Origin of the sequence: Tessaracoccus aquimaris (genome assembly GCF_001997345.1) — a bacterium.
Taxonomy (GTDB): domain Bacteria; phylum Actinomycetota; class Actinomycetes; order Propionibacteriales; family Propionibacteriaceae; genus Arachnia; species Arachnia aquimaris.
In genome coordinates this window covers 57,672-171,192 of sequence record NZ_CP019606.1, presented here as the reverse complement: position 1 = coordinate 171,192, position 113,521 = coordinate 57,672, and the positions used below count along the sequence as shown (strand labels likewise).

Below are 113,521 nucleotides of genomic sequence, written 5' to 3'. Positions count from 1 at the left end.
GAGCCACCTCACCCAAACACCTCTACGACACCCTCATCAAGGTCTACCCCAACATCAAGATCGTCGTCTCCGGCCACACCGGCACCGCAGCCACCCGCACCGACACCGGCACCAACGGCAACAAGATCATCAGCCTCATGCAGACCTACCACAGCCGCACCACCAACCCCGTCAGACTCATCACCATCAACGTCGCAAACGGCACCCTCAAAAACTGGGTCTACGCCCCCAAAACCAACGAAACCCTCGCCCCCGAAACCACCACCACCGGCCTCAACTTCACCCGCTGACACCTGGGCCGGGTGCTGGCGCCCCTCCCGACGTCTCGTCAGTACCAGACGCCGCACACCTGGGCTCTGAACGAATGGATATCCTGGTCAGCGAGACGGACGTTTTCACGGTTGTCCGCGAGATCGGGGGATCCATGGCGACGGAGTTCCGGGTAGGGCAGTTGGTGGCGCTCCTACTTCGCTACTGGTGGATGCTCGCCCTGGGGATCGGGCTCGGCTTCGGCCTGGCGGCCATCGGGCTCCACTACGCGACCCCGACCTACACGGCAACGGCTACGCAACTCGTCAAGGGAATCCCAGGCAGGACGACCGGCGCCAACTACATCGCCGCCCAGTACGCCGTTGCCCGAGCCAGGTCCTATCCGGCGCTGATCTTCAGCACTCCGGTCCTCGAGGGCGTCCGGCACGACCTCGGTGCCGAGTTCACCGACACCCGACTGCGCGCCGACCTGAGTGCCAGCAACCCCACCGACACTCCCCTGATCAACATCACGGCCGTCGGTGCGACGCCGGAGCAGGCCAAGAAGTTGGCGGATGCGGCCGCCAAACACCTCGCGGCGTTCATCAGCAGCATCGAGACGATCGACGGAGCGTCGCCTGTCATCGTCTCGACGGCGGTGGACGCCGAGCTTCCGACCTCGCCCTCGGCGCCGAAGCCGACGCTCTACTACGGCATGGGCGCAGCGGTGGGGCTGGCCATCGGATTGCTCGGCGCGTTGGCCTGGAATGCGGTCGGATCGAGGGTCGCGGCACGACGCGCAGGCTCTCAGCCTTCTCAGGATTAGCCACGAAAAGAGCGTGACTTCACGCTTAAGCTGAATATTTCCTGAATTTGTTTCAGGTTCCTCTCATGTTTTATGGTATGCGCATCACTCACCAGCGGCCTCCGGAGAGCACCGGAGGCCAAGGCCACCGGGGGCGGCCATACCACAACAGGAGAGCATTACCGTGCGTACCTTCATGCGAGCCGCCCTCGGCGGCGTTTTAGCGATACCCATGCTGCTGACCATGGCACCGGCGGCCCATGCCGCCCCGGTCGACACCATGACCAAGCCCATCTACCAGGTGGCCAACCCGACGACCAATGCGAGCATCGTCACGCCGTGGAGCGATGAGGCGACGTCCGCCGCAAAGTACGGCTACTCGACCAAGCTCGGGACCCCGTTCAAGGCGTCCACCACCAAACAGACCGGCCTCACCGCGGTCCACCGCCTCTTCAAGGCCTCTACCGGCGACTTCCAGGAGACACTCGCGGGAAGCACGGCCTTCAGCACGGCCATCGCCAACGGCTACGCCGACCAGGGCGCCCGCTTCTACGCGCTTGCGGCGGCGCAGACCGGCACCCAGCCCGTCTACAGCTACACCAAGTCCGGCAAGCACCGCCTCGCGACGGCTGCCACCGCCGCCTCTCTGACCGGCTGGACCCGGGGGGCCATCGCCTTCCACGTCCCCTCCGCTGGCACCACGGTCCCTGTCCCGCCGGTGACGGTGCCGCCCGCAGGGGCAAGCGAGTCCTTCACCATCGCCGTGATCCCCGACACCCAACAAGAAACCTGGAGCGACACCGACACCCGCCTCGCCGACCGCTCCACCTGGCTCGTCAACAACGCCACCAAACTCAACCTCAAATACGTCACCCACATCGGCGACGTCGTCGACTGGGGCAACGCCGCCCCCGAGCAATACACCCGCGCCCAAAAAGGCCTCGCCCCCCTCAAAGGCAAAATCCCCTACTCCCTCACCATCGGCAACCACGACACCGCAGCCGTCTGCCAAGGCGGATCCGCCTGCCCCGGCGTCAACACCAACCTCGCCGTCCGCGACACCAAAGCCTTCAACACCGCCTTCCCCCTGAACACCTTCCCCACCATCAAGGGCGCCTACGAACCAGGCAAGGTCGACAACACCTACTCCACCTTCACCGCAGCCGGCCAAAAATGGATGGTCCTCAACCTCGAACTCTGGCCCCGCCAAGGCGCCATCGACTGGGCCAAAAAGATCGTCGCAGCCAACCCCGACCACAACATCATCATCTCCACCCACGCCTACCTCAACGGCGACGCCACCATCAGCACCAGCAACGGCGGCTACGGAGCCACCTCACCCAAACACCTCTACGACACCCTCATCAAGGTCTACCCCAACATCAAGATCGTCGTCTCCGGCCACACCGGCACCGCAGCCACCCGCACCGACACCGGCACCAACGGCAACAAGATCATCAGCCTCATGCAGACCTACCACAGCCGCACCACCAACCCCGTCAGACTCATCACCATCAACGTCGCAAACGGCACCCTCAAAAACTGGGTCTACGCCCCCAAAACCAACGAAACCCTCGCCCCCGAAACCACCACCACCGGCCTCAACTTCACCCGCTGACACCGCTTCACCCGCTGACACAGCCTCACCCGCTGACACAGCGCAGATGGTCGCGCCCGGCCGAACCGTGACGGGCGCGGCCACCCGAGCAGCGCCGGCTCCCCCCAACGGCGCCCATGACACCTCCACAGAAAGCCCTCAAGCAGTGCGTACCCTCCTGCGAGCCGGTCTCGGCCTCGCCCTTGCCCTCCCGTTGGCGTTGACCGCGGCCCCTGCGGCCCACGCCGACCCGGTCGACACCATGACCAAGCCCATCTACCAGGTGGCCAACCCCACCACCACCGTCAGCATCGTCACCCCATGGAGCGATGAGGCCACCTCGGCGACCAAGTACGGCTACACCACCAACCTCGGGACCCCATTCAAGGCCGCCACCACCAAACAGACCGGCCTGACGGCCGTCCACCGCCTCTTCAAGTCCTCCACCGGCGACTTCCAGGAGGCGCTCGCGGGCAGCACCGCCTACACCACGGCCATCACCAACGGCTACGCCGACCAGGGCGCCCGCTTCTACGCGCTTGCGGCGGCACAGACGGGCCGCACCCAGCCGGTCTACAGCTACACCAAGTCCGGCAAACACCGCCTCGCGACCGCGGCCACCGCCGGGTCGCTGACCGGATGGACCCGCGGAGCCATCGCCTTCCACGTCCCCTCGACCGGCAACACGGTCCCGACGCCGACTCCCACGCCGACCCCGACCCCGAAGCCGACGCCCACGCCCACCCCGACGCCGACCCCCAAGCCGACGCCGACCCCCACACCCACCCCAACGCCGACGCCGACTCCCGCGAAGGCCGGTTCGGTGCCGGTCGGCTCCGCCTCGTACACCGCGCCGTCCGGTGCGATCTACGTCTCACCCAGCGGCAACGACTCCGCCGCCGGCACCCTCGCGGCGCCCGTGAAGACCATCCAGCGCGGCGTCACGCTCGCGCCGAGCGGCGGCACCGTCGTGGTGCGCGCAGGCACCTACCGGGAGAGCGTCACCATCAGCAAGAAGGTGACGGTGCAGAACTATCCAAAGGAGAGCGTCTGGCTCGACGGTGCCTCACCAGTCACCGGCTGGGTCGCCGACGGCACCGCGTGGCGCAAGGACGGCTGGACGACGCGCTTCGACGCCTCCCCCACCTACACGCAGGGCGCCGCCGATCTGACCGACCCCGGGTGGCAGTTCATCAGCAAGTCCTACCCAATGGCGGCCCACCCCGACCAGGTCTTCGTCGCGGGCGTCCCGCTCCAGCAGGTCAACAGCCGTTCCCTGGTCAAGGCGGGCACCTTCTACCTCGACGAGGCCACCTCCAAGCTCTACATCGGCACCAACCCGTCGGGGCAGAGCGTCGAGGCCAGCACCATCGTCAAGGGCATGAGCATCCGCGGTGCCGACTCGGTGGTTCGAGGCATCGGCATCAAGCGCTTCGCCCCATCGGTGTTCCACATGGGCTCTGTCACCGTCGAGCAGCCTGGCGTCAGGCTCGAGAACGTCGTCGTGCAGGACGCGGCGACCACCGGCATCAGCGTGCTCCGTGAGAACGTCACCCTGAACCAGGTGAGCGTCACCGGCGCAGGCATGCTCGGGATCCACGGTCGCTTCGCCGACAACATCACGTTCTCCAAGGTCTCCGCCACGAAGAACAACGACGAGCGCTTCAACATCGCCCCGAACGCGGGCGGCGTGAAGCTCGGCCACACCCGCGGCGTCCGCGTCGCCGACTCAAGCTTCTCCGGCAACTACGCCTACGGGTTCTGGGAGGACCTCTCGGTCTACGACTCCGTGTTCCGTCAGTCGGAGTTCAACGACAACACCGCCACCGGACTCTTCCTCGAGATCTCGGCCAAGGCGATCGTCGGCGACAACACCTTCAAGGGGAACGCGCAGTACGGCCTGCAGGTCAACAACACCAGCGACGTGAAGATCTGGAACAACACTTTCTCCGGGAACTCCCGGCCGATCAACCTCGTGCAGGACACCCGTCGCAACACGAACAAGAACGATCAGGCCGTCGACCCCCGCCAGGCGTTCCCCGATCCGACGATGCCCTGGACGCTCGGCCCCGTCACGGTCCGCAACAACGTGATGGCCAACTCCAGCAGCGCGGCGAACTGCCTGCTCTGCGTCGAGGACTACTCGTTCACCAAGAGCGCGGAACAGATGAAGATCACCGCCAACTCGAACGTCTATCACCGCTCCTCGGCGTCGCAGCCCCAGTGGGTCGCGATCTGGTCGCGGGCGAACGTGAACGTCAACCCCTACGTGTTCTCGTCGTTGGCGGCGTTCCAGTCCACGACCGGGCAGGAGAAGAAGGGCAAGGAGTTCACTGGCGCCTCGGTCCTCGACTCGTCCCTGAACCTGGTGGCCAGCCTCAAGGCCGATCAGGCCAACATCGCCGAGGCGCTGCCCGCCGACGTGGCCTCGGCCATCGGTCGACCGGCTGGCTCCAAGACGCTCGGCCGTTGGTGACCGCCTGAGCGCCGTGCTCCACAGACCGCCAGGGACGCCACCAGGAACACCATGAACTGGACCGTCCCGTCGAACAGGCCGCTCTCGAGAAACCCTCCGACGGCGAGGTAGAGGGTGAGGCCTAACCACAGCGGTCCGAGGGAGCGCGGCGCGAACAGGGCCTTGATGAGCACCATCACGGTCAGCAGGGCGACGATCGCGACCCCGAGGTAGCCGCCCTGCACCAGTGCGGACACCCAGGAACTGTCAAGGATCTGGGTGTTCCACCACTGGCCAGGGACGCTGATCTCCTTCTGCGCCAACCCTTGCCCGAACCAGGTGCCCCAGCCGTCGCGTTGCAGGTTCGCGGCCGCCTCCCACGCGATCGACCGGTTGCTGAATCCGGACACCGACTGGGTGCCGCCGCGGGTGAACACCGAGTTCAGGATGTCGGTGCCGAGCGCCACGAGCGTGATCACCGGAATGCTCAGGGCGGCAAGCGTGAGGGTCCTGGTCCGCAGGGCCGTGCAGCGCAGCAGCATCGCGCCCACCGACCCGCCGAGCGCGGCAAGCGCGGTGCGTGACCCGGTCTGCAGGATGATCACGACGCAGGCCGCGGCGACGAAGAACTCCAACGCGCCCTCTCTGGCCGTGAATACCTTCGACATCACCCACATCACGATGATCGCCGCGATCAGGGCGAGCAGGTTCGGGTTGAGCATCGGGATCGCGCCCCCGAGACGGGCCGCGTCGTTGAGCACCATCCCTGTTCCCGCCCCCACGAACACCAGCACACCCAGGACGTGGACCAGCCTCCGCATCAGGTCGGCTGCGGGGATGACGGCGGCCATCAGGCACAGTGTCGCCCCGAGGATGGAGACGCGCACCGCGACCACGATGGCGGCGCTCGCCGTCTGGTTGGCGATCCCGCCGACCACGGTGACCCCCAGGTACAACCCGAGCATCAGCACGGGCACTGCGGGCACCGGCAGCAGCACCGGCGACCGTGAAACGGCCCACACCCCCAGCGCCAGGCCGATCAGGCTCAGCCCAGCCTTGGCGATGACGACGGGATCGGCACCGCCCTCGTAGAAGGTTCCGGTGCGCCACGGGATCGACGCGGCGATCAGGATGACCCAGGCCAGATAGGACACCAGTCGCACCTCGGCGTGGCTGAGGCCGCCGTCCTCTGCTCCGGCGGGCACCGGCAGGGTCTCCTCAGGGGCCGATGCCCGTCGCGCTGAGAGCAACGCGCCTGCGACGCCGACCATCAACCCGGCGAGCAGGCCGGTGGCCAGGTAGGCGCCACGCAGCGGAAGGGCGGGGCCCGCAGGCACCCGTGCAGGGACCACCACTGTCGTGTCGACGCTTGGGGACAGGGACTCCCCCGCCGAGTGCTCGACAACCGCCCGGGCGGCAGCGTTGGCCAGGTCGGTCGCCGCCTTTGGCCCCCCGGCCGCTCCCCTGATCCGGACGAGTTGGGTGTCGATCGGCACGGCGGCCGTCACCCTCCCGGCAAGCGACTCCGCCGTCTCGCCTCCGCCAACGAACTCCGAGGTGCTGGCGAGAACGTCGCGCCGTTCGACGAGCAGCGCGACGGTCTGCGCTTCGCGCGTCAGGTAGCGGGCGTTGTTGACCTCGGCGACACCGGGCTGCGGCCCGACCCAGCGCAGGGCGACGGTCGCGGTCGCGATGTAGGTGTTCGGCGTCACGAGGAGGATCGCGCCCGCCGCAAGGACCCCCAGCAGCGCAGCGCCCGCCAGCACGTACCAGCGCAGGCGAAGTGCCAGGAAGAGGTCCTGCAACGTCATCGAGCCCCCTTGCCGACGAGCGGAACCGCACCTGTCAGCGCGTGGCGCCCATCCTACGCCGGGCGGCTCGGGGCGCGGGCGGCGAACTGGGCCGACCACCTTCTGTGGCGGCCGGCCCGGTTCTGTGGGGGCTATGCGGGCGTCACCGACAACGCCCCGAACTGCGCCTTGATCGGCCCGTTCGTCGCGGACCCGGACAGGTAGCTGTAGATGCCGACGGAACCCGCCTGCTGCAGCCCCGCGCTCGAGTCGCTGAACGACAGCGTCCAAGCCGTCGGCTCGGCGGTGCCTGTGCGCCACACCTTCACCCGCAGCGTCGTCGCGTTGGCACCGACGGCCTGCAGCCTGATGTTGAGCGACTGGTTGGCCGCCAGCGCACCGCCCGGGATGGTCGCCGTGCCGAGGACGGTCTCCGCCCCGGCCACCTTCCGCCTCAGGTCGGCCGTCACGGCGGTGGCCGTCATGCGGATCGTCGTGCGGTAGTCGGACGTGCCGTTGGCACGCACGATGAACGACGCGTACGCGCCGCCTCCGGTGCCTGGCTTGTCGTAGCTCAGCGTCGCAGTGAGGTCGACGTCGCGCGCGGACACGCCGTTCAGGTAGGCAGACGGACCGCTGCCCGCCGCCATCGCGATGCTGGCCTTGCCGGGCGCGACGGCAAAGTTGGCCGCGGCCCCGCTACGGGTCCACGTCCCTCCGACGTCTGCGTTCCCCCACCCGTTGGCGACGGTGCGCTGGAACGCATCCGAGGCGATCACGGTGGGCGCCGCGACGACGATCGACTCCTTGGCCACGTCGGTGGCGCCCCTGTCATCGGTCACCGTCAGGGTGACCTCGAAGGTACCCGACGACGTGTACGTGTGGCTGGCCTGCGCCCCGCTACCGGTGGCCCCATCACCGAAGTCCCACGCGTAGGAGGCGATGGTGCCGTCCGGATCGTGGGAGGCGGCGGCGTCCACGCTCAGCGCGCGGTCGTTGAGCGTCGACGTGAACGCGGCGGTCGGCCCGACGTTGGCCGCCTGGACGGTCACGGACTGCGACTTCTGCCTGCTCACGCCCTTGTCGTCGGTGACGGTGAGGGCGACGGTGTAGGTGCCTGCCGCGGCGTAGGCGTGGGTCGCCGTCGCGCCGCTGCCTGTGGCTCCGTCGCCGAAGTCCCACGCGTAGGAGGCGATGCTGCCGTCGGGGTCGGAGGAGCCGCTCGCGTCGACGCTCACGCTCAGCAGGTTCTGCGTGAGCGTGAACGAGGGCACCGGCGGCTGGTTCGGCTGCGGCATGCCCGCCGTGTAGTGGGCCGCGACCCGCTGCTCGCTCAGGGCCGTGAGGTAGAACGCCACCTCGTCGATCTCGCCGTCGAACCAGGGATCGGAGCCCCAGGTGTTGTCGCCGCCGACGTGCAGGTATCCGGTGTACCCCTCGGCCGCCGTCGCGGGGTTCGTGCCCGCGAGTTGCCCGTCGAGGTAGAGACGCAGCCCGGCCGACGACTGGGTCGCCACGACGTGGTGCCACTGGCCGTCGTTGTAGGTGGCGTCGGTCGTGATGGTGTTCGTGGCGCCGGTGTAGGTGCCGAACACGACCTTGCCGTCGGGCTGCAGGTAGATGTGCCTGTCGTAGCAGTTGGACGGGCTCTGGTAACTGCAGCCGAAGCCCATCACCTTGCCGCCTGTCGTGGAGGTGGTCCTGAACCAGGCCTCGTTGCTGTAGACCTGAGGGTTCACGAAGGAGTCCGACGACGTCACGTACTTGCCGTCGCCGTCGAACAGGATGGCGGTGTTCGGGTTCTGGATCGCGCCCGGCCTGCCGAGCGTCGGGGCCCCGACGATCTCGCCGGTGCTGTGCCCGCCGCTCGCGTCGTTGGCGACGGTGCCGCTGCTCTCTCCCAGTCGCCAGTACAGCCTGGGCCCGTCGGCTATCACCGCCGCGCCGTAGGCGTCCGTCGGAAGCCCCGCCGCCGCCACCGTGACGTCGTGGGTGACGCTGCCAGTGGCCCCACGGTTGTCGGTGACGGTCAGCTTGACGCTGAACTTCCCGTCCGCGGTGAACACGTGGGTCGGGTTCTGCTCAGCGGAGGATTGGCCGTCGCCGAAGTCCCACGCGTAGGACGCGATGGTGCCGTCGGGGTCGGTTCCCGTGCCTGCGAAGGTGACGCGCCGCTCCTGGATGTTCGTCACGAACTCGGCGCTCGGCGCCTGGTTCACGACGCCTCCCGCGGCCGCGTAGTGGGCGGCCACCCGCGAGGCGGAGAGGGCTCCGCTGTAGACGGCGACCTCGTCGATCACGCCGTTGAAGTAGTCGCTGGACCCGCCCCACCGCGTGTCGCCGCCGACGCGCCAGTAGCCGTCGTATGGCTGGGACTCGGCCTGCTGGTTGGTGCCCTGCAGGTCGCCGTCGACATAGAGTCTCATGCCCGCGCCGGACTGGGTCGCGACCACGTGGTGCCAGCCGCCGTCGTTGAACGCGGTGGCTGTCTCGATGGTGTTCATCGTCCCGGTCCACACCCCGAAGACGAGGTGGCCGTTGTCGAGCATGTAGACGTGCCGGTCGTAGTTGGACGACTGGCCCTGCTGCGCGTTGCCGAACCCGATGATCTTGCCGCCGGAGGTCGTGGTCGTCTTGAACCACGCCTCGGTGGAGTACTGGGTCGGGTTGGAGAACTGCGCATTGGAGAACACGACATCGTCGGAGCCGTCGAACTGCGCCGCCTTCGTGCCGGTCAGCACGCCGGTGGCACCTTGGCTGACGCCGCTGCGGTAGGTGCCGGGGTTCAGCGACCTGCCCGAGTCGTTTGCGGTTGTCCCTGCGCTCTCCTCGAGGCGCCAGAACAGGTCGGGATCGTCGGCGTAGACCGCTGCACCGTAGGCGTCGGCCGGCGCGCTGGGGATCACGGCCGTTCGACCGCTTGCCGCGTACTGGGCGACGATGGTGTCCTGGGTCAGCGCGGTCGGGTAGACGGCGACCTCGTCGATGCCGCCTACATAGTTGTCCCTCGCCGGGCGCGAGGCCCAGCCGCCGAGCGTGTCGCCCTGCAGGCGCCAGTAGCCGAGGTAGGTCTCTCCCTGGGTGGTGTCGGTGCGCCTGCCGACGCGCACTCCGTCGACGTAGAGTTCCATGCCCTTCGGGCTCATGGTCGCGGTGATCATGTGCCACTGGTTGTCGTTGAAGGACGCGCCGCTTGCCACGGTCCGGTTGGATCCGTCGGTGGCGCGCACTCCGAACACGACGCGGCCGTCGCTTGTCAGGTAGACGTGCCTGTCATGGTGGCCGGAGTCGCCCTGCTGCAGGTCGCCGAACCCGACGATCCGGCCGCCCTGGGTGGTGTCGGTCCTGATCCAGGCCTGCACGGAGAACGTGTCGGGCGCGTACTGGGTGCCCTTCGCGTATGCGCGCCCCCAGGCCTCGGCGGGCTGCGCGGTGCCGAAACTCATGGCGGCGTCGCCCGCGATGGCGCCGGGCTGACCGGCCGTCACGTCGGTGTCCGCGACGGCGTCGTTGAACCCGGCGCGGTCTCGGATGGTCATCGGGGTGGCGGTTCTGGCGTCGTTGAGGGGCCAGTAGAGGCTCGCCCCGGCCGCGGCGACCGACTGTGCGTAGGCGTTCGGGGAGGCGGCGTTGGAGTGGGTGTAACTGATGGTCGCCGAGGAGACGGTGTTGCCTCCCGGGTCGGAGGCGGTCACGCGGTACTGGTACGTGCTGCCGGGCGTGAGGCCGGTGTCGACGTAGCCGAGCGCGGGGAGCGTCCACCAGTTGGAGGCGGCGTTCTGCGTGTTGACCAGGGTGCCGCCGCGGTACAGGCGGTACGTGAGGTTGAGGTCGTCGCGGTCGTAGCCTGCCTGCCAGGTGACGCGGGCGCTTCCTGTGCCGCGGGCGATGGCCTCGGGGCGGAACACGCCACCGTCGAACTGCGGGCCCTGGGTTCCGGGCGCCACGGGCCGCTTACCGAAGCGCACCAGGCCCTGCTGGGCCGTGCCGTTGACCCGCGGGAACTCGCCCGCGAAGACGAGGAAGTTGTCGTTGCCCGTCAGGCTCCAGCCTGCCTGGTACTGGCCGGTGTAGCTGCCCATGGCGAGCGTCGGCAGCCAGTTGACCATCGCGGGTCCCTGGGCCTGGCCGTGCCAGTTCGGGTAGCCGTGAACCTCGTTGAGGATCTCGTCCGTGACGGTGTCGCTCCATGCCTGCGCGTGCTGGAACCGCCAACTTGAGTACTGGGGATGCCCACCGCCCATGTTGCCGCAGTAGTGGGCGTGGGTCGCGACGTAGACGGTGCCCTGGAGTTGGACCGCGTCATAGGCGTCGCCGTGGCAGTCGGTGACCCATGCCACCTTGCCGGTCGACATCGGCACCTTGAAGGTCCCTTCGAGGTTGCCTCCGGGGCCGAAGTGCCACGTGGTGCCGTAGAGCTGGTCGCCCTGAGCCCGCAGGCTACCGACCGCGGCGTCGTCGCCGCCGTTGCGCACGATGGGTGCCCAACTGGGGTCGAGAGCGCCCGTGGTGGCGTTGATCTTGGCCAGGCCATAGGCGGGCTGGCTGTTGATCGTGGTGAACTGGCCCGCCGCGAAGACGTTGGCGCCGTCGGGGCTGACGGCGAGCGCCCACACGGCGCGCTCGGCGGTCGGGTTCCAGGGCAGCAGCGCCCCGTCGGAGGCCCGGAACGCCGCAAGGTTCGTGCGGCCGGTGTTGCCCGCGCCCGCGAACCCGCCTCCGACGAAGACGGTGTCGTTGGTCGCGGCGACGGCGCGCGCCCTCGAGTTCACGCCCACGGGGTTGAACGACGTGATGAGCTGGCCCGTGGCGGTGCTGTACGCGGCGACCCTGCGTCGCGCCTGCCCGTTGGCCGTGGTGAAGTCGCCGACGACGTAGACGCGCGTCTTGTCCGGGGATACCGCGACGTCGAGCACCTGGCCGTTGAGGTCGGGCGCGAAGCTCGTGTCGAGGTTGCCGGTGGTGACGTCGAAGGCGAGCAGGTTGTTGCGCACCGTCTCGTTGACGCCGAGCGAGGCGCCTGCGGGGCGGGCCCGGGTGAAGGAGCCACCCGAGTAGACCTTGCTGCCCGCCATGTCGGTCGACCAGACGACGCCGTTGATCTGCACCGTCGGGAGCGCGTCTGCGGTGACACTGGTCGCGGGTTGCGGCTGGATGGGCGCCGGAGCGGCGGTGGCGGGGGCGGTCGTGATGAGCCCGGTCCACAGCATTGTGAGGCCGGTGACGAGCGCAGTGGCCCGTCGGTGGGATGTTCGCATGGTGCTTTGGTCCTGTCCTCAGGCGTGTGTCAGCGAAAGGTTGTCGAACGAGAAGGTGATCGGAGCGTTGCTGCTCGATCCGGAGAGATAGCTGCCGAGCCCGATGCCCCGGCGCTCTGGAGCGCTGCGGTGGTGTCGGTGGCGGTGAGGTTCCAGGCGGTCGGTTCGGTGGTCGAGCGCCATACCTTGACGCGCAGCGTCGTGGTGCCGGTGCCGGTGACCTGGAGCCGCACCCTGAGCGTCTCACCCGCCGTATATGTGAAGCCCGGCATCACTTGGCTGGTGATGGCCGTCTCGGTGGTTCCCATGGTCCTGAGCAGGATGAGTTGCACGGCGCCGGTGTCCAGGACCCTGACCTTTGCGCTGTAGAAGCCCGCGCCCGCGACATTGCGGCCGATGGCATTGACATAGTTGCCGGACCCGGTGGCTCCCTTGTCCATGGCGACGTCGAAGCTGAGGTCGGTATCGTCGACGCTGACCGCGTCGAGCCGCGCCGTGACGCCGCTGCCGGGGTTGACGAGCGTCATCTTTCCCTTGCCGTCGGCAACGGAGAATCGGGCGGCGCCGTTGACGATCGTCCAGGCGCCTCCAGCGTCCGCGCTACCCCACGCGCCGCTCTGGCTGCGCTCGAACGCGTCCACGGCGACGGGGGCCGGTGTCACGGTGATGGTCAAGGCCTTGGTGACCTGACCCGTCGCCCCCTTGTTGTCGGTGACCGTCAGGCCCACCTGGTAGGTGCCTGCGTCCGGGTAGGTGTGCGTGGGGCTCGCGCCGGTGCCTGTTGACCCGTCACCGAAGTCCCATGCGTAGGACACGATGGTGCCGTCCGGGTCGCTCGAGGCGGAGGCGTCGAACGAGGCGAGGAGTTGGTCGCTCGTTGCCTGGAACGACGCCGTCGGGGCGGCGTTGGGCGCATCGACGGTGACGACGGTCTTGGTGAGGGTGTCGGTCGCGCCCTGGTCGTCGGTGACAGTCAGGCTGACGGTGAACGTGCCGGCCGCGCCGTAGTCGTGCGTGGCACCGCGTCCGGAACCGGTGGCACCGTCGCCGAATGCCCACGCGTAGTGGTCGATCTGGCCGTCGGAGTCAGTGGATGAGGCGGCGTCGAAGGCGACGCTGTGCTGGTTGACGGCGGCGTCGAAGCCCGCAACGGGAGCGACATTTGCCGCGACGGTGACAGGCACCGTCGAGGTGTTGCTGAGTCCCTGCGGGTCGGTGACGGTCAGGGACACCTGGTACGTGCCTGCGGCGGCGTAGGTGTGGGTGGCCGTCGCGCCGTTCGCGGTCGCGCCGTCGCCGAAGTTCCAGACGTAGCCCGCGAGCGGGCCGTCCGGGTCAGAGGAGCCGTTGCCGTCGACGGAGACGCCGAGGTACGACTTCGCGGTGGTGAACGAGGCGGTCGGCGCCCTGTTGGGAGCGGTGCCTCCGGCCGCCACGTAGTGGGCGCGCACCGCGTCGGCGCTCAGCGCGGACGGGTACACGGCGGCCTCCGCGAGTTGCCCCGCGAAGTAGTTGCTGGTCGCGCCGGACCACACCTTGTCGCCGCCGATCCTCCAGTAGCCGAGATAGGGTTCCGCGGCGGCGCTCGCGTTGCTGCCGACCTCCGTCCCGTCGACGTAGAGCCGCATCCCGGAGGAGCCCTGCGTGGCGACCACGTGGTGCCACTGGTTGTCGTTGTAGCTCTGCGCCGAGGTCAGGGTCTGTTCGACGCCGGCGTAGGTGCCGAACGCCAGCTTTCCGTTGTTCAGCATCCAGACATGTCGGTCGGTGGACGAACTGAGACCGCTTGTCGTGTTGCCGAAGCCGATCAGTTTGCCGCCGCGCGTGGTGGTGGTCTTGAACCAGATCTCGGCGGAGAACGGCCCAGGGCTTGCCCAGCCCTGCTGCCCCACGACGGTGGCGTTGCTGCCGTTGAAGGTCGCGGCGTAACTGCCAGCGACGGGGCCGCTCTGCCTGCGGACGACCGTGCCCGCCACCGTGCCGACGTTGCCCGAGCCGGACGAGTCAAGCACGCTGCCGGAGGACTCACCCAGGCGCCAGAACAGGTCGGGGGCGTCGCCGAGCACAGCGGTGGCATATCCGTCGGCCGGTCGGGTGCCCCAGGCACCGGTGCGGCCGCTCGCCGTGTACCGCGCCTGGATCTCGGCAAGGGTCAGAGCCTTCGGATAGACGGCGACCTCGTCGAGGGTGCCTGCCAGGCCCTTATCGCTCGGCTGGTTGGCGAAGCCCCTGGTGATGTCGGCGCCGAGCCGCCAGAAGCCGGTGAACCGAGGCGCCTGGACGCGCTGGTCGCGGGCCACCCGAATGCCGTCGATGAAGAGTTGCAGCCCGTCCGCGCCCGCAACGCCGACGACATGGTGCCATTTGCCGTCGCGGATCGCGCCACGCGACGTGACGGTGCGGCGCGCGGTATCGGTGACCGTGAAGTTCGCCCGCCCCGAGTTGTCCAGGTAGAGCACCGAGTCGGTTGTCGTGGAGTCACCCACCGGCTGGCTCCCCATGCCGATGATCCGGCCACCTCGACTGCTCGTGGTGTTGACCCACGCCTCGACCGTGACCGCCTGGCTGACCGAGTCCTGAGTGCTGGTGCGCACCTGCCCGGTAGCGGTCAGCCTGACCGATGTGTCGGACTCGGTGGTGACGGCGCCGGAGACGCCGAGCGTTGCTCCGGAGTAGGTGCCGTGGGCGTCGCCGACCGAGTCGATCAGCAGCGGCGCCCCGGTGCCCTCACCGAGCCTCCAGTGATGGCTCGCCCCGAGCGCCGCGACGCCCGCCGCGAAGGTGGAGGGCGTGGTGCCGGTGACGGTGACGTACCCCGACCAGGCGGACCACTGCGCGTTGCCGTCGGCGTCCCTTCCTCGGATCTGGTAGCGGACCTGCGTGCCGGGCGTCAGCCCGGCGTCGGTGAAGGTGAGGGTCGGCGTCTGCCAGAAGGTCGCGCCTTGCCGAACGATGGTCGCGACCCGGGTGGCGCTGGTGGTGCGGTAGACGTCGTAGGTGAGGTTGGCGTCGTCCCTGTCGTACATGGCGTTGAACACGACGCGCACCTTCCCGTCGCCGATGGGCATGGGTGTCGGGGTCGCGCTGCCCGCGATGACCGGCTTGGCGGTCGGCCCGACGCCGCGCTTCGGGAACCGGGTGAGGGCCTGCTGCGCCTGCCCGTTGACGCGCGGGAACTCGCCCGCGAGCACCAGGTAGTCGCCGTTTCCGCCGACCGTCCAGGCCGCCTGCCCGGCGGAGGTGTAGCTTCCGAAGGCCAGGGTCGGGAACCATTGCATGATGCCCGTGTAGGGAAGGCCGATGAAGTTCCAGCCGTAGGCGTCGGTGGTGCTGTAGGTGCCGATGGTCGTGCCGATCCGCTCCGCGCTGGCCGTCTGCCACCTGTTCCTCGGGTTGGTGTCGGGGTACGCGTCGACCTGGGAGCAGTCGTGCTCATGGCCGACGGTGTAGAGCACGCCGCCCATCGGGAACGTCTCATAGGTGTCGCCGAGGCAGTCGTTCATCGACTCGATGGCGCCGGTGGTGGGGTTCGCGGCGAAGGTCCCTTCGAACTCTGCTCCGGAGCCGAACGCGTAGCCGGACCCGAAGATCGACGTGCCGTCGGTGGAGAGGCCGTTGATCGCTCCGTTGGCGCCTGAGGCGCGCAGCCGCTGGTTCGCGGCCCACGGCAGCGTCGCCCCTGTGGTCGCGTCGAGCGAACCCATGCCGTAGGCGCTGACCCCGTTGAGCGTCGAGAACGAGCCGCCCGCGATCACGCGCGACTTGTCGGGGGCCGCGACCATCGTCCAGACGAAGCCACTGTCTCCCCCGTTGGGCGCCCAGGACAGCAGGCTGCCTGTGTCGGCTGCGTAGGCGGCGAACAGTTGCCGCGGCAGGCCGTTCGACGAGCGGAAGTTGCCGCCCGCGTACACCGTCTGGTCGATCGTGGCGAAGGCCCTGACCTGACCGTCCGTGCGGGCGTTGAACGATGTCAACGGCGCACCTGCCTGCGTGAGGTCGAACGCCGCGATGTGGCCTCTGGCCACGTTGTCGACCGTCGTGAAGTCGCCGCCGACGTAGAGCCTTGTGCCCTCCTGATTGGCCCTGATGATCAGGCCCTGACCGTTGAGCGCGTGGTTGAACGTGACGGGGTTCCCGGTGCGCACGTCGAAGGCGAAGATGTTCTTCGCGTCGATCGACAGTGGGCTGCCGAGCGCCTCGCCTGGAGGCCGCGCCTTCGAGAACTCGCCGGTCACGTACGCGGTGTTTCCGACCACGACGGTGCTCCACACCACGCCGTCCAACTGCCAGGTGGGCAGCGGCTCGGCGCTCACCGTCGGCGGATCGCCCGGAAGGGTCACGGCGGCGGCCGTCTGAGGGCTGTCGAGGGCGACGACGCCCGTGAGAGCCACCAACAGGGCGGCCAGGAAGCCGATCAGGTGTCGCCACGACGGCGAGAGGTTCTTACGCATGGCCGATCCTCAGTTCGGTCGCCCGCCTCGCGGGCGACTCCTTGGTCAACGGGGCGAGCACCGCAGCCCGCACCAGTACCCCACCGAGCACGAGGCCGGCGGCGAGTACGAAGGGCGCCCAGGCGGCGGGCAGGCCGGCCGCCAGGACGATCACGAACAGTGCCGCCGCGAAGCTGGCATCAACGACGCGGCACGCGAACACCCTGCGAGGGGCGCCCTTCACGGCCGCGAGGCTGGCGAAAGGTTGGAAGGAGGCCGAGGCGATCACGTAGGCGACCCAGCCCGCTACGGCGAGGCGCTCAACGGCGATGTCCCCGACGATCCGCCCGAGGGGACCCGTGAGGGCGAAGATGGCCGCGCCTGCGAGCAGGGCGGCCCCCATCATCAGCCCGGAGGCGCGCCATGCGCGGCGGCGCAGTTCGACTACGCCGATCGACTTGTCGCGCACGTAGGTCGACAGCAGGTACGACCCGAGGCCCTGGACGGTCAACAGGACGGGCGCCACCAGGATCCGGGCGCCCTCGACCAGGCCGAGCGCCACCCCGCCCGCGAACGCGGTGATCAGGACCCGCGAGGCCGTCATCATCAGTTGCGGCACGGCCACCTGAGCCCCACGCCACGACCCGAAGGCCCACACCGCACGCAGGTCGGCCCCCCGCACCGGCGCCAGCCACCGCTCCTCACGGGGCAGCAGCAGGACCGCGACGACGATGGCCGCCAGTTGCCCGAACAGCAGCGCGGCGAAGAACGCCTCGACGGTGACCGAGCCGAACATGGCCACAAGCGCCAGGCTGCCGAGCGCGCCCATGACGGCGACCGAGTCGACCACCACGAGCCGCCAGAACTGCATGACACCCATGAACACCCGGCGCAGCAGCTCCTCGAACTGGAAGGCAACCAACGCGCACGCGAACAGCACCGCCTGCAGCGGCGTGAGGAGCGTGACAGCCATCGCCACCCCGGTGACAACCGCAGAGACCGCCGCCACGATCAGGGCCCATCCGAGCAGCGCGCCGCGGATCCGTGGATTGTCGCGCTGCAGGATCACGAGCGAGTCGCCGATCATGCCGCTCGCCAGCGCGGTCGCCAGGATGATCACGCCGAGCGACAGGCTGATCAGGCCGAGGCCCGCGGCGCCGAGGGTCCAGGCCGCGATGATCTGCAGGCCGAAGTTCCCGACGGCCTGCCACACCTGCGCGACCGCCGCACCGACCGCCCGCGATCTCAGCAGGCCGCCGACTCCCATCGCCATCTCAGTTCAGCTCGCCGCTGAAGACTGCTGAGGTGTGCACGCTGTCGAAGTCGACGACGACGGTGACCTGGGAGCGCGACTCCTTCGGCACCGCGAACGCGTAGCGCGCCTTGGCAGTGGCCCCGGGCGCGACCGGTCCGGAGAAGTCGGAGACCTCAGCCTCCTCGACGTAGACCGGGGCGACCTGCTGGCCGTCCTTGTCGAGCACGGTGACGACGGTGGTGTCGAGGTTGATGGCCGTCTTGCCCAAGTTGTTGATCTCGAGCGAGAGGATCGCGTACTCCCGTCCGGGGAACCGTCCGGGCCCCTCTTTGGTCTCCTCGCCGAACTCGACGTCGGTGATCCGCAGGGTGACGCCGTCGGAGTACTCGACCTTCGCCTTCGTGTCGGCCGGTTCGGCCGTGGTGGTCGGCTTCGGGGCGCCCTCGGAGCGCAGCACCTTCGGCAGCGGGGTGGGGTCGACGGTCACGGGCGACGGCTTCGCGGTCGGCGTGCCGGTGGCCGACGGGGCGGGCGCCGGCTCGGATGCCGAGGCCGCGGGTGAGGCGCTTGCGCCCGGGTCGGTGCTGACGGGCTGTGGAGGCGCGGAGACCGTTGGCTTCGGGGTGGGCGCCGAGGGGCTCGGCCCCTGGCCGGCCGCGGCACTGCAGCCGCTCAGCGCCAGCACGGCGATGAGAGCCGCGACGTAGCGATGCCTGATACCCATGTGCATTCTCCCCCCGAAGAATCACGAGTGGTCGCGAAGTCGCCACCGGCCCCCTACCGATGTCGCGGCAATCGCCACGACCCGGCTCAGTTCTCTCTCGTGGCCGGAGCATAACTCTCCAGGTCGATCCGTGTCACGCGTTTTCTTCTGGACGGTCCCGGCGACGCGCCGAGTTCGCGTCTCCGTGGCCCCGGCGGGCGAATACTGGCTACAGTTTCGGGGAACGACTGGAGGGGCGCCAGGATGTCGGAGCGAGCCAACACCACCTTCTCGGAGGACTTCGCGCGGCTGCGCACCGCGCAGAAGAGCAACAAGGGAGCCCCGATCTACTCGGTGCTGATCAACCGCCCCCTGGGAAGGGTGTTCGCAGCCGCGGCGCACCAGATCGGCCTGACACCCAACCAGGTGACCATGGTCAGCGCGGCGTTCACACTGACGGGGATCGCGCTCATCGCACTGCTTCCGCCCGGCCCGCTCACCGCGCTCGTCGTCACCGTTGCCCTGGTGCTCGGCTATGCCCTCGACGCCGCGGACGGCCAGTTGGCGCGGCTGCGCGGCGGTGGCAGCCTGACCGGTGAATGGCTGGACCACGTCATCGACTCGTTCAAGATCGCGACGCTTCACCTGGCCGTGCTGATCTCCATGTACCGGTTCACTGACCTCGAGCCGGTCTGGTACCTGGTGCCGCTGCTGTTCTCGGCCGTCTACGTGGTGCACTTCTTCGGCTTCCTGCTGACCGAACTCCTGACCCGGGTCGCGGGGCTGCGGCTTGGCAGGCCGCAGGGCCGAGCCGCCTCCGGGTCGACGCTCTCTGCACTGCTCAAACTGCCCACCGACTACGGGATCCTCGCCCTGTCGTTCCTGCTGCTCGCGTGGCCGCAGATCTTCGCCTGGGTGTACCTGTTCCTGGCCGTCGCCAACGCCGGCTACACGATGCTCGTGCTGCCGGTATGGCTGCGGCGCCTGAAGGCGCTCGACTCGGAACTTGCGGGCTGACTCAGGCCCCGTCCAACCCGACCGCGGCCACCAGGTCGCGCCCGTACCGCGCCCGGGAGAACAGCCGCGCCACCCGCGATGCATCGACGGCGGCCATCGGCGCGTAGTCCTCCCAGCCGTCGAGGACGCGTTCGACCCCGTCCGCGACCGCTCCGGCGTCTCCTGGTGGCACGACGACACGGCTGGTGACCGACTCCGTGGCCTCCATCAGCCCGGGAATCTTGCTGACGATCAGTGGCCTCGCCCCCAGCGCCGCCTCGACGGCCGTGTTGCCGAACGACTCGTCGAGCACCGAAGGGACCACCACCAGGTCGGCGCGCTCCAGGAAGCCCCAGATGTCGGCCTGGAAGCCGTGGAAGCTGACCCGCTCCGAGAGGCCGGAGTCCCTCACCTGATCCCGCAGGGACGACTCGTAGCCCTCGTTGCCCGGGAACACCGAGCCCACCAGATCGACCGACACCTCCCGCCCCCGCTCACGCAGGATGCGGGCGGCCTCCAGCACGACGTGCGGGCCCTTCCTGTGCGAAAGGCGCCCCACGAAGAGCACCCGCGGCACCGGAGGTGCCGGTCCGCTCCTCGCCCTCGCCTCGACGGAGGGCCCGACGACGGCGTTGCGCACGATCGTTGCCCGCCGTGCGACCGCTGGCGACGCGGCGCGCAGCACCTCGAGGGTGACGGCGGAGTTGGCGATGACGGAGGTGCAGGCGAGCAACGGCAGGTAGAGCGCCGCCTGCAGCACCCTGGACGTCATGGCCTCCGCCTCGTGGACGTGGCACACCACCCGGCACCCTGCGAGCCGTCCGACCGCGAACCACAGCGGCGCGGTGACGGTGTTGACCACGATCACCTCCGGTGAGTAGCGGCGCACGAGGCGCCACATCGGGCCCCAACTCGTCACCGTCTGCCTCGCCAGCGTCAGCAGCCCGCGCGGCGACAGCAGACCCCTCCGGACGACGGGGACCGGCAGTTCGATCACCGTCGCGCCCGCGTCGGTCAACTGGGCGATCAGGGGGCCAGGGCGGGTCACCGTCACCACGACCCTGAACCCGGCGTCGACAAACGCCCGCGCGCTCTCGAGCGCCATCCGGTCCGATCCGTACAGGTCGGCGCCCGGGTTGGCGATCAGCACCGTCGCGCTCATCGCTCCCAGTACCGGTCCACGAGTTCCCGGGTGTTGCGGATGTTGGCGCGCGACGAGGCACCGAAGACGATGGCCTCGATGTTCGGCTGCTCGCACACCCACGCGATGGCCTCCTCCGCGGGGATCGCCCCCGACGCGTAGACGGACATGGCGACCGCACGGAAGTCGTGGCTCTCCAGCGCCTCCCGGTAGGCGTCCATGCCTCCAGACATCCGGAACCCGAGCTTGTTGATGTTCGAGCAGATCAGCGGGTTGGCGATGCCGCGCCTGGCGAGCACGCCCGCCAGCTTCGGAAGGTTCATCGTGATGAAGCCCGGCTCCGCGTCGTACCTGCTCCGGACGTGGTCGGCGAAGATCGTGAACGCCTCGTCGAACCCCAACCCGAGGAGGAGGTCCGTGACGACATTCTGCAGCCAGATCACGGGGGTCGGGAGGCCCTCGAACATGCGCATCTCGGTGTCGATGAGCAGCGTGACGATGCCCTGGATGTCCTTCCCCACGAACGACGAGGTGCCCCTCATCGCGGCATCGAGCAGCCCAGAGGCGGGCAGGAAGCGCTGAAGGGCGCCGAGCATCCCGTCGGTGGTGACGGCGTTGGCGTACTTGTGCGCATACGGCATGCCGGGGAAGAACGTGAAGTCTGGGTACTCGTCGCGGTGGTCGAGGAAGTAGGTGGCGACCTCACCGATGCGGTCGTGCGTGGTGCACATGAAGGTCTTCACGCCCTCGTCGTAGGCGTCGCGCAGCACGTCGATGACGGCGTCGGTGTTCTGGAACCGCATCTGTTGTTGTCGGGCCTTCTCCTCAGACATGTGGTTCACGCCGAAGAACTGGTTGTCCCCGAAGAGCAGCCGATCCATCACTTCACCTCCTGGCCACGCAGCGCCCGCGCCGCGGCGCGCACGCGCACGCTGAGCGGGCGCTTGCGTGGCCGCACCGCCTGCCGCGCCCCGGCGAGGTCGACGCCCGCCCCACGACGCGAGTCCTCGATCATCGACTCGATGAGCTTGTCGGTCTGGACGGCCGACTCGAACGTGTTGAGCCCGTCGTGTTCACCCGCCCTGACCCGCTCGACGAAGTGCACGAGCTGCGCCGTGTACTCCTCGCCGCGCAGGTAGAACTCGACCGGCTCCGTCAGTTCCGTGGTGTAGCGCACGTTCCAGCCGTTCTGGTAGCCGACGGGGGCCTCCGCGTCCTCCCGAAGGTAGACCTGGACCTCCTGCCGGTCGACGAAGATGCGCCCGCGTCTGCCCCACAGCGTGATCCTGGTCGTCATCTTCCGGACGGACTCGTCGGACCAGTTCACGGAGACGGACACCGTGCGGCCCCCGGGGAAGTACAGCGTCGAGCTGACCTCGTCGTCGATCTCCGCGGAGAAGATCCTGTTCAGGACGGTGCCGCCGACGCCCTCCGGCTGCCCGAAGTACCAGTTGATCAGGTTCAGCGGGTGAGCCGCATAGTCGTAGAGGCAACCGCCGCCCTCGGAACTCTTGCTCCGCCAGGTGCCGCCCTGCGGCCGCAGCACGACGGGGCCGTATGCCTCGGCGAGGCCGTGGGTGACCTCGCCGATCGCGTCCTCGTCGAGCAGGCGCTTGACCTCCGCGAACGCCCCGACGAACCGGTTGTGGTAGCCCACCTGGGTGACCAGTCCGCGGGAGCGCGCAAGGTCGACCAGTTCGTCGCCCTCGGCGCCGCTCAGGGTGAATGGCTTCTCGCAGAAGACCGAGACGCCCGCCTCCAGCAACTGGCGCACCATCGGGTAGTGCATCCTCGACGGCGTCGCGACGATCGCGGCGTCCGGGCGCTCCCGCTCCAGCATCCTCTCGATCGAGGGGTAGCCCTCGAGCCCCGTGTACTTCTTCAGGACGCCGAGCATGAAGCCCGCAGCGTCGACGACTCCTACCACCTCGACGCCGGGCAGCGCCCGCACCATCGACAGATGGGAGATCCCCATCTTCCCCAGACCGATCACGGCCACCTTCACCATGTGTGCCCCCTCAGGCAGATGCTCATCGACTCAGCGGTCGAAACTTCTCCAGCAGTTCGCGGTACTGCTCCCCCACCTGCTGCCAGGTCAGCCCGGACCGGTACCTGACGCGCGCCGCCGCGCTCATCGCGGCCAGGCCGCTGGGCGACCCGAGGGCCTCGTCGAGCCTCTCCGCGACCTCATCCGCGGTGGAGAAGTACGCCTGCGCGGGCCCGGCCGTCCACCGGTTGTACGCGTTGTCGTGCGCGAGCACCGGGTTGCCTGCCCCGAGCGCCTCCACCAGCGAGGGGTTGGTCCCGCCGACGGTGTGGCCGTGCAGGTACATCGCGCTGTGGAAGCGCAGTGGCTGCACCACATCAGGGTCGAAGATGCCACCCAGGAAGACGACCTCGTCCGAGGCTGCCTCCACCACCGCACGGTGGTACTCGTCCTCGTCGGGCCGGTAATCGCCCAGCAGCGCCAACTTGACGTGCCGCGGCCGTCGGGAGAAGCCCTCCACCAGTTCGAGGATCGAGTTCTCCGGGATGGGCCGGCAGATCAGCGTCAGGTAGCGGCCAGGTTCGAGGCCGAGCGCCCGCACGGGGGCCTCGTCCGCCTCGAGCACCTCGTCCGCTCCGTAGGCGATCATGGTGATCTTGCGCCTCGGGGCCCTGGTCCAGAGGTACTTCTCGATCTCCGGATGGTCCGCGATCAGATGGTTGCCGAACAGCGCGGCGAAGCGCTCGTTGACGTACAGGATCGCCTGGCGCGTGAACCCCCACCGCGACCTTGACCACTCGATGCCGTCCATGTTGATGACCATCGGAACCCGCCGCACCCGTTGCCAGAGGTTGAAGATGCCGGTGTTGTACCCGAAGACGAGGTTCACGTCGCGGTGCCTGCCCGCGTGCCTGACCGACAGCAGGTCGAACATCGATGTGCCGCGCCAGCCAGGCAGGGCGACCGGAATGTTGACCCGCTCGATCCCGCGCCATTCGTCGTAGCCGATGGGCCCCTTCCCCTGGACCTGGCAGTAGACGATCACGCGCCAGCCGTTGTCGCGCAGGTGCAGCCCGACCTTCTCCGCCGCCGTCTCGAAGCCGCCGTAGTTCGCGGGCACTCCGTGCGTTCCGAGGATCCTGACGGTCGGCCTTGAGTCAACCGCCCCGTCACGGGACCGCGCTGCCACATCGTGTTCGGTTGTCATTCACGCTCCTCAGCGACCGGCGAGGATCTGACGCAGCGTCGTCGACGACGTGTGTTGGGTGTACGGGAAGTAGCGCACGGCCGCGCCGACGCTTGCCATCTCCTGTTCGAGCCGGTTGCCCTTGGCGGTGCCCATCCAGTCGTCGCCCTTGAACAGGACGTCGAAGCGCACCCTGTCCCACACGTCCAATTTGCTCGTCGAGAAGTCGACGACGACTGCGTCGACGATCCCCACCGCCGCGACGACCTGGACCCGTTCCTCGAGCGTGACCATCGGCATCTGGCCCTTCGCCCCGAAGAGTTCCTCATCGGTCACGACCCCGACCACGAGTTGGTCGCACATCTGGCGCGCTCTGCGCAGGATGTTCAGGTGTCCGATGTGGAAGCGGTCCCAGGCGCCGGGCACGTAGCCGAGGACGCCGCCAGAGGCTGTCGGAACGGTCCTGATCCAGTCGTCGATCGGCACCGCGTGCGGCGTCAGGAGCCGGTCGACCGGCGCCCGCCCCACGCCGACATCGGCCCGTGCGAACACGACGTCCCGCGGGCCGTGCCGCAGCACATCGCCCGGATCGAACAACGCCGCGTCGGAGACCTCGCGCAGCGACCCGATGATCTCGAGCCGTTCGCGCTCTGGCACCACGGGGTCGCGACCGGAGAAGGCCCTCACGGCCTCATCGGTCAGTACCCGGGCTTCGAGGCGGTCCGACTCCGCGGCGGCCTGGCGCACGACATCTACGTCGCCGCCGTTGACCAGGTCGAAAGTGGACAGCAAAAAGGCAGTACCCATGTGCACGATCCCCCTAAAGTGCAACGAGTTACCAGATCCCTGGGGATCTATCTCGACACTGTCGCACACGGATCCCCGAATGCCTAGCGGTTTGAGAAGTTTCTCGCCGTGAGGTGCACGTGACACGGACGCCCGGATGCAGAAAAGCGGCGGCCCGGACCAGTTGGTCCGGGCCGCCGCCGTCGCTCTCAAGATCAGCCCTTGACGCCGCCTGCCGTCAGGCCGGAGACGATGTACTTCTGCAGGTACATGAACAGCAGGATGATCGGGATGGCCGCGATCACCGCACCAGCCGCGAACAGCGCCCACGGGGCGTTGCGCTCGTCGGAGCCCCACACGTACAGGCCGACCGCGAGGGTGTAGTTCTCGGGGCGGGCCAGGACGAGCTTGGCGAGGATGAACTCGCCGTAGGAGCCGACGAAGCTGAGCAGGCCGACGACCGCGAGGATCGGCGTGACCAGCCTCATGATGATGCCCCAGAAGATCTGGGAGTGCGTCGCGCCGTCGATGCGGGCCGCCTCGTCGATCTCGATGGGGATCGTGTTAAAGAAGCCGTACATCAGGAACGTGTTGGCGCCGAGCGCACCGCCGAGGTAGACGCTGATCAGCGTCAGGTTCGACCCGATCCCCAGGAAGGGGAAGATCTTGCCGAGCGTCAGAACCAGCAGGAAGATCGCGACGAAGGCGAGCATCTGCGGGAACATCTGGATGATCAGCAGCGCCGTCAGGCCGCCGCGGCGGCCCTTGAAGCGGAACCTGCTGAACGCGTATGCGGCAGCGGCGCCCATCACCACGGTGCCGACGGCGGTGACCGAGCTGACGATGAAGGAGTTGAGCATCCACTTGGGGAAGTCGCTCGCCATCAGGTCGGCGTAGTGCTTGCCCGTGAACGCGCTGAACAGCCTCACGGAGCCGGTCAGGGTGCCGTTCGGGTTGAGCGAGGCCGACAGCACGTAGAGCAGCGGGAAGATGCAGTAGATGATCATCAGGACGGCGAAGACGTGCTTCCAGCCGACCTGTGCCCACCAGCGTCCGCCCCTGAGCCGGACGTCGTTGTCGCCATTTGCGAGCCTCTTCATGGCCATCACATGATCTCCTCGAGCTTGCGGGTCTGGCGGAAGCCGAGCCACGAGATGAAGCCGACCACCACGAAGATCGTGATCGACATGGCGCTGGCGAGGCCGTACTGCTTGTTGCCACCCTCGAAGGCGATGGCGTAGACCATCGAGATCAGGATGTCGGTCTCACCGATCGGGGCCGGAGCCCCCGGGTAGTTCGGCCCGCCGCCGGTGAGCATGTAGATCAGCGAGAAGTTGTTGAAGTTGAACGCGAAGCTGGAGATCAGCAGCGGCGCGACCGAGACAAGCAGCAGCGGCAGGTTGATGGAGAAGAACCGCCGCAGGGGTCCTGCTCCGTCCACCACGGCCGCCTCCTGCAACTCGCCAGGGATGGACTGCAGCGCACCGGTGGTGACGAGGAACATGTACGGGAAGCCGAGCCACAGGTTCACCCGAGGATCGCCAGCTTCGCGAGATTCCCGTCGCCGAGCCAGTCGATGCCCGCGCCTCCGAGCAGTACCTGGTTCATGAAGCCGAAGTCCTTGTTCAGCAGGCCGCGCCAGACGAGCGCCGCGAGGAACGCGGGGAATGCGTAGGGAAGGATGAACATGGCGCGGTAGAACGTGCGGCCCTTGACCCGCTTGTCGTTGAACACGACCGCCAGGATCAGGCCAAGCGCGAACGTGGTCAGCACCGAGAGGATCGCGAACGCGAACGTCCACACGAGCGACTTCAGGAACGGCCCGCTGAGCCGCGAGTCGGTGAACATCTGCTTGAAGTTGTCGAACCCGACCACAACGCGCCAACCGGGGGTCAGCGTCGAGCCGTCGTCCGCGACGAACTCGCCGCGGCTTGCGTCGGCGTGGAAGACCTTGCCGTCCTGGTTGGTGAACGTGTCGGCCGCCGCGTCGTAGGTCAGCAGCGACTTCGCGACGTAGGCGAAGGTCGCGTTGTCGGTGCGAAGCCATCCGTCGTTGGGGTCGTCGGTCACCGAGACGCGCAGGCCGAGGACGTCGTCCTGACGTTGCTGGATCTCGCCGAGGTTCAGCACCTTCGCGCCGGGCACCTCTGTGATCTTGTCACCGGCCACCGTGGCGTCGCCGACCGACTGCAGCGGCTGGGTGGCGCTGCCGACCTTCGCCTCGCCGTCCTGGACGATGCCGAACTCGATCTCGCCGTCACGGTCGAGCACCGTCACCGGGAAGGTGTCGGTGCCCTCGACGCGCCGGTCGGCGGTCTTCATGATCTGCGTGATCGCAGGGCCCTTGGCGTCGTTGTGCCCGTCGCCGTAGTTGGTGAACGCCACGTAGGCGGTGTTGACCATCACGTAGACCTGGAACACGATCAGGAAGATCAGCCCGGGGACGAGGTACTTCGCCGGGACCGCGCGCTTCGTGAAATAGACGAAGTCGACGACGATCAGGGTGATGGCAAGAAAGGCGAGGACTCCCCATTCCTGTTGGCCGTAGGCGGCCATGATCCCGTAGAGCCCGAGGGCGTTGACGAGCATCATCAGGACGAGCTTCACGTAGAAGCCTGGGCGCGAGATGTCGCGCGCGTGGGAGAGCCTCGGCGACTGCTTGGTCGGAGTGCTACTCACAAGTCATTCCTTCGCTTCGTTGCGATGACTGGGGGCCGGTGCCAGACGGCCACCGACCCCCAGTATTGAGCATTAACTAGGACTTTGTCAGAACTTGGCCTGGATGTTCTTGACCATCTCTGCCCAAGCGGTGGCCGGATCGGCCTTGCCGGAGATGATGCTCACCTGAGCGCCACCCCAGAACGTCCACACGGCACCCATCTCGGGAAGCGCGGGCATCGGCTGCCCGTCCTTGCCAGCCTCGGCGAAGCCCTTGAGGATCGGGTCGTCGACCTTGGCGGCGGACTCGGTCAGCGCGGGCTCGCGGCCACCCAGCTCGTAGAGGGCATCCTGCGCCTCGGGCGTGGTCATGTACTCGATGAACTGGTTCGCGACGAGTGCGTTCTTCGACTGCGAGGACAGGTAGACGCCCTGGACGCCGAGGAACGGGGCGGCGGGCTGGCCACCGGCCGAAGGAACGGCGAGGACCGACACGTCGATGCCTGCATCCTGGAACGGCTTGACGTTCCAGGGGCCGGTGATCATGTAGGGCGTCTTCTGGTCGAGGAAGGCCTGCTTTGCCTGGTCGGCGCCGATGGAGGCCGAGACGACCTTCTCGTCGGCGAGCTTCTTCAGGTACTCGGCGAACTTGGTGCCCTCGGGGCCGCCCATGCCGAGCTCAGCGGTGTAGGCGCCGGAGGCGTCGGTCTTGAAGACCGGGGCGCCGAAGGAGGACTGCACCGGGTACAGGTGGTAGGCGTCGCCGTCGGGACCCTGCTGGATGACGATCGGGAAGTCGGCGCCGGAGACGGCCTTGCCCTGGGCGATCAGCTCGTCGAAGGTGGCCGGGGTGTCCTTGACCATGCCGTTGTTGCGCACGAGAGCGATGTTCTCGATGGCGTAGGGAACGCCGTAGAGCTGGCCGTCGTAGGTGAAGCCCTTGATGGCGAGCTCGTTGAAGCCGCTCGCCTTGTCGCCGAGCTCGACGGGCGAGATGACGCCGTTGGCCTGCAGGTCGCCGACCCAGTCGTGCGCGCCGACGATCAGGTCGGGGCCCTCACCGGTCGGGGCCTGAGCGATGAAGTCGGTCTTGATGTCCTGCGAGGGCTTCTGGACGACGTCCAGGGTCACGCCGGTGGCCTTGCTGAACGAGTCACCAAGCGTCTTGAAGGCGTCGATGCGGGTCTCGTCGACCCAGATCGTCAGGCTGCCCGAGCCGGCGGGCGCCGAGGCCTCAGGGCTGGCTGCCGGGCTGGCCGGGGTGGCACCGCCGGTCGTGGCCGGGGAGCCGGTGTTCGAGGGGGTGCCACCGCCACAGGCGGCCAGCGACAGGGTAAGCCCGGCCGCTGCGACGGCGATAAGGCTCTTGCGCATGTGCTTCTCCTTGTTCGTCCCGGGCCGCTTCAGTGCCACCCGTGTGGACTCATCGTAACGAATTTTGCAAAGGCTGCAAGCCGATTGCATAACGAATCGGTAACGGATTCGCGAGGCACTATGGCTCCTACAAGCAGCGCAGGACGGGTCCAGGCGCGGTCAAACCTCGAACACGGGAAGTCACCTGCAAGTTTCACCGAGAGTCCTGCAAGGCTATTGCAAGCTGTGTACAGTTCTGCAAACATGGCATCAGCCACACGGCTGCACAGGCTCGATGGAGAGGAGAGGCCGTGAACCCGACCCCCCTCGTGACGCATGTCACCGTCTGCCACCATGACATTTGCCACCCGCGCACGCCTCGTCCCCCCGAGAGGAGCAGCCGTGATCCCAGCCCGCCTCAAACTGGCCGACATCGCAGAGTTGGCCGGCGTCTCGACGGCGACCGTTTCGCGCGTCTTCAACGACAAACCGGGGGTCGCAGACACGACCCGCGCCAGCGTGATGGCCGCGATGGAGAGCCTGGGGCACTCCGTCGACGGGTCCCACGAGCACGAGTCACGGATCGCCGTGATGGTGCCCGAGCTTGGCAACCCGACCTTCGCGGCGTTCGCCAACGAACTCGCGCTGCAACTCGCCGCCGCAGGCCAGCACATGTTCCTGTGCTCGTCCGGCCCCGGAGGGATGACCGAGGAGCAGTACCTCGACACCCTGCTGGGCATCGAGGTCGCGGGGCTGATCTCCGTGTCCGGCAGCCTCGCCGACTCGCTCGCCACCCCGGACCAGTACCAGCGGTTGATCGCCGCCGGGGTGCCAGCCGTCTTCATCAACGCGCACGACCCGCGGGTCGCAGGCGCCTTCTTCTCCTGCTCAGACGCCGAGTCGATCGCCTCCTCCGTTGCGCACCTACGCTCGCTCGGGCACACCCGGATCGGGCTGTCCGTCGGCCAGCAGCGCTACCAGCCGACGCAGCGCAAGATCCGCGCCTTCGCCGCGCAGGGCCTCCCACGCGAGAGCGTCGTGTCGACGATCTTCAGCGTCGAGGGCGGCCAGGCGGCGGCGAGCAGGCTGCTCGACACCGGGCACACCGCCATCGTGTGCGGCTCCGACATGATGGCCCTCGGCGCCATCCGCGAGGCCCGCACGCGCGGGCTCGAGGTGCCGCGCGACCTCTCGGTCGTCGGGTACGACGACTCGTCCCTGATGGCCTTCACCGACCCGGCGCTGACCACGGTCCGCCAACCCGTCTCCGCGATGTGCAAGGCCGCCGTCGATGCTCTGCTGGCTAGCATCGGAGGTCAGCACATCGACTCGACCGAGATGCTCTTCCACCCCGACCTCATCATCCGCCAATCGACAGGACCAGTGACATGACCGCTGAGTGGTGGCGCGACGCCGTCATTTACCAGATCTACCCCCGCTCCTTCGCCGACTCCAACGGCGACGGCTACGGCGACCTGCCCGGCGCCATCGAGAAGCTCCCCTATCTGAGCGAACTCGGTGTCGACGCGATCTGGCTTTCCCCGATCTACACCTCACCGATGGCCGACGCAGGCTACGACGTGGCGGACTACGAGAACGTCGACGCCATGTTCGGCAACATCGCCGACGCTGACGCCCTGATCACGGCCGCCCACGGCCTCGGGATCAAGGTGATCCTCGACCTGGTCCCCAACCACACCTCAGACGAGCACCGCTGGTTCCAGGCGGCCATCGCGGCGGAGCCCGGCTCCCCCGAGCGCGACTACTACCTGTTCCGCGACGGCCTCGGCGAGGACGGCAGCCTCCGCCCCAACAACTGGACCTCCGTGTTCGGAGGGAAGGGCTGGACCCGGCTGACGCGTCCGGACGGCACCCCCGAGCAGTGGTACCTCCACCTCTTCGACGTGAAGCAGCCCGACCTCGACTGGTCGAGCGAGAAGGTTCGCGAGGGCTTCGACGACATCCTTCGCTTCTGGCTGGACAAGGGCGTCGACGGGTTCCGCATCGACGTGGCCCACTCCCTCGTCAAGGCCGACGGCCTGCCCGACTGGGACCACGAGGCGGCGCTGCTGAGCGGCGAGACCGGCCCCATGTGGGACCAGGACGGCGTGCACGACGTGTACCGCCGCTGGCGCAGGATCCTGGACGGCTACGAGGGCGACCGCTCGCTGGTCGCCGAGGCTTGGGTCGCCGACCCGACGCGGCTGGCCAACTATCTGCGCCCTGACGAGATGCACACGGCATTCAACTTCGAGTTCCTCGACTCCCGCTGGAACGCGAAGGCCTACCGCGACGTCATCACCAAGACGATGGCAGCAGACCGCGCCGTCGGCGCCCCGACGACCTGGGTGCTCAGCAACCACGACGTCGTGCGCCACGTGAGCCGCTTCGGCCTGCAGGACCCCGGCGCCTCGCACGAGGGCCTCGGCCAGCGCGACGAGCAGCCAGACAACGAGATCGGCACCCGCCGCGCCCGCGCCGCGACGCTGATGATGCTGGCGCTGCCCGGCTCCGCATACCTGTACCAGGGCGAGGAACTCGGACTGCCTGAGCACACCACGCTGGACGACTCGCTGCGCCAGGACCCGACGTGGTTCCGCTCCGAGTTCACCCGCGTCGGTCGCGACGGCTGCCGCATCCCGATGCCGTGGAACGCCGACGCCCCAGGCCTCGGCTTCTCGCCCAACGGCGAGACCTGGCTGCCCCAACCCGAGTCGTACCGCGACCTGGCGGCCGACCAGCAGATGGCGACCCCCGGCTCGACCTGGCGGCTCTACCACGATGCTCTCGCGATGCGGAAGGACCTCGGCCTCGGTCGCGGCACCCTCGAGTGGGTCGAGGGCCCCGACGCGTTGGTGGCGTTCGACAACGGGGACGTACGGGTGATGACCAACGTCCTCGGCGAGCCGATCGCCCTGCCCGAGGGCTACCGGGTGATCGCCTCGAGCGTCGATCTGGACGGCGACGTGCTGCCCACCGACACCACCGTGTGGCTGACCCCGGTTCGCTGACGCTGAGGTGAAGCGCCTTGTGCCCTGCGGCTATGCTGAATGCGAGCCGCAGGGCAACGCCGCCCGCGAGAAGTCGAGGAGTCCCGAACATGCCGAGCAAGACCGTCGTGGTGGGGTCGACCGTCGGGCTGCACGCCCGTCCAGCAGCCCTGATCGCCGCCGCGGCCGGTGAGTTCGATGACGACATCTTCCTCTCGGTCGACGGCGACGGCGTCGATGCCGCGTCCTCGCTGTTGATCATGACGCTCGGCGCCGAACTGGGCGCGATCGTCACCGTCGAGTCGGACAACGGGGAGGCCGTCGAGGCCATCGCCTCGATGATCGAGCAGAACCTGGACGGCTGATCCTCAGCTGTTCGCCAGCAGGTCCTCCACCCCGGCCAGCGAGAGTCGGGCGATCTGCCCCCACCGCTGCCTGACCGCCGGCGTGTTCACCGTCGCCAAGGTGTCGCAGTACATGTGGTAGCAGCGGTCCGCAGCCTCCCCCTCGATGCTCCCGAAGCGCCGCGCCTGGTCGGCCGTGATCTCCTGCACCGAGCCTGTGTGCACCCCCACCACATCGACGCCGCCGACGATCCGGATCGGCTCGGAGTCGGTCATCCCGACCAGTTCGATCAACTCGTAGGCAATGCCGAGCCGCTTCCCTGCCTCCTCGAAGCTGTTGAGTGCCGCGCCGTTGCCGAACAGGCCGAGCACACCGTTAGGCGAGGCGACCATGTCGAAGTTCACGTAACTGGAGATCCTGCTCCACTGTTCCGGGGTCCTGCTGTCGGCGAAGGAGATCGAGCCGAGCGCGCCTGGCTCCTCCGCGTCCCAGATCGCGACCTGCAGGCCCTCGGCCTTCCCGTTAGCGGCGAGCCGCTCCGCAAGTGCGAGCACGGTGGCGACCCCCGAGCCGTTGTCATTGGCGCCCGGGCTGATCGCGTCCAGATGTGCCCCCATCATCACGACCCCCGCGTCGCCGGTCCCTGGCCAGGTGGCGAACAGGTTGACGCCCTCGTCGACCTCGTACCTGACGCGGGCCCCCATCCTCACCTGCTTCGCCTCCCCTCGCATCGCCTTGACCCGTGCGGCCTGTTCGGCGTCGAGGGACAGCATCAGGAAGTCGGCCCGGGTTGCCCTCAGCCACTGCGGGGCCTGACCCTCAGGTTCCGCGACGATCACGCCCGCGACGCCGGCCTTCGTCATGGCGGCAACCTTCTGCTCCAGCGGGCAGCCGCCGTCCTCGAGGAACACCACGGACGACGCGAGGGCGTCGAAGTCTCCTGGCGAGCAGCCCTGCGGCGTAGCGGGGAAGCCGAGGGGCGCGGTGATCGGCTCCGCCTGCGAGGCGCTCCCACCGAGCGGGGTTCCCGAAAGGTCGAGGTCGCCGATCTCCAGAACGAGGTCGGAGGCGCCCACTGCCTCGTTGGAGAGGAAGGTCTCGCGTGTTGTCTCGAAGCCCGCCTGCCGCAGCGTCAGGTCCACGTAGTCGAGGGCAGGTGGGTAGCCGTCGCCGCCGGTGGTGCGGGTGCCGTGCCGCTCGGCGATGGCGCTCAGGTTCGTCAGGTGGTCGAACGCGCGCGCCGAGTCGTCGGCGGTGGTGAGCGGTCCGGGGGTAACTGGCGGCGGGGCGCTGGGGCTGGCGGTCTCTGGGGCCACGGTCGCGGTGGGGACGGCGGCGCTGACGGGTGCGCTCGGGAGGCTCCACCCGGTGCTGGCGGTCGGTTGCTCCTCGGGCGCGGCGGTGCAACCGGTGATGGCCAGGCAGGCCAGCGCTAGTGCTGGGAGTCGACGCATCCCACCAGTCTGGGCCAAGGGTCGTCCACCAGGCGCCGCTCGGCGGCGGGGCCGGAACGCGGATCCTGCCCGAACGGCCAGCCTCAGATGTCGCCGAGCAGTTCTCTCATGCCGTCCAGGCCCGCGGCGGCGATGTCGCCGAGGCGCTCGCGGACCTGGGGCGTTGAGACCTCGTCGAGGGTGTCGCAGGCGAGGTGATAGCACCGGTCGCGTGGGGCGTCGGCGGTGCCCCGAAACGCTGCGCCTCGTCGCCGCTGAGCGGCTCGCCAGCGCCGGTGTAGAAGCCGGCGACCCCGATGTCGAGGCTCTCGAACCAGGCGTGATCGGAGGCACCGGTGATGCTCAGCACCTGGTAGCCGACGTCGTGGCGTTCGAGTTCAGCGGAGAAGGCCTCGAACGGGGCCCCAGCGCCGTACAGGCCGATCAGGCCGTTGGTGGAGGCGACCATGTCGAGGTTGACGTAGCCCGCGATCCTGCCGACCTCCTCCTGGCTGAGCGACTTCACGTAGGCGCCCGAGCCGACAAGGCCGAGTTCCTCCGCTCCCCAGAACGCGACGCGAAGGCCGTCGGCCCGGCCCTCCGCGGCGAGGCGCTCGGCGAGCGTCAACGCGAGCGACACCCCGGAGGCGTTGTCGTTGATGCCGGGGCCGGCGGGCACCGAGTCGAGGTGTGCCCCCAGGACCAGTACGTCACCGTCGCCGGTTCCTGGCCAGTCGGCGATCAGGTTGGTGACCTGGATGGTCTCGCGGCTCTCCTCGACCGTGACCTGCACCACGATCCCACCTTCGGAGGCGGCCGCCGCCAGGGCCGCGCCCGCCGCGTCGGAGATCCCGACGCTCGGGATGAGGTCGTCGCGGTCGGCGAGTTCGCCGCGCAGGTCTCCCTGTCCGGGAGCGTTGTAGACGATCAGGGCGAGTGCGCCCGCCTCGTGTGCGAGGGCCGACTTCTCGGTGAACGGGCACCTGCCTCGCTGCACGAGCACGACGGCTCCCTTGGCCGCGGCGTAGTCGTCGAGGGTGCAGCCGAGCGGGTCCGTGGTGAGCGCTACGGGGGCGGTCGCCTCGCCCCCCGGCGTGCGGGTCATCGGTTCGACCGTGCCGAGGTCGACCTGGGTGCCCTGGACCACCCGCACCGCCGCGGTGCTGTTCTCCTCGACCACTGCCTCGCTGGTGTGTCTGCTGGTGGTGAACCCCGCCCTGGCGAGGCTCTGCTCCGCGTAGTCAAGCGACGCGTCGTAGCCGGAGGTGTCGTGCGCGCGGGTGCCTGCATTACCGTCGGCGATCCGCTGGAAGGCCTCAAGGTGCGCGAACACCCTGTCGGTGAGCTGTTCGCCCGTCCACGGCCCCTCCGACGGCCCCTGGGACGCCGGGGCCGGGCTCACCGGTTCGCTTGGCTGCGGCGCCTCGGAGGTGCAGGCGAACAGCGCGGCGGCGGCGAGCGCGGCGGGGAGAAGTCGTCTCATCCGCTCAGGCCCGATCCCCCCGGTCCGCCTCATCCAATGCCGCCTCGAGCGAGGCGATCGCCTCGGGCGTCATGGCGGGCAGCGGTCCCGTGTCGAACAGGCCGCCCGACAGCGCCGCCGGGTCGAGCATCTCGTCGAGCTCATCGGGCGCCATCAGGTCCTCGTCGAGCACGAGCTCGCGGATCGACTCTCCGTCGTGGAGCGCCCGCTTCGCGAGGCGGGCCGCCGCGGCGTACCCGATCCGCGGGGTCAGCGCCGTGACGACCCCTACGGAGGCGTCGACGTTCGCGCGCAGCCTTTCCTCGTTGGCCGTGATCCCGTCGATGCAGTTGATCCGCAGCGTGCGCACCGCCCGCCGCAGCCAGGTGGCGTTCTGCAGCAGCACGTGCGCCATCACCGGCTCGAACGCGTTGAGCTGGAGCTGGCCCGCCTCGGAGGCCATCGAGACGGTGACGTCGGCGCCCGCGATGATGAAGGCGACCTGGTTGACGGCCTCGGGGATGACGGGGTTGACCTTGCCGGGCATGATCGAGGAGCCGGCCTGCTTTGCCGGCAGGTTGATCTCGTCCAGCCCGACCTGCGGGCCGGAGCTGAGCAGCCTGAGATCGTTGGCGATCTTCGACAGCCGCATCGCGGAGCGCTTCAGCACCGAGGACAACGACAGGAACACGCCGGTGTCGCTAGTGGCCTCGATCAGGTCCTTGGCGTTGGCGAGCTGCTCCAGGCCGGTGATCTCGCGCAGGTGCCGCAGCACCGCAGGCGCGTAGTCGGGCGGAGCAGTGATGCCGGTGCCGATCGCGGTCGCACCCAGGTTCAGCGTCCAGAGCAGTTGGCGGACGTCCTCGAGCCGGTCGAGGTCTTCGCCGATGGTGGTGGAGAAGCCCCAGAACTCCTGGCCGAGGGTCATGGGCACGGCGTCCTGCAACTGGGTGCGGCCCACCTTGAGCACCTCGCGGAACTCGCGGCCCTTCGCGGCGAAGGAGTTGCGCAGCAGCCGCAACTCGACGATGAGCCGGGTCATCGAGTAGACGAGGCTCAGCTTGACGGCGCTCGGGTAGGTGTCGTTCGTCGACTGCGACCGGTTCACGTGGTCGTTGGGCGAGAGGTACTGGTAGTCGCCGAAGGGTCGGCCCGCGAGCTCCAGGCCGCGGTTCGCGATCACCTCGTTGACGTTCATGTTGGTGGAGGTCCCCGCGCCGCCCTGGATGACGCCCACCACGAACTGGTCGCGCAACCTGCCGTCGATGATGTCCTGCGCCGCGCGGTCGATCAGGTCGGCCCGCTCCGCGTCGAGGACGCCGATCTCGCTGTTGGCGCGCGCGGCCGCCTGCTTGACCTGCGCGTAGGCGACCAGCAGGTCGGGGTACACGTTGATCTTTCGCCTGCTGATCCGGAAGTTCTCGATGGCCCTCGCCGTGTTGATGCCCCAGTACACGTCGTCGGGGATTTCGAGCTCTCCGAGGGAATCCCTCTCGATTCGCACCATGGGTGCCACCGTACCGATTGGGGGTCGCCGCGCAGGCCTACCCGGGCACCGGCGGCGGCTCTGATAGGTGTAGAGCATGGAGATCGAACTGCTCGCCTGGGTGATGGTGCGCGACGGCGACGGCCGGGTACTGCTGGGGCGCCGCGCCGGCACCGCCCTGGCGGACGGGCTCTGGAACCTGCCCGGCGGACACGTCGAGCCACGCGAGTCGGTCGCGCAGGCGGGCGCGCGAGAGGCCGCAGAGGAGGTTGGCGTGCAGATCGCACCCGAGGACCTGACGGTGCACGGCGTGCAGCGCTGGAGCGTCGCCGGGGCGTCCGGGTTCAACATCCTGCTTGTCGCAGACCGCTGGGCGGGCGACCCGACGCCACTGGAGGGCACCTCCGAGGTGGGCTGGTTCGCCCCGGACGCGCCGCCCGTCGACATCCTGCCTTGGCTTCCCGCGGTGCTGGCCCGGCCTTCGTCGGGGTCGCTCTGGTGGGACGAGGTGCCCGGCTGAGCACCGACGCATCAGCGGAGGGTCGCGGCGGCCTCCAGCGCCATCCATGCCTGCAACTGCGTGGAGAGTTCCACGACGTCGGTGTGGACCGGCGGCTTCAGCGAGGTGTCCTGCGGGAACACCGTCACCACCCGGCCGCGGAACCCGCGATGCTCCCGGCCCCGCCACAGGTTCTCCGCGGTCGCCGCCACCAGATCCCCGGCCAGCGCGCGGGTGCCATCCGGCAGTCGGCTGTCGTTGGCGGCGAGCGCAAGGTAGCGGGTCAGGATGCCAGTGAACAGGCCGCCGTCGCCGGACTGGTGCGTGATCAGCACCCGGCTGGCCGGCCTCACCAGGTGCTCGCCCACCGCCGCGATGTGTCTGGCCGCGGCGGCAAGGTTGGCGTCGTCACCCAGTTCGAGCATGGTGCCGAGCGCCGGGCCCTGGTTGTAGGTGAACACCCACCTGGTCACCTCGGGGACCCCGTTGCTGAGCCGAATGCCGTCTCGGAACAGGCCCGACTCGTCGGCGAGTACCAGGCGCAGCCAGCGCAACAGGTCGGCCGCCTGACGCCGCTGCCCCGCGCGCGCCAGGAAGAGCGAGATCGGCCCGGTGGCCGCCGTCGCCTTGTACTCGCGGTCGGTGCGCCAGAACGATCCACCGCCGAAGTCGGGGGTGAGCGCCGACTCGAGCCGCTTCCGGAGCCGGACCCGGCGCGAGCCTGCGCGCTGCGCCGCGAGCGAGAGCCAGGCCATGTCGTCGAAGTAGTGGTTGCGGTATCTGAACCCGTTGCGCACCCAGATGCCGGTCAACTGGCGGTTGATCAGGCCCTGGTCGACCAGTCGCGAGCCACGCAGCCGCGCGTCGACGAGGCAGTCGAGCAGGTGGGCCTGCCACCAGTAGTCCCAGCGCCGCAGCGGCGCCTTGGGGCGTTGCACCGCACCGAGCCGCAGGTAGGGCACGCTCATGGGGCGCTGGAGGAAGGCCTCCAGGACGCTGCGTGCCGCCTCGTCCGCGCGGGCCTGACTCACCGGGCCAGGTTCTGCAGCAGCAACGCCTCCGCGAGGGTCGCCTTGTGCAGGTCGGCGAGGTCGAGGGACTCGTCGATGCCGTGCATCCGGGAGGTCGGGTCGACGACCGCGGTCAGCAGGAAGACGGCGTCGGGGTTGAGTTCCGCGAACTCGGCCACGATCGGGATGGAGCCGCCGGTGCCGATCTGGACCGCGTCCACCCCGAACGCCTCCTTGAACGACGACAACGCCGCCTGTGCCTTGTCGCTGCTGAGGTCGATGGTGGTACCGGAGCCGCCCTGGCCGGGCTCGACCGTCACCTTCGCCCCCCAGGGGGCGTTGTTCACCAGGTGATCGCGCAACGCCGCGGTGGCCCGCTTGGCGTCGTCCCCGGGGGCGATCCGCACGCTGACCTTTGCCCTTGCGCTCGGGATCAGCGTGTTGGAGGCGTCCTTGACCGGCGTGGCGTCGATGGCGAGCACCGAGGCGGAGGGCTTGGTCCACATCCGCGCCGACGCCATGCCGTCGCCGATCCATTCGACGCCGTCCAGGATGCCGGTCTCCTGACGGAGCCGATCCTCGTCGTACTCGACCTCCGGGTCCGGAGCGGTCAGCAGGCCCTCGATCGCCACGTTGCCGCGCTCGTCGTGCAGGGTCGCCAGCAGCCGACACAGGCTGGTCAACGCGTCGGGGACCACACCGCCGAACTGGCCGGAGTGGAGGCCCGTCTCGAGCGTTGAGACCGTCACGACCGCGTCGACCACGCCGCGGAGAGTCGACGTGAGGGCTGGCTCGCCGACCTTCCAGTTGACGGCGTCCGCGATGACGAAGACGTCGGCCTTCAGCTCGTCGCCGAAGCGCTCGAGCAGCGCCGGGATGGTGGGTGAGCCGATCTCCTCCTCACCCTCGATGAAGATCTTGACGCCGACGGGCGGCGCTCCGAGGAACGAGCGCAGCACCCCGAGGTGCACCGCGATGCCGCCCTTGTCGTCGGCCGAGCCGCGGGCGTAGAGGCGGCCCTCGCGCTCATCCGGCGAGAAGGCAGGCGAGGTCCACTGCTCGACGTCGCCGGTGGGCTGCACGTCGTAGTGCGCGTACAGCAGGACGGTCGGCTGCCCCTCTGGCGCGGGGTAGTGACCGAGCACGGCGGGCTTGCCTCCCGCGACCTCGAGGAACCGAACGTCTGGGCAGCCGGCCCCGCGGAGCAGTTCGGCGACCATGTCCGCGGCGGCGAGGACATCGTCGTCATGCTCCGGCTGGGACGAGATCGACGGGATGGTGATGAGGCGCTTCAGGTCACTCAGGACGGAGGGCATCGCATGGTTGACGGCATCGGTGAGGCTCATGAAGCCAGCCTACCGACAGCCATGCGCCCCCGTTTCAGTACGCCCCTCGAGAGCTGAGCACCGCGCTCGCCGTCCTCGCGATGATGACGATGTCCTGCAGCATCGACCAGTTGTCGACGTAGTAGACGTCGAGGCGCACCGTCTCATCCCATGGCAGGTCGGAGCGGCCGGACACCTGCCACAAGCCGGTGAGGCCTGGCCTCACGTCAAGCCGTCGGACGGTGTCGCGGTCGTACAGCGCCACCTCCCGGGGCAGCGCGGGGCGCGGCCCGACCAGGCTCATGTCGCCGCGCAGCACGTTGAGGAACTGCGGCAGTTCGTCCACCGAGAAGCGGCGGATGAACGCCCCGACCTTCGTGATGCGGGGATCCTTGGCCATCTTGAACAGCACCCCTGCTCCCTCGTTGGCCGACTCGAGCGCCGCCTTCCTCGCCTCGGCGTCGGTGACCATCGACCGCATCTTGAAGCACTCGAACTCCTGGCCCATCCGGCCGACCCGGGTCTGCCGGAAGAACACCGGCCCCCCGTCCTCAAGCTTGATGGCAAGCGCCGCGGCCGCGACGATCGGGGCAGAGGCCAACAGCAGCAGTGACGAGCCGACGATGTCGAAGGCCCGCTTCCCCCACCGGGACGCCTCGAGGGCATGTGGCCGCTCCACGTGCACCAGCGGCAGCCCGCCGACCGGTCGGGTCGCCAACCTGCCTGCCGAGATGTCGGTCACCGCGGGCACCACGATCATCTCCGTGGAGAGCTTCTCCATCTCCCACGCCACGCGCTTGAACTGCTGACCGTCCTGAAAGGAACCCTCTGCGAAGATCACCGCCCTCAGCGGGAGGCGCCGCACCAGTTCCGTCACGTCCTCGACCTGGCCGAGGACGGGAAGCCCGCCCGGCGTCTCCGGGATATCGCTCGTGGTGAGCGCCCCCACGATGTCGTAGCCGAGCCACTTCTCCCTGCGCAGCACCCTCGAGATCGAGTCGATGTGGCTCGGGGTCCCCACCACGACGACGGGCGAGTTGAGCACGCCGCGGACGCGGAGCCTGTTGAACAGCCTTCGCCTGCCGTGGCGCAGCAGGAGCAGGAGCGAGGCCCCGCCGAGGAAGGTGAGCACGAAGAAGGCGCGCGACAGGTCCTGGTTGAACAGGTAGCACCCGATGCCGATGCAGCCCGCCAGCGTCAGCGACGCGGTGGCGACGCGCTGGTACTCCTCCATGCCGGAGCGCAGGTGATGCAGCGAGTACGCGCCGAAGGCCACCAGCACCAGCAGCCAAGCCAAGGGCAGGAAGGCAAACAGCCACCATGGCAGTTCGCCTCGCTGGCCCCATCCGAAGCGCAGTGTGAACGCGACGGTCGCGACGGAGACGATGACGATCCCGTCCGCGATGGCGAGCAGGGCATGCTGCCGCCGTTGATTTCCCTGCACGAATCTTGCTAGGGAGTCACCCAGCCGCGTCTGTGCGACGGGAAACTCCAATTCCGCTGCGACCATGGCAACGTCCCCCTAGAGCGCACAACGACAGCCCCCCAGCTGTCGCGTGAACCGCTCGAAGGCGCAATTCTCACACTTTGAGAGGTCTCAAGCAAGGGGTTTGCTCCACGGCTTCTGGCCAGACCATTTCTTCCCGCTCAGCTGAGCGCAAACAGCGTTGTCTCGGCTGTGACCAGCGGCGATATTCGCCGGCGCCGACACGCCGGAAGGGTCGACCCGTGGGGTGGGAACCACCGCCGAGGGCGCCAACTGCAAGTGCTGACGGGTCCGCGAAGCCGCGCCAGTGGCGGCGCCGTCGGCGCGGATGGCATGGTGGTGGGATGCGACAGATCTACGTGGAGTCCGGGGTCAGGATGGCGGCGTCGGATGGGGCAGCCGTCTGGTGTTTCGACCTCGACCTCTGGGGTGTCTGCGTCCAGGCCCGCACCGCGGACGACGCGGTGGCCGCCTGGGAGTCGACCCACGGTGCGGCCAAGGTCGTCGAGACGATCGTCGGGGATGAGGGGGCCTTCGATCGCGATCGTCGGCCTGCCTCGGCCACCGAGGCCGCCGCCACGGCGGCGATCCTCGCCCGGCAGCGCCTCCGTGCACTTCGGATCCTCGGGTCGCTGCCGACGGAGGTGCTGGAGCGCGACGATCCGCGCCGGGAACTGCCCGACTGGGCCCGGTGGCGCACCATTTCCCAGACGCTGTGGCACATCACCGATGCTGAGTCGCGCTACTACCTGCCGGCCCTCGGCCTGCCCGGCCGCGAGAGGCAGGCGACGCTCGCAGCCGAGTTGGAGGCGTCGCTGGCTCACGTGCTGCTGGCACTCGCACGCCTCGACCCGCGGGCGCACCGCGAGTCCGGGGGCGAGGTATGGACCGCAACCAAGGTGCTGCGCCGCCTCGCCTGGCATGAGCGGGGCGAGCTCGACGCGATCGACGATCTGCTCCGAGGGTGGGGGCTGGCTGTTCCCGGCGAGGGCTGACGCGGCCGCGACTGCGCGCGGAGCGGACGATCCTCGCGTGTGTCACGCTTGGGCATGGATGAACCGTTGTCAACCACCAGATGGCCTGCCTCGCGCATCGTCGGCGTGGTGCTCGCCGTGGTCGTCGGGGTGCCGTTCCTGTGGGTGCTCGTCAGCGTCTTCGTGAGTCGGCTCCACTTCGGTCCCGACCCGCACGGCTATGTGCTGATCTTCGGGACCTTCGCCTGCCTGATCTTCGGCCTGCTGACCGCGATCGCGCTGCCATGGGCGTTCCCACTGTCGGCCCGGCCGCGCGCCTTCGTGTGGTCGTTCGTCGGCTACGCGGTCATCGCGGCTGCACTGATCGTGATGCTCGTGACCGCCTGACCCCCAGGGCCCTCGGAAGCCTCGACCACCGCTCCTATCTTCGGATAAGCAGAAGTTGTATTCTGTCTATGTGAAGATCCGTCCGCCGTTGCTCGCGCCGCTGCTGCGCTCCGACCTGCAGGGCGAGTTGCTGGCGGAACTCTTTCTGCATCCAGGGCAGGAGTCCACGCTCACCGACCTGGCGACCCGGCTCGGCGCCGGGCTGACCACCGTGCACACCGAGGTGGGGCGGCTCTCCGAGGCCGGCCTGCTGCGCGAGCGGCGGATCGGCAGGGCCCGCCTCGTCGCCGCGGATCCAGAGCATCCGCTTGCTCCCGCCCTGACGGAACTGCTCACGCTCAGCTACGGCCCGACCGCGGTGCTGCCGGGGCTGCTGCGCGGGACCAAGGGTCTCGATGAGGCGTTCGTCTACGGGTCCTGGGCCGCGCGCAGGCTCGGGGAGCCGGGGCCATTCCCCGAGGACGTGGACGTGCTGCTGATCGGCGCCGTGTCCAGGCGCACCGCGGCGAGGCTCCAGGCGGAGGCGACCGCCGCGCTGCGGCGCGACGTGAACCTCACGGTCCTCTCCCCATCCGAGTGGGTCGAGCCGACGCAGGGCTTCACCCGCACCGTCAAGAAGTCTCCCCTCGTGGCGCTCGCGGTCCCGTAGTCTCGGGCCATGGCGGTACGAGACGACCTGGCCGACCTCATCAAGGAACGCCGCATCGAGACGGTGGCGGCCGATCCGGCGCAGGCCCAGGTGCTGCGCGACCAGGCGCGGGCACACCTGGCCAGTTCCCGGATGATCGGCCACACGGATGTGGCCGGGGCGTTCTCGCTCGCCTACGACGCGATCCGCAAGCAGTTGACGGCGTTGCTGCTGGAGCACGGCCTCCGCGCCAAGAGCGCCGGGTCGCACGCCGCGACGGCGCAGGCCGCCCAGAAACTCCTGAAGGGCTTCGACCCGGCGGGCTTCGAGTGGCTGCGACTGGTGCGCAACGCGACCGAGTACGGCTCCGAGAAGCGACCCGGCGCGACCATGGAGGACGTGGAGGCCGCCTGGGAGTTCGCGGCGGAACTCGACGACCTCCTCGCGGCCTGAGCCGACCGTCAGTGCTGGGTCAGCGACACATCGTGAGGGGCACCGGGTCGGGCCGCGCAGCGGTGCTGCCGAGCGCGATGGTGCGACCGTCGCTCTTCAGCAGCGACTCCATGATCTCCAGCACGTGCAGCCCGACCTCGCCCGAGACGCGCGGGGCGCTGGGCCGGTTCTCGGCCCAGTCGAACAGGCCGATGCCGCGCCCCGCCTCGACGTAGCCCGCCGACGGGGGGATCGCCGCGAAGCCGTCACCGCCGAGCGGCGCCAGCCGGACCTCACCGTCGAACTGGTTGGGATCGGGCACCGCGAGGCTGCCCGCGGTGCCGTGGACCTCCAGGTGCGACGAGGCGGTGGCGACGGCGTCGAAGCTCATCACCAGTGTCGCGACGGCGCCCGAGGCGTGGCTCAGCACGCCGGTGACGTGCGTGTCGACCTCGACGGGGAACGACTCCCCGGCCCGCGGGCCGGACGCGACGGTGCGCGCCGCGCGGCTACGGGACCCGACGCCGACGACCGAGACGACGGGGCCGAGCAGGTGCACCAGGGCCGTGACGTAGTAGGGGCCCATGTCCATCAGCGGGCCGCCTCCGGGCAGGTAGTAGAAGTCCGGGTTCGGGTGCCAGGCCTCATGGCCGGGCGTGACCATGGTGGCGGTCGCCGCGACCGGCTCACCGATGAGGCCGTCGTCGACGGCCCTCCTGGCGGTCTGGATGCCGACGCCGAGCACCGTGTCCGGCGCGCAGAGCACGTCGACGCCGCGCGCCTCGGCGGCACGCATCACCTCGGCCGCCTCCGCCATGGTCGCGGCGAGGGGCTTCTCGCCGTAGACGGGCTTGCCCGCCGCGATGGCTGCCAGCGCGACCCGGGCGTGCGCGGCGGGGGTGGTCAGGTTCAGCACGACGTCGACGTCGTCGGCGCTCAGCAGGTCCTCGAGCGTCACCGCCCTGGCCGCCTCCCCCTGCGTCCGGCTCAGGTCGGCCGCGACGTCGGCGGCCCGCTCGGCGTCGAGGTCCGCGACCGCGGCGACCGTCACGTCGGGCAGCGCGGCGAACGTGTCGAGGTACTGGCCGAGGATGTTGCCGAGGCCGACGATGCCGACCCTCAGCGGCTCGCCCACGCGATGCCCCTCTCGATGATCTGGCGCACGTTCGGGTCCTCGACGTCCTCGAGGCGGTGCCCTGGCGTTGCGACGACGATCCGCCCCTTGCCCCACGACCTGGTCCACACCGCGGGGCAGGTCACCGGCCTGCTCCACGGGTCGCCCGGGCGGGCGGCAAGCGTCGTGGTGGCGAGCACGTCGTTGAGGTCGTCGCTGAGGACCCAGTACTGCTCGGTCTCGAGGTCGAAGTCGTCGAGGCCTGCCGTGATCGGGTGCTCGCGGCCCAGGTCGGTGAGTTCGATGGTGTGGCGGATGAAGTTGTCGGTCTCGTCCCCCACCCGGTGCTCCTCCGGCTTGCCTGGGTGCGCGGCGAAGAGGCCGCCGATGAGTTGGTTGTAGTCGGCCGAGTTGCGGAACGAGTCGGCGATTCCGCCGTGCCAGCCGACCAGGCCGGTGCCGCGCTCCACTGCGGCCCGCAGCGCCGCGACCTCAGCGTCGGCGATCGTGGACATGGTGACGCACTGCACGATGAGGTCGACAGAGTCCAGGTCGCCGAGGTACGCCTCGGTGGACGACTCGACGTTCACGTCGAAGCCGGACGCCTCGAGGTAGGTCAGGATGGAATCGGTGGTCCGGACGGGGTCGTGCCCCTCCCAGCCGCCGCGGACGATGAGACACCTTCGACTCGACATGACAGCCATCCTAGTTGCGCTGGTTGAGCCATGAAGGACGCGTCAGCGGACTTCATCGGTCGAAACCACCCGCGCCCGACAGGGGGCCCCAGACACAGCACCGGACGCCAGGGGTTTCGACACAGCAGCGGGCGACTCCGTCGCCGGGGCTGGCTCAACCAGCAGGTCCCAGCACCGGACGCCAAGGGTTTCGACCGATGAGGCGCCGCTCCGCGCCGCCTCATGGCTCAACCAGCGCTGCTCAGCCTGCGTTCAGGGCCGAGGGGATCGGCGCGAGCCACACGTCCCTCGTCTCATCCAGCGACAGCGAGATCAGGCCGACGAACTCCAGTTCCGACTCGCCCGTCACCTCGCCGATCCGCTGCGCAGGGACGCCGCGCTCGGCGCAGAGCGCCTCGAACTCCGCGACAGACGAGCCGGGCAGCGACACGACGGCGCGCGCCGCAGACTCGGAGAACAGAGCGACGGTCGGCTCACCCTCCAGCGTGACCGCGAAGCCGACCCCGTTGCGGAAGGCCGACTCGGCAAGCGTCGCCGCGACGCCGCCCTCGCTGACGTCGTGGGCGGAGGTGAGCAGGCCGCGCTTTGCGCACTCCCCCATCACCGAGGCGAGCGCCTTCTCCGCGGCCAGGTCGACCTTCGGGGGCACGCCGCCAAGATGTCCGGGCGCAGTGACGGCCTCCCAGATGGACCCCGACAGTTCCTCGCGGGTCTCGCCGAGCAGGTAGATCGCGTCGCCCGGGTGCTGGAAGCCGCTGCGGATCCGGGTGGCGACGTCGTCGATCACGCCAAGCACGCCGATGGTGGGCGTCGGCAGGATCGGCGTGGACGCCGTCTGGTTGTACAGGCTGACGTTGCCGCCCGTGACGGGGACGCCGAGTTCGCGGCAGCCGTCGACCAGGCCGATCACGGCCTCGGAGAACTGCCACATCACCTCGGGGTCCTCGGGGGAACCGAAGTTGAGGCAGTCGGTGATGGCGACGGGCTCCGCGCCGGTCACGGCGACGTTGCGGTATGCCTCGGCCAGCGACAACTGCGCCCCGAGGTACGGGTTCAGGTAGGAGAATCGAGAGTTGGCGTCAAGCGAAAGGGCGATGCCGAGCCCGGTCTCCTCGTCGATGCGCAGCATCCCGGAGTTCTCGGGTTGCGCGAGCACGGAGTTGCCCCGCACATAGCGGTCGTACTGCTGCGTGACCCACGTCTTGTCCGCGACGTTGGGATGCGCGAGCACGCCGAGCACCGCGGCACGGACCCCTCTGCGGAGTTGTCGCGGGGCAGCGCCTCCGCGGGGTCGGCGTTGACGGCGTCCAGCCACTCGGGGCGGTGGTACGGGCGCTCGTAGACGGGGCCCTCGTGCGCGACCGTCCTGGGGTCGACGTCGACGATGGTCTCGCCGTGCCACTGGATGATCAGCCGGTCGCCCTCGATGACCTCGCCGACGACCGTTGCGAGCACGTCCCACTTGGCGCAGATCTCCATGAAGCGCTCGACATTGGCGGGCTCGACGACCGCCATCATGCGCTCCTGAGACTCGCTCATCAGGATCTCCTCCGGCGCGAGATTCGGGTCGCGCAGCGGGACGAGGTCGAGGTCGACGAACATGCCGCCGTCGCCGGCCGACGCAAGCTCGGAGGTGGCGCACGAGATGCCGGCGGCGCCGAAGTCCTGGATGCCGTTGACGATGCCCGCCTGGAACAGCTCAAGCGTGCACTCGATCAGAAGCTTCTCCATGAACGGGTCGCCGACCTGCACGCTCGGCCGCTTCGCGGGGCCGGTCTCGTCGAAGGTCTCGGACGCGAGGATCGACGCGCCGCCGATGCCGTCGCCGCCGGTCGCGGCGCCGAACAGGATCACCTGGTTGCCGACGCCGGTGGCGTGGGCGAGGTGCAGGTCCTCGTGGCGCAGCACGCCGACGCACAGCGCGTTGACCAGCGGGTTACCGAGGTAGGAGGGGTCGAACTGGACCTCGCCGCCGATGTTGGGCAGCCCGAGGCAGTTGCCGTAGCCGCCGACGCCCGCGACGACGCCAGGCAACACCCGCAGCGTGTCGGGCTCGTCGAGCGGGCCGAAGCGCAGCGAGTCCATCACGCCGATCGGGCGGGCGCCCATCGCGAGGATGTCGCGGACGATGCCGCCGACGCCGGTCGCAGCGCCCTGGTAAGGCTCGACATAGGAGGGGTGGTTGTGCGACTCCGCCTTGAACGTGACGGCGTAGCCCTGGCCGATGTCGACGACGCCCGCGTTCTCGCCGATGCCAGCAAGCAGCGGCCCGCGGGGCGTCTCCTGGGACAGCGCGCCGAACTTCTTCAGGTGCACCTTGGAGGACTTGTAGGAGCAGTGCTCCGACCACATCACGGAGTACATGGCCAGCTCGGCCGAGGTGGGGCGGCGGCCGAGGATCTCGCGGATCCGGGTGTACTCGTCGTCCTTGACGCCGAGCGCCGCGTAGGGCTGCTCGAGCTCAGGGGTCTGGATCGCGTGCTCAACGGTGTCTGCCACGGGCCCAATCTATCGGGTTCGGCGCGAGGAGGGCTCATCCGATCATCGGCCCCGTCCCACCCGCCGCGGGGGATGCCCTACGGTGATGGCCATGCGCACCCGCTCTGACATCACCTGCTGGCTCACCGACATGGACGGGGTGCTCGTCCACGACTCGCGCGCGCTGCCTGGGGCGCCCGAACTGATCGAGCAGTGGCGCCGCAACGACACGCCGTTCCTGGTGCTGACCAACAACTCCAGTTACACGCCTCGCGACCTGTCGGCGCGACTGCGCGACGCGGGCCTCGACGTGCCTGAGGATCGGATCTGGACCTCCGCGATGGCGACGGCGCAGTTCCTGGCCGAGCAGAAGCCGGGCGGCTCCTGCTACGTGGTCGGCGAGGCCGGCCTGATCACCGCCCTGCACGAGAAGGGGATGATCATGACCGATCGGCACCCCGACTTCGTGGTCGTCGGTGAGACCCGCACCTACTCCTTCGAGTCCATCACCACCGTCATCCGGTTGATCGACGCAGGCTCGCGCTTCATCGTCACCAACCCCGACGCGACCGGCCCGGCGCTCGACGGCATCGTGCCTGCCACCGGTGCGATCGCGGCGCTGATCACCAAGGCGACCGGCAAGGAGCCGTACGTGGTCGGCAAACCGAACCCGATGATGTTCCGCTCCGCGCTCAACAAGATCAAGGCGCACTCCGAGACCACCGGCATGATCGGTGACCGGATGGACACCGACATCGTCGCGGGCATCGAGGCGGGCCTGCACACCGTGCTTGTGCTGACCGGCATCTCGACGCCCGCCGTCGTCGAGCAGTTCCCGTTCCGCCCGAACGAGACCCTCGACGGCGTCTTCGAACTGCTGCAGAGCCAGTGAACCGGCGTCCGACTAGCATCGACGCATGACAACCTGGGACGCATTCCTCAGCAGCGACTCCTTCCCCGTCGCCCCCGAGACCCAACCCGCCGAGACCCACGCGTGGGACCGTGGCGGCGTGGACGGGGCCGGGACCTTCACGGCTCTGCTTGCCTCCGCGCAGGTCCAGCCCTTCACCTCCGACGGCATCGACTACGAACTCATCACCTGGGGTGACGGCGAGACGGGGTGGGTCGTCACGCCGCCCAGCGGCGCCGTGGACGAGTCGGCCTCCCCCACGCAGCGGCAGGTCGCCCGCCTGTTCGGGGGCATCGTCGCCGCCTACGGAACCGACGACGAGTGGTGGGAGAACCAGCGCTGGGTGCTCGACGCCGACGCCCGCGGCGCGGACTTCGGGGAATCGGTGAGCGCCTACGCGTGGGCATGGGAGGACGAGGATCTCGAGATCCCGTTCGACCCCGCCGACTACGCACCCGTCGCGCTCGAGGCCAACGGCAACCTGCTCGTGACGCACCGCCGCGACGACACCCTGCTCGCCTTCCTGCCGGATCACGCCAGGGACGACGTCACGGTCCTCGACGGCTGCCCGGAGTACTCCGTCTACACCGTCGACGACGCCCCGACGCTGCCTGCTTGGCTGGACGCGCAGGCCGAACTGTTCGCGCGGGGCTGAGCCCTCAGTCGCCGAGGTTCGGCAGCCCTGGGCGCGGCTTGGCCGCCTTGCGGGCGTCCGCGGCGACCTCGGCCTCGTAGGCCCCCTCGATCACGAGCCTGCGCAGCGTGCGTGGGGCCGTCGGGTTCGCCGCGAGCCAGTCCGCGGCGTCCACGTGGCCACGGTCCGGGAACCCTGCCCGCACCAGGCGCATCGCGATCTCGATGGGGTGCTCCTGCCACACGGGAAGCAGCATCTCGAAGTACGGCCCGACGAACGGCGCGCGCAGCCTGCCCTGGCCCAGCGCGTTGTACCCCGCCATCAGCGCGTCGACCTGCTCGTTGGTCTCTCCGCCCACGACGTGTGCCCGTCGCCACGCCTCGGCCTTGACGAGCGGGTCGGGCTGCGACGCCCAGCAGCGCAGCCGTGACACCCGTCCCGCGGCGGTGTCGTCGGTGGCGAGCACCGCGTCCAGTTCGGCGTCCGTGACGGAGCCCTGCGTCGCGAGGGACTCCCACGCCAGCCACGTGAGGTCGACCGATGCCTCGAGGCCGGGCACGGCGCCGTCGGCGAGCAGCCAACGGACATCCTCGGGCGCCAGGGACGCGGCCCGCAGGTAGGCCTTCGCCCACAGCAGTTGCTCCGCCGAGCCGGGCTCGGCCCCCAGCAGCGCCGCGCGGGCCCCGTCACGCCAGAATGCGGCGAGGGGGTGGCGTCCGGCTCGGCCGCGTAGCAGGACACGGCCGTCATGGACCACCCGAGCACGGCGGTCAGGAGCCCGCTCTGCTTCTCACGGGCGGCGAGCACCGCGGCGACGAACTGGCGGGCGGTGATGGCGCCCGCCCGCAACTCGGTCCAGAGGGCCGTCCAGGCGACGGCGCGCGCAAGCGGTTCGAGGTCGCCGATGTGACCGAGCAGCACCTCGCGGCCGCGTTCGTCGAGCGCGACCGCCGCGAAGGTGTGGTCCTGGTCGTTGACGAGCACCAGGTCTGGCGCGAGGTCTCCCCGGGCGAAGTCGACGCGGGTCGCGTCGTCGTGCAGCGTGACCGCCTGCCGCTCGGCGAGTTCGAGCCTGCCGTCGCGCAGTTCGTAGAGGCCGACGGTGGTGGCGTGCGGGCGGCGGGCCGAGTCCGGGCCGATCCGCTCGATGGTGAGGCCCGCGACGCGACCCTCGTCGTCAAGGACGGTGACGGGGCGGAGCGTGTCGTGGCCCGCGCTCTCCAGCCACGCCGCGATCCAGCCACTGAGGTCGGCGTCGGTCTCGGCGTCGAGGGCCGCGACGAAGTCCTGCAGCGTGGCAGCGGAGAAGGCGTGCTCCGCGAAGTAGCGGCGGGCGCCCGCGAGGAACGCGTCGAGGCCGACGTAGTGGACCAGTTGGGTCAGGGCCGCGGAGCCCTTCGAGTAGGTGATCCGGTCGAAGTTCGTCTTGGCGGCCTCCAGGTCGTCGATCCGGGCGACGATCGGGTGCGTGGTCGGCATCGAGTCGGCCTGGTAGGCGCCGACCTTGCGGCCGGTGGCAAAGTTGACCCAGCCGTCGGCGAACCCGTTGGCCTCGACGGAGACGTGGCTGCCCATGAACTCGGCGAAGGACTCCTTCAGCCACAGGTCCCCCCACCAGCGGCAGGTGACGAGGTCGCCGAACCACATGTGGCTCATCTCATGCACCAGGGTGTTGGCGCGGGCCTGCAGTTGATAGGGCGTGGCAGGCGAGCGGAACAGGTAGGCCTCGGTGAAGGTGACAAGTCCCGGGTTCTCCATCGCTCCGAGGTTGTATTCGGGGACGAAGATCTGGTCGTACTTGGCGCCCCACGGGTACGGGCCGAAGTTCTCGGTGAACCAGGTGAGCGCCTCGCGGGTCAGGCGGAACAGTTCCTCGGCGTCGAGGTAGCGGGCGAGGCTCTCGCGGCAGAGCAGGCCGAGTTCCATGCCCTCCCACCGGTCGGTGACGCGGTGGTACGGCCCAGCACAGAGGCACGTGATGTAGGTGGAGAGCACCTCGGTCGGCTCGAACTGGACCCGGACGACGCCGTCGGCGACGACCTCCCGGGACGCCTTCGGCTGGTTCGATCCGAACCACCAGCCGTCGGGGCCGGTCAACGAGAAGGTGAACGGGGCTCGCAGGTCGGGCTGCTCGAAGTTGGGGAAGACGCGCCGCGCGTCGGCGGGCTCGTACTGGGTGTACAGGTACGTCTGCCCGTCTGCCGGGTCGACGAAGCGGTGCAGGCCCTCGCCGGTGCGCGAATACAGCGCCGTCGCCTCGACGCGGACTGTGCAGCGCGCCTCGGGGAGCCCCGTCAACCGGATCCGGGCGCCGTCGTAGTCGACCTCGCGGGCCTCGCCGTCGACGGTGACAGCCGTGACGGCCGCACCGATGAAGTCGAGCCAGGTGTCGCCGGTTGCGGTCAGCTCGATGGTCGTCGCGACCGGATAGCCGGGCACCTCCGGGGAGACGGCGTCGCGCACGTCGACGTCGACGCGGTACGAGTGGAGGGTGACCGCCCCTGCGCGGTCGGCGGTCTCGAACTGGGTGAGGTTGGCTGACATGTTGACCATCCAACCACCCCCGAGGTGTGGTGCCGAACCCGGCGTCGGCGCCTCAGACGCGCGAGGACAGGAACTGCAGGACCGACTGGAAGAACCTCAGCCCGTCAACGGTCGGGGAGGTCAACTCCTCGACGTTGTGCTCCGGGTGCGGCATCAGGCCGACGACGTTGCCGCGCTCGTTGGTGATGCCCGCGATGTCGTTGGCGGAGCCGTTGGGGTTGTCGAGGTAGCGGAACACGATCTGGTCGTTGTCCTCGAGGCGCTTCAGCGTCTCGGGTGAGGCCTGGTAGTTGCCCTCACCGTTCTTCAGCGTGATGGTGATCTCGTCGCCCTTCTCGAAGGCGCACGTCCAGATGGTGTCGACGGTCTCGACCCGGAGTCGCTCGTCGCGGCAGACGAACTGCTGCCCGGCGTTGCGGATCATGGCGCCCTCGAGCAGGTGAGCCTCGCACAGCACCTGGAAGCCGTTGCAGATGCCGAGCACGGGCATGCCCTTGTTCGCCGCGTCGATGACGGTCGACATCACGGGGCTGAAGCGGGCGATGGCTCCGCAGCGCAGGTAGTCGCCGTAGGAGAAGCCGCCGGGCAGGATGATCGCGTCGACGCCGTCGACCGAGTCGGAGCCGTGCCACAGCGGCACGGGCTCGGCGCCCGCGATCCGCACGGCGCGCAGCGCGTCCTGGTCGTCGAGCGACCCTGGGAACGTGACGACGCCGATGCGCGGCATCAGTTCGTCACCACGTCGTAGGACTCGATCACCGTGTTGGCGAACAGGGTCTCGGCGGCCCGCTCGATCTGGGCGAGCACCTCGGGCGTGACGTCGCCGTCGACCTCGACCTCGAAGCGCTTGCCCTGACGCACGGAGAGGCCCTGGAAACCGAGCCGCTGAAGGGCCCCGGTGACGGCCTTTCCCTGCGGATCGAGGATCTCGGGCTTTGGCATGACGTTGACAACGACGCGTGGCATGGCCTCACTCTATCGGCGCCGCCCCGGATGGCACTCTCCGCGGCGGGGGCGGACAGGATCGACCGGTGGTCCGCGGGCTCGGCGCGCCTCACGGTCGGCCTCTCGGGGCCCGGCAACCGCGCGGTAGCCTCGGCCCATGCCGTCCATGCGATCCGAGGTTCCGCCGTTCGAGGTGATGACGGTGCTGGACAGGGTCGCCCGGCTGCGCGCGTCGGGTCGCGACGTGATCTCGCTGTGCGCGGGCGAACCGGCGGGCGGCGCTCCCTCCGACGTCAACCGTGCGGCCGCGGAACTGCATGCGGCCGGGACGCCGTTCGGCTACACACCGGCCCTTGGCATCGCGCCGCTGCGCGAGGCCCTGGCCGGCCACTACCGGCGCTGGTACGGCCTCGACGTCGACCCCCGCCGGTTCGCCATCACGACCGGCTCATCGGGGGGCTTCCTGCTGGCCTTCCTCGCCGCGTTCGACCACGGCGACGCCGTGGCGCTCGCACGGCCCGGGTACCCGGCCTACCGCAACATCCTCTCCTCGCTCGGCTGCCGGGTCGTCGACCTCGACTGCGGACCCGAGGTGCGGTTCCAGCCGACGGTCGAACAGGTGGCCGCCGAACACGCCCGCTCCCCGCTCCGCGGCCTGATCCTCGCCTCCCCGGCCAACCCGACCGGCACCATGGTGACGCGCGACGAGTTGGCCGCACTCACCGCCTGGTGCGCGGAGCACGACGTGCTGCTGGTCAGCGACGAGATCTACCACGGCGTGACCTATGCCGGTTCCCGTGGCGTCTCGGCGCTCGAGTTCGGCGACGGCGCGCTGGTGGTGTCGTCGTTCAGCAAGTACTGGGGCATGACGGGCTGGCGGCTGGGATGGCTGGTGCTGCCGCCCGGCCTGGTCGAGGCCGTCGACGCACTGGCGGGCAACCTGGCGCTCTGCCCGCCCGCGCCCGCCCAGCACGCCGCGCTCGAGGCGTTCACGCAGGCGAGTTACGCCGAGTGCGACGCGGCGCTGGAGGGCTTCGCCGAGGCCCGCAGGCTGCTGCTCGGAGCGCACGACAGGCTGGGCTGGGGCGTCGCGGCGCCCGCGGACGGCGCCTTCTACTACTACGCGGATCTGGGCCCACAACTCGACAGGTACGCCGACTCGAGCGCGTACGCGGCGGCGCTGCTCGATGCCACGGGCGTCGCGCTCACGCCCGGCACCGACTTTGACGCGGCCAACGGCCATCGGACGGTGCGGATCAGCTTCGCCGCGGGTCCCGGGGCCATCGCGGAGGCCATCGAGCGGATCCTCGACTTCCAGGGCTGAGCGCCCCGGGCCTCACAGCAGCAGCGTCAGCGCGAGGGTCGCCAAGGCGAGCGCCAGCATGCCGAGACAGTTGACGAAGAAGACGCGGCCGTAGAACCGGGCCCGGACGTGCGCGATCACGGCGGCGACGAAGTAGGCGACGACGCCCACGTTCGCGGCCACTCCGATCCCGGGCAGCCAGAAGCCGGCGACCAGACCGGCGACCGCGAGAAGTTTCACGTAGATCAGCAGCCACCACCAGTCGCGCGGAAAGCGGACCCCGTCGAGGCAGTCGCGGATGAATCCGGGCGGCCGCAGCGACATCGCGGCGTCTGCGAGCACCACGCAGGCGAGCAGCGCGGTGGGCCACAGGGGAACCGAACTCAGGTCCATGTGACCTCCTGACAAGCGATGGCGGTGACACCACTGTGCCAAAGACCTCGTCAGAGGTCCAGAGGTCACGAAGCGCGGCTCAGCGCGAGACGCTCGGATCCCCCTCGATCCAGAACCGCAGCGGAAAGTCGGTCGCCTTTCCGAGCCCGATGCGGGGGCCGGAGGCGATCGTCGGCTCAGGGCCGGGACGCGGCGTCAAGGTGATCCCCGTGCTGCCGTCAAGAGGTGCCCCGACGTCGGCGAGCGTGATGCCGAGCGCGACGGTCAGCCGGGCGGGCCCCGCGGCCAGGTCGTTGTCGGAGCGGGTGCGCCCCTTTGCCGAGCGCCTGGCGCGCGCCGCCTCGAGGCCCTCGACGATCTCTCCCGCACGGATCAGCACCCCGGTGGGGGTGCCGTCGACGGCGACGACCACGTTGAAGCAGGTGTGCAGCCCCATGTGGCGGTAGACGTAGGCGTGCAGCGGCGGGCCGAACATCGCCGCGTTGCGGGCGGAAGGCCCGCGGTAGGCGTGTGAGCCCGGGTCGAACCCGCCGCCGTAGGCCTCGACCTCCATGATCCGGGCCGTGACGCGGCCGTCGTCGCGTTCGACGCTCAGATGGGCGCCGAGCAGCCCTCGGGCGCGCGCCGCGACCTTGTCCAGCAGCCGGCGCGCCTCCCCCGGCAGGTCGCCGTAGGCGATGTCGGAGGGGACGAGGCTCATGCGCCGGGCACGTCCAGCAGTGTGACCAGGTCGGCGTTCAGCGGCGAGGTTGGTAGCGGGTCCCCGTCGACGTGCGTGATGCGGGCGAGGATGCGTCCGCTGGAGAGCAGCCATGCGCCTCGGCAGCGGGCGAAGTCGTCGGCGTGCAGCGGCGCGAACCGCATGGTGAGGCCCGCCGACTCTGCGGCGGTGGCCAGGTCGTCGATGGTGATGGAGCGAAGGATGCCGTCCAGCGGAGGGGTGACGAGTTCGCCGTCGAGGTCGAGCACCACCGAGGAGGTGGGGCCCTCGAGCAGCGCCCGCTCTGGGGTGGTGAACACGACGTCGTCGGCCCCGTTGGCGACCGCGTAGCGTTTGGCGGCCATGTTGATCCCGTAGGACAGCGACTTGGCTCCTGGCAGCAGCCACGGCAGGTCGGCGATCTGGGTGCCGTCGAAGCCGCGGTCGAGCAGCAGCACCCGCACCCCCTCAGTGCGCTGCCTGCGCGAGGCGGCGTCGAGTGGGGCGGCCATCACCCACCCGTTGGGCTCCTCGATGCCCTCGGCCCCCGGGTGTGGATCATCCGCAGCACCGCCTCGGGCGAGGCGGCCCAATCCCAGGCCGCGAGGACGGCGTCGACGGCGCGGCCGAAGCCTGCCCGGTCGGGGGCGGGTAGGTGGAGAAGCCCTGCCGAGACGCCCAGGCGGTCAAGGTGCGCCTCCAGGTCGCGCGCCTCGCCGTCGACCGCCAGCAGGGCGTCGAAGACACCGTCACCGCGGACGACGCCCTGGTCGTCCGCCCTGACGATGGGCTGAGCCGGGTCAATGAGGGTTCCGTCGAGCAGCGCGACCATCGTGATTGCCATGGCCCGACTCTAGGCCAGCGGTGAAGGAAGAGGGTGCGCGGGGCGCGGAACGGTGACGGTACTGACCAGGCCGCACCGTAGTCTTGTGGCGCACGAGGAGGGCATATGAGCAATCAGAGTTGGAACGGCGGCCAGGGTGGATACCCGCAGGGCGGTCAAGGCGGTCAGGGAGGCTACGGCCAGGGCGGCGGATACCCGCAGGGCGGCCAAGGCGGCCAGGGCGGCTACGGCCAAGGCGGCGGATACCCCCAGGGCGGCCAAGGCGCCCAGGGCGGCTACGGCCAAGGCGGCCAGGGCGGTTACCCGCAGAGCGGTCAGGGCGGCTACGGACAGGGCGGCCAGGGCGGCTACCAGCAGGGCGGCTATCCCCAGGGTGGCCAGGGCTACCAGGGCTCTCAGCAGTCCTACGACCAAACGCAGGCCTTCACGCAGGGCGGCGGAGGCCCTCAGGGCGGCGGCGGTGGCGGCTCCAAGCTGCCGCTGATCATCGGTGGCGCGATCCTGCTGATCGGCATCATCGGCGTTGTCATCTTCTTCCTCACCAGGGGCGACGGCGGGGCGGCCGAGCCCAAGCCGACCTCGACACAGGCGCAGCCCAAGCCGACTGACAAGCCCTCGCCCAAGCCGACGGAGCCGGAGCCTCAGCCCAGCGAGCCCGCGCCGCAGCCCAGCGAGCCAGCGCCCCAGCCGAGCGAGCCGGCCCCCCAGCCGAGCGAGCCGGGAACCGATCCAGGTGAAATGCCCGAGATCTCCCTCGACGACATCCCGGCCGACGTCAACGGGTGGAAGGCCAGCACCATCGCCGACGTCTTCGTCGTCTACGAGAAGCAGGGCACCCCGGGGCAGATGACCGTGATGGCCTTTGGTGACGACCTGGACGTCGAAACGTGGTCGCTGGGCCTCGCCGACAAGGTGAAGTCCAGCGGCGATCGCGTCGCGTGTGGCACCAGTACCGACATGGCGACCTGCTTCGTCTCGACGAAGGAGTTCGGCGTCGTCATGATCGGCGGAAGCGACAGCGCCATCAAGATCCCCGATGTCGCGGCGGTCGCCGACGCCATCGCGGCCAAGAACGCCTGAGCCAGTCCACGGCAGCGGCCCCGGTCTCCCCTCGGAGGCCGGGGCCGCTAGCCTTGTGAGACCCCCGTCGCACCGCAGCGACACCGTCACGCAAGGAGACGCCATGGCCAAGGTGCTGCTGGCAGGAGAGTCCTGGATCAGTGCCGTCGTCGACCACAAGGGTTACGACGCCTTCCCGCACACACAGGTGCACATCGGGTGCGCCCGACTGCTCGAGGCGCTGGCAGCGGAGGGCCACGAGGTGACGCACCTGCGCTCGCACGATGTGGCGGCCGACTTCCCGCTGACGCTGGAGGAGCTCGGAGCCTACGACGTCGTCATCCTCTCCGACATCGGCGCCAACAGCCTGCTTCTTCCCCCGCAGGTCTTCGAGGAGGGCCTGCGGGCCCCCAACCGGCTGAAACTGCTGCGCGAGTGGGTCGACGGCGGCGGCGGTCTCATGATGGCGGGCGGCTACCTGAGCTTCCAGGGCTTCCAGGCGAAGGCCAACTACCACGACACCGCCGTCGAGGAGGTGCTGCCGGTGACGATCCTCCCCTACGACGACCGCGTCGAGACGCCTGAGGGCGTGGAGGGTGTCGTGACCGACGCCGACCACCCGATCACCGCCGGCCTGGACGCCACCTGGCCCGCGATCCTCGGCTACCAGAAGCTCACCCCCCGCGACGACGCGCGGGTGCTCGCCGAGGTGGAGGGCAGGCCGCTGCTTGCCGTGCGCGAGTACGGCAAGGGCCGCACGCTCGCCTACGCCTCCGACATCTCCCCGCACTGGGCACCCGAAGAGTTCATGGCGTGGCCCGGCTACGCCCACCTCTTCGGACGCTCGGTCGACTGGCTCGCCGGCGCCTGAGACGACGCGCAAAGGGGCGGGTGGCGATTGCCACCCGCCCCTCGTCGTGCGTGGATCAGAACGCGAGCCGCGTCGGCTCGGGTCCCATCTCGACGGTGCCCGGCTCGACGACCTCGAACCCGTTGGCCTTGTAGGCCTCGTAGTCGAAGTTCTCGGTCTCGTCGAAGCCGAGCTTGTGGTAGTCGTAGAACCCGTCCCAGTCCTCGTAGCCGTCCCCCAGGTTCGACTGCAGGAACGCGTCGGCCATGGCCTGCCCCAGTCGGGGTGCGATCCAGAAGCCGCCCATGGCGAGCACGTTGCAACCGTTGGCGGCCGCGGCCCGCTTGGCCGCCTTGACGCTCTCCGCGACGGCGGCGTGCACATGGGGCACCTTGCTGGCGGCGACGTGGATGCCCATGCCGGTGCCGCAGAACGCGAGCGCCTTCTCGAACTCGCCCTCCGCGATCTTCGAGCCGATCAGGAACCCGACCCGGTGGTACATCGGGGTGGTGTCGGGATCGGGCGTCAGGTCGGTGACCTCCCAGCCGTTGTCGACCAGGTGCCGCTTGACGTACTCCTTCAGCGGGAAGCCGGCGAAGTCGGCTCCGACGACGACCTGCTTGTCCTTGGTGGTCTTCATTGCAATCAGTCCTTCTTCGTGAGCTTTCTCAGTGTCGCTGTGATGTTCGGGATGCTGATGGCCAGCAGCAGCGTCGCGCCCCAGATCAGCGGCAGGTAGAAGTTGCTGACCTGCGGGAACATGTTCAGCCCGGACTGCAGGATCTGCAGCACCGTGATCGCCAACACGACGCCGATCAGCTTGCCGCTGCCGCCGAGCGGGCTGACGCCGCCGAGCACGACGATCAGCACCGTCAGCAGTGTGTAGGTGCTGCCGTAGTCGGCCTTCGCGGAGTTGTAGTTGGCCATCATCACGAGGCCCGCGACGCCCGCGCACATGCCGGAGAGGGCGTAGGTGCGGATCAGCAGGCTGCCGGAGTTCAGCCCACTGAACTTGGCGGCGGTGGCGTTCGAGCCGAGCATGTAGAGCTTCGCCCCGAAGGACGTCCTGCTGAGGATGACGCCGATGATGACGGCGACGATCACGAAGATGATCAACTGCATGGGGATCTTCATCACCTTGCCGCCGAGCGTCTCGGAGAAGATCATCGGCAGGCCGCTGAGCGGCTTGCCCGCCGTCATCACGATGGCGATGCCCGTGAAGAGTTCGAGGGTGCCGAGCGTGACGAGGATCGCAGGGATCTTCACCTTCGCAACGAGGAAGCCGTTGAACGCTCCCGCGAGGGTGCCGAGCCCGATCGAGATCAGGATGCCGACGACCATCGCGGTCGCCTGCTGGCCGGGGGTCGCGCCCGCCGGGGCCATCGAGAGCATCACGGTCGCCGAGGCGATCGCCGTCATGTTCGCGATGCCGACGGAGGACAGGTCGATGCCGCCGGTGATCATGGTGAGCATCACGCCGAGCGCCATCAGGCCGAACTCGGGGAACGCGACGCCCATCGCCTGCCAGGTGGAGACGCGGACGAAGGCGCCGCCGCGGGTGATCATGAAGAACAGCAGCAGGGCCGCGAGGATCACGACGAGCCGGATGATCTGCGGGTCGAGGTCCTTGAGGAAGCCGAACCGGTTCTTGGTGGTGGTTGGAGTGCTGGTGGAGGTTGTCATGGCTTTCCTTTCACTCCGCCACCAGGCGCTGGCGTCGGCGCCTGCGGGTGATCTGGACCGCGGAAATGCCGGTGCCCACGATGATCAGGATGCCGAGCGCGGCACGCTGCCAGAAGGTGGGGATACCGAGCAGGATCATGGAGTTCTGCACGATCACGATGAGCAGGGTGCCGAGCATCACGCCCGTCAGCGACCCGGTGCCACCGGTGATCGCCGCGCCGCCGAGCACGACCGCGGCGATGACGAGCATCTCGCTGCCGAGCAGGTTGGTCGGGTGCATCTGCCCCATCGAGGTGGTGCGCACGAAGCCACCGATAGCGGCGATCACGCCGACCAGCACGTACAGCCAGAACTTGATCCGGCGGACCTTGAAGCCCGCGCGGACCGCGGAACTCTCGTCGCCGCCGAGGGCGAAGATGCCGCGTCCGAACATCGTGTACCTCATGACGAGGAACGCGATCGCGACGACCGCGACGAGCAGCAGGAACGACACCGGCATCGCGGAGGTGAGGCCCGACTTCGGGTTGGTCGCCGTGAACAGCGACGCCCTGCCGAACGCCTCCATCGACGGGGGCAGTTGCGAGATCTGCACCGAAGACAGCGCGCCCTGCATGATGCCGGAGAACACGTTGGCGGTGCCGAGCGTGATGATCAGCGTCGGGATCGCGATCCGGGACGTGAACAGGCCGTTGAAGGCGCCGAGCACCGCCCCCAGCACCACGATCAGCAGGAACGGCACGATCCAGGGGCCCTGGAAGTCCGAGTCGACGAGCACCCTGGTCACCGCGTACACCGCGAGCGACGCGAGGGCCGGGAACGAGACGTCGATGCCGCCGGAGACGATCACCAGGTAGGCGCCGACGCCGAACAGGCCTGGCACCACCATGGCGTTTGCCAGGTCGACGAGGTTGTTGGGGGTGAAGAACTGCCCGCTGCGGATCTGGATGATGACGCAGATCACGACGATCACCAGGAACAGGTAGAACTCGTTGGAGCGCACCATCTTGTTGATCAAGGTCATCTCAGGCCACCTCCCCCGAGATCGAACCGCCGGTGATCATCGCCGACATCTCCTGTTCGGTGACGGAGGCCGGATCGACCTCTTCTGTGATGCGGCCTTCCTTCAGGAGCAGGACGCGGTTGGAGACCTGCAGCAGTTCGGGGATGTCGTCGGTGATGACGATGATGCCCATGCCCTGGTCTGCCAGGTCGCGCAGGATGAGGTGGATGTCGCGCTTCGAGCCGATGTCGACGCCGACCGTCGGGCCGTTGAGGATCAGCACGTCTGGCTCCGTGGCGAGCCACTTGCCGAGCACGACGCGCTGCTGGTTGCCTCCGGAGAGCGTGTTGACGGCGTTCGCGGGCCGCTTGGTGGCGATCTTCATCTCCTGCACCCAGCGCTTGACGGCCTCCGCGCGCAACTTCCTGTCGAGGAAGCCGAGCTTGCTGAGGTCGTCGAGTTCGGAGATCACGATGTTGTCTGCGATCGAGCGCTCCAGCATCAGGCCCTCGGTGAGCCGGTCCTCCGGCACGTAGGCGATCTTGTTGGCGATGGCGTCGCGGATGCGCTTGAGTCGCACCGGCCTGCCGCCGACCTTGATCTCGCCCTCGTCCGCGGTGAAGACCCCGAACAGCGAGAGCGCCAGTTCGGTGCGACCCGAGCCGAGCAGGCCCGTGATGCCCAGCACCTCGCCGCGGTGCAGCGTGAAGCTGACGTCCTCGAAGGCCTCGCTCAGCCCCAGCCCGGACACCTCGAGGATCGGCTCGCCCGGCTCGCCCGTGGGCGCGCTTGAGCTGTCGTCGTAGTCGCGTCCGGTCATGTACTCGGCGAACTTCTTGTGGTTCAGCTCCTCTGGCATCGTCGTGATGACGACCTTGCCGTTGCGGATGATGGTGAACCGCTCGCTGATCTCGAAGACCTCTTCGAGCTTGTGGCTGACGAACAGGATCGCGATGCCGCGCGACTGCAGGTCGGCCACCACCTTGAACAGTGCCTCAACCTCGCGGTGCGTCAGGGCCGTGGTCGGCTCGTCCATGATCAGGAGCTTCGGCTCGGTGATCAGCGCGCGCGAGATGGCGACGAGTTGCTTGTCCGCGACGGAGAGGTCGCCGACGCGGGCATCCAGGTCGACCTTGAAGTTGACCTTCTTGACCGCCTCCTCGGCGATCGTGCGCATCCGCTTCCAGTTGACCAGCTTGCGGCCGTTGGAGACCTCGCCCGTCAGTGCCAGGTTCTCGGCGACGGTCAGGTTGGGGAACACGGAGAAGTCCTGGTAGATCACCTGGACCCCGTTGTTGATTGCCTCGATCGGAGTCAGCTTGGCGTAGTGGGTGCCGTCCATGACGATCTCACCGCCGGCATCCGGTTCGTAGACGCCCGAGATGACCTTGATCATCGTGGACTTCCCCGAACCGTTCTCCCCCGCCAGGCAGTGCACCTCGCCGGGGTAGATGTCGAAGTCGATGTTGTCGAGGGCCTTCACACCCGAGAACGTCTTGCTGACCCCACGAAGCGACAGAAATGGTTCAGTCATGGGGATTCCTCACACACGTGGGTTGGCGCCGCGGGGCCGCCTCCGTGTGGGAGGCGGCCCCGGGCGCTGGACATCAGAAGCCGAACTCGTCGACGTTGTCCTTGGTGATGACGATCCAGCCAGCGCCTTCCATCACCTTGTCGCTACCCTCAGCGAAGTTGACCTCTTCGTAGCCCTTCACGCCGAGATCGACCGGAGCCTTGATCTCTTCGCCCTTGAGGACCTTGACGGCGAGCGCGGCCATCGCGTAGCCGGCGTCGGCCGGATCCCACAGCGTGAGGGCGTGCACGAGGCCCTTCTCCAGGATGGCCTTGTTGGCCTCGGGCATGCCGGTGCCTGCCGTGAAGAACTTGCCCTGCAGGCCGAGTTCCTCGATCGCGCGGGCGACGCCGGGGGCGTCGAACGACGACGTGCCCATGATGCCCTTGAGGTCGGGGTACTTCTTCATGAGCTCCTTGGCCTTCTGGTAGGCCACCTCGCCGTCGTCCTGCGACTCGACGCGGGGCTCGGCCTCGAGCAGCACCATCTTGGGGAACTTCTCCTTGGCGTACGCGACGCCGCCGTCTGCCCACTCGTTGTGGGAGGCGTTGGTGACGTGGCCCACCATCGTGGTGTAGGTGCCCTCTTCGCCCATGGCCTCTGCCAGGTTCTGCATGATGAAGCCACCGTAGGCCGCGTTGTTGAAGGCCTCGATGTCGTACTTGGTGTTCTGCTGGGTCGCGCTCTCGTGCGTGATGACGGTGATGCCCGCGTCCATGGCCTCCTTGAGGACCGGCTCGAGCGCGCCCGGGTCGACGGGGACGACGCACAGGGCGTCGACCTTCTGGGCGATGAGGTCGCGGATGACCTGGGCCTGCTGCGTCGCGTCGGTGGTGGCCGGGCCCTTCTGGTAGACGTTCAGGCCGGTGTCGGCGGCGTACTTCTTGACGCCGACCTCCATGCGCACGAACCACGGGTTGGTCGAGTCCTTCGGCACGACGGCGATGTTGTACTTCTTGTCGCCACCGCCTCCGCCTGCACCGCTGCTGGTGCCCGCCGACGGGCCCGCGGTGTCATCGACACAGGCGCTGAGGCCGACGGCGGCGGCAATGGCGATGCCGTTGATCTTGATGAATAGACGCCGCTCCATTGTGGTAGTCCTTTCGAGACCTCTTGGGTGTGTAACCGGGCACCTTCGCTCCGATTAAAGCGCTTCAATTTTGCTAGGCGAGACACTACTCTGTTTCTCTGACAGAACAAACCCGCCCGGGTTCAATCGATACCGATCCGTGATATTCACCTCGACGAGGAGGCACGCGCATGGCACCACAGAAATGGCAAGGGCCTCAGCAGCGGGTCCGAATGACGGACGTCGCCGCGGCCGCAGGGGTGTCTCTCGGCACCGTCTCGAACTCGCTGAACCATCCCGAGCACGTCACCGCCGAGACTCGCGACCGGGTGCTGGACGCCATCGCGACGCTCGGCTTCGTGCCCAACCAGCAGGCGCGGGTGCTCACGGGGGCGCCGAGCAGCACCATTGGCCTCGTCATCGTGGACCTGCCGAGCCCCTTCTTCATGGAACTGGCGCACGCCGTCGAGCAGGCGGCCTCGGACGCGGGCCACGTCGTGATCCTGACCACCTCGGAGAACGAGCGCTCCCGCGAGAGCCAGCGACTCCAACTGCTCGCCGCGCAGCGCGTGGTCGGGGCGCTCGTCACCCCATCGGGCGGCGGCAGGCCCGACAGCGAGGCCGACGCGGGCGTGCCGCTTGTCCTGATCGACTACGAGAGCCCCGAGCATCCGTGTTCGGTCGTCGTCGACCACGTCGAGGGCGGGCGGCAGGCGGCGCGGCACCTGATCGGCCTTGGGCACCGGCGGCTCTGCTTCATCGGGGCCTTCCCGACCTGCGCCAGTTCGAGCAGCGCGTCCTCGGCATGAAGCAGGCGCTCGCGGAGGCGGGCCTCGACCCCGAGTCGCTGCTCGAGGTCGCCTCAGAGGGCATCGGCGTCGAGAGCGGCGAGCGGTCCGCGAGCCTGCTGCTCGACCGAGGCGACCTGCCGACCGGAATCTGCTGCGGCAACGACATGCTGGCCTTCGGGCTGTACCGACGCTTCGCGCGGGCAGGGGTGCACGTGCCGGGCGACGTCGCCCTGGTCGGCTACGACGACATCGACTTCGCCGCGAACTGGATCGTGCCGCTCACCTCGGTGCGGCAGCCGACCAGGGAGATGGGGCGGATGGCGGCCGATCTGCTGTTCGAGCACGCCGCAGGCGGCCCGGAGCACCGGCACCGCCGGGTGGTGCTGAAGCCGGAGTTGGTGGTGCGCCGCTCCAGCGGCGCCCTGGAGTAACGCCCCGGACTAGAGCGCGAAGTCTGCTCCGGTCAGTCGGCGGAAGGCCTCGAGGTAGCGTTCGCGCGTCGCGCCGACGACCTCGTCGGGCAGCGCGGGGGGTGGGGTGTCGGAGGACCTGTCCCAGCCCGAGTCGTTGGCGAGCCAGTCCCGCACGTACTGCTTGTCGAAGCTCGGCAGCGACTCGCCGGGACGCCAGGCGGCGGCGTCCCAGAACCGGGAGGAGTCGGGGGTGAGGACCTCGTCGCCCAGCACGAGGGTGCCGTCGTCGCGGTGGCCGAACTCGAACTTCGTGTCGGCCAGGATGATGCCGCGCGCCGCGGCGATCCGCTCGGCGTCGGCGTAGAGGCGCAGCGTCACGTCGCGCAGTTGGGTCGCCAGTTCGGTGCCGTGCAGGCGCTCGATCGTGGCGAAGTCGACGTTCTCGTCGTGCTCCCCCATCGGCGCCTTGATCGCCGGGGTGAAGATCGGCTCGGGCAGCTTGTCGCCGTCGCGCAGCCCCTCGGGAAGCGGCACGCCGCAGACGGTGCCGCTGGCTTGGTACTCGACCCAGCCGGACCCGGTGAGATAGCCGCGGGCGACGCACTCGACGTCGACCATGTCGAGCGACTCGACGATGGTCGCCCGGCCTGCGACGGCGTCTGGCACCTGGGTCGAGACAACATGGTTGGGCACGTCCAGTTGGTCGAACCACCAGAGCGAGAGTTGGGTGAGGATGGCGCCCTTGTCGGGAATGCTGGTCGCCAGGACGTGGTCGAAGGCCGAGATGTTGTCGGTGGCGACCATCAGGATCGCCGGCTCGCCGTCGGAGGTCACGTCGTAGAGTTCGCGCACCTTCCCTGCGTGTCGAAGCGGGAGGTTGAGGGCATCTCCGAACTGGCTCACGGCGTCATCCTAGTGCTCGGGCGCCCCGGTCGGACCGGGCCGATCCACGGGCGGTCGACGCTCAGAGGGCGCGGGCGATCACCAGATCGGCGAGCGTCGCGGTCCGGGCGAGCGCACCAGGCACCATGTCCACCCCGAGCAGCGCGCACCGCTCGACCATCCGGTCACGCAGGATCCCCTCCGCGACCATGAAACTCACGGCGACCACTCGCTCGGCGTCCAGGCGCAGCAGGGCGACCACGTCCTCGATCTCGGCTCCCCCGTCCAGCGCGGCGACGGCCCAGTGCCCCCACCCGCGCCGCGGAGAGCGCTCGATCGTCTCACCGATACTCGCAACGGCGGCCGTGTCCGACGAGCCTGCCGCGAAGACGGCGACGGCGGTTCCTGGGTCGGGGGTGACGCCAGCGGCGGCGAGCAGTTCCTCGCACGCGTCGAGGAGTCGGTCGTCGGGCCCCAATGGTGGCGCGAGGCGCACGTCGGCGCCGCGGGCTCTGAGCCTGCCGACCGCCGCCGGGATGTCGACCCGGGCGTGGAAGGCGGGCGTGAGCAGCAGCGGAACGGCGACGGCAGGTCGCTCGAGTTCGGCAGCCAACTCGTCGGGGCTCGGCGCGTGGTGGTCCAGGTAGCAGGCCCCCACGGCCCGCCCTGCCCGCGCCCTGTCGCGAACGGCGTCGGCGAGCCGCTCGACGTCAGCCGCGTGACGCGGATCGGGCGAGCCGTGAGCGATGAGAACGATGTCCGGCATACCCCCACCCTAGAGTCTGAGAGTTTCCTGAGAAAATGCATAAGGAAAAATGGACACCTGGGTCCGACCCGCGTCAGACCCCGGTGTGACCGCCGCCGAACCCTGAGAGGTCACCGCGCGGCCCGGAACCGGGCGGTCGGGAGCCCGCCCGCCGCGAGCAGGTCGGCGATGGCGTCGCGCACCCGCACGGCACGCCGGGGATCGCCCCCCGCCGTGACGGCGACCTCGATCCCCTCGGCGGCCCCTTCACCGCGGGCGATGGTCGGGGTCCAGGCGGCCGAGCGCGCGTGGTCGGCCGCGTTGACGCACCAGATGCCTGCCGCCGCCGCGTCCCAGGCCACCTGCGCGTCGACCCCCTTGACCCCCGTCGCGGTGTGCACGAGCAGCGCCCCCTCGAGGTCGCCCGGCAGGTAGCCGCGCGGCTCCCAGGAGACGGAGTCCTGGCCGACCAGGGCCGAAAGCTTGTCCGTCACGCTCGGGGCGACCACGTGCACGACGGCGCCCGCCTCCAGCAGTCCGCCGACCCGCCTGGTCGCGACGCGCCCACCGCCGACGACGACCACGCGTCGCCCGGTCAGGTCGAGGAAGAGCGGGTACATCAGATCGAGGCCCCGGCGTAGCGTTCCGGTGCGTCGGCCATGCCTGCGGCGAGCGTTGCCCCGTCCGCCTCGTCGATCAGCAGGAAGGCGCCCGTGCGGCGCAGTTCGTGGTAGTCGTCGATGGGCAGATCGTCGGCAAGCCGGATGCGCACCCGTCCGATGTCGTTGAGGTCCAACTGGCTGGTGGCGCGGCTGTACTCGACGGTCTCGATGTCGAGTTGGTCGAGGATCTCCTCCACGAGGGCACGGACGGTGCGGGTGCCCGCCCGGAGCAGCACGCGGTCGCGCGGGCGGATGGGTCGCTCCGACACCACGCACACCATGCCGCTGACGCTGCGGGTGACGTGGCCCGGCCGCTCGGTCGAGGCGATCAGGTCGCCCCGCGACACGTCGATGTCGTCGGCCAGGCGCAGCGTCACCGACTGGGGCGAGAAGGCGTTCTCCAGCGTCGTGACCGTGCCGTCGGCCTGGCCGAGGTCGATGCCGACGACGGTGGTCGTGCGACCTGAGGGCAGCACCGTCACCTCGTCGCCGACCGAGACGGTGCCTGCCGCGAGCCTGCCCGCGTAGCCGCGGTAGTCGCGGTGCGGGTCGGACTGGGGCCGGAGCACTACCTGGACGGGGAACCGGAGCGGCTGGGTCGCCGGGTCGGTGCCGACGGGGACGCTCTCCAGGTGCTCGAGCAGCGTCGGGCCGTCGTACCAGGCGGTGTTGGCGGAGCGGTCCACCACGTTGTCGCCGAGCAGCGCCGACAGCGGGACGGCGACGACCTCGTCGATGTCGAAGCGGGCCGCCACCGCGCGCACCTCGGCGACGATGGCGTCGTATCGCCCGCGGTCCCAGCCGACCAGGTCCATCTTGTTGACGGCGACCGCGACGTGCCGCACGCCGAGCAGGCCCGTGACGGCCAGATGGCGCCTTGTCTGCTCGACCACGCCGTGCCGGGCGTCGACGAGGATCAGCGCGAGTTCGGCGGTGGAGGCGCCCGTGACCATGTTGCGGGTGTACTGCACGTGGCCGGGGGTGTCGGCGAGCACGTAGGAGCGGTTCGCGGTGGAGAAGTACCGGTAGGCGACGTCGATCGTGATGCCCTGCTCGCGCTCGGCACGTAGGCCGTCGGTGAGCAGCGCGAGGTCGGGCGCCGCCTGGCCGCGGGCCTCGGAGACGCGGGCGACGGCGTCGAGTTGGTCGGCGAGCACGGACTTCGTGTCGTAGAGCAGCCTGCCGACCAGGGTGGACTTGCCGTCGTCGACGGAGCCGGCGGTGGCCAGCCGGAGGAGGTCGTGGGTCATCAGAAGTATCCCTGCTTCTTGCGGTCTTCCATGGCGGCCTCGGAGAGGCGGTCGTCGGCGCGCGTCGCGCCGCGTTCGGTGATCCGGGAGGCGGCGACCTCGAGGATCACTCCCCCGACGTCGGCGGCCTCGGACTCGACGGCCCCGGTGCACGACATGTCGCCGACGGTGCGGTAGCGCACCACCCGCGCCTCGACGGGCTCGCTGTCCCTGGGGCCTCCCCAGTCGCCCGCGGTGAGCCACATGCCGTCGCGCTGGAAGACGTCGCGCTCGTGGGCGTAGTAGAGGCTGGGCAGCGCGATCCGTTCGCGTTCGATGTAGCGCCACACGTCCAGTTCGGTCCAGTTGGACAGCGGGAAGACGCGCACGTGCTCGCCTGGCGAGTGGCGGCCGTTGTACAGGTCCCACAGTTCGGGGCGCTGCCTGCGCGGGTCCCACGCCCCGAAGGCGTCGCGCAGCGAGAAGACCCTTTCCTTGGCGCGCGCCTTCTCCTCGTCGCGGCGTCCGCCACCGAAGACCGCGTCGAAGCGGCCCTGTTCGATCGCGTCGAGCAGTGGGACGGTCTGGAGTGGGTTGCGGGTGCCGTCGGGCCGCTCCCTCAGCCTGCCGTCGTCGATGTAGTCCTGCACCTTCGCGACGTGCAGTCGCGCGCCGATCCGGCCGACGGTCTCGTCGCGGTAGTCGAGGACCTCTGGGAAGTTGTGTCCGGTGTCGACGTGCAGCAGCGCGAACGGCAGCGGCGCGGGCGCAAACGCCTTCAGCGCGAGATGCAGCATCACGACGGAGTCCTTGCCTCCGCTGAACAGGATCACGGGGCGCTCGAACTCGCCAGCGACCTCGCGGAAGATGTGGACGGCCTCCGACTCGAGGTGGTCGAGATGGTTGAGGAAGTGCTGGTTCATGTGTGGAGTCCGCATTCGGTCTTGGAGGTTCCGGCCCAGCGGCCGGCTCGTGGGTCTTCGCCTGCTGCGACCGCCCTTGTGCACGGCGCGCAGCCGATCGACGGGTAGCCGCGCTCGCGCAACGGGTTGAGGAAGACGTCCTCCTCGAAGGCGAAGCGGTCGACGTCGTCGTCGCTCCAGGCGGCGATCGGGTTGACCTTGACCATCCCCCTCCGCTCGTCCCAGCCGACCAGGTCGATGTCGGTACGCGTGGGGGCGTCGACTCGGCGCATGCCGGTGATCCAGGCGCTGCGTCCCGCGATCGCCCGGTTGAGGGGTTCGACCTTTCGGATGGCGCAGCAGCCGTCCGGGTCGCGCTCGTAGAGCCGCTCGCCGTGTGCGCTGGCCTGCTCCTCGACGGTCAGCAGCGGCAGCACGGTGCGCAGCCGCACCCGGCCCGCGTAGTGGTCGCGGGTCCGCAGCGTCTCGTCGAAGTGGAAGCCGGTGTCGAGGAAGAACACGTCGATCTCGGGGCGGACTGGGCCGTCAACTCGACGAGCACCTCGTCGCCCATCGAGGAGGCGAGCGTGACGTCGTCGCCGAAGGTGTCGTGCGCCCACCGCAGCACCTCGCGGCTAAGTTCGACCCGTCCGAGATGTCCCTGGTAGCGCTCCTCGGCCTCCAGCGCGGCAAAACGGCTGGCCGCGGCGGCCGCGACCTCGGGTCCGCTCACAGCGCCGCCTCCTCGCGGATGCGGCCGGGGATCGACGAATCCTCGACGCGGTGCTGCGTGACGGAGAACACCCGGGCGCATGCGATGCAGTGCCAGGCCCCGCGCGGCTCCTCTACGGGGCGCAGGTCCTCCTCGGCGCAGAACGGGCAGTGGTAGATCACGGCGCTCATCGCAGGTCCTCCTCGTCGGCGCGGTGGGCCCAGTGCGCGAATGATTCGCCTTCCCCGCGCTGCGCCAGGAAGGTCGTGGCGAGCCGCTGGATGTAGTCGGGCAGGTCGTCGGCCGCCACCTTGAGCGCGCGGGTCTTTCGCGCCACCTGGGCCGAGGCGCCCAGTTCGCCGCCCAGGTGCACCTGGAACACCTCGGTGAGGTTCCCGTCGGCGTCGGAGGTCACCATGCCCTTCAGCCCGACGTCGGCGACCTGGGTGCGGGCACAGGCGTTGGGGCAGCCATTGACGTGAATGGTGAACGGCACGTCGAAGTCGGGCAGCCGCGCCTCCAACTCCTCGACGATGGTGCGGGCCCGCGCCTTGGTCTCGACGAGCGCCAGCTTGCAGAACTCGATGCCGGTGCACGCCATCACGCCGCGACGGAACTCGCTCGGCTCGGCGGGCAGGTCGAGGGCGTCGAGGTCGCGTACGAGGCCCTCGATGGCGGCGTCGGGGACGTCGAGGATCAGCAACTTCTGGTGCGGCGTGAGCCGGACCCGCCCGGAGGCGTGCCGCGCGGCGACGTCGGCGATCTCGGTGAGGCGGGTGCCGGAGACGCGGCCTGCGACGGGGGCGACGCCGACCCAGTAGAGGCCGTCGTTCTGCGGGTGCACGCCGACGTGGTCGCGGCGCAGCCGGTTCGCCTCAGGCGCGGGGCCGTCGATCAACGGGCGGCGCAGGTACTCGGTCTCGAGCACCTCGCGGAACTTCTCCGGGCCCCAGTCGGCCATCAGGAACTTCAGCCGGGCGCGGTTCCGCAGCCTGCGGTAGCCGTAGTCGCGGAAGATCGACACGACGCCGCGCCACACCTCCGGCACCTCCGCGAGCGGCACCCAGGCGCCGAGCCGCTTGGCGAACATGGGGTTGGTGGAGAGCCCTCCCGCAACCCAGAGGTCGAAGCCGGGGCCGTGCTCGGGATGCTCGACGCCGACGAAGGACACGTCGTTGATCTCGTGCGCGATGTCGAGGTTGGGGCTGCCGGAGATCGCCGTCTTGAACTTGCGGGGCAGGTTCGAGAACTCGGGGTTGCCGATGTACTTCTCGAGGATCTCACGGACCGCAGGGGTGCCGTCGACGACCTCGTTTGCGGCGATCCCGGCGACGGGCGAGCCGAGGATCACGCGCGGCACGTCACCGCAGGCCTCCGCCGTTGTGAGGCCGACGTCCTCGAGGCGGCGCCAGATCTCTGGCACGTCCTCGACGCGGATCCAGTGCAGTTGGATGTTCTGCCGGTCGGTGATGTCTGCCGTGTCGCGGCCGAACTCCGTGGAGATGGTCGCGATCACGCGCAACTGCTCGTTGCTGAGCGCCCCTCCGTCGGAGCGGACCCGCATCATGAAGAACTCGTCGTCGAGTTCCTCTGCTGCGAGCGTTGCGGTCTTGCCCCCGTCGATGCCTGGTCGTCGCTGCGTGTAGAGGCCCCACCAGCGCATCCGGCCGCGGAGGTCCTCGCCGGGGATCGAGGCGAAGCCCTCCTTGGAGTACACCTCTTCGATCCTGGCGCGGACGTTGAGCCCGTCGTCGTCCTGCTTGAACGCCTCGTTCGCGTTGAGCGGCGTCGTGTCGCCCTCGGCCCAGGCTCCGGTTGCCTGGTTGCGCGTGGGACGCGCGGTCGCTTGTGACATGACGATCCTTCGTCTCGGTTATCTGCGACCAACCCGTCATTTTCTGGTGACATTCCCGCGAATCGCCCGTGATCGCCGTGAGCGAAGTAGTACGTCGTTCAACCACCGTGCGCTGTGGCGGGTCTCACGTTGAGCAGGAGGTCAGGCCTGCTCGCCGTCGACGGTGCTGACGGCGGTCGCACTGGCCGAGGCGCGGACGTCGATGCTCCGCACCCCGATGAGCCCGAGGAAGAGCGTGTCGTAGGAGCCCTCGACGGTGACCGTTGCCGTCAGGCCATCGAGGGCGACGGTGGCGGGCAGGCCTGCGGCTGCGGCGAAGTCGCGCCCCGCCCGTGCCGCCGCCGCACGGTCGAGGCGCGGCCCGTCGTCGGTCAGGACCACCGCGTGGGTCGCGGCCCGGGCGGCCTGGGCGGCGATCTCACGCGCCTCCTGCTCGGCGGCCGCATGGCCGGAGAAGTCGACGCCGAGGCCCACCGCGATCACGAAGGCGGGCATGGCGACCGCCGTCCAGACCGACAGGCTGAGGCCTCGCTGGTTACATTTGTCGCGCGGCTCGGCAGCGCCCAGGCGACCGGGGCCGGGGCGATCACGCCCGACTCGCCACACGCCCACCATCGCAGCCCCCTCCCATCTCCGTAGAGGGCCATTCAACCAAGCAACGCCGGCCTGGATAGCGAACCTGCCGAATCTGTTGACAACACTGCGAGGTGGACATTTGGCAACCGATCCGCAATCGACGCGAAGTGAAAACACCCGCAGCGGGGGTACGAAATTGAAGGGCTTCAATGCGTCGCAACAAGGCCTGACGACCGATCCTCACCCCTCCGGGCGGCCCGCAACGTTCTGACAACAATCCGTTAAGGCACCGCCCAGTTGCCAATGTGCACTGTTAGTGTGCCGACATGTCAGCCCCAGCCGCAGAGCGGCCACTCGTCGAGGTCCGAGGTGTCAACAAGTACTTCGGCGTCCACCACGTTCTGAAGGACATCGACCTCGATGTCCAGCGTGGCGAGGTCGTGATCGTGATCGGCCCCTCCGGCTCGGGTAAGTCGACGCTCTGCCGCTCGATCAACCGGCTCGAGACCATCGATTCGGGCGACATCTACATCGACGGCAACCTCCTCCCCGAGGAGGGTAAGGCGCTCGCACACCTGCGCAGCGAGGTCGGCATGGTGTTCCAGTCGTTCAACCTCTTCGCACACAAGACCGTCCTGGAGAACGTCACCCTCGCCCCCATCAAGGTGCACAAGACGTCCAAGGCCGACGCGAAGAAGCGGGCCATGGAACTGCTCACCCGCGTCGGGGTCGCCGACCATGCAAACAAGTTGCCCGCCCAACTCTCGGGCGGCCAGCAGCAGCGCGTCGCGATCGCACGGTCGTTGGCGATGGATCCGAAGGTGATCCTCCTGGACGAGCCCACCTCGGCGCTCGATCCGGAGATGATCAACGAGGTGCTCGACGTCATGATCGAGCTCGCCCGCAGCGGCATGACGATGCTCGTCGTCACGCACGAGATGGGCTTCGCCAAGAAGGCGGCCGACCGGGTCGTGTTCATGTCCGACGGCGCCATCGTGGAAGAGGCGCCGCCAGAGGAGTTCTTCTCCCACCCCAAGTCCGACCGAGCCAAGGACTTCCTGTCCAAGATCCTCGACTAACTCACGAGAAAACGGAGTCAGCCATGAAACTCACCAAGATCGCAGCCGGGGCGGCAGCCCTGCTGATGGCGGCAGCCATGACGGCCTGCGGAGGCGACGCGACGCCAGGGGGCACCGACACCCCGGTAGCCACCGACGCCAAGTTCGCCGCCGGAAGCACGATGGAAAAGCTGAACAAGGCGCAGAAGATCACCATCGGCACCAAGTTCGACCAGCCGCTGTTCGGCCTGATGGGCCCCGACAACAAGCCGGTCGGCTTCGACGTCGAGATCGGCACGTTGGTCGCCGCCAAGCTCGGCATCCCCGCAGACAAGATCGAATGGGTCGAGACGGTCTCCCAGAACCGCGAACCCTTCATCCAGAACGGCCAGGTCGACATCGTGGTGGCCACCTACACCATCAACGACAAGCGCAAGGAAGTCATCGACTTCGCAGGCCCGTACTACGTCGCTGGCCAGTCCTTCCTCGTCGCGAAGGGCAACCCGGCAGGCATCAAGGACGTGGAGAGCCTGGGCGACAACACGATCTGCACCGTGACCGGCTCGACCTCCGAGAAGAACATCAAGGAGCACACCGACAAGGTCATCACCGTCGACAAGTACTCCGACTGCCTCGAGCCGATCCGCACCGGCCAGGCGCAGGCGCTGACCACCGACAACGTCATCCTGGCGGGCCTCGTCGACCAGAACGGCGACGAGTTCGAGGTCCTCGACTACACCTTCACCGAGGAGCCCTACGGCATCGGCCTGAAGAAGGGCGACGACGACTTCCGGACGTTCATCAACGACACCCTCGAGGAGTCCGAGAAGGACGGCGCCTGGAAGAAGGCCTGGGAGGACACCGCAGGAAAGGTGCTGCCGACGCCGGAGCCCCCGGCCGTCGATCGCTACTGATCCTCACCACCCGCACACACCACACCTGACTCTCTGAGAAGGAGGCGCCGATGGAGGCCGTCCTGAGCAACCTGGACCAGTACTGGCTCGGGTTCAAGGTCACCCTCGAACTGCTCGTAGTGGGCGGCATCGGCGCCCTCCTTCTCGGGATCGTCATCGCGCTGCTTCGGATCTCCCCGATCGCGAGCCTCCGCGCCGTCGCGACGGGCTACACCGAACTGCTGCGCAACACGCCACTGACCCTGGTGTTCTTCTTCATGCTGATCGTGCTTCCTTCGCTCGACATCAAGTTCCCCAACCCGAAGATCGGCGCGTTCATCGCCCTGGCGTTGTACACCTCAGCGTTCGTGGCGGAGGCGATCCGCTCGGGCATCAACGGCGTCCCCGTCGGGCAGGCCGAGGCCGCGCGGTCGGTCGGCCTCACCTTCGGTCAGACGGTGCGGCTGATCATCATGCCGCAGGCCATCCGGATGGTCATCCCGCCGCTGATCAACGTGTTCATCGCGTTGACGAAGAACACCTCCGTCGCGGCCGGCTTCACCATCGTCGAGCTCGTGGCCATCTCCAAGTCGCTCGCCAACGCCAACGGCAACGCCGTCGTGCCGATCCTGCTCGGGATCGCCGTGTGCTACCTCATCATCACGATCCCGCTCGGCCAGCTCGCCGGGTGGATGGAGCGGAAGGCGATGGTGCAGCGATGAGTACCTCGAACGTCCTCTACGACGCGCCAGGCCCCAAGGCTCGCCGCCTGTCGCTCGTCAGTTCCGTGCTGCTCGCCGTGCTACTGATCGGCGGCTTCGCCTGGTTCATGTGGCGCCTCGGCCAGCCACGCACGACCGTCAACGGCACCGTCCTGAGCGGGCTGTGGGACCCTGCCCGCTGGGACATCTTCGGCGAGTCCGTCGTGTGGCGCACCCTGCTCGTCGACGGCATGGTGATGGGGACGCTGCGGGCCGCAGGCCTCGCCGCCATCCTCGCGCTGATCCTCGGCGTGGTGCTGTGCTTCGCACGGACGGCGTCGTCGCGCTGGGTCCGCGTCCCCACCAAGATCATCCTCGAGTTCTTCCGCGGCCTGCCCGTGCTGCTGATGATGCTGTTCATCATGCTCGCGCTGAAGACCAACGGCTACTGGGCCGCCGTCGGAGCTTTGACCATCTACAACGGCGCGATCATCGGCGAGGCGCTGCGCGCCGGCCTGGCCGCGCTGCCGAAGGGTCAGCGCGAGGCGGGTCTCTCGCTGGGGCTCACCGGCACGGCCACCCGACTGCTGATCGAGTTCCCGCAGGCGTTCCGCCAGATGCTTCCGATCATCGTCGCGCAACTGGTCGTGCTCCTGAAGGACACCTCGCTCGCCTACGTGGTCGCCTACCCGGAGATCCTGCGCAAGGCCGACCAGTTGAAGCAGTTCTACGGCAACCGCTACGCGTTCTCGCTGTTCGTGGTGGTGCTCGTCGCCTACCTGATCGTCAACTTCGCCCTGTCGGCGCTGGCGCGCTGGCTGGCCAGGCGCACCGGCCCGAAGGCCGAGGCGGCCCTGATGACGCAGAACACCAAGACGATGGGGCGCGCCGAAGCCTGACCCGCTCGTTGCCGCGCGGTCGGCTAGGCCGAGGGCCCTACACGTTTGCAGGCAGCGCGGAGACGATGGCCTGGGCCGTCGCCTTCGCGTCGCCGAAGCACATCACCGAGTTCTCGTTGAAGAACAGCGGGTTCTGCACGCCCGCGTAGCCGGCGCTCATCGAGCGCTTGAAGACCACGACGGTGCCCGCCTCCCAGACGCGAAGCACCGGCATCCCGGAGATCGGCGAGCCCGGCTCCATGGCGGCGGGGTTGACGGTGTCGTTGGCGCCGATCACGAGGACGACGTCGGTGTCCTTGAGGTCGTCGTTGATCTCGTCCATCTCGAAGACGATGTCGTATGGCACCTTCGCCTCGGCGAGCAGCACGTTCATGTGGCCCGGCAGGCGACCCGCGACCGGGTGGATGCCGAAGCCGACCTTCTTGCCCTGGGCCCGAAGTCGCGCCGTCAGTTCGGCAACCGCGTACTGTGCCTGCGCGACCGCCATGCCGTAGCCGGGCACGATCATCACGGAGTCGGCCTGGTCGAGCAGCGTCGCGACCTCCGCGGGCAGCGCCTCCCGGTGCTCGCCGTAGTCCTTGTCGACGGCGGACGACGAGTCGTCGCCGAAGCCGCCGAGGATCACGGAGATGAAGGAGCGGTTCATGGCCTTGCACATGATGAAGCTGAGGATCGCGCCGGACGCGCCGACCAGCGCACCGGTGATGATCAGGATCGACATGTCGAGCATGAAGCCGCTCGCGGCGGCCGCCCAGCCCGAGTACGAGTTGAGCATCGACACCACGACGGGCATGTCGGCGCCGCCGATCGCGGCCACCAGGTGCGCGCCGAGCAGCAGCGACAAGACGGCGGCGATGATCAGCGGGATGATCGAGCCGGTCGCCAGGTACCACCAGCCGAGCAGCCCGATCGCGACGACGGTGGCCAGGTTCAGCCAGTGCCTGCCGGGCAGGGTCAGCGGCTTGGACTTGATCCTGCCGTTGAGCTTGCCCCACGCGACGAGCGAACCGGTGAACGTGACGGCGCCGATGAACACCCGAGGAACACCTCGATGGAGTGCAGCGCGTCGGCGTGGCCCTGGGACTCGAGGTGCACGTTGAAGCCGACCAGCACCGCAGCGGCGCCCACGAAGCTGTGCAGCAGCGCGACGAGTTCCGGCATGCCGGTCATCTGGACCTTCTTAGCGCGCCAGAGTCCGATCGCGCCGCCGATGGCAAGCGCGGCGTAAAGCATGATGGCCGCGTCGACCTGCAGGTTGTGGTTGGCGTAGTCGCGGTAGGCGATCGCGAAGTTCGTGGCGACCACGGCGAAGACCATGCCCATGATCCCGTAGACGTTGCCCTTGCGCGCCGTCTCGTGCTTCGACAGGCCTGCGAGCGCCAGGATGAACATCAGGCCCGCGGCGATGTAGGTCGCGTTGATGAAGTTGGTCAGCATGATTCTCAGCCCTTCCGGAACATGCCGAGCATGCGCTGGGTGACGGCGAAGCCGCCGAACACGTTGATCGAGGCGAGCAGCACGGCGACCGCCGCGATGATCTTGACGACATAGGAGTCGCTCGCGAGTTGCGTCATGGCGCCGACGATGATGATGCCGGAGATGGCGTTGGTGACGCTCATCAGCGGGGTGTGCAGCGCGTGCGTGACGTTCCAGACGACGTAGTAGCCGACGACGCAGGCTAGGGCGAAGATGCCGAACAGTGCGACGAACGAGGCGGGCGCGACGGTCAGCGTCGCGATCAGCGCGATGGACCCGAGCCCGACCGCGACGACCTGATGCCACCACGGCCGCTCCTTCGGCGGCGGCGGGGGCTCGATCGGCGCGACCTCCTTCGCCGCAGGGGCGGGCGCTGCCGACACCTCGATGGGCGGCGGCGGGAAGGTGATCTCGCCGTCGCGGACGGTGGTCATGGTGCGCACGACCTCGTCGTCGAAGTCGACGACCAGTCGGCCGTCCTTCTCGGGCGTCATCAGCGTGAGCGCGTTGACGAGGTTGGTGCCGTAAAGCTGGGACGACTGTCCGGGCAGCCGGGACGCGAGGTCGGTCCAGCCGATGATCGTGACGCCGCCCTCGGTGGTGTAGCTCTCACCCGGGCGGGTCAGCTCGCAGTTGCCGCCGCCGAGCGCCGCGAGGTCGACGATCACGGAGCCGGGCTTCATGGTCGCGACCATCTCGGCGGTGAGCAGCCTCGGCGAGGGGCGGCCGGGGATGGCGGCCGTTGTGACGATGATGTCGACGTCCTTGGCCTGCTCCGCGTAGAGCCGTGCAGCCTGCTCGGCGTAGTCGGCGCCGACCTCCTTGGCGTAGCCGTCGGAGCTGACGCCCTGGCCCGCGGTGTCGACGTGTAGGAACGTCGCGCCCATCGACTCGACCTGCTCTGCGGTCTCCGGGCGGACGTCGGTCGCCCGGACGATCGCGCCGAGCGAGTTGGCGGCGCCGATCGCGGCGAGGCCCGCGACACCCGTCCCGGCGACGAGCACCTTGGCGGGCGGGACCTTGCCTGCGGCGGTGACCTGGCCGGTGAAGAAGCGTCCGAACGCGTGGGCAGCCTCGACCACGGCGCGGTAGCCGGAGATGTTGGCCATCGAGCTGAGCGCGTCGAGCGCCTGGGCGCGGCTGGTGCGCGGCACCATGTCCATGCTCATGGCGGTGACGCCCTGGCGGGCAAGCTTCTCGGTGAGCTCCGCGTCCTGGCGGGGTGCGAGGAAGGTGATCAGCACCGTGCCGTGCTTGAGGGCGGCGATCTGGTCGTCGGTTGGCGGGTTGACGCCGAGCACGATGTCGCTGTGCCACGCGTCGTTCACGTCGCCGACGACGGCGCCGGCGGAGGCGTAGGCGTCGTCAGGGAAGGCCGCCCGCTCCCCCGCTCCGGTCTGGACGGCGACGTCATAGCCGAGCTTGATCAGTTGTGAGACGGTGGTCGGCGTCGCCGCTACCCGGTTCTCGCCCGGGACCACTTCGAGGGGGATGCCGATACGCATGCACGCGACCATATCGGCTGGAGACTTTCCCGGCCCGGCGGGGTCGGATTAGCCCGATCCACTCGGCCTTTCCCCCTTGCCTTGAGCATGTTTGGTTGCTCGTTCGGAATTTGAACGTTCAACAGTGGCCAAATCGGCAACGAGTTACCGAACATGCTCACGCGCCGGACCTTCACCACACCGGCAGCGCGGCTCATCGCGCTCGGAGCACCTCGGCGCGGACCGCGTCGAGGACGGTGGCCATCCGTGCGATCTCGGGTTCCGGTATGCCTGAGGCCTCCGCCACCTCGCGCCAGTCGGCAGTGGCGTCGGCCACCTCGGCCACCACCGTGAGGGACCCGCGGGCGGTCAGCCTGCAGGCACCGCCAAGCTTCCCCAACGCCTCGGCGATGCCGATGTGCGTGGAGCGGCCCGCAATCGACGTGTGTCGCGGCCGGCCGAACTCAGGCTCGGGATTGACGTCGAACATGGGCGCCAGTTCCCAACGTTCCCGGCGACGGAGCAACCCCATGTTGCGGAGGTGGTCGTCGGTGTTGTTCATCAGGACGCCGAACACCACCCGCCTGAACACCTCGGCCAGATCCGCGTCGGTGTAGCGCCGCAGCATGGCCACCACATCGAGATAGTCGGGCGGCCGCCGCCCGTCGTCGGGGTTGTCCAGAAGCGTGCTGAAGCTCATGTATGGGACCCGGGTGGCACCCGCCCTGTCGAAGCGGTCGAGGACCACCACACCGCGCCCGCCGACCTGGACGAGCCTGCTGACTGGACGCTCGATCCCTGCTCTCCCAGCAAGATCAAGCGTCACCTGTTCCCAGGCAGGCACGTTCCAACGGTCTGCAGGCATCGGGAACTTGGCGATCTTCAGGTCTCCGCCGTCGATCACGGATGCCTTGGGTCGCGCCCCTCCGAGAGCGGACGTACCGGTCTCGAGCAACCTCGCGAACGGCGCAAACGAGTCGACGTCGTCAGCCGCCCGGTCGGCCGCGTCCAGCAGCACGTCAAGCGTCAACTCGCTCGGCACCGGCGTATCGCTGAGCACCTCTCCGGTAACCGGGTCGGTCAGCCGGAGGGCGCCCTGACGCGCGAAATCGCTGACGTTTCTGAGGTAGTCGACCTCCCCCAGTCGCGCCAACGGGTCAACGGAGCGCGCCTGCCGAAGGAGCAGGTGCCTTCCCCATCTGTCGGGGCCAGCGTCCTGCAGGAACAGGGGCACACCTGCGAAGGTGAAGTCTCCGGACCCCGCGATCGGCAGCATCGGGGCGAGATCGAAACCGTGGCCCTCGTAGAGGAAGGACGGATCGTAGGTGAAGTAGACAGGTGAGGACTCCGTGTCGCCCGCCGCGGTAAGGCTTCCGACGGGCACCTCGGCATTGATGCCCATCCGGACGTCGAGGTGGCGGATCATCTGCGCACCCGCTGCACCCGCGTGCGATCGGCCAACTCGCGGCCGAACCTCGTGCTCATGGGATCAAGCGCCTCGAGCACGTCATCGTCAACCCGCAGTACCGCCAGAACGCGCATCAGGGCACCGATGCCGACGCCCTCGTCGCCGCGTTCCAGACGCGTCACGACGGGGCGCGAGATCCCCGCCCGTCGGGCCAGTTCCTCCTGGGTGAGCTTGTGCAACTTGCGCCAGGCCGCGACGCTCTCCCCGACGCGCGAGAGCGCCCGCTCGGCCATCGGGTCGGCCACTGCATATCGGTCCATGCACCGATGTTACCAGCAACTCTACGTACGATTAACCCTGATAAACGTACGTATCCATACGTTTAGCCATCCAGTCGAGCGGCCCGCGATCCGGGGTCAGAGCACCGCGCCCGGGGTGTAGGCGGCGGCGTCAGGGTCGGAGGAGACGATCCCGGCGACGCGCTCCGCGACCCGGGCGACCTGTGCCTGGGCCGTGCCAGCCAACTCGAGCGGGGACACGATCAGCGCGTCGAGGTCCTCGCGCGTCAGGCCGAGGCGCTCGTCGGCGGCGAGCCGGTCGAGCAGGTCGTTGCTGCGGGCTCCCTTGCGCAGGTCGAGCGCGACCGCGACCGCGTGCTCCTTGATCGCCTCGTGCGCCACCTCGCGACCCACGCCCTTGCGGACGGCGGCCATCAGCACCTTGGTGGTGGTCAGGAACGGCAGGTAGCGCTGCAGTTCGGCCTCGATCACCGCCGGGAACGCGCCGAAGTCGGCGAGCACCGTCAGGAAGGTCTCGAAGAGGCCGTCGAGCGCGAAGAACGAGTCGGGAAGCGCGACGCGGCGCACCACGGAACACGACACGTCGCCCTCGTTCCACTGGTCGCCCGCCAGTTCGCCGACCATCGACACGTAGCCACGGACGATCACTGCCAGCCCGTTGACGCGCTCGCAGGAGCGGGTGTTCATCTTGTGGGGCATCGCGGACGAGCCGACCTGCCCCTCCTTGAATCCCTCCGTGACCAGTTCGAGGCCGGCCATCAGGCGGACGGTGGTGGCGACATTGGACGGCGCCGCCGCGACCTGGGCGAGCGCGGTCACCGCGTCGTAGTCGAGCGAGCGCGGGTAGACCTGGCCCGTCGAGGTGAAGACCTGCGCGAAGCCGAGTTCGTCGGCGATCCGGCGCTCCAGTTCGGCGAGCTTCTCCGCGTCGCCGCCGAGCAGGTCGAGCATGTCCTGCGCGGTGCCGACCGGGCCCTTGATGCCGCGGGCGGGGTACCTGCCGATCAGGTCATCGAGGCGCTCCAGCGAGACGATCAACTCGTCTGCCGCGGTGGCGAACCGCTTCCCGAGCGTGGTGAGTTGCGCCGCGACGTTGTGCGAGCGGCCCGTCAGCGGCTGGTCGGCGTACTGGGCGGCGAGGCGCGCCAACTGGGCGAGGGCGGCGACGACGCGGCGGCGGATCAGGCGCAGCGACTCGAGCACCTGCAACTGCTCGATGTTCTCGGTGAGGTCGCGCGAGGTCATCCCCTTGTGGATGTGCTCGAAGCCGGCGAGGTCGTTGAACTCCTCGATCCTGGCCTTCACGTCGTGGCGGGTGATCCGCTCGCGGGCGTTGATGGAGTCCAGGTCGACCCGGTCGATCACGGCCTCGTAGGCGGCGATCACCTCGTCGGCATCTGCGCCTCCGAAGTCGACGCCGAGGTCGCGCTGGGCGCGCAGCACGGCGAGCCACAGCCTCCGTTCGGAGACGATCTTGGCCTCGGGGCCCAGATGTCGCGCATGGCGGTGGAGGCGTAGCGGTTGGCCAGGACATTGGGGACGCTCATGGGGCGCAGTCTAGTGGCGCCGCGGTGACCCGCCCGACGTCATCCGGCCCCGGTCAGCGACTCGTAGACCCCGAGCAGCCCGCTCAGGTGCGTGCGCTGCGCGGCCCCGTCGGCACCGTCGGCCATCGCCTCGCTCATCGCGGTGACGCGGGCCGGGTCGTCGGCGAGCCGCGCCAGGGTCGCCGCCAGGGAGGCGGCCGACGGTTCGCGCGTCACCTCGACGCCGCCCGCGGGGATGAACTCGGCAAGGTCGGGGTCAGAGATCACCACGGGCAGCGCGCTCGCGATGGCCTCCAGGATGACCATGGGCTGGTTGTCGAAGTCGTAGGACGTGGAGACGAACACGTCGTGCTCGAGCGCCGCGCGGAGCACGGCCTCCCGCGGGACGGCGCCGTGCAGGCGGACGCGGCCCTCCAGCCCGAGCCTGCGCACGAGTCGCCCGGTCGCGGCGAGCGCGAGGCCCTCTCCGTACATGTCGGCGGTGACGGAGTCGGGAAGCGCCGCCATGGCCTCGACGAACACCTCGGGCCGCTTCTCGGGCGAGACCCTGCCGCACCACATCACGCGCAGCCCGCCGTCGGGGCGCCGCGCCCGTGCGCCCGTGACCTGCGCGAGCACCGAGCCCTCCAGCCCGTTCGACAGCACCGTCATGGGCGTGACGACGCCCTGCCCCGCCAACTTTCCCGCGAAGTGCTCGGAGGGGACGATGACGTGGTCGGCGAAGTTGGCCTGGTTGACCATCAGCCGCCACATCCGTCGAGCCAGTCGGGTCGACGTGTAGCGCTGCCCGCCCGAGATCGGCGCCACGTGCGGGATCCGGCGGCGGTGCAGCCAGGCGAGCGGGATGCTGGAGATGGAAGGCAGCGGGAGCACCTTCGCCGTGTACACGTCGACGCGGCCGTGCATCGTCTGCACGGTGGGGATGCCAAGGTCCCGCGCCACCCTCAGCCCGGCGATCGCCCCGATCAGTTCGCTGTGCACATGGACCACGTCCGCGCCCGACAGCGCGCCGCGCAGCACGTCCGCCGTCCGACCGTAGGGCCAGGTGAAGGGGTAGCCGTCTGGCGCGAAGAGGGCCGACGCTGGCAGCGCGACCACCGTGTCATCGGCCGACGGTGCCACCAATGGGCACGCGACGATGACCTCGTGGCCAGCGTCCTCGAGGGCCTCCTTGTGGGCCTTGACGAGGGTCTGAACCCCGCCGAGCGTCGGCAGGTAGTAGTCGGTGACCATCGCGATTCGCACGGGTTGAGTGTAGTAGTGGCCTACCAGGTTTATGCTGTCGGGCGTGTCTCACGTCCTAGTCACCGGCGCTTCCGGGTTCCTGGGCGGCCGCGTGGTCGCCGAGTTGCTCGCGGGCGGCCACGACGTGCTGGCGAGCGGCCGCGACAAGGCCAAACTCGAACCGCTCGGCACAGCGACGCTCCCGGCCGCGCTGTCCGACCTTCCAGCCGCCGCGCCAGAGGGGCTCGACGCGATCGTGCACTGCGCGGCCCTCTCGTCGCCGTGGGGACGCTGGGCCGACTTCCGCGAGGCCAACGTGGACGGCACCGCCGCGGTCATCGAGGCGGCGCGCCGGCGCGGCATCCGACGGATCGTCAACGTCTCATCGCCCAGCGTGTACGCCGCGTTCGGCGACCGGCTCGGCATCACCGAGGACGAGGTCGACGTCACCAACCGGCTCAACCACTACATCGCGTCGAAGATCCGGGCAGAGGCGCTGCTGACCGCGGCGCTTGAGCGAGACGACATCGCGGAGTTGATCACACTGCGGCCCCGCGGCCTGATCGGCGCGGGCGACCCGAGCCTCGCCCCGAGGCTGCTGAAGGTGCACCGCCGCGTCGGGATTCCCCTGTTCCGGGGCGGCCGCAACCTCGTCGACCTGACCGCCGTCGAGAACGTCGCCACGGCGCTGAGGCTCGCCGTCGAGCATCCGGACGCGCACGGGCAGGCCTACAACATCACCAACGACGACCCCCGCCCGTTCAAGGACCTGCTCGACCGCCTACTGGGGCTCCTCGGCGAGACGCCGCGCTACCGCCGCGCGTCGATCCGAGCCTTGTACCCGCTCGCCGGTGCCCTCGAGGGCGTCTGCTCGGTGCTGCCAGGGCACCCCGAGCCGCCCGTGACGCGCTACACGCTCACCACGATCGCGTTCTCACAGACGCTCGACATCGCCCGGGCGCGCGCCGACCTCGGCTACCGTCCGCTCGTTTCCCTCGACGACGCGCTGGCGGCGTTCGCAGCGACCCAGCGGAGGGCCTGACGTTGAGTTCCCCACGCCGAGCCGCCGGGACGCTGGACTACTTCGCGTGCGGGAGCACCAGCCACGACCTGGCGCTACTGTTCCGCGGAGCCCTCGCCGAGACCCGCACCTTCCCTGCGGGGGCCTTCCTGTACCAATCCCCCTCGGGCGCCGTCGTGCTGTTCGACACCGGCTACGCCCCCGACACCGCCGCCGCAGGGCTCCCTGGACGGCTCTACAGCAGGCTGCTGCCTCCAACGGTGGGTCCGGGCGACACGATCGACGCGCGCCTGCGCGCCGCGGGCCTCTCCCCCGACGACGTCACGCACGTCGTCCTGTCGCACGCCCACCCCGACCACATCGGCGGCGTCCGTCACTTCCCAGCGGCCACGTTCGTGATGTCGGCAGGGATCGCCGAGACCCTCGCGTCGCCGCGCCTGAAGGAGGGCGTCCTGAGGGCGCTGCTGCCCGACTGGTTCGCCTCCGCCAAGCGCACCGTGCTGACCGCGGCAGACCTCTCCCCGACGACGGTTCGGGGCCTCGACCTGTCGGCGCACGACCTGCTCGGCGACGGAACCTACCTGCTCACCCCGCTGCCGGGCCACGCCCGCGGGCATCTTGGCGCCGTCGTCGAGGAGCGGGTGCTGCTCGCAGGGGACGCCGCGTGGGGCTCCGACCTGATCGAGCGCACCGCGTCTCTTCGCCCCCTGCCCGGCTTCATCCAGCACGACCGGCGGGCCTACCAGGCGACAGCGCTCGGGCTGCGCGAGGCCGAGGCGGCCGGGCTGCGGATCTGCCTCAGCCACGACCGCTACGACGGGGCGCGGCTCCTGCCATGAGCGCCGACACACTCCGGATCGCCGCCTGGTACGCCCGCACCAGGCTGCTCCGCTTCCGCGACCGGGCGGCGCTGGAGCGGTACCAGCGCCGACGCGTCGCGAAACACCTTCGCTTCCTTGCCCGTCGATCGCCCTGGTACGCGCGGCTGCTGCCCCGGCCGTTCGCTGAACTGCCGCTGATGGACAAGCGCACCATGATGGCCGACTTCGACGACCTCGTGACGGTCGACGTCGACCGCGATGAGGCGCTGGCGCTCGCCATCGAGGCCGAACGGACCCGCCGTTTCGACGCCACCCTCGGCGGCTGCTCGATCGGGCTGTCGTCGGGCACCAGCGGGCACCGCGGCATGTTCCTCACCAGCGCGACGGAGCGCGCCCAATGGGCTGGCACCATGCTCGCCAAGACCCTCCCCCACCTCCGGGGGCAACGGATCGCGCTGTTCCTGCGGGCGGGAGGCGACCTGTACGACACCGTCGGCTCGCGCGCCGTCCGGTTCGAGTACTTCGACACCTTCGAGCCGGTCGAGCAGCACCTCGCGAGACTGGAAGGGCTGTCGCCGACGGTGCTTGTCGGCCCGCCGTCGGTGCTGCGCGGCATCGCCGACGAGGTCTCGGCAGGCAGGCTGAGGATCGCCCCCGAGAAGGTGTACTCGGTCGCCGAGGTGCTCACCCCGCTCGACGAGGCGCGGCTCCGGGAGGGCCTCGGCGTCGGGGTGATCCACCAGATCTACCAGTGCACAGAGGGGTTCCTCGGCTGCACCTGCGAGCACGGCACGCTGCACCTCAACGAGGACGTCGTGCTCGTCGAGCGCGAGCACCTCGACGAGCGCAGGTTCGTGCCGATCGTGACCGACTTCATGCGCCGCACGCAGCCGATCGTGCGCTACCGGATGGGCGACGTCCTCTTGCTGCGCGACGACCCGTGCCCATGCGGGAGCGTGTTCACGGCGCTGGAGCGGATCGAGGGCCGCGAGGACGACGTCCTCCATCTCGCCTCAGGTGAGGGTGGGGTCGTGTCCGTCTATCCGGACCTGGTCGCCCGGGCGGTGGTCTATGCCGACGGCGTCGAGGAGTACCGGGTCGTCCAGGCTTCGCCGCGCCTGCTGCGCATTCACCTTGAGCCACTTTCGCCGCATGTCGTCGAGTCTGTGACCACGGAACTGGCGGCACTGCTGGAGGCTCAGGGCGCGGAAGGCGTCACGTTCGACTTCCAGCCCTATCTGCACGACCCGACGCGCAAACTGCGCCGGGTGGAGAGGCTTTGATATGACCGCTGTCCGCGGACTCCAGATCGACGGCTACGGCGTCGTCCTGCCAAGCCGGAGGGTCACCTTCGGATCGGTGACCAGATACCGCGCCGACGCCCCGTCGCAGCACCTGGGAATGCTCGTTGAGGCGGCGGGCAAGGCCCTCTCTGCCGCGGGCGTCGGTCCCGACGACATCGACTGCGTGCTCGGCGCGACAGCAAGCGACGTGCAGCCGATCCCCTGCACCGCGGCGCTCGTGCAGGAGCAGGTCGCCCCCGACGCGCGGTGCGCGGCGCTCGACGTCAACTCCACCTGCACGAGTTTCATCACCGCCCTCGACGTCGCGTCGAGGTACCTGCGCGACGGCGACTACCGACGGATCCTGATCGTCTCCGGCGACGTCGGCGCCCAGTTCCTCAACCCGGAGCAGAAGGAGAGCTACGAACTGTTCTCCGACGCAGCGGTCGCCGTGGTGGTCTCGACGCCCTCAGAGCCGGGCGTGGGCGTGGTCGCCTCTCTGCAGCAGACCTGGCCTCGGCACGCACACGAGACCGAACTGCGCGGCGGCGGAAGCCGCTACCCGGCGCGCGACTACACGCCTGAGACCGACCACGACCACCGCTTCGACATGAACGGCCGCGCGGTGCTGCTGTCGGCGTCACGGGTGCTGCCCGCGTTCTTCGACCGCTTCTTCGAGCGGGCTGAGGTCTCGATCGACGAGATCGACTACGTGATCCCGCACCAGGCGAGCCGGGCGCTGCCGCTGATCATGCGCAGGATCGGCATCCCAGAGGGCAGGTACGCCAACTACGTCGAGGACTTCGGCAACATGGTCTCCGCCTCGGTGCCCTTCGCGCTTGCCAGGTCGTTGGATGAGGGCCGGATCGGCCCAGGCTCGCGGGTGCTGCTGTGCGGGACCGCCGCAGGCCTGACGGCCAACGCGCTGCTGCTGCAGTTGTAGGGCTCAGTTGACGTCGAACTGGCCGACGGCGGCCGCCACCACCAGCAGACCCTGCGCATCGTCGATGCCGCTGCCACGGAAGGCCTCGAGGGCGTCGGCGTCGCGCCAGATCTCGCACACGTTGACGCGGTCGACGTCGATGGGATCGGGCGAGACGCTGTAGTCCAGGCAGCCGGGGGCCGTTCGCGCCGTCCCGATCGCGTCGAGAGACCGTTCGAGGAAGTCCTCCCTGCTGCCGGTCGCGATCTTCAGGTGTCCTGCCACGATGATCATCGGGCCACAGTATCGGCGGGCGGGTCGATGCCGGTCGGGGCAGACGATGGGCGCGGGTTTCCTCGTAGGGTGCAAGAGGTTTCGACCGATGAAGCGACGCGGGGTCAGTCCCTGCACCGGGTGCGAGGGGTTTCGACCGATGAAGCGACGCTGCGGGCCGCTTCATGGCTCAACCAACGGGCTTCATGGCTCAACCAGCGCCGTTCTCGATCGCCTCAGACCAGGCGCGGAGGAGCGCCGCCAGGTGGACGCGCTCCGAGGCTCGGAGCGGGGCAAGGAGCGCTCGCTCGTTCGCGAGGTGCGCCTCGACCGCCCGATCGATCAGGTCCCTGCCCTCCGCTGTCAACCGAACGACGCGCCCGCGGCGGTCATGCGCGGCCCTCTCGCGCTCCACATACCCCGCGGCCGCGAGCCTGTCGACGCGCTTGGTGATCGCCCCGCTGGTGACCATCGTCCACGCCGCCAACTCGTTGGGCGACAACTCGAACGGCTGCCCGGCGCGCCGCAGGGTCGCGAGCACATCGAACTCGCCCTCGTTGAGCCCGAACTCCGCCTGCACCACCGCGATGCGCTCCCGGAGGTGATCGCCGATGCGGTGTAGGCGGCCGACGATCGCGATCGGCTCGGTGTCGAGGTCGGGTCGTTCCTGGGCCCACTGTTCGCGGATCTGAGAGACATGATCGGTCACCATTTCAGTATATCTTCCTCGGAAACTATAATGCTTTCCATGGAAAGTAAATTGCGTTGGATGCTGATCGCGGCGATCCCTCCGGTGCTGTGGGGAAGCACCTACTTCGTGAACTCCCACTTCATGCCCGCAGACTCTCCGCTCTGGGGGGCTGCACTGCGGGCCGCCCCTGCAGGGCTGCTGCTGCTCCTCTTCGTTCGACGGTTGCCCTCGGGGTCGTGGTGGTGGCGCTCAGCCCTGCTCGGACTTCTCAACATCGGCGGGTTCTTCCTGCTGATCTTCCTGGCCGCCCAACTGCTCCCCAGCGCCGTCGCGTCGTCGGTGATGGCCCTGGCGCCGATCGCGCTGACCCTCAGCGCCTGGGGGCTGCTCGGGCAGCGGCCGACCGCCGTGCTGCTCGCAGGGGCCGCGCTGGGCGCGCTCGGAGTCCCGCTCCTTGTCGGTGTGGGGTCGGGCAACTTTCAGCCGTGGGGCCTCGCGGCCTCTCTCGGCGCGATGGCCATGAACAGCGTCGGCTCGATCCTTGCCAGGCGCTGGCAGGGCGACATCCCCATCCTGCACACCACCTGCTGGCAGTTGCTGTGGGGCGGAGGGGCGCTGGTCGTGGCGGCACTGCTCCTCGAGGGCACTCCCCCGCACCTTGGCCTGCCCCAGATCGGCGCCGTTGCGTACCTGTCGATCCTCGCGACCGCGGTGGCCTACCTGTGCTGGTTCGGGGCCCTCGCACACCTGGACGCGGGGGTGGTTGGCGTCGTGGGACTGCTCAACCCGGTTGCTGGCGTGACCGTCGGACTGCTGGTCGGGCATGAGCACCTCGGCGCGACCCAGTGGCTCGGGCTGGCGATCGTGCTCGGCTCCATGGTGGCCGTGCAGGCGCATGCGGCGCGCCGCCGTCCCGCAAACACGCACCCGGCCCCGGCACCATTGGCCCCGCGCCACACCGGTCGCGGGTGAGCGGGTCGCGCACGTCCCGGACCCGCACCCCGGCTCAACTCCGGGGAGGTCCAGATGGCCCCGGCGGCGGCTGGCGCCCTGGCTGGGCGGGGCCGCCGGGTCGCGGTTGACCGCCAGGAGGCGCCGGGTTCGGCCGCGGCGGTGGTCCGCCCGACCCAGGGGATGCGAACTGCGGCCCTGGAGGCGGTTGCCCCTGCCCGCCCGGGTTCCCGGGCGGTCGAACCGCTGGGCCCTGCGTCGGGGGTCCACCCTGCGTCGGCCCCCGGAAGGGCGGCGACTGCTGGGCCGGGCCCGCGAAGGGTGGCCGACTCGCGTTCGCGGACCCCGACCACGGGTCCGCGGAGAGCAACCGATCGGCCGACGGCGGTGCCTGCGCGGCCGAGGGCCTGGAGCGGCGGCGACGCCAGATCAGCACCCCCGCGACCGCGCCGAGCAGCAACACTGCTGCCCCCACGACGATGGCAATGCCGACCCCGGCGGCGCCGCGCTGCTTGTCCTGGTAGGCCGAAAGGCTGCGGCGGGCCTGGTCGAGGTCGCCCGACTCGAACGCCGAGCGCGAGCGGTCGAGCGCCTGGTTCGCCCCGAGCACCGCCCGGCCGATCCCGACGAAGGGGCCGTCGCCGCGCTGCGCCGAGCGGATGGCACCCGTCAGGTCGAACAGGACGTCCTTGGCCTCGCCGAGCGTCTTCACCGCCGCGTCCGGGTTCGCACCATCCGCGCCGTCATAGGCCGCGCGCACGCTCGCGGGCACCTTCAGCCCGACCTTCTCAGCGCTCGACTGAAGGCCTCCGGCGGACTCGGGCAGGTCGCCGAGGCCCGCCAAGGACTTCTCGGCCTCGGCGAACTCCCAGCCCGCCATCTGCGCCCGTAGCGCCTTGGGCGGCAGCCAGGCGCCGTCCTTCTCGTCGATACCGACGTACGCCGCCCGCGCCGCTGCCCTCGGCTCGAGCGCCTTGGCCTGTTCCGCGTCGAAGACCGACTGCGCCACGTACGCGTCGGCGGCCTTGGCGTTGCCTCCCCGGACCTCCACGAGGTCGAGGAAGCGCCGTTGGTCGGTGATCGCGACGCCGTCCGCCGCGCCTGGCTCCTCGTAGGCGGACTCCCCGCGGACGGCCCCGCTCAGCACGCGTGCCACCGCCTCGTCGTCCAACCCGTCGAGGAGCAGCCTCATGGTGCCGTGCGACGTCGGGTACGCGTAGTCCTCCTCGGGCGTCGGGTCCGCACGTGGGGTCCACTGCCACTGCCCGAGCGGCAGCGAGCCCTTCCCGGACCCCGGCTTCGGGGTCACCAGCGTGGCCCCCACCCCGTCGCTCGCACGGTACGCGACGAACGCGGCGATCCCCTCGTGCAGCCACCGCTCCTTGAGCCTGTCCTCGCCGAGCCAGGCGCTGGTGGCCTGGCGCAGCACGTCGTGGGGGCTCTCCTTCTCGGTGACTCCCGCCGTGCGCTTGTCGAGGAGTGTGGTGTACCCACCGAACGTGTAGACCGACAGGTCCTCGAACAGCGTGACCTCGGCGCCCTCCCACTCGACCCCCATGAGCTTCTCCAGCCTCGGCAGCCCCTCGGTGAGCGCCCGCTCGGTGCTGTCGAGCCACTCGCCGTCCCCCGGCAGGGCCTCCAGCGCGATCGTCGCCTTCCCGACCTTCACGGTTCGGCCGTCGTTGACGGAGGGGTCGCGCAGCACCAGGTACGCCCAGTAGTTCGCCACCGGGGAGTTCTTCGAGGTCCACACGGTCGTGTCCCCGTCGGGCACCCCGGTGTAGCCGGGGTCGTCGGTGATCAGTTGCATCGAGGTCGGGGCGACGACCTCGGCTGTCGTCTTCCCGGGGTCGCCCTCGATCCAGAGCCCGATCCCGGCGTAGCCCCTTCCAATCCTCGTGTAGTCCTTCGCCCGGAAGGGTGCGCCGGGCACGGTATAGGTCAGCACGATCGTGCCCGTCTCGCCGTACTTCAGTTCGGGCACCGTGATGGTGGCGACGCGGATGTTCGGATCCTTCTGCGTGACGTCGGCCAGACTCACCGTGAGCGCGGCACCGCTCGAGGTGGCCTTCACGCTCTCCGCCGAGGCCGGGATGTTCGTCTTGACGGTCGTCACGAGCCACCTGCCGCCCGGGTTATCCGGCGTCACACGCGTGTCGGTGTTGGTCACGGTCATGGTGATGGTTGCCTGCACCGAGGCCCCGTCTTCGCTGATCACGTAACGACCGTGGCCGACCTCATCGCGCCCGTTCTCGTCGGCCTCGGCCGTCGCGGTGGCGACCATCGTGCCAAGCACCCCGCAGACGAGACCCGCCGCGATCCCTCGACGCCAACCCAGCATGTGCGACCTCCCCAGACTCTCGCTCGCCCCGAGTCTAGGGACGCCTCGAGGTCATTTCCCCTTGTCGGCCAGCAGTGAGGGTGGGTACTCCCCGATCCGACCGAGCGCGCCCTGGATTCGCGGCACAATCAGGTATGGGCACCCGCATCGAGGACTACGCGTTGGTGAGCAACGCCCGCACCGCTGCGCTGATCTCACGCACGGGCGAGATCGACTGGTGGTGCGCGCCCCGCTTCGACTCGGCCTCCATCTTCGGTGCGCTCCTCGGCGGCGAGGACCAGGGCCGCTGGTCGCTGCGCCCCACCGACCCGGACGCCGTCGTCACCCGCCGCTACGACGGCGACACCTTCGTGCTCGTGACGCGCTGGACGACGCCGCAGGGGGTCGCCGAGGTGATCGACGCGCTGCCCATCGGGCCAGACACGACACTGATCCGCCGCATCCGGGGTGTCTCGGGCAGCGTCGGGTTCCGCACCGAGGTGCGGTTCCGGTTCGATTACGCAAGGGCCGTGCCGTGGGTGAGCCAGGTCGGCACCGCGAACGAGCCAGCCCTGCGCGCGCTCGCGGGTCCCGACGCCGTGGAACTGCGCGGGCTCAGGCTGCACGGCGACGATCACCGTCACGTCGCCGAGTTCACGGTTGGCGAGGGCGAGACGCACGACCTGACAGCCGTCTGGTGGCCCTCGCACCAGAACCGGCCCGGCACCGTCGACGCCGAACGCGAACTTGAGACCACCCGACGGTGGTGGCAGGACTGGGCCGACCACATCCGCCAGGAAGGCCATCACATCGCGGGCGTCGTGCGATCGCTGCTGGTGCTGCGGGCGCTGACCGACCGGGCGACCGGCGGGATCGTCGCGGCCGCGACCACCTCACTGCCTGAGGCGATCGGCGGGAGCCGGAACTGGGACTACCGCTATGTGTGGCTCCGCGACGCCGCGCTCACGCTGGAGGTGCTCATCTCGCACGGCTTCGTGTCGATCGCCCACCACTGGCGCGACTGGCTCCTGCGGGCCGTGGCGGGCGACCCCGCGCAGGTGCAGATCATGTACGGCGCAGGCGGGGAACGCGACCTGGCCGAGCGCGAACTCACCAGCCTCCCGGGCTATGAGGGGTCGGTCCCGGTGCGGATCGGCAACGGTGCCGTCGAGCAGTATCAGGGCGACGTCCTGGGCGAGGTACTTATGGCCCTCGAGGCGGCCCGAGTCGCTGGGCTTCGGGAGACGAAGACCTCGTGGGCACTGCAGCGGGCCCTGCTCGAGGAGGTCATCGCGCGGATGGACCAGCCCGATCAGGGGATGTGGGAGATGCGCGGCGGCCCGCGCATGTTCACGCACTCGCGCGTGATGATCTGGGCCGCGCTCGACACGGCGGTGCGGGCCGTGGGAGAACACCGCCTGCCCGGCGACGCGGAGCACTGGGCAAGGTTGCGCGACGCCATGCGCGCCGAGATCGAGGCCTCGGGCTACGACGCGCAGCGGGGCCACTTCGTGCAGTACTACGACTCAACGCACGTCGACGCCGCGCTGCTGCTTCTCCCCCAGGTCGGCTTCTGCGCGCCCGACGATCCGCGGATGCTCGGCACCGTCGCGGAGATCGAGCGCCAGTTGATGCGAGACGGGTTCGTGATGCGGTACCGCAGCGACGACGGGGTCGGGGGCGGGGAGAACCCGTTCCTGGCGTGCAGCCTGTGGCTCGTGGAGCAGTACGCGATGAGCGGTCGCCTCGACGACGCGCACCGACTGATGGACCTGGTCGACGGAGCCGCCAACGACGTCGGCCTGCTCAGCGAGGAGTTCGACCCCGTCGCCCGGCGACAGACCGGCAACACGCCCCAGGCCTTCTCGCACCTGGCGTTCGTTCGCGCGGCGGACGCGCTCGCCGGACACGGCGGCCGGGGCGTCCACCGTCGCTGAACTCTCAGAGCGGCGTCAGGTCGCCGACCAGGTGCGGCTTGCCCTCCTTGTTGACGACCGAGAAGGCCCAGTCGCCGTCGGACTGCTCGGAGGCGAAAAACACCCTCCCCGGCAGCAGGATCGGCTTGGCGAACTGGACCCGCACCGAGTACGCCGACGGCAGCCTGCCACCCAGCGCCGCGAGCGCCCTGGCGTGCGTCCACATGCCGTGGATGATCGCCCGGGGGAACCCGAACAGCCTCGCGGTCGCCGCGGAAAGGTGGATCGGGTTCGAGTCACCCGAGACCGCCGCGTACTGGCGACCGAGGTTCGCGGGCAGTCGCCACATCTGGGACGGCTCCACCGCGGGCGCGGCGAGGCGTTCGGCCTTGACGGGCTCACCCGCAACCTTCGCGCCGGTGGCGAGGTAGTTCGAGGTGCCCTCCCAGACGAGTTCGTCGCCGACGTGGATCTCGCCGCGCATATCGAACACGGCGCCCTTGGCGTGCGGGCGGAGGTTGTCGGCCCAGACCTTGATGCGCAGAGTCTCGGACACCGAGACGCGCCGGTGCTGCGTCATCTCGTTGCTGACGTGGACCAGCCCGGCAAGCGAGAACGGGAAGTCGTCCTCAGCCATCAGCGCGGCCTGCAGAGGGAACGTCTGGACGTGCAGCCAGGTGGCGGGCACGTCGTCGCGTAGCGTGAAGCCGCAGACGCGGTCGTAGCCGGCCAGCAGCGCAAGGTCCTGCTTCTGGTCCATCAGGAGATAGCTGCGCTCTGGCAGCGCGCTGACCGACGCGCCACGCTTGGTGAGCGCCCCCGTCAGGCCCTTGACGAGCAGCTTGCCCGTGTCGGGCGGCGAGGAGAGGGAACGGACGTCGCGGCCCACGTCATGCCCCGATCAGGTTCTGGCCGCAGACCCGGATGACCTGCCCGTTGACGCCGCCGGAGGCGGGCCCGCACAGGTAGGCGAGGGTCTCGGCGACGTCGACGGGGTTGCCGCCCTGGCTCAGCGAATTGGTCCGCTTGAAGATCTCGCGCTGCACGAAGGGAATGGCCGCGGTCATCTCCGTCTCGATGAAGCCGGGTGCCACCGCGTTGATCGTGATCGGGCGGCCCTCCAGTTCGTCCTTGAGCGCCCAGACGTAGCCCATCACGCCCGCCTTGGAGGCCGCGTAGTTGGTCTGCCCCTTGTTGCCCGCGACGCCGGAGGTCGAGGCGATCCCGACGATCCGGGCCTCCTCGCCGAGGCCTCCCGGACGATCGCCGGCCAGGAGGAAGTCGTTGATCCGCATCTCGGCCGCGAGGTTCACGTCGAGCACCGCGGCCCACTGCTTCTCGTCGAGGTTGGCAAGCATCTTGTCGCGTGTGATGCCGGCGTTGTGCACGATCGCCCAGATCCTCGCCTCGTGGCCGTAGCGCGAGGCGATGTGGTCGGTGATCTTGGCGCCCGCGTCGGCCGCGGTGATGTCGAGTTGCAGCGTCGACCCGCCGATCTCGTTGGCGACCTTGGCGAGCGCATCCCCGGAGGCGGGCATGTCGACCGCGACGACCGTCGCGCCGTCACGGGCGAAGGTGCGGGCGATGGCCGCGCCGATGCCGCGCGCCGCCCCGGTGACCACCACGATCCGCTTCTCGAAGGGACGCGGCGTCAGGTCGTGGGTGACCTCGGCCGGCCCGACGCGCCAGGTCTGGCCGTCGACGAACGCGGAGCGCCCCTCAAGCAGGAAGGAGAGCGTCGAGGCGAGGTCGGAGGGCCGCACGCCCTCCTTGAGGAAGACCAGGTTGGTGGTCGCGCCGCCGCGCAACTCCTTGCCGACGGTCCGGTCGATGCCGTCGATGCCCTGCGCGACGGCCTTGGCCTCGAGGCCCTCGACCGCGGACGCGTCGGTCGCCAGGATGATGATCCGGCCCGACCCCTCCAGGGAGCGCATCACGGGGCGCAGCAGCGCCCTGATGCCCTCGAGTTGGGTGATCTGACGCAGCCCCGTCGCGTCGATGACGATGGCTCCCGGCTTGGCCGGGTAGCGGGGCGGCACGTCGCGGCCCTTGTCGTCCTTAACGCGTGCGCCGGGCTCGTCGAGGATCGGCTGGCCCGCGTCGATCCCGAGCAGTCGGAGGGTCTCGCGGGCGATGCCGCCGCCCGCCAGTTCGCCCAGCACGACGGGGCCGGTCGGCAGCACGCGGCCGCGGCGCAGCTTCGGCGGGTCGGAGAGGCCCGCCTTCCTGGCGACGAACTTGCCGGCGGGGGTGCCGTAGATCATTTCGAGAACGCTCATGTCATGCCTCCAGAATCGCGACGACGCCCTGGCCGCCCGCCGCACAGATCGAAATCAGGCCGCGGGAGCCCGGGCCCTTCTCGGCGAGCATCTTCGCCAGCGAGGCGACGATGCGGGCGCCGGTCGCGGCGAACGGGTGTCCGGCGGCCAGCGACGAGCCCTTCACGTTGAGCTTGGTGCGGTCGACGGTGCCGACGCCCGCCTGTTCGAGCGACTTGAGCGTCGCAAGGACGGTGGAGGCGAAGGCCTCGTGGAACTCCAGGAAGTCGAAGTCGGCGAGCGTGAGGGCGTTGCGCTCCAGCAGCACGGGGATCGCCTGGGCCGGGGCAAGCAGCAGGTCGTCAGCCCCGTTGACGTAGTCGCTCGCCGCGACCTGCGCGTCGATGACCTTGGCGAGCACGGGCCAGCCGCGGCCGCGGGCCTCCTCCTCCTCGGCGAGCAGCACGACGGCCGCGCCGTCGGTCAGCGCCGTGGAGTTGCCCGCCGTCATGGTGGCGGTGTCGCCCTTGCCGAAGACGGGGCGCAGCTTGGCGAGCGCCTCGCGCGTGGTGTCGGGGCGGAGGATGCCGTCCTTGGCGACCCGCAGGTACGGCGTGACGAGGTCGTCGAAGAAGCCCTCGTCCCAGGCCTTTGCCAGGTTGCGGTGCGACGCGAGCGACAACTCGTCCTGGTCCTCACGGCTGATGCCCCACTTCTTGGTGGTCATGGCCTGGGACTCGCCCATCGACATCCCGGTGCGGGGTTCGACGACGCCCGGCGGAACGGGCATCAGGTCGCCTGGACGGATCTTCGCGATCGCGGCCAGCTTCTCGGGGAGGCTACGGGCCCGGTTCAGGGCGAGCAGCGCCTTGCGCAGCGGCTCGGTCACGACGATGGGCGCGTCGGAGGCTGAGTCGACGCCTCCCGCGATCGCCAGCCTCGCCTGGCCGAGCTTGATCTTGTTCGACGCGTAGACGACCGCCTCGAGACCGGTGCAGCAGGCCTGCTGGAGGTCGCACGCCGGGGTCAGGGGCGACAGCGCGGAGCCGAGCACCGACTCGCGTGTCAGGTTGAAGTCGCGGGTGTGCTTGAGGACGGCGCCACCCACCACCTCGTCGACGCGCTGGCCCGAGAGCCCGAAGCGCGCCACGAGGCCGTCGAGGGCCGCGGTCATCAGGTCCTGGGCGGAGGCCATGGCATATTTGCCGCCTGCCTTAACGAAGGGGGTGCGGTTTCCGCCGACCACCACTGCGTTGCGTGAAGTCATCGTTGATCCTCTCGGGGATGTATCTGATACCGAGGGTAGCAGGTACGCATAGTTTCGGATACCCTGAGTGTCATGAACGTCACGGACATTCCCGTCGACGGGCGCGCCGCCCGCTGGGAACAACACAACGCCGATCGACGGCGCGCGTTGGTCGAGGACGCCGTCCGAGCGATCCGCGAACTCGGCCCCGGCGTCGGGATGGACGAGATCGCGGCGCAGGCCAAAACCTCCAAGACGGTCCTCTACCGGCACTTCGGCGACAAGGCCGGGCTGTACCGCGCAGTGGTCGCCTCCGTGCACGACTACATCCTGCGCAAGCTCCCGCTCGCAGAGGCGGAGCGGCTCGGCCCGAGGGAACTGGTCGCGTCGCTTGCCGACGCCTACCTCGCGGTGGTCGAGCGGGACCGCAACCTGTACCTCTTCGTCTCTTCACGCCCCACGGGCGAGACCCCCACCGAGGACCCCGTCCTCTCGATCACCACCAGGATCGGCAACGAGGTCGCCATCGCGCTGCGCGGCTGGCTTCGCTCCCAGGAACTCGACGAGGAGCCTGCCAACATCTGGGCCCACGGCGCCGTCGGCTTCATCTGGGCGGTCGCGGACCGCTGGATCGTGACGAACCTGAGAAGACCTCGCGCCGAAGTGGTCGCCTACATCGACCAGTTCTTCGCCCCCGCATTTGAAGCCCAACAAAGGAGTTGATTCGCAGATGACCATCTCACCCACCGGTGAAGCCCTCCGCAAGGTGCTCGACGGCCCCTTCCACGCCATCAAACAGCGGTGGCGCGAGGAGGTGACGGCCGACGACGTCGTGCGCGACACGGCCTACTCGATGGAGGAGGCACGCGACTGGGCGCTGGATCGCGTCATCAAACTGGCCGACCGTAGCTTCGTGACGGCGGGCTTCCCGACCGAGCAGGGCGGCACAGGCAACGCGGCCGACTCGGTGGCCAACTTCGAAATGGTCGCCATGGGCGACCTGTCGCTGACCATCAAGTCGGGCGTCCAGCACGGCCTCTTCGGCGGCGCGATCGTCAACCTCGGCACGCAGCACCACCACGAGACGTTCCTGCCCGACGCGATCAGCGTGTCGTTGCCTGGCTGCTTCGCCATGACGGAACTCGGCCACGGCTCCGATGTCCAGTCCCTCGAGACGACCATCACGTGGGACCACGAGACCGGCGAGTTCATCGTCGACTCCCCCACCCCGACCGCGACGAAGGCCTACATCGGCAACGCAGGGCGCGACGGCAGGATGGCTGCGGTCTTCGGGCAGTTGTACGTCGACGGCGAGCATGAGGGCGTCCACGTGGTGCTTGTGCCGATCCGCGACGAGCTCGGCGCAGACCTGCCGGGCGTCACCACGGGCGACCATGGCCACAAGGGCGGCCTGCTTGGGGTCGACAACGGCACCATCCGCTTCGACCAGGTGAGAGTGCCGCGGGTTATGCTGCTTGACCGCTATGGAGGCGTCGACGAGAACGGCGCGTACCACTCGCGCATCAAGTCGAAGAACGCCCGCTTCTTCACGATGCTCGGAACGCTCGTGCGCGGCCGGATCTGCGTGGGCGGCGGTGCGTCCTCGGCGGCCCGCAAGGCCCTGACGATCTCCGTCGACTACGCCAACCGTCGTCGCCAGTTTCGCGAGCCTGGCCTCGGCGAGGAGATCGCGCTGCTCGACTACCTGACGCACCAACGGCGCCTGCTGCCGAACGTCGCCGCCGCGTACGCCTTCGGGTTCGCTCAGAACCAGTTGTCGCTCGAGTTGCAGAAGGTGATGGAGGCCGAGGGCGCCGACCCGCAGGCGGCACGCGCGCTCGAGACGCTGGCGGCAGGCATGAAGGCACTGCAGACGCGGTGGGCGAACGACACGCTGCAGGAGTGCCGAGAGGCATGCGGTGGCGCAGGCTACATGTCGGACAACGCCATCACCCTGCTGCGCCAGGACGCAGACGTGTTCGCCACCTTCGAGGGCGACAACACCGTGCTGCTGCAACTGGTCGCCAAGGCGCTGCTGCTGCACTACAGGACCAGTTGGGGCGAGATGGACCTGCGCGGCACGGCGCAGAAGACCGCCCGGCTGATCGGCGGAACGGTTCTGGAGCGCACCACAGCCCGCTCGCTGATCGACCGGCTTGTGGCCTCTGCCAACCGGAAGCCTGAGTCGCAGAAGCTGCGGGCCCGGGGCTGGCAGATCCAGATGTTCGAGTTCCGCGAGGAGCATGTGCTCGAGGGCCTCGCGCAGCGGATGCGCGCGGCAAGCAAGGCCGACGACGCCTTCGCCGCAGTCAACCAGTGCCAGACCCACATGCTCGAGGCCGCGAAGGCCCACATCGAGCGCGTGGTCCTCGAGGCCTTCGTTGCCGCCATCGAGGAATGCGAGGACGACTACGTCAAGGCGCTGCTGGTCAAGGTCTGCGACCTGTACGCGCTGTCGACCATCGAGACGAACCGGGCGTGGTACCTCGAGCACGAGGCGTTCGACCCCAGGCGGAGCAAGTCGATCACGGCCGCCGTTGACGAGCTGTGCGGCGAACTGCGCGGCAAGTCGAAGGAGCTCGTCGAGGGGCTCGGGGTGCCGCGCGGCTGGCTGGTCCATCCGCGCACCGCCATCCCGCCGCTGATCGACCGCGACTGAGACACAGCGACTCGCCCCGCATCCCCTCGAGGGGATGCGGGGCGAGTCGCGTGCGGCTTCAGGAACCTAGCTCAGGTCCCCACGGCGCCGGAGAACGGCGACCGCGCCACCAACCGAGGCGATCCGGACCGAGCCACCGTCGGCACCCGTGTGCGGCAGCCCGGGACGGGACGGCTTCGACGGGGTCGGAGTGGGCTTCGGCGTCGGCTTCGGCGTCGGCTTCGGCGTGGGCTTCGGCGTGGGCTTCGGCGTGGGCGTCGGCGTCGGGGTAGGCGTCTTGGTGATCGTGTTGGTCACGGTCACGGTGACGACGTCGTCCGCCCCGATGGTGACGGTCGAGGTCGAGAGCCCTGGGGCGCCCCACTTCGTCCCGTCGATCACCGCTGGTGCGACCTCTTCGAGGGAGACCACAGCGCCGACCGGGAGATCGGCCGAGGTGACGACCGCGCCGTCAGCGGGCAGCGACAGCGACCCGGAGCCGGCCTCGTAGCCATCACCGGCCGGGAAGGTGTACTTCAGCGTGAACATGGTCCCCGCAGGAACCATCGACGCGCCATCACCCTCGACGATCTTCTTGGCCGAGAACTTCCCAACCTTCGGAACGTCCTTGGTGATCGTGTTGGTCACCGTCGCGGTCACGACCTGATCGGCACCAATGGTCACCGACGTCGGATCGATCACCGGCGTACCCCACGTCGCACCCGCAACCGGAGCAGGAGCGGCCTCCGTCAGCGCCACAACGGCACCAACAGGAAGATCACCCGAGGTCACGACCGTGCCGTCAGCGGGCAGCGACAGCGAACCCGAACCAGCCTCGAAACCATCACCGGCCGGGAACGAGTAGTCCAGCGTGAAGGTGGTCCCCGCAGGAACCATCGACGCACCATCACCCTCGACGACCTTCTTGGCCGAGAACTTCCCAACCTTCGGAACATCCTTGGTGATCGTGTTGGTCACCGTCGCGGTCACGACCTGATCGGCACCAATGGTCACCGACGTCGGATCGATCACCGGCGTACCCCACGTCGCACCCGCAACCGGAGCAGGAGCGGCCTCCGTCAGCGCCACAACGGCACCAACAGGAAGATCACCCGAGGTCACGACCGTGCCGTCAGCGGGCAGCGACAGCGAACCCGAACCAGCCTCGAAACCATCACCGGCCGGGAACGAGTAGTCCAGCGTGAAGGTGGTCCCCGCAGGAACCATCGACGCACCATCACCCTCGACGACCTTCTTGGCCGAGAACTTCCCAACCTTCGGAACATCCTTGGTGATCGTGTTGGTCACCGTCGCGGTCACGACCTGATCGGCACCAATGGTCACCGACGTCGGATCGATCACCGGCGTACCCCACGTCGCACCCGCAACCGGAGCAGGAGCGGCCTCCGTCAGCGCCACAACGGCACCAACAGGAAGATCACCCGAAGTCACGACCGCGCCGTCAGCAGGCAGCGACAGCGAACCCGAACCAGCCTCGAAACCATCACCGGCCGGGAACGAGTAGTCCAGCGTGAACACGGTCCCCGCAGGAACCATCGACGCACCATCACCCTCGACGACCTTCTTGGCCGAGAACTTCCCGACCTCGGGGGCGGGGGTGCCGCCCTCATTGGTCAGCGTGATCGCCTTGACGGACTTGTTGCCGCCGATGAGGAAGTCGTTCTCCGAGAACACAGGCGCGGCCCAGGGGCCTGGGATGGTCGGGGTGACCTCCTCCAGGTGGACCTTGGATCCGACGCTGTAGAAGACCGGAGCGGTCCAGACTGCGCCGTCCTTGACGGTGGCGGTCTGCTCGTCCATCTCGGTGCCCGACGGCAGCGTCACGACGTACTTCACCTGGAAGTCGTAGTCGGTCGGCTTCTGCGCCGGGTCGCCAAGCCAGTTCAGCTTCTTGGTGATCGAGAACGTGCCGACGGTGTCGCCACTGCCCCCAGCCGACCCTGCGTAGTTCTTGACCTGGTTGGAACTCGCCGTGACGGTGGTGTCGTCGATGGTGTAGTCCGCGGAGTTGGTGTAGGTCTCCGACGAAAGGCCGTCAGTGACCTCGCTCTGCATCCGCACCCGGTAGTAGTAGCCCCCCTCTGCGGTGAACGCGAGTTCGGTGCCATCCCCCGAGACGGTGTAGTCGCTCGTGGGCACGTCAGACCAGTCGGAGTCCGCTGGCTGCTCGGAGGCCGCTGCGGCCCGCTGCAGGGTCATGCCCTTGCTGATCGTCTGGTTGGGGCCGAGATGCTCGTTGACCGTTACCTTCTGCCCGGCCGTGAACCCCGCCGTGGGGGCCGGAAGCGTCATCCACCACTGGATGACAGGCTCACCGTCGGTGATGAACTGGCCATACTTGATGGCCGAGTAGCCGTCCCACTCGCAGTTCTCCGTGCATGGGCCTGCCGGCGGATTGACGGTCACGGTGAAGTCGGCCCCGCCGACCGTGTAGGTGTGGGTGGTCGTCTCGGTGACGACCGTGCGGATCTCAACCCAGAAGGCGAAGTCGCCCTTCTTGTTGTTCGGGTTCGCCACGAAGTAGGGCGCCGACGGGTCGATGTCACAGTTGATCTCGGTCTGGACAACCTCGCAGCGACCGATCTTGGAGCCGTCCGGCGCCTTCATGTCGAACCCCTGCGTCACTCCCCAGAGTTCCTCGGGCAGCGCGACCGTGAAGCCGGCATTGCCCGGCTCGAGGCTGTCGGGCAGCGCCCACTTGCCCGCGATCTGGACCTTCTGCCCGGCGGTGACGACGGTGGCCCCGAAGGTCACGTCAGAGATGGTCGCATTGTTGGCATACGGCGGAGCGGCGCTGGCCTGGGTGGTCATCCCGAGCGCCGTCAGGCACGCGGCGAGTATGACCACAAGCCACTTCAGCGGCGATCGCCCGGTAGATGTATGTGTACCTCTCATAATTCCTCGTCTGTCGAGTCGCCCCGGCCGGGGCAGCTGCGGATACCGTCGGCAGGCGACGGCCTCCGGCCGCCAACCCACATGCGGGCCAGCACCCGGGCCCCAGGGAGAGAGAGATGGGTGCCCAGGTGCCAGCCTGCGTGTCCCCCCGTTTGGCCTGCTGTCGATTGCCGCAACCCCGCCGTGCCGTGGCGAGGCGCTTGGGCGACACGTCCAACGCGGATGTGCACCCGTCTTTGGAACGAGTGCATTGGAAATATAGCCACGACTCACCCCAATGGGTGAGATCGATAACACCGGCTGGCCGGAAGTTAATGCCCTAGCCAATTAGTGATTGGCATACACAATCTGAGCCTCGAGCGGCCCTTGAACACGTTTTACGCTCACGCCTCTTGCGTCTGACGCTACTCATGCTTACTATGTACCAGTAATCAACATCACTGAGTACTGACGGAGGGTGCATGGGCAGGCAGGAAACCGAGCTACTCAAGGGGACGCTCGAGGGCATCGTGCTCGCCATCTTGTCCGGGCGACCTACGTACGGGTACGAGATCACGGCCTGGCTGCGCGACCAGGGCTTCAGCGACATCGCGGAGGGCACGGTCTACGCACTGCTGGTCCGCATTGAACAACGAGGCTTCGTCGACGTCGAGAAGGTGCCCTCAGAGAAGGGCCCTCCGCGCAAGGTCTACTCGCTCAACGCCGCGGGGCGCGCTCAACTCGAGGAGTTCTGGCAAAGCTGGGACCTCCTCACGCGACGCATCGCGCGTCTGCGCCCACCCATCCGACCCACCAACTGATAAGGACTCCCCATGGCAGCCAAGTGGTTCGAGGTCCTCACGGGACCCCTCGAACAGAAGAAGCAGTATCGGCGCGACAAGGCTCGCATCGACGCCCTTCCGCAGCCCTACCGCGGTGCCGCCCAGGCGCTGCAGCGGTACTTCATCTACTACGGGGGCATCACCGACGGCGATACCACCGTCACGATGCTCGGCGACCTCGCCGACCTGTGGGAACGCGCCGCCGCCGACGGCACCCCGGTCCGCGACATCGTCGGCCCCGACCCCGTCGACTTCGCCGAGACCTTCGCCGCCGCCTACACCGGCACGCGCTGGATCGACAAGGAACGCCAACGCCTCATCGAGTCGATCGACGAGGCCGAACGGGGTGAGCCCGAATGACCGCGGCCATCCAGGCGGACGGGCTGCGTAAGTCGTTCAAGGGGGTCGACGTGCTGCGGGGCGTCACCTTCGCGGTCGATTCCGGCTCGATCTTTGCGCTGCTCGGCTCCAACGGAGCGGGCAAGACCACCACGATCCGGATCCTTGCGACCCTGCTCCGGCCCGACTCCGGTACGGCCCGGGTCAACGGGCACGACGTGCAGGCCGAGCCTGCGCTCGCCCGCGCCTCGTTCAGCCTGACGGGACAGTTCGCGGCCGTCGACGAGGTGCTGACCGGGCGCGAGAACCTCGCCCTGGTCGCCCGGCTGCGCCACGTCGCCGATCCAGCGGCGACGGCTGCGGCGCTCCTGGAGCGCTTCTCGCTCGTCGATGCCGCGGACCGCAGGGTCGGCACCTACTCCGGCGGCATGAGGCGTCGCCTCGACATCGCCATGAGCCTGATCGGCGATCCCCCCGTGATCTTCCTCGACGAGCCGACCACGGGCCTCGACCCCGAGGCGAGGCTGGAGGTGTGGGACGCCGTCCGGGGGCTGGCCGCGCGAGGCACCACCGTCCTGCTCACCACGCAGTATCTGGACGAGGCCGAGCAACTCGCCGACCGGATCGCGATCCTGCACGAGGGACGCATCCTCGTCGACGGCACGCTCGCCGACCTCAGGGCGGTGCTGCCGCCCGCGGAGGTCACCTACGTCGAGAAGCAGCCGACGCTCGAGGACGTATTCCTCACCCTCGTCGGCACCAGGAAGGAGGCGTCATGAGCACGCACGCCATCGCGGACACCTCCGCGCTGCTCGGCAGGTCGCTGCGACACATCACGCGAAGCATGGACACCATCATCACCACCACCGTGATGCCGATCGCGTTCCTGCTGCTGTTCGTCTACATCTTCGGCGGCGCGATCGCCACCGGATCGGGCACGAACTACGCGACCTATCTGCTGCCCGGCATCCTGCTGATCACCGTCGCCTCCGGCGTCGCCTACACCGCCTTCCGGCTGTTCCAGGATCTGCAGGGCGGCATCTTCGAGCGCTTCCAGTCGATGCCGATCGCCCGCTCCAGCGTGCTGTGGGCGCACGTGCTGACGTCGATGGTGGCGAACCTGGCGTCGCTGCTGATCGTGACGATCGTCGCGTTCGTGATGGGCTTTCGGCCCACCGCCGGGCCGCTCGCCTGGCTGGCGATCGCGGGGATCCTTGCGCTGTTCACCCTGACGCTGACCTGGATCGCCGTGATCCCCGGGCTGACGGCCAAGACCGTCGACGGCGCAAGCGCGTTCTCCTACCCCCTGATCTTCCTGCCGTTCATCAGCTCCGCGTTCGTGCCGACCGCGACGATGCCCGGGCCGGTCAGGTGGTTCGCCGAGCACCAACCCGTGACGTCGATCGTCAACAGCCTCCGCTCGCTGATGACGGGCCGGGGCGTCGGCTCCGACCTGTGGGTCGCGCTCGCGTGGCTGGTCGGCGCGCTGCTTGTCGCCTACGTCGCCGCGATGCTGATCTACCGGAGGCGGCTCAGCTGAGCGTCACGTCGGCCGTGGGGCGCGGCAGTTCTATCCAGGTGCGGCCTGGCGCGACGAGCAGCGGAGCACCTGCGTCGGTGGTGAACACGAACGGCTCGGCGATGGCCCCCTTGCGCCACGTGCCCGCGACCGAGGTGCCGCCGTGCACGTACAGGAACTGCCCCTCCGCGTCGATCAGTTCGATGACGGGATCAGGATCGCCCTTGCCCTTCCAGATCTTCCCGTACTCCCACTTCGCCTTGACGATCAGCACGCTGTCCACGTCGACGCGGGTGCCGTCGGCGAGCACGTGCTCACCCCACGGCTGGCTGCGCAGGTAGCGGCCGGAGGCCTCGTCGTAGTCGTAGGACATGTCGTACTTGTGGGCGGGCCCGTAGGGGATGACGACGCGCGTGGCGGCCGCTCCCCCCGCGGCCGACGATGAGGCGGCGTCCAGGGCGAAGGTCAGGTAGGGGCCGGGTGCGCCCGCCTTCTCGGCGATCTCGGCCATCTTGGCCGGATGCGCCTGGATGGCCCGGTCGTACTGCGTCCTGCCGCCCGCGGTGTAGAGCCGCGCCTTGTCGACGCTGTAGGCGCCCGTCTTCTTGAAGTCCAGATAGGTCATCACCTCGAGGCGCTCGGAGTGCGCCTCGATGTAGTTGTTGACCCAGGAGGACGCGCCGGTGTTGCCGAGCACCGGGAAGATGGGCGACAGCAGAGGCACGTCGGCTGGGCGCATCGACCGGACCGGCCCGACGGCCTCGGCGAATCTGCTGTGGAAGATCGGACAGAGCCGCGTCGAGGAGTCGCCGTTGGGCGCGCAGATGACGATGTCGGCCTCGTTGAGCCCCAGTTGCGGCTGTTCGACCTTGAGGTTGGGCACCTTGACGGCGACCGCCGGACGGGTGAGCGCCGCGGGATCGGTCGCGGGGAGCCCCGTCAGCGGGGCCCTCAGCGCCGGGGTCGGCGAGGGCGATGGCGACGGCGTCGGGGCGACGCTCGGAGTCGTGGGCGCCTGTGTCGGGCTAGGGGTGGGTGTCTCTGCCGGCCGCGAGCAGCCCGCCACGCCGAGCACCACGGATGAGAGCAGCAGGCTGCGCCTCGTCACCTTCACGACCGCCCCCGATTCGTCGGCATCATCGGCTAGTGCGCGACGCCGATGTCGTCGCGGTGGAAGCCGCCTTCGAGGTTGACCTTAGCGAGCAGCGCGTAGGCGTTGTCGCGGGCCTCGGTTACGTGGGCGCCGCGACCCACCACGCCGAGCACGCGGCCGCCCGCGGAGACGAGTTGGTGGCCGTCGAGGCGGGTGCCCGCCTGCAACACGTAGGCGTCGACCTCGTCCTCGGGAAGTTCGATCGGGGTGCCCGTGACGGGCGGGCCGGGGTAGCCCTCGGCCGCCTCCACGATCACCACGGCGGCGCCCTCGCGCCACTCGAGCGGGTCGAGGTCGGCCAGGCGACCACACGCCGCCGCGTCGAGGACGCCGGCGAGCGGGGTCTTCAGCAGGGCGAGCACCGCCTGGGTCTCGGGGTCACCGAAGCGAACATTGAACTCGACGACCCGCAGCCCCTTGGAGGTGAGCGCGAGGCCCGCGTAGAGCAGCCCGATGAAGGGGGTGCCGCGGCGGCGCATCTCGGCCAGCGTCGGCGCGACCACCTCGGCCATGATCCGGTCGCTGAGGTCGGCGTCGGCCCAGTCGAGAGGAGAGTAGGCGCCCATCCCCCGGTGTTGGGGCCCTCGTCTCCGTTGCCCACCCGCTTGTAGTCCTGCGCGGGGAGCAGCGCGACGGCGCGTTCGCCGTCACAGATGGCGAAGAGGGAGACCTCGGGGCCGTCCAGGAAGTCCTCGATCACGACGCGGCCACACGACTCGGCGTGCTCGATGGCGGCCTGCCTGTCGTCGGTGACGACCACGCCCTTCCCCGCGGCGAGGCCGTCGTTCTTGACGACGTAGGGCGCGCCGAACTCGTCGAGGGCGGCCTCCACCTGCTCCAGGGTCTCGCAGACCCGCGCGGCGGCGGTGGGCACGCCGGCGGAGAGCATCACCTCCTTGGCGAACGCCTTGGAGCCCTCAAGTTCCGCGGCGGCGGCGCCTGGCCCGAAGGTGGCGAAGCCCGCCTCGCGCAGCGCGTCGGCCACGCCCGCCACCAGCGGCGCCTCCGGGCCGACGACCACCAGGTCGACGCCGAGCGCGCCAGCCAGGTCGACCATCGCCGACGGCGAGGCCGGGTCGGCGGCGTGCAGCGTCGCGATGCCCGCGAGCCCGGGGTTGCCGGGGGCGGCGTGGAGTTCGGTGACGGCCGGATCGACGGAGAACGCCCGGCCGATCGCGTGCTCGCGACCGCCTGAGCCGAGGAGGAGGATCTTCACGGCCGTCAGCCTAGCGGCGCGGCCGGTGGGCGACGTCGCGTGTTCGCGCGGGGTCGGCCCGAGGGCGCCGCGGACTCGTTGGTCGACGCCCCTGATCGCGCTGACTGGCAGAACTTTACCGGGCCCGGATCGTGCAGCGGTGAGACCCGCTCGGCGAGCGCGTCGAGACGTCCCGAATGACACATCCACACCCTTCGGCCGGCTCAGGCATCGGCGCACCCATCGATCGGCGCCGCACTCGCCTCCCTTTAGGGTGTCAACCATGCGTGAACGCCTGCGTCGCACCTACCTCAACCTCGGGACCGGCGAGTTGACGGCCACCGCCGTCTTTGTGATCGGCGCGGTGTTCGCGGTCCAACCCAAGCTGATCGGCACCGAGCAGATCGCGCTCTGGGCGGCGCTCGGCCCACTCGTGCTGATCCTCCTGCAGGCGGGTTGCTACTGGCTCCTGGCACGTGGCTGGCTCCTGGAACGGCCTGCGCCCCAGCCCGTCGTCTCGCTCTACCGGGTGCTTCGGATCCTCGACCCGATCGCCCTGCTCGCGGGCCTCATCCTCATCGTCGCCTTCTGGCCCGCGCGGATTGGCGTTGCGATCCTGGTGGTGGCGATCTGGCTGTTCGGCCTGGTCGAGTACGTCAACTACTACGTGGTGAGGCTGTCGTACCCGTTGGCGCGCTGGTTCACCGAGGTCGGCGCGTGGCGAACCCCGCGGCTCGTGATCGACCTGTTCGGGGAGCGGGTCAGCCCATCGTCTTCTGACCGTCGATCGCCTCGCGGATGATGTCGGCGTGGCCCGCGTGCTGCGCGATCTCGGCGATCAGGTGCAGCCCGACGCGGCGCACGGACCAGGAAACACCCTGCTCGAACCACGGGGCCGACGGCAGCGGGTGCGACACGTCGAGGTCAGCCTCGGCGAGGATCGCCTCGGTGGCGGCCGCGACCTCCAGCAGCCGGGCCCGCAGCACGTCGAGGGTCTCGGCGTCGCTCAGCGTGAAGCGGTCGTCGACCCATTCGCTGTCGGACCAGTCACCGTCGTTGCTCTCCCCCTCGGCCGCGACGGCGTCCCAGTCGACGTCGGACTCGTAGACTCCCCCGCCCTCGAACGCCTGGGCGCCATGGACGGCAAATCCCATCCACTGTTCCTCGGTGTCGGCGACGTGCTTCAGGAGCGAGCCGATGGTCAGCGCGCTGACGGTGCTCGCGGTGCGGGCCTGCTCCTCGGACAGCCCCTCGGCCGTCTGCAGCAGGAACCCGCGGTGGCGGGCGAGGGTCTCGATCAGATCGGTGCGTTCGGTCATGGCACCACGCTACGGGCCGGCCCCGACAGTTTCCCGGGGTGACCAACCGTTGAGCAGCATTGCGATCTCGATGCCCGAAAACGCGGTGTGCGCTGCACTTCTGGCGATCGACCTCGCGTTACTGCTCAACGCCAGGGTCGCCCCCAGCGTCAGCCAACAGGTCGGCGCGCTCCGCGGCCTCCTGCGAGCGCTGCACGAGCACCCGGAACCCGATGATCAGCAGCAGGAACCCGCCGCCGACGGGCACCGTCCACCACCAACCCCAGTTGAAGTCCTCCTGCCAGATCGCGACGACGACAGTCGCGACCATGAACAGGCTCAACAGTGTGACGAGGGTGACGACCAGCCTGCGGGTGGTCATCGCTCAGATCAGGTCGTTGATGGTCACCGACTCCTCGCGGCCCGGCCCGACGCCGATCCCGGAGATGCGGCAGCCGATCAGTTCCTCGAGGCGGCGGACGTAGGCCTGGCAGTTGGCGGGAAGATCGTCGAAGGAGCGCGCCTTCGAGATGTCCTCCGCCCAGCCGTCGACCAGTTCGTAGATCGGCTTGGCGTGGTGGAACTCGGACTGCGTCATCGGCATCACGTCGTGGCGCACGCCGTCGACCTCGTAGGCGACACACACCGGGATCTTCTCCCAGCCGCTCAGGATGTCGAGCTTTGTCAGGAAGATGTCGGTGAAGCCGTTCAGCTTGACGGCCTGCTCGACAAGCAACGCGTCGAACCAACCGCAGCGGCGCGGGCGACCCGTGGTCGCACCGAACTCGCCGCCCTTTGCGCGCAGCGCCTCGCCGTCCTCGTCGAAGAGTTCCGTCGGGAAGGGGCCCTCGCCGACGCGGGTCGTGTACGCCTTGGCGATGCCGATGGTCCGGTCGATCCTGGTCGGGCCGACGCCGCCGCCGGTCGTCGCGCCCGCCGCCGTCGGGTTGGACGACGTGACGTACGGGTAGGTGCCCTGGTCGACGTCGAGGTGGTGCGCCTGCGCGCCCTCGAACAGCACGACCTTGCCCTCATCGAGCGCGTCGTTGACGTAGCGTCCCGAGTCGACGATGTGGGGGCGGATCGTGTCGGCGTGCTTGAGCAGCGCCTGCACGATCTCCTCCGGCTCGATGGGGCGCCGGTTGTAGATCTTGACGAGCAGTTCGTTCTTCTGGGCCAGAGCCGCCTCGACCTTCTGGCGCAGGATCGACTCGTCAAGGATGTCCTGGATGCGGATGCCGATCCGGTTGACCTTGTCGGAATAGGCGGGGCCGACGCCGCGGCCGGTGGTGCCGATCTTCCGCTTGCCGAGGAAGCGCTCGGTGACCTTGTCGAGCACCTTGTGGTACTCGGTGATGATGTGGGCGTTGGCCGAGATCAGCGGGTGCGGGACGTCGACCCCGCGCGAGTGGAGGACGTCGAGTTCCTCCGCAAGCACGTCGAGGTCGACGACGACGCCGTTGCCGATGACGGTCGTGGTGTCGGGGTTGAGGATGCCGGAGGGCAGGAGGTGAAGGACGAACTTCTCACCACCGACGACGAGGGTATGGCCGGCGTTGTTGCCGCCCGAGTAGCGGACGCACACGTCAACGCGTTCGCCCAGAGCGTCGGTCGCCTTGCCCTTGCCTTCGTCGCCCCACTGGGCGCCAACAACAACAACACTCGGCATGGAAGTCACATCCTTGGCACATGCATAGAGGAAGCCCCACAAGATTCTCCCGGGGGCCTTGCGACCGCAGTCTACCGGAGCGCCGTCCACTGGGGATTGCCGATGACCAAACCTTCCGCCTCACATCTCCACGACGGGCGGGATCGTGCGTTGTCAGGACGCGGTCATCTTCCGTGCCCCCGCGTCACCCCGACCGGCCGCGACGGGCGACGGATCCGGTTGTCCGGCCGGCACGTCGTCCCGCCGGACGAGGGCGCCGCTGCACGATCGTGCCCCCGGGCTGTGATCTCGCGTCGAACCCTCCCATTGGCCGTCAGGTCGATGCCAGAATGGCAGTGTGCGCCCCGCTTGGCGCCCAGTGCAACGACGCAGGAGGCTCTCGTGAAGAAGCTCATCAACAACCCCGACAACGTGATCGCAGACGCCCTGAAGGGCATCGCCGCCTCGGACAAGGACGTCCGGGTCGACTTCGAGAATCGCGTGATCTACCGGGCAACCCCGAAGGACGGCGGAAAGGTCGCCATCATCTCCGGCGGCGGCTCCGGCCACGAGCCCATGCACGGCGGCTTCGTCGGCACGGGCATGCTCGACGCGGCCTGCGCGGGCGAGGTGTTCACCTCCCCCACCCCCGACCAGATGCTCGCCGCCACCACCACCGTTGACAACGGCGCGGGCGTGCTCCACATCGTCAAGAACTACACCGGCGACGTGATGAACTTCGAGATGGCCGCCGAACTCGCCGCAGACGCGGGCATCGAGGTCGCGACCGTCGTCGTCGCCGATGACGTCGCCGTCCAGGACTCGCTCTACACCGCGGGTCGACGCGGCGTCGGCACGACCGTCCTCCTCGAGAAGATCGTCGGCGCCGCGGCCGAGGAGGGCGGCGACCTCGCCTCCATCCAGGCGCTCGCGCAGAAGGTCGCAGACAACGGCCGCTCGATGGGCATGGCGCTCACCTCGTGCACCGTCCCGTCCGCTGGCAAGCCGACCTTCGACCTGCCCGAGAACGAGATGGAGATCGGCATCGGCATCCACGGCGAGCCGGGCCGACACCGCGAGCCCATCGGCGACGCCCACTCGGTCGCCGAGCAACTGGTCCAGCCCATCCTCGCCGACCTTGATTTCACCGGCGCACCCGTCATCGCCATGCTCAACGGCATGGGAGGCACGCCGCTGATCGAGCTGTACGTGATGTACGCCGAGGTGATCGCCCTCCTCGAGGACGCCGGGGTAAAGGTCGAGCGCAACCTTGTCGGCAACTACATCACCAGCCTCGAGATGGCCGGCTGCTCGTTGACGCTGCTTCGCGCGGACGACGAGATGATTCGCCTGTGGGACGCCCCCGTCCAGTCCGCGGGGCTACGGTGGGGCCTGTGAGTGCAACTGAGGTAACCCTGGATCAACTGGCCGCATGGCTCCGCCGCTTCGCTGAGATCGTCGAGCAGAACAAGGCATATCTGACCGACCTTGACTCCGCGATCGGCGACGCCGACCACGGGGCGAACATGGCGCGCGGCACCGCCGCGGTCGTCACCCATCTCGACGAGGCCAACACCGTCGATGCCCTGCTGAAGAAGGCGGGCATGACGTTGGTGAGCACCGTCGGGGGCACCAGCGGCCCGCTGTACGGGACGCTGCTGATGAAGATGGGGATGGCGACCGGCGCGGTGACGGAGCTCTCCGGTGAGGAGTTCTCCAAGGCGTTCCACGCCGGCCTCGAGGGGCTGATCGCGCGGGGCAAGACCGAGCTCGGCGACAAGACCATGGTCGACGCGCTGACGCCCGCGATCGAGGCCTTCGACGCGGCACTGGCCGACGGGGCCGACGTGCACGCCGCTACGGAGTCCGCGGCCAAGGCCGCCGCCGCCGGGCGCGACGCGACGACCCCGCTCGTCGCCCGCAAGGGCAGGGCCAGCTACCTGGGCGAGCGCTCCGCAGGCCACATGGATCCAGGGGCCACGTCGTCCACCTACCTGTTCGACGCGTTGGCTGAAGCGATCGGCACGTAGATGGCCGTCGGAATCGTCGCCGTCTCGCACAGCCGCCCCCTCGCGGACGCGGCCGTCGAGTTGGCGCTCCAGATGGTCCACGGCGACCCGCCGCCCATCAGGGTGGCGGCGGGCACCATCGACGGGGGCCTCGGCACCGACGCGACCGCCGTGATGGCGGCCATCGGCGAGGTCGACCAGGGAGACGGCGTCGTCGTCTTCGTCGACATCGGCTCGGCGCTGATGAGCGCCGAGCTCGGCATCGAGTTGTACGGCCAGCCCGACTCCGACGTCCGGATCCTGCCCGCGCCATTCGTCGAGGGGCTCGTCGCAGGCGTGATCCGCGCCGTCGGCGGGGCCACGATCGACGAGGTCGCGGGCGAGGCGAACAACGCCCTGCTCCCGAAACTGGGAGCGGTCGGCGAGCAGCCTCCGGCGGCCACGCAACAGGTCTCCGCGCAGGACGGCGAGGCCTCGGCCGAGGCGGTGCTTGTCAACGAGACAGGCCTGCACGCCCGACCAGCGGCGCTGTTCGTGGCGGAGGCGAGGAAGTTCGACGCCGACGTGCAGGTCAGCAACGGCGTCATCGGGCCGGTGTCTTCCACCAGCAGCATCGGCCTGGCGACGCTCAACGCCCGCAAGGGCGACACGCTGCACCTCATCGGAACAGGACCCGAAGCCAGGCAGGCGGTGGACGCCCTCGCGGCATTCATCGTTGGTGGCTTCGGCGAATAGCACCAACGCCGGGCGTCGTGGACCATGTCCGCGTCGCCCGGCGTTAGGCTGTCCCCCATGAGCGAGACGCACCCCAACCTGATGGCCTCCAACGTCGTGGTTCGTCTGCCGGAGGATCCGGCGTTGGCCGACATCTCAGAGCGCGGCCGCGAGCACTTCCTCGAGGTCGTTGCGGCCCACCCCCAGTCGTCGCTGTGCTGGGCGCTGCTCGCCGAGACCTGCCTCGCCGAGGAGGACCTCGGCAGCGCGATCGCCGCCTACGCCTACGCCCGCACCGGCTACCACCGGGGCCTCGACACCCTGCGCCGCAACGGCTGGAAGGGATCGGGCCAGGTCCCGTGGGAGCACGAGCCCAACCGTGGCTTCCTGCGCGCGCTGTGGGCGCTCAGCGTCGCGGCGGGCCGGATCGGCGAGACCGAGGAACAGGAGCGCTGCGCCCAGTTCCTGCGCGACTCGTCTGAGGAGGCCTACCTGGTCCTGTCCGGCGACGGCGAGGAGACGCTCGACGCCGAGTCCTGAGCCGCGCGGCACGGCCCCGCAACCCTCTCAAGGTCGCGGGACCGGCGCGCAAGCTCAGACGACGGACGCTGGGGTGAGCAGCACCCTTCCCTCGCCGACGACCCTGCGGTCGCCGACCAGTTCGACCGACAGCCCCGGCAACCGGTCCTCGGACGAACGTCCGGCCGACAGCAGGATCTCGCCAGGTTCGACGATGCGCTGCAGGTCCGTCCCGGTGAACGAGGTCCGGTCCGCGTGCACCTCGAAGGTGACGCGGCGCGACTCGCCATCGGCCAGATCGACCTTGAGGTAACCGATCAACTGCTTCAACGGCCGCACGACCTCGGCCCACGGATCCTCCAGGTACAACTGGACGACCTCGGAGCCGGGGCGG

The 113,521-nt window shown here is 69.1% G+C and carries 100 protein-coding genes and 6 pseudogenes (2 of these 106 only partly in view); 41 read left to right on the top strand and 65 right to left on the bottom strand.

The window, feature by feature from the left end; translation table 11 throughout:
• The 4 genes from BW730_RS00780 to BW730_RS00760 all read left to right on the top strand — a co-directional run.
• Positions 1–290, top strand: the end of a protein-coding gene (locus BW730_RS00780) for a metallophosphoesterase (protein WP_158522439.1). Its footprint begins 1,183 nt before the window's first position; only the last 290 of its 1,473 coding nucleotides appear in the window; its start codon lies off the left edge, out of view; the stop codon is at positions 288–290.
• Positions 291–424: 134 nt separating this feature from the next.
• Positions 425–1,075, top strand: a complete 651-nt coding sequence (locus BW730_RS00775) for a YveK family protein (protein ID WP_158522438.1) — start codon at positions 425–427, stop codon at positions 1,073–1,075.
• 211 nt (positions 1,076–1,286) lie between these two features.
• Positions 1,287–2,672: a metallophosphoesterase gene (locus BW730_RS00770; RefSeq protein WP_158522437.1), complete on the top strand. Its 1,386-nt coding sequence runs from the start codon at positions 1,287–1,289 to the stop codon at positions 2,670–2,672.
• Between the two features lie 145 nt (positions 2,673–2,817).
• On the top strand, positions 2,818–5,127 hold the full coding sequence (locus BW730_RS00760; RefSeq protein ID WP_145952660.1) for a right-handed parallel beta-helix repeat-containing protein: 2,310 nt from the start codon (positions 2,818–2,820) through the stop codon (positions 5,125–5,127).
• Here BW730_RS00760 and BW730_RS00755 read toward each other — a convergent pair.
• From BW730_RS00755 to BW730_RS00735, 5 genes are all read right to left on the bottom strand, one after another.
• Positions 5,040–6,917 (bottom strand): YveK family protein, encoded by a 1,878-nt coding sequence (locus tag BW730_RS00755; RefSeq protein ID WP_077684641.1) that lies wholly within the window; start codon positions 6,915–6,917, stop codon positions 5,040–5,042. The genes BW730_RS00760 and BW730_RS00755 overlap by 88 nt on opposite strands.
• Positions 6,918–7,048: 131 nt before the next feature.
• Positions 7,049–12,154 carry a LamG-like jellyroll fold domain-containing protein gene (locus BW730_RS00750; protein ID WP_145952659.1) on the bottom strand — a complete coding sequence of 1,702 codons (5,106 nt, stop codon included), beginning with the start codon at positions 12,152–12,154 and terminating at the stop codon, positions 7,049–7,051.
• Positions 12,155–12,183: 29 nt separating this feature from the next.
• Positions 12,184–16,605 (bottom strand): PKD domain-containing protein, encoded by a 4,422-nt coding sequence (locus BW730_RS20090; protein WP_077684639.1) that lies wholly within the window; start codon positions 16,603–16,605, stop codon positions 12,184–12,186.
• Positions 16,598–17,857, bottom strand: coding sequence for an MATE family efflux transporter (locus tag BW730_RS00740; RefSeq protein WP_077684638.1), 1,260 nt, complete (start codon positions 17,855–17,857; stop codon positions 16,598–16,600). The genes BW730_RS20090 and BW730_RS00740 overlap by 8 nt, the downstream gene beginning before the upstream one ends.
• A 1-nt stretch (position 17,858) precedes the next feature.
• The gene (locus tag BW730_RS00735; RefSeq protein WP_145952658.1) at positions 17,859–18,563 is read right to left on the bottom strand and encodes a DUF4352 domain-containing protein; all 705 of its coding nucleotides are present in this window, start codon (positions 18,561–18,563) and stop codon (positions 17,859–17,861) included.
• Between the two features lie 243 nt (positions 18,564–18,806).
• Here BW730_RS00735 and BW730_RS00730 point away from each other — a divergent pair, with 243 nt between their 5' ends.
• Complete coding sequence (locus tag BW730_RS00730) at positions 18,807–19,559, top strand: CDP-alcohol phosphatidyltransferase family protein (RefSeq protein WP_077684636.1); 753 nt, start codon at positions 18,807–18,809, stop codon at positions 19,557–19,559.
• Between the two features lies 1 nt (position 19,560).
• On the opposite strand, the gene BW730_RS00725 is transcribed toward BW730_RS00730, so the two are convergent.
• The 9 genes from BW730_RS00725 to BW730_RS00690 form a co-directional block, all read right to left on the bottom strand.
• Positions 19,561–20,700: a glycosyltransferase gene (locus BW730_RS00725; RefSeq protein ID WP_077684635.1), complete on the bottom strand. Its 1,140-nt coding sequence runs from the start codon at positions 20,698–20,700 to the stop codon at positions 19,561–19,563.
• Positions 20,697–21,560 carry a hypothetical protein gene (locus BW730_RS00720; RefSeq protein ID WP_077684634.1) on the bottom strand — a complete coding sequence of 288 codons (864 nt, stop codon included), beginning with the start codon at positions 21,558–21,560 and terminating at the stop codon, positions 20,697–20,699. Before BW730_RS00720 ends, BW730_RS00725 begins: the two co-directional genes overlap by 4 nt.
• Positions 21,560–22,687 carry a Gfo/Idh/MocA family protein gene (locus BW730_RS00715; protein ID WP_077684633.1) on the bottom strand — a complete coding sequence of 376 codons (1,128 nt, stop codon included), beginning with the start codon at positions 22,685–22,687 and terminating at the stop codon, positions 21,560–21,562. Before BW730_RS00715 ends, BW730_RS00720 begins: the two co-directional genes overlap by 1 nt.
• A gap of 22 nt (positions 22,688–22,709) precedes the next feature.
• Positions 22,710–23,873: a DUF1972 domain-containing protein gene (locus tag BW730_RS00710; protein WP_077684632.1), complete on the bottom strand. Its 1,164-nt coding sequence runs from the start codon at positions 23,871–23,873 to the stop codon at positions 22,710–22,712.
• Positions 23,874–23,882: 9 nt separating this feature from the next.
• On the bottom strand, positions 23,883–24,659 hold the full coding sequence (locus BW730_RS00705) for an adenylyltransferase/cytidyltransferase family protein (RefSeq protein WP_077684631.1): 777 nt from the start codon (positions 24,657–24,659) through the stop codon (positions 23,883–23,885).
• 194 nt (positions 24,660–24,853) lie between these two features.
• Positions 24,854–25,744 (bottom strand): sugar ABC transporter permease, encoded by an 891-nt coding sequence (locus BW730_RS00700; RefSeq protein ID WP_077684630.1) that lies wholly within the window; start codon positions 25,742–25,744, stop codon positions 24,854–24,856.
• Positions 25,744–26,169, bottom strand: a complete 426-nt coding sequence (locus BW730_RS18850; RefSeq protein WP_226996936.1) for an ABC transporter permease subunit — start codon at positions 26,167–26,169, stop codon at positions 25,744–25,746. The genes BW730_RS00700 and BW730_RS18850 overlap by 1 nt, the downstream gene beginning before the upstream one ends.
• Entirely contained in the window at positions 26,166–27,317 is a 1,152-nt protein-coding gene (locus BW730_RS00695) for a maltose ABC transporter permease (RefSeq protein WP_226996934.1), read from the bottom strand. Before BW730_RS00695 ends, BW730_RS18850 begins: the two co-directional genes overlap by 4 nt.
• An 87-nt stretch (positions 27,318–27,404) precedes the next feature.
• Positions 27,405–28,670, bottom strand: coding sequence for a sugar ABC transporter substrate-binding protein (locus BW730_RS00690; protein WP_077684629.1), 1,266 nt, complete (start codon positions 28,668–28,670; stop codon positions 27,405–27,407).
• A 381-nt stretch (positions 28,671–29,051) separates the two neighbouring features.
• On the opposite strand from BW730_RS00690, the gene BW730_RS00685 reads away from it, so the two are divergent.
• From BW730_RS00685 to BW730_RS00675, 3 genes are all read left to right on the top strand, one after another.
• Positions 29,052–30,041, top strand: coding sequence for a LacI family DNA-binding transcriptional regulator (locus BW730_RS00685; protein WP_226996932.1), 990 nt, complete (start codon positions 29,052–29,054; stop codon positions 30,039–30,041).
• On the top strand, positions 30,038–31,660 hold the full coding sequence (locus tag BW730_RS00680) for a glycoside hydrolase family 13 protein (RefSeq protein WP_077684628.1): 1,623 nt from the start codon (positions 30,038–30,040) through the stop codon (positions 31,658–31,660). Before BW730_RS00685 ends, BW730_RS00680 begins: the two co-directional genes overlap by 4 nt.
• Positions 31,661–31,749: 89 nt before the next feature.
• Entirely contained in the window at positions 31,750–32,004 is a 255-nt protein-coding gene (locus BW730_RS00675) for an HPr family phosphocarrier protein (protein WP_077684627.1), read from the top strand.
• A gap of 3 nt (positions 32,005–32,007) precedes the next feature.
• Here the strand turns inward: BW730_RS00675 and BW730_RS00670 are convergent, their stop codons facing one another.
• The 3 genes from BW730_RS00670 to BW730_RS00660 form a co-directional block, all read right to left on the bottom strand.
• Entirely contained in the window at positions 32,008–33,438 is a 1,431-nt protein-coding gene (locus BW730_RS00670; RefSeq protein ID WP_077684626.1) for a M28 family peptidase, read from the bottom strand.
• A 106-nt stretch (positions 33,439–33,544) separates the two neighbouring features.
• Positions 33,545–34,900, bottom strand: coding sequence for a M28 family peptidase (locus BW730_RS00665; protein WP_158522436.1), 1,356 nt, complete (start codon positions 34,898–34,900; stop codon positions 33,545–33,547).
• A gap of 4 nt (positions 34,901–34,904) precedes the next feature.
• Positions 34,905–36,386, bottom strand: a complete 1,482-nt coding sequence (locus BW730_RS00660) for an aspartate ammonia-lyase (protein WP_193432354.1) — start codon at positions 36,384–36,386, stop codon at positions 34,905–34,907.
• A gap of 76 nt (positions 36,387–36,462) precedes the next feature.
• Here BW730_RS00660 and BW730_RS00655 point away from each other — a divergent pair, with 76 nt between their 5' ends.
• Positions 36,463–36,885: an NUDIX domain-containing protein gene (locus BW730_RS00655; protein ID WP_077684623.1), complete on the top strand. Its 423-nt coding sequence runs from the start codon at positions 36,463–36,465 to the stop codon at positions 36,883–36,885.
• Between the two features lie 11 nt (positions 36,886–36,896).
• Here BW730_RS00655 and BW730_RS00650 read toward each other — a convergent pair whose 3' ends face one another.
• From BW730_RS00650 to BW730_RS00640, 3 genes are read right to left on the bottom strand one after another with little or no spacing between them, the layout of a single operon-like run.
• Positions 36,897–37,895, bottom strand: a complete 999-nt coding sequence (locus tag BW730_RS00650; protein WP_077684622.1) for a glycoside hydrolase family 76 protein — start codon at positions 37,893–37,895, stop codon at positions 36,897–36,899.
• Entirely contained in the window at positions 37,892–39,220 is a 1,329-nt protein-coding gene (locus BW730_RS00645) for a dipeptidase (protein WP_077684621.1), read from the bottom strand. The genes BW730_RS00650 and BW730_RS00645 overlap by 4 nt, the downstream gene beginning before the upstream one ends.
• A 34-nt stretch (positions 39,221–39,254) precedes the next feature.
• Positions 39,255–40,643, bottom strand: a complete 1,389-nt coding sequence (locus BW730_RS00640) for a sugar transferase (RefSeq protein ID WP_226996931.1) — start codon at positions 40,641–40,643, stop codon at positions 39,255–39,257.
• A gap of 386 nt (positions 40,644–41,029) precedes the next feature.
• Between BW730_RS00640 and BW730_RS00635 the strand changes: the two genes are divergently transcribed.
• The 4 genes from BW730_RS00635 to BW730_RS00620 all read left to right on the top strand — a co-directional run bounded on the left by BW730_RS00635 (position 41,030) and on the right by BW730_RS00620 (position 43,127).
• Positions 41,030–41,680 carry a hypothetical protein gene (locus BW730_RS00635; RefSeq protein WP_077684619.1) on the top strand — a complete coding sequence of 217 codons (651 nt, stop codon included), beginning with the start codon at positions 41,030–41,032 and terminating at the stop codon, positions 41,678–41,680.
• A gap of 66 nt (positions 41,681–41,746) precedes the next feature.
• Positions 41,747–42,046 (top strand): hypothetical protein, encoded by a 300-nt coding sequence (locus BW730_RS00630; protein WP_145952657.1) that lies wholly within the window; start codon positions 41,747–41,749, stop codon positions 42,044–42,046.
• A 70-nt stretch (positions 42,047–42,116) separates the two neighbouring features.
• Positions 42,117–42,695: an ArsR family transcriptional regulator gene (locus BW730_RS00625; RefSeq protein ID WP_077684617.1), complete on the top strand. Its 579-nt coding sequence runs from the start codon at positions 42,117–42,119 to the stop codon at positions 42,693–42,695.
• 9 nt (positions 42,696–42,704) lie between these two features.
• The gene (locus tag BW730_RS00620) at positions 42,705–43,127 is read left to right on the top strand and encodes a hypothetical protein (RefSeq protein WP_077684616.1); all 423 of its coding nucleotides are present in this window, start codon (positions 42,705–42,707) and stop codon (positions 43,125–43,127) included.
• A 19-nt stretch (positions 43,128–43,146) separates the two neighbouring features.
• Here the strand turns inward: BW730_RS00620 and BW730_RS00615 are convergent, their stop codons facing one another.
• The 3 genes and pseudogenes from BW730_RS00615 to purL form a co-directional block, all read right to left on the bottom strand.
• The gene (locus BW730_RS00615) at positions 43,147–44,241 is read right to left on the bottom strand and encodes a Gfo/Idh/MocA family protein (RefSeq protein WP_077684615.1); all 1,095 of its coding nucleotides are present in this window, start codon (positions 44,239–44,241) and stop codon (positions 43,147–43,149) included.
• A complete protein-coding gene (locus BW730_RS00610) occupies positions 44,226–44,915 on the bottom strand; it encodes a ThuA domain-containing protein (protein WP_077684614.1) in 690 nt (229 codons plus the stop codon). Before BW730_RS00610 ends, BW730_RS00615 begins: the two co-directional genes overlap by 16 nt.
• A 241-nt stretch (positions 44,916–45,156) precedes the next feature.
• Positions 45,157–47,414 (bottom strand): annotated as a pseudogene (gene purL, locus BW730_RS00605) (phosphoribosylformylglycinamidine synthase subunit PurL).
• A gap of 91 nt (positions 47,415–47,505) precedes the next feature.
• Between purL and BW730_RS00600 the strand changes: the two are divergent.
• Complete coding sequence (locus BW730_RS00600) at positions 47,506–48,285, top strand: HAD-IIA family hydrolase (protein ID WP_077687467.1); 780 nt, start codon at positions 47,506–47,508, stop codon at positions 48,283–48,285.
• Between the two features lie 25 nt (positions 48,286–48,310).
• The gene (locus BW730_RS00595; protein WP_077684613.1) at positions 48,311–48,958 is read left to right on the top strand and encodes a hypothetical protein; all 648 of its coding nucleotides are present in this window, start codon (positions 48,311–48,313) and stop codon (positions 48,956–48,958) included.
• Positions 48,959–48,962: 4 nt separating this feature from the next.
• On the opposite strand, the gene BW730_RS19885 is transcribed toward BW730_RS00595, so the two are convergent.
• The 4 genes and pseudogenes from BW730_RS19885 to purS form a co-directional block, all read right to left on the bottom strand.
• Entirely contained in the window at positions 48,963–49,694 is a 732-nt protein-coding gene (locus tag BW730_RS19885; protein WP_250637750.1) for an ERAP1-like C-terminal domain-containing protein, read from the bottom strand.
• Positions 49,695–49,714: 20 nt separating this feature from the next.
• Positions 49,715–51,481 (bottom strand): annotated as a pseudogene (gene pepN / locus BW730_RS00590) (aminopeptidase N); the annotation flags it as partial.
• Between the two features lie 52 nt (positions 51,482–51,533).
• Positions 51,534–52,208 carry a phosphoribosylformylglycinamidine synthase subunit PurQ gene (gene purQ / locus BW730_RS00585; protein ID WP_077684612.1) on the bottom strand — a complete coding sequence of 225 codons (675 nt, stop codon included), beginning with the start codon at positions 52,206–52,208 and terminating at the stop codon, positions 51,534–51,536.
• Positions 52,208–52,447 carry a phosphoribosylformylglycinamidine synthase subunit PurS gene (gene purS, locus BW730_RS00580; protein WP_077684611.1) on the bottom strand — a complete coding sequence of 80 codons (240 nt, stop codon included), beginning with the start codon at positions 52,445–52,447 and terminating at the stop codon, positions 52,208–52,210. The genes purQ and purS overlap by 1 nt, the downstream gene beginning before the upstream one ends.
• 136 nt (positions 52,448–52,583) lie before the next feature.
• Here purS and BW730_RS00575 point away from each other — a divergent pair, with 136 nt between their 5' ends.
• Positions 52,584–53,750: a pyridoxal phosphate-dependent aminotransferase gene (locus BW730_RS00575; RefSeq protein WP_077684610.1), complete on the top strand. Its 1,167-nt coding sequence runs from the start codon at positions 52,584–52,586 to the stop codon at positions 53,748–53,750.
• Positions 53,751–53,762: 12 nt separating this feature from the next.
• Here BW730_RS00575 and BW730_RS00570 read toward each other — a convergent pair whose 3' ends face one another.
• The 4 genes from BW730_RS00570 to BW730_RS19875 form a co-directional block, all read right to left on the bottom strand.
• Positions 53,763–54,122, bottom strand: a complete 360-nt coding sequence (locus BW730_RS00570; protein ID WP_077684609.1) for a DoxX family protein — start codon at positions 54,120–54,122, stop codon at positions 53,763–53,765.
• Between the two features lie 79 nt (positions 54,123–54,201).
• Positions 54,202–54,822, bottom strand: a complete 621-nt coding sequence (locus tag BW730_RS00565) for a DNA-3-methyladenine glycosylase (RefSeq protein ID WP_077684608.1) — start codon at positions 54,820–54,822, stop codon at positions 54,202–54,204.
• Entirely contained in the window at positions 54,819–55,334 is a 516-nt protein-coding gene (locus BW730_RS19880; RefSeq protein WP_077684607.1) for an aminotransferase class IV, read from the bottom strand. The genes BW730_RS00565 and BW730_RS19880 overlap by 4 nt, the downstream gene beginning before the upstream one ends.
• Positions 55,334–55,666 carry an aminotransferase class IV gene (locus tag BW730_RS19875; protein ID WP_145952656.1) on the bottom strand — a complete coding sequence of 111 codons (333 nt, stop codon included), beginning with the start codon at positions 55,664–55,666 and terminating at the stop codon, positions 55,334–55,336. The genes BW730_RS19880 and BW730_RS19875 overlap by 1 nt, the downstream gene beginning before the upstream one ends.
• 105 nt (positions 55,667–55,771) lie before the next feature.
• Here BW730_RS19875 and BW730_RS18840 point away from each other — a divergent pair, with 105 nt between their 5' ends.
• Both BW730_RS18840 and BW730_RS00545 read left to right on the top strand, forming a co-directional pair.
• Positions 55,772–56,746: a hypothetical protein gene (locus BW730_RS18840; protein ID WP_226996929.1), complete on the top strand. Its 975-nt coding sequence runs from the start codon at positions 55,772–55,774 to the stop codon at positions 56,744–56,746.
• A 103-nt stretch (positions 56,747–56,849) separates the two neighbouring features.
• Complete coding sequence (locus BW730_RS00545; protein WP_077684605.1) at positions 56,850–57,596, top strand: glutamine amidotransferase; 747 nt, start codon at positions 56,850–56,852, stop codon at positions 57,594–57,596.
• A 55-nt stretch (positions 57,597–57,651) separates the two neighbouring features.
• Here the strand turns inward: BW730_RS00545 and BW730_RS00540 are convergent, their stop codons facing one another.
• From BW730_RS00540 to BW730_RS00520, 5 genes are all read right to left on the bottom strand, one after another.
• Positions 57,652–58,215 carry an RpiB/LacA/LacB family sugar-phosphate isomerase gene (locus BW730_RS00540; RefSeq protein ID WP_077684604.1) on the bottom strand — a complete coding sequence of 188 codons (564 nt, stop codon included), beginning with the start codon at positions 58,213–58,215 and terminating at the stop codon, positions 57,652–57,654.
• A 5-nt stretch (positions 58,216–58,220) separates the two neighbouring features.
• The gene (locus tag BW730_RS00535; RefSeq protein WP_077684603.1) at positions 58,221–59,258 is read right to left on the bottom strand and encodes an ABC transporter permease; all 1,038 of its coding nucleotides are present in this window, start codon (positions 59,256–59,258) and stop codon (positions 58,221–58,223) included.
• 10 nt (positions 59,259–59,268) lie between these two features.
• A complete protein-coding gene (locus BW730_RS00530; protein WP_077684602.1) occupies positions 59,269–60,279 on the bottom strand; it encodes an ABC transporter permease in 1,011 nt (336 codons plus the stop codon).
• A gap of 1 nt (position 60,280) precedes the next feature.
• Positions 60,281–61,792: a sugar ABC transporter ATP-binding protein gene (locus BW730_RS00525; protein ID WP_077684601.1), complete on the bottom strand. Its 1,512-nt coding sequence runs from the start codon at positions 61,790–61,792 to the stop codon at positions 60,281–60,283.
• Positions 61,793–61,865: 73 nt separating this feature from the next.
• Complete coding sequence (locus BW730_RS00520; protein WP_077684600.1) at positions 61,866–62,921, bottom strand: autoinducer 2 ABC transporter substrate-binding protein; 1,056 nt, start codon at positions 62,919–62,921, stop codon at positions 61,866–61,868.
• Positions 62,922–63,091: 170 nt separating this feature from the next.
• On the opposite strand from BW730_RS00520, the gene BW730_RS19870 reads away from it, so the two are divergent.
• Together BW730_RS19870 and BW730_RS19865 are read left to right on the top strand one after the other, a co-directional pair.
• Complete coding sequence (locus BW730_RS19870) at positions 63,092–63,709, top strand: LacI family DNA-binding transcriptional regulator (RefSeq protein WP_077684599.1); 618 nt, start codon at positions 63,092–63,094, stop codon at positions 63,707–63,709.
• Complete coding sequence (locus BW730_RS19865; protein WP_077684598.1) at positions 63,706–64,122, top strand: substrate-binding domain-containing protein; 417 nt, start codon at positions 63,706–63,708, stop codon at positions 64,120–64,122. Before BW730_RS19870 ends, BW730_RS19865 begins: the two co-directional genes overlap by 4 nt.
• Positions 64,123–64,149: 27 nt before the next feature.
• Here the strand turns inward: BW730_RS19865 and BW730_RS00505 are convergent.
• The 9 genes and pseudogenes from BW730_RS00505 to BW730_RS00470 form a co-directional block, all read right to left on the bottom strand.
• Positions 64,150–65,007 (bottom strand): annotated as a pseudogene (locus BW730_RS00505) (phosphoribosylaminoimidazolesuccinocarboxamide synthase); the annotation flags it as partial.
• A gap of 61 nt (positions 65,008–65,068) precedes the next feature.
• Positions 65,069–65,752, bottom strand: coding sequence for a sirohydrochlorin chelatase (locus tag BW730_RS00500; RefSeq protein ID WP_077684596.1), 684 nt, complete (start codon positions 65,750–65,752; stop codon positions 65,069–65,071).
• A gap of 110 nt (positions 65,753–65,862) precedes the next feature.
• The gene (locus BW730_RS00495) at positions 65,863–66,351 is read right to left on the bottom strand and encodes an NAD(P)-dependent oxidoreductase (protein ID WP_077684595.1); all 489 of its coding nucleotides are present in this window, start codon (positions 66,349–66,351) and stop codon (positions 65,863–65,865) included.
• Positions 66,351–67,643 carry a sulfate adenylyltransferase subunit 1 gene (locus BW730_RS00490; RefSeq protein ID WP_077684594.1) on the bottom strand — a complete coding sequence of 431 codons (1,293 nt, stop codon included), beginning with the start codon at positions 67,641–67,643 and terminating at the stop codon, positions 66,351–66,353. Before BW730_RS00490 ends, BW730_RS00495 begins: the two co-directional genes overlap by 1 nt.
• A complete protein-coding gene (cysD, locus tag BW730_RS00485) occupies positions 67,643–68,545 on the bottom strand; it encodes a sulfate adenylyltransferase subunit CysD (protein ID WP_226996923.1) in 903 nt (300 codons plus the stop codon). The genes BW730_RS00490 and cysD overlap by 1 nt, the downstream gene beginning before the upstream one ends.
• Positions 68,542–69,045 (bottom strand): phosphoadenylyl-sulfate reductase, encoded by a 504-nt coding sequence (locus BW730_RS00480; RefSeq protein WP_237267975.1) that lies wholly within the window; start codon positions 69,043–69,045, stop codon positions 68,542–68,544. Before BW730_RS00480 ends, cysD begins: the two co-directional genes overlap by 4 nt.
• Before the next feature lie 208 nt (positions 69,046–69,253).
• Positions 69,254–69,427 carry a hypothetical protein gene (locus BW730_RS18725; RefSeq protein WP_193432395.1) on the bottom strand — a complete coding sequence of 58 codons (174 nt, stop codon included), beginning with the start codon at positions 69,425–69,427 and terminating at the stop codon, positions 69,254–69,256.
• Entirely contained in the window at positions 69,424–71,091 is a 1,668-nt protein-coding gene (locus tag BW730_RS00475; protein ID WP_077684592.1) for a nitrite/sulfite reductase, read from the bottom strand. Before BW730_RS00475 ends, BW730_RS18725 begins: the two co-directional genes overlap by 4 nt.
• Positions 71,092–71,232: 141 nt before the next feature.
• Positions 71,233–71,586 carry a hypothetical protein gene (locus BW730_RS00470; protein ID WP_077684591.1) on the bottom strand — a complete coding sequence of 118 codons (354 nt, stop codon included), beginning with the start codon at positions 71,584–71,586 and terminating at the stop codon, positions 71,233–71,235.
• Positions 71,587–71,993: 407 nt separating this feature from the next.
• Between BW730_RS00470 and BW730_RS00465 the strand changes: the two genes are divergently transcribed.
• Genes BW730_RS00465 through BW730_RS00450 form a run of 4 tightly spaced genes read left to right on the top strand, consistent with a single transcriptional unit; the run spans position 71,994 to position 75,218 of the window.
• Positions 71,994–72,746, top strand: coding sequence for an amino acid ABC transporter ATP-binding protein (locus BW730_RS00465; RefSeq protein WP_077684590.1), 753 nt, complete (start codon positions 71,994–71,996; stop codon positions 72,744–72,746).
• Positions 72,747–72,769: 23 nt separating this feature from the next.
• On the top strand, positions 72,770–73,639 hold the full coding sequence (locus BW730_RS00460) for a glutamate ABC transporter substrate-binding protein (protein WP_193432353.1): 870 nt from the start codon (positions 72,770–72,772) through the stop codon (positions 73,637–73,639).
• A gap of 50 nt (positions 73,640–73,689) precedes the next feature.
• Entirely contained in the window at positions 73,690–74,340 is a 651-nt protein-coding gene (locus tag BW730_RS00455; RefSeq protein WP_077684589.1) for an amino acid ABC transporter permease, read from the top strand.
• Positions 74,337–75,218 (top strand): amino acid ABC transporter permease, encoded by an 882-nt coding sequence (locus BW730_RS00450; protein WP_077684588.1) that lies wholly within the window; start codon positions 74,337–74,339, stop codon positions 75,216–75,218. Before BW730_RS00455 ends, BW730_RS00450 begins: the two co-directional genes overlap by 4 nt.
• A gap of 37 nt (positions 75,219–75,255) precedes the next feature.
• Here the strand turns inward: BW730_RS00450 and BW730_RS00445 are convergent.
• The 6 genes and pseudogenes from BW730_RS00445 to BW730_RS00420 all read right to left on the bottom strand — a co-directional run bounded on the left by BW730_RS00445 (position 75,256) and on the right by BW730_RS00420 (position 82,677).
• Positions 75,256–76,655: pseudogene (locus BW730_RS00445) on the bottom strand (NAD(P)(+) transhydrogenase (Re/Si-specific) subunit beta).
• Positions 76,656–76,660: 5 nt separating this feature from the next.
• Complete coding sequence (locus BW730_RS00440; RefSeq protein ID WP_077684587.1) at positions 76,661–78,199, bottom strand: Re/Si-specific NAD(P)(+) transhydrogenase subunit alpha; 1,539 nt, start codon at positions 78,197–78,199, stop codon at positions 76,661–76,663.
• 193 nt (positions 78,200–78,392) lie between these two features.
• Positions 78,393–79,604: a type II toxin-antitoxin system HipA family toxin gene (locus BW730_RS00435; RefSeq protein WP_077684586.1), complete on the bottom strand. Its 1,212-nt coding sequence runs from the start codon at positions 79,602–79,604 to the stop codon at positions 78,393–78,395.
• The gene (locus BW730_RS00430; RefSeq protein WP_077684585.1) at positions 79,601–79,906 is read right to left on the bottom strand and encodes a helix-turn-helix domain-containing protein; all 306 of its coding nucleotides are present in this window, start codon (positions 79,904–79,906) and stop codon (positions 79,601–79,603) included. Before BW730_RS00430 ends, BW730_RS00435 begins: the two co-directional genes overlap by 4 nt.
• 96 nt (positions 79,907–80,002) lie before the next feature.
• Positions 80,003–81,432 (bottom strand): annotated as a pseudogene (purB, locus tag BW730_RS00425) (adenylosuccinate lyase).
• A gap of 39 nt (positions 81,433–81,471) precedes the next feature.
• A complete protein-coding gene (locus BW730_RS00420; protein ID WP_145952655.1) occupies positions 81,472–82,677 on the bottom strand; it encodes a glycosyltransferase in 1,206 nt (401 codons plus the stop codon).
• Between the two features lie 43 nt (positions 82,678–82,720).
• Between BW730_RS00420 and BW730_RS00415 the strand changes: the two genes are divergently transcribed.
• Genes BW730_RS00415 through BW730_RS00400 form a run of 4 tightly spaced genes read left to right on the top strand, consistent with a single transcriptional unit; the run spans position 82,721 to position 86,724 of the window.
• Complete coding sequence (locus tag BW730_RS00415; RefSeq protein ID WP_226996920.1) at positions 82,721–83,698, top strand: NAD-dependent epimerase/dehydratase family protein; 978 nt, start codon at positions 82,721–82,723, stop codon at positions 83,696–83,698.
• 2 nt (positions 83,699–83,700) lie between these two features.
• Positions 83,701–84,516 carry an MBL fold metallo-hydrolase gene (locus tag BW730_RS00410; RefSeq protein ID WP_158522435.1) on the top strand — a complete coding sequence of 272 codons (816 nt, stop codon included), beginning with the start codon at positions 83,701–83,703 and terminating at the stop codon, positions 84,514–84,516.
• A complete protein-coding gene (locus BW730_RS00405; RefSeq protein WP_077684581.1) occupies positions 84,513–85,781 on the top strand; it encodes a F390 synthetase-related protein in 1,269 nt (422 codons plus the stop codon). Before BW730_RS00410 ends, BW730_RS00405 begins: the two co-directional genes overlap by 4 nt.
• Before the next feature lies 1 nt (position 85,782).
• Positions 85,783–86,724, top strand: coding sequence for a 3-oxoacyl-ACP synthase III family protein (locus BW730_RS00400; RefSeq protein WP_077684580.1), 942 nt, complete (start codon positions 85,783–85,785; stop codon positions 86,722–86,724).
• Between the two features lie 3 nt (positions 86,725–86,727).
• On the opposite strand, the gene BW730_RS00395 is transcribed toward BW730_RS00400, so the two are convergent.
• Both BW730_RS00395 and BW730_RS00390 read right to left on the bottom strand, forming a co-directional pair.
• A complete protein-coding gene (locus tag BW730_RS00395; protein WP_077684579.1) occupies positions 86,728–86,997 on the bottom strand; it encodes a putative quinol monooxygenase in 270 nt (89 codons plus the stop codon).
• A gap of 190 nt (positions 86,998–87,187) precedes the next feature.
• The gene (locus BW730_RS00390; protein ID WP_077684578.1) at positions 87,188–87,688 is read right to left on the bottom strand and encodes a MarR family winged helix-turn-helix transcriptional regulator; all 501 of its coding nucleotides are present in this window, start codon (positions 87,686–87,688) and stop codon (positions 87,188–87,190) included.
• Between the two features lie 36 nt (positions 87,689–87,724).
• On the opposite strand from BW730_RS00390, the gene BW730_RS00385 reads away from it, so the two are divergent.
• A complete protein-coding gene (locus BW730_RS00385; RefSeq protein WP_077684577.1) occupies positions 87,725–88,639 on the top strand; it encodes a DMT family transporter in 915 nt (304 codons plus the stop codon).
• 34 nt (positions 88,640–88,673) lie between these two features.
• Here the strand turns inward: BW730_RS00385 and BW730_RS00380 are convergent, their stop codons facing one another.
• On the bottom strand, positions 88,674–90,959 hold the full coding sequence (locus tag BW730_RS00380; RefSeq protein ID WP_145952654.1) for a hypothetical protein: 2,286 nt from the start codon (positions 90,957–90,959) through the stop codon (positions 88,674–88,676).
• A gap of 134 nt (positions 90,960–91,093) precedes the next feature.
• On the opposite strand from BW730_RS00380, the gene BW730_RS00375 reads away from it, so the two are divergent.
• A complete protein-coding gene (locus tag BW730_RS00375; RefSeq protein ID WP_077684575.1) occupies positions 91,094–92,875 on the top strand; it encodes a glycoside hydrolase family 15 protein in 1,782 nt (593 codons plus the stop codon).
• Between the two features lie 4 nt (positions 92,876–92,879).
• Here the strand turns inward: BW730_RS00375 and BW730_RS00370 are convergent, their stop codons facing one another.
• Genes BW730_RS00370 through BW730_RS00360 form a run of 3 tightly spaced genes read right to left on the bottom strand, consistent with a single transcriptional unit; the run spans position 92,880 to position 96,379 of the window.
• Entirely contained in the window at positions 92,880–93,743 is an 864-nt protein-coding gene (locus tag BW730_RS00370; protein ID WP_077684574.1) for a MaoC family dehydratase, read from the bottom strand.
• Between the two features lies 1 nt (position 93,744).
• On the bottom strand, positions 93,745–95,133 hold the full coding sequence (locus BW730_RS00365; RefSeq protein WP_077684573.1) for a 3-oxoacyl-ACP reductase: 1,389 nt from the start codon (positions 95,131–95,133) through the stop codon (positions 93,745–93,747).
• Position 95,134: 1 nt separating this feature from the next.
• A complete protein-coding gene (locus BW730_RS00360) occupies positions 95,135–96,379 on the bottom strand; it encodes an acetyl-CoA C-acetyltransferase (protein ID WP_077684572.1) in 1,245 nt (414 codons plus the stop codon).
• A 72-nt stretch (positions 96,380–96,451) separates the two neighbouring features.
• On the opposite strand from BW730_RS00360, the gene BW730_RS00355 reads away from it, so the two are divergent.
• Positions 96,452–97,081 (top strand): TetR/AcrR family transcriptional regulator, encoded by a 630-nt coding sequence (locus BW730_RS00355; protein WP_077684571.1) that lies wholly within the window; start codon positions 96,452–96,454, stop codon positions 97,079–97,081.
• 7 nt (positions 97,082–97,088) lie between these two features.
• Positions 97,089–99,017 (top strand): acyl-CoA dehydrogenase family protein, encoded by a 1,929-nt coding sequence (locus BW730_RS00350; RefSeq protein WP_226996918.1) that lies wholly within the window; start codon positions 97,089–97,091, stop codon positions 99,015–99,017.
• Positions 99,018–99,083: 66 nt separating this feature from the next.
• Here the strand turns inward: BW730_RS00350 and BW730_RS00345 are convergent, their stop codons facing one another.
• Positions 99,084–101,993, bottom strand: a complete 2,910-nt coding sequence (locus BW730_RS00345) for a DUF5979 domain-containing protein (protein WP_145952653.1) — start codon at positions 101,991–101,993, stop codon at positions 99,084–99,086.
• 380 nt (positions 101,994–102,373) lie between these two features.
• Between BW730_RS00345 and BW730_RS00340 the strand changes: the two genes are divergently transcribed.
• From BW730_RS00340 to BW730_RS00325, 4 genes are read left to right on the top strand one after another with little or no spacing between them, the layout of a single operon-like run.
• Complete coding sequence (locus BW730_RS00340; protein ID WP_077684569.1) at positions 102,374–102,712, top strand: PadR family transcriptional regulator; 339 nt, start codon at positions 102,374–102,376, stop codon at positions 102,710–102,712.
• A 12-nt stretch (positions 102,713–102,724) separates the two neighbouring features.
• Entirely contained in the window at positions 102,725–103,093 is a 369-nt protein-coding gene (locus BW730_RS00335) for a DUF1048 domain-containing protein (RefSeq protein WP_077684568.1), read from the top strand.
• On the top strand, positions 103,090–103,851 hold the full coding sequence (locus BW730_RS00330) for an ABC transporter ATP-binding protein (protein WP_077684567.1): 762 nt from the start codon (positions 103,090–103,092) through the stop codon (positions 103,849–103,851). Before BW730_RS00335 ends, BW730_RS00330 begins: the two co-directional genes overlap by 4 nt.
• Positions 103,848–104,612 carry an ABC transporter permease gene (locus tag BW730_RS00325; protein ID WP_077684566.1) on the top strand — a complete coding sequence of 255 codons (765 nt, stop codon included), beginning with the start codon at positions 103,848–103,850 and terminating at the stop codon, positions 104,610–104,612. The genes BW730_RS00330 and BW730_RS00325 overlap by 4 nt, the downstream gene beginning before the upstream one ends.
• Here the strand turns inward: BW730_RS00325 and BW730_RS00320 are convergent.
• The 3 genes and pseudogenes from BW730_RS00320 to BW730_RS00315 form a co-directional block, all read right to left on the bottom strand.
• Complete coding sequence (locus BW730_RS00320) at positions 104,605–105,705, bottom strand: DUF3048 domain-containing protein (protein ID WP_077684565.1); 1,101 nt, start codon at positions 105,703–105,705, stop codon at positions 104,605–104,607. The genes BW730_RS00325 and BW730_RS00320 overlap by 8 nt on opposite strands.
• 29 nt (positions 105,706–105,734) lie before the next feature.
• On the bottom strand, positions 105,735–106,106 hold the full coding sequence (locus BW730_RS20105) for a phosphoribosylglycinamide synthetase C domain-containing protein (RefSeq protein ID WP_335340869.1): 372 nt from the start codon (positions 106,104–106,106) through the stop codon (positions 105,735–105,737).
• A 66-nt stretch (positions 106,107–106,172) separates the two neighbouring features.
• A pseudogene (locus tag BW730_RS00315) lies at positions 106,173–107,224 on the bottom strand (phosphoribosylamine--glycine ligase); the annotation flags it as partial.
• On the opposite strand from BW730_RS00315, the gene BW730_RS00310 reads away from it, so the two are divergent.
• Complete coding sequence (locus BW730_RS00310; RefSeq protein WP_077687464.1) at positions 107,223–107,741, top strand: hypothetical protein; 519 nt, start codon at positions 107,223–107,225, stop codon at positions 107,739–107,741. The pseudogene BW730_RS00315 and the gene BW730_RS00310 overlap by 2 nt on opposite strands.
• On the opposite strand, the gene BW730_RS00305 is transcribed toward BW730_RS00310, so the two are convergent.
• The 3 genes from BW730_RS00305 to BW730_RS00295 all read right to left on the bottom strand — a co-directional run bounded on the left by BW730_RS00305 (position 107,701) and on the right by BW730_RS00295 (position 109,906).
• Entirely contained in the window at positions 107,701–108,258 is a 558-nt protein-coding gene (locus BW730_RS00305) for a DinB family protein (RefSeq protein WP_077684564.1), read from the bottom strand. The two genes, BW730_RS00310 and BW730_RS00305, sit on opposite strands and share 41 nt — an antisense overlap.
• 118 nt (positions 108,259–108,376) lie before the next feature.
• A complete protein-coding gene (locus tag BW730_RS00300) occupies positions 108,377–108,619 on the bottom strand; it encodes a hypothetical protein (protein WP_077684563.1) in 243 nt (80 codons plus the stop codon).
• Between the two features lie 3 nt (positions 108,620–108,622).
• On the bottom strand, positions 108,623–109,906 hold the full coding sequence (locus BW730_RS00295; protein WP_077684562.1) for an adenylosuccinate synthase: 1,284 nt from the start codon (positions 109,904–109,906) through the stop codon (positions 108,623–108,625).
• Positions 109,907–110,287: 381 nt separating this feature from the next.
• On the opposite strand from BW730_RS00295, the gene dhaK reads away from it, so the two are divergent.
• Genes dhaK through BW730_RS00275 form a run of 4 tightly spaced genes read left to right on the top strand, consistent with a single transcriptional unit; the run spans position 110,288 to position 113,148 of the window.
• A complete protein-coding gene (gene dhaK / locus BW730_RS00290) occupies positions 110,288–111,283 on the top strand; it encodes a dihydroxyacetone kinase subunit DhaK (protein WP_077684561.1) in 996 nt (331 codons plus the stop codon).
• The gene (gene dhaL, locus BW730_RS00285; protein WP_077684560.1) at positions 111,280–111,915 is read left to right on the top strand and encodes a dihydroxyacetone kinase subunit DhaL; all 636 of its coding nucleotides are present in this window, start codon (positions 111,280–111,282) and stop codon (positions 111,913–111,915) included. The genes dhaK and dhaL overlap by 4 nt, the downstream gene beginning before the upstream one ends.
• Positions 111,916–112,629, top strand: a complete 714-nt coding sequence (gene dhaM, locus BW730_RS20455) for a dihydroxyacetone kinase phosphoryl donor subunit DhaM (protein ID WP_077684559.1) — start codon at positions 111,916–111,918, stop codon at positions 112,627–112,629.
• A 57-nt stretch (positions 112,630–112,686) separates the two neighbouring features.
• On the top strand, positions 112,687–113,148 hold the full coding sequence (locus BW730_RS00275; RefSeq protein ID WP_193432352.1) for a DUF3151 domain-containing protein: 462 nt from the start codon (positions 112,687–112,689) through the stop codon (positions 113,146–113,148).
• 54 nt (positions 113,149–113,202) lie between these two features.
• Here the strand turns inward: BW730_RS00275 and BW730_RS18820 are convergent, their stop codons facing one another.
• A protein-coding gene (locus tag BW730_RS18820) for a fibronectin type III-like domain-contianing protein (RefSeq protein WP_226996917.1) crosses the window boundary here: on the bottom strand, positions 113,203–113,521 show its 3' portion. Its footprint extends 17 nt past the window's final position; the window shows 319 of its 336 coding nt (coding positions 18–336); its start codon lies beyond the right edge, outside the window; the stop codon is at positions 113,203–113,205.

What these genes read in the sequence shown, in the direction of transcription:
- BW730_RS19875 (WP_145952656.1), bottom strand. Translation starts at nt 55,666, where the DNA reads ATGGCAATCACGATGGTCGCGCTGCTCGACGGAACCCTCATTGACCCG.
- BW730_RS00325 (WP_077684566.1), top strand. Translation starts at nt 103,848, where the DNA reads ATGAGCACGCACGCCATCGCGGACACCTCCGCGCTGCTCGGCAGGTCG.
- BW730_RS00665 (WP_158522436.1), bottom strand. Translation starts at nt 34,900, where the DNA reads ATGAGACGACTTCTCCCCGCCGCGCTCGCCGCCGCCGCGCTGTTCGCC.
- BW730_RS00775 (WP_158522438.1), top strand. Translation starts at nt 425, where the DNA reads ATGGCGACGGAGTTCCGGGTAGGGCAGTTGGTGGCGCTCCTACTTCGC.
- BW730_RS00330 (WP_077684567.1), top strand. Translation starts at nt 103,090, where the DNA reads ATGACCGCGGCCATCCAGGCGGACGGGCTGCGTAAGTCGTTCAAGGGG.
- BW730_RS00450 (WP_077684588.1), top strand. Translation starts at nt 74,337, where the DNA reads ATGAGTACCTCGAACGTCCTCTACGACGCGCCAGGCCCCAAGGCTCGC.
- BW730_RS00350 (WP_226996918.1), top strand. Translation starts at nt 97,089, where the DNA reads ATGACCATCTCACCCACCGGTGAAGCCCTCCGCAAGGTGCTCGACGGC.
- BW730_RS00705 (WP_077684631.1), bottom strand. Translation starts at nt 24,659, where the DNA reads ATGGGTACTGCCTTTTTGCTGTCCACTTTCGACCTGGTCAACGGCGGC.
- BW730_RS00720 (WP_077684634.1), bottom strand. Translation starts at nt 21,560, where the DNA reads ATGGATCGGCTGCTCTTCGGGGACAACCAGTTCTTCGGCGTGAACCAC.
- BW730_RS00390 (WP_077684578.1), bottom strand. Translation starts at nt 87,688, where the DNA reads ATGGTGACCGATCATGTCTCTCAGATCCGCGAACAGTGGGCCCAGGAA.
- BW730_RS00490 (WP_077684594.1), bottom strand. Translation starts at nt 67,643, where the DNA reads ATGACCCACGACCTCCTCCGGCTGGCCACCGCCGGCTCCGTCGACGAC.
- BW730_RS00380 (WP_145952654.1), bottom strand. Translation starts at nt 90,959, where the DNA reads ATGCTGGGTTGGCGTCGAGGGATCGCGGCGGGTCTCGTCTGCGGGGTG.
- BW730_RS00495 (WP_077684595.1), bottom strand. Translation starts at nt 66,351, where the DNA reads ATGTACCCGCTCTTCCTCGACCTGACCGGGCGACGCGTGGTCGTCGTC.
- BW730_RS00575 (WP_077684610.1), top strand. Translation starts at nt 52,584, where the DNA reads ATGCCGTCCATGCGATCCGAGGTTCCGCCGTTCGAGGTGATGACGGTG.
- BW730_RS00645 (WP_077684621.1), bottom strand. Translation starts at nt 39,220, where the DNA reads ATGAGCCTCACCGATGCCGTCAACCATGCGATGCCCTCCGTCCTGAGT.
- BW730_RS00335 (WP_077684568.1), top strand. Translation starts at nt 102,725, where the DNA reads ATGGCAGCCAAGTGGTTCGAGGTCCTCACGGGACCCCTCGAACAGAAG.
- BW730_RS00690 (WP_077684629.1), bottom strand. Translation starts at nt 28,670, where the DNA reads ATGCGCAAGAGCCTTATCGCCGTCGCAGCGGCCGGGCTTACCCTGTCG.
- BW730_RS00295 (WP_077684562.1), bottom strand. Translation starts at nt 109,906, where the DNA reads ATGCCGAGTGTTGTTGTTGTTGGCGCCCAGTGGGGCGACGAAGGCAAG.
- BW730_RS00385 (WP_077684577.1), top strand. Translation starts at nt 87,725, where the DNA reads ATGGAAAGTAAATTGCGTTGGATGCTGATCGCGGCGATCCCTCCGGTG.
- BW730_RS00680 (WP_077684628.1), top strand. Translation starts at nt 30,038, where the DNA reads ATGACCGCTGAGTGGTGGCGCGACGCCGTCATTTACCAGATCTACCCC.
- BW730_RS00405 (WP_077684581.1), top strand. Translation starts at nt 84,513, where the DNA reads ATGAGCGCCGACACACTCCGGATCGCCGCCTGGTACGCCCGCACCAGG.
- BW730_RS00365 (WP_077684573.1), bottom strand. Translation starts at nt 95,133, where the DNA reads ATGAGCGTTCTCGAAATGATCTACGGCACCCCCGCCGGCAAGTTCGTC.
- BW730_RS18840 (WP_226996929.1), top strand. Translation starts at nt 55,772, where the DNA reads ATGAGCAATCAGAGTTGGAACGGCGGCCAGGGTGGATACCCGCAGGGC.
- BW730_RS00545 (WP_077684605.1), top strand. Translation starts at nt 56,850, where the DNA reads ATGGCCAAGGTGCTGCTGGCAGGAGAGTCCTGGATCAGTGCCGTCGTC.
- BW730_RS00710 (WP_077684632.1), bottom strand. Translation starts at nt 23,873, where the DNA reads ATGACAACCGAACACGATGTGGCAGCGCGGTCCCGTGACGGGGCGGTT.
- BW730_RS00355 (WP_077684571.1), top strand. Translation starts at nt 96,452, where the DNA reads ATGAACGTCACGGACATTCCCGTCGACGGGCGCGCCGCCCGCTGGGAA.
- BW730_RS00395 (WP_077684579.1), bottom strand. Translation starts at nt 86,997, where the DNA reads ATGATCATCGTGGCAGGACACCTGAAGATCGCGACCGGCAGCAGGGAG.
- BW730_RS00430 (WP_077684585.1), bottom strand. Translation starts at nt 79,906, where the DNA reads ATGGACCGATATGCAGTGGCCGACCCGATGGCCGAGCGGGCGCTCTCG.
- BW730_RS00525 (WP_077684601.1), bottom strand. Translation starts at nt 61,792, where the DNA reads ATGACTGAACCATTTCTGTCGCTTCGTGGGGTCAGCAAGACGTTCTCG.
- BW730_RS00715 (WP_077684633.1), bottom strand. Translation starts at nt 22,687, where the DNA reads ATGGTGAAGGTGGCCGTGATCGGTCTGGGGAAGATGGGGATCTCCCAT.
- BW730_RS00565 (WP_077684608.1), bottom strand. Translation starts at nt 54,822, where the DNA reads ATGAGCCTCGTCCCCTCCGACATCGCCTACGGCGACCTGCCGGGGGAG.
- BW730_RS00340 (WP_077684569.1), top strand. Translation starts at nt 102,374, where the DNA reads ATGGGCAGGCAGGAAACCGAGCTACTCAAGGGGACGCTCGAGGGCATC.
- BW730_RS00460 (WP_193432353.1), top strand. Translation starts at nt 72,770, where the DNA reads ATGAAACTCACCAAGATCGCAGCCGGGGCGGCAGCCCTGCTGATGGCG.
- BW730_RS00305 (WP_077684564.1), bottom strand. Translation starts at nt 108,258, where the DNA reads ATGACCGAACGCACCGATCTGATCGAGACCCTCGCCCGCCACCGCGGG.
- BW730_RS00520 (WP_077684600.1), bottom strand. Translation starts at nt 62,921, where the DNA reads ATGGAGCGGCGTCTATTCATCAAGATCAACGGCATCGCCATTGCCGCC.
- BW730_RS00500 (WP_077684596.1), bottom strand. Translation starts at nt 65,752, where the DNA reads ATGCCGGACATCGTTCTCATCGCTCACGGCTCGCCCGATCCGCGTCAC.
- BW730_RS00275 (WP_193432352.1), top strand. Translation starts at nt 112,687, where the DNA reads ATGAGCGAGACGCACCCCAACCTGATGGCCTCCAACGTCGTGGTTCGT.
- BW730_RS00620 (WP_077684616.1), top strand. Translation starts at nt 42,705, where the DNA reads ATGGCGGTACGAGACGACCTGGCCGACCTCATCAAGGAACGCCGCATC.
- BW730_RS00700 (WP_077684630.1), bottom strand. Translation starts at nt 25,744, where the DNA reads ATGGCCATGAAGAGGCTCGCAAATGGCGACAACGACGTCCGGCTCAGG.
- BW730_RS00535 (WP_077684603.1), bottom strand. Translation starts at nt 59,258, where the DNA reads ATGACAACCTCCACCAGCACTCCAACCACCACCAAGAACCGGTTCGGC.
- BW730_RS19870 (WP_077684599.1), top strand. Translation starts at nt 63,092, where the DNA reads ATGGCACCACAGAAATGGCAAGGGCCTCAGCAGCGGGTCCGAATGACG.
- BW730_RS00530 (WP_077684602.1), bottom strand. Translation starts at nt 60,279, where the DNA reads ATGACCTTGATCAACAAGATGGTGCGCTCCAACGAGTTCTACCTGTTC.
- BW730_RS00740 (WP_077684638.1), bottom strand. Translation starts at nt 17,857, where the DNA reads ATGGCGATGGGAGTCGGCGGCCTGCTGAGATCGCGGGCGGTCGGTGCG.
- BW730_RS00360 (WP_077684572.1), bottom strand. Translation starts at nt 96,379, where the DNA reads ATGACTTCACGCAACGCAGTGGTGGTCGGCGGAAACCGCACCCCCTTC.
- cysD (WP_226996923.1), bottom strand. Translation starts at nt 68,545, where the DNA reads ATGAACCAGCACTTCCTCAACCATCTCGACCACCTCGAGTCGGAGGCC.
- BW730_RS00600 (WP_077687467.1), top strand. Translation starts at nt 47,506, where the DNA reads ATGCGCACCCGCTCTGACATCACCTGCTGGCTCACCGACATGGACGGG.
- BW730_RS00455 (WP_077684589.1), top strand. Translation starts at nt 73,690, where the DNA reads ATGGAGGCCGTCCTGAGCAACCTGGACCAGTACTGGCTCGGGTTCAAG.
- BW730_RS00730 (WP_077684636.1), top strand. Translation starts at nt 18,807, where the DNA reads ATGTCGGAGCGAGCCAACACCACCTTCTCGGAGGACTTCGCGCGGCTG.
- BW730_RS00470 (WP_077684591.1), bottom strand. Translation starts at nt 71,586, where the DNA reads ATGCCCGCCTTCGTGATCGCGGTGGGCCTCGGCGTCGACTTCTCCGGC.
- BW730_RS00375 (WP_077684575.1), top strand. Translation starts at nt 91,094, where the DNA reads ATGGGCACCCGCATCGAGGACTACGCGTTGGTGAGCAACGCCCGCACC.
- BW730_RS00635 (WP_077684619.1), top strand. Translation starts at nt 41,030, where the DNA reads ATGCGACAGATCTACGTGGAGTCCGGGGTCAGGATGGCGGCGTCGGAT.
- BW730_RS00440 (WP_077684587.1), bottom strand. Translation starts at nt 78,199, where the DNA reads ATGCGTATCGGCATCCCCCTCGAAGTGGTCCCGGGCGAGAACCGGGTA.
- BW730_RS00755 (WP_077684641.1), bottom strand. Translation starts at nt 6,917, where the DNA reads ATGACGTTGCAGGACCTCTTCCTGGCACTTCGCCTGCGCTGGTACGTG.
- BW730_RS00595 (WP_077684613.1), top strand. Translation starts at nt 48,311, where the DNA reads ATGACAACCTGGGACGCATTCCTCAGCAGCGACTCCTTCCCCGTCGCC.
- BW730_RS00675 (WP_077684627.1), top strand. Translation starts at nt 31,750, where the DNA reads ATGCCGAGCAAGACCGTCGTGGTGGGGTCGACCGTCGGGCTGCACGCC.
- BW730_RS00735 (WP_145952658.1), bottom strand. Translation starts at nt 18,563, where the DNA reads ATGGGTATCAGGCATCGCTACGTCGCGGCTCTCATCGCCGTGCTGGCG.
- BW730_RS00540 (WP_077684604.1), bottom strand. Translation starts at nt 58,215, where the DNA reads ATGAAGACCACCAAGGACAAGCAGGTCGTCGTCGGAGCCGACTTCGCC.
- BW730_RS18725 (WP_193432395.1), bottom strand. Translation starts at nt 69,427, where the DNA reads ATGAGCGCCGTGATCTACCACTGCCCGTTCTGCGCCGAGGAGGACCTG.
- BW730_RS00610 (WP_077684614.1), bottom strand. Translation starts at nt 44,915, where the DNA reads ATGTCGAGTCGAAGGTGTCTCATCGTCCGCGGCGGCTGGGAGGGGCAC.
- purS (WP_077684611.1), bottom strand. Translation starts at nt 52,447, where the DNA reads ATGCCACGCGTCGTTGTCAACGTCATGCCAAAGCCCGAGATCCTCGAT.
- BW730_RS00400 (WP_077684580.1), top strand. Translation starts at nt 85,783, where the DNA reads ATGACCGCTGTCCGCGGACTCCAGATCGACGGCTACGGCGTCGTCCTG.
- BW730_RS00465 (WP_077684590.1), top strand. Translation starts at nt 71,994, where the DNA reads ATGTCAGCCCCAGCCGCAGAGCGGCCACTCGTCGAGGTCCGAGGTGTC.
- BW730_RS00670 (WP_077684626.1), bottom strand. Translation starts at nt 33,438, where the DNA reads ATGCGTCGACTCCCAGCACTAGCGCTGGCCTGCCTGGCCATCACCGGT.
- BW730_RS00475 (WP_077684592.1), bottom strand. Translation starts at nt 71,091, where the DNA reads ATGTCACAAGCGACCGCGCGTCCCACGCGCAACCAGGCAACCGGAGCC.
- BW730_RS20090 (WP_077684639.1), bottom strand. Translation starts at nt 16,605, where the DNA reads ATGCGTAAGAACCTCTCGCCGTCGTGGCGACACCTGATCGGCTTCCTG.
- dhaM (WP_077684559.1), top strand. Translation starts at nt 111,916, where the DNA reads ATGGCCGTCGGAATCGTCGCCGTCTCGCACAGCCGCCCCCTCGCGGAC.
- BW730_RS00750 (WP_145952659.1), bottom strand. Translation starts at nt 12,154, where the DNA reads ATGCGAACATCCCACCGACGGGCCACTGCGCTCGTCACCGGCCTCACA.
- BW730_RS00570 (WP_077684609.1), bottom strand. Translation starts at nt 54,122, where the DNA reads ATGGACCTGAGTTCGGTTCCCCTGTGGCCCACCGCGCTGCTCGCCTGC.
- BW730_RS19865 (WP_077684598.1), top strand. Translation starts at nt 63,706, where the DNA reads ATGAAGCAGGCGCTCGCGGAGGCGGGCCTCGACCCCGAGTCGCTGCTC.
- BW730_RS00660 (WP_193432354.1), bottom strand. Translation starts at nt 36,386, where the DNA reads ATGGTGCGAATCGAGAGGGATTCCCTCGGAGAGCTCGAAATCCCCGAC.
- BW730_RS19880 (WP_077684607.1), bottom strand. Translation starts at nt 55,334, where the DNA reads ATGGCCGCCCCACTCGACGCCGCCTCGCGCAGGCAGCGCACTGAGGGG.
- BW730_RS00300 (WP_077684563.1), bottom strand. Translation starts at nt 108,619, where the DNA reads ATGACCACCCGCAGGCTGGTCGTCACCCTCGTCACACTGTTGAGCCTG.
- BW730_RS00655 (WP_077684623.1), top strand. Translation starts at nt 36,463, where the DNA reads ATGGAGATCGAACTGCTCGCCTGGGTGATGGTGCGCGACGGCGACGGC.
- purQ (WP_077684612.1), bottom strand. Translation starts at nt 52,208, where the DNA reads ATGCCGCGCATCGGCGTCGTCACGTTCCCAGGGTCGCTCGACGACCAG.
- BW730_RS00770 (WP_158522437.1), top strand. Translation starts at nt 1,287, where the DNA reads ATGCTGCTGACCATGGCACCGGCGGCCCATGCCGCCCCGGTCGACACC.
- BW730_RS00435 (WP_077684586.1), bottom strand. Translation starts at nt 79,604, where the DNA reads ATGATCCGCCACCTCGACGTCCGGATGGGCATCAATGCCGAGGTGCCC.
- BW730_RS00310 (WP_077687464.1), top strand. Translation starts at nt 107,223, where the DNA reads ATGCGTGAACGCCTGCGTCGCACCTACCTCAACCTCGGGACCGGCGAG.
- BW730_RS00725 (WP_077684635.1), bottom strand. Translation starts at nt 20,700, where the DNA reads ATGAGCGCGACGGTGCTGATCGCCAACCCGGGCGCCGACCTGTACGGA.